The sequence below is a fragment of the Sterolibacterium denitrificans genome (genome assembly GCF_900174485.1).
GTDB lineage: Bacteria > Pseudomonadota > Gammaproteobacteria > Burkholderiales > Rhodocyclaceae > Sterolibacterium > Sterolibacterium denitrificans.
Map to the genome: position 1 here is coordinate 1,419,499 of NZ_LT837803.1, position 83,706 is coordinate 1,503,204.

At 63.4% G+C, this 83,706-nt stretch carries 72 protein-coding genes, 2 tRNA genes and 2 pseudogenes (1 of these 76 only partly in view); 48 read left to right on the top strand and 28 right to left on the bottom strand.

Annotated elements, in window-relative coordinates; genetic code table 11:
• Positions 1-717, top strand: partial view of a calcium-binding protein gene (locus SDENCHOL_RS14145; protein WP_172955015.1) — the 3' portion only. 1,875 nt of this gene lie to the left of the window's left edge; the window shows 717 of its 2,592 coding nt (coding positions 1,876-2,592); its start codon lies off the left edge, out of view; the stop codon is at positions 715-717.
• Positions 718-740: 23 nt separating this feature from the next.
• Positions 741-953 carry a BrnA antitoxin family protein gene (locus tag SDENCHOL_RS06520; protein ID WP_197706864.1) on the top strand — a complete coding sequence of 71 codons (213 nt, stop codon included), beginning with the start codon at positions 741-743 and terminating at the stop codon, positions 951-953.
• 138 nt (positions 954-1,091) lie between these two features.
• Here SDENCHOL_RS06520 and SDENCHOL_RS06525 read toward each other — a convergent pair.
• Positions 1,092-1,168 (bottom strand) — tRNA-Arg (locus tag SDENCHOL_RS06525).
• 351 nt (positions 1,169-1,519) lie between these two features.
• Between SDENCHOL_RS06525 and SDENCHOL_RS06530 the strand changes: the two genes are divergently transcribed.
• From SDENCHOL_RS06530 to oah, 12 genes are all read left to right on the top strand, one after another.
• Positions 1,520-2,980, top strand: coding sequence for a mechanosensitive ion channel (locus tag SDENCHOL_RS06530; protein ID WP_154716490.1), 1,461 nt, complete (start codon positions 1,520-1,522; stop codon positions 2,978-2,980).
• A gap of 134 nt (positions 2,981-3,114) precedes the next feature.
• Complete coding sequence (locus SDENCHOL_RS06535; RefSeq protein WP_154716491.1) at positions 3,115-3,345, top strand: hypothetical protein; 231 nt, start codon at positions 3,115-3,117, stop codon at positions 3,343-3,345.
• A gap of 3 nt (positions 3,346-3,348) precedes the next feature.
• The gene (locus SDENCHOL_RS14625) at positions 3,349-3,471 is read left to right on the top strand and encodes a hypothetical protein (RefSeq protein WP_269458630.1); all 123 of its coding nucleotides are present in this window, start codon (positions 3,349-3,351) and stop codon (positions 3,469-3,471) included.
• A 121-nt stretch (positions 3,472-3,592) separates the two neighbouring features.
• Entirely contained in the window at positions 3,593-3,823 is a 231-nt protein-coding gene (locus SDENCHOL_RS06545) for a hypothetical protein (RefSeq protein ID WP_154716492.1), read from the top strand.
• A gap of 302 nt (positions 3,824-4,125) precedes the next feature.
• On the top strand, positions 4,126-5,547 hold the full coding sequence (gene rmuC / locus SDENCHOL_RS06550) for a DNA recombination protein RmuC (RefSeq protein WP_154716493.1): 1,422 nt from the start codon (positions 4,126-4,128) through the stop codon (positions 5,545-5,547).
• Positions 5,548-5,571: 24 nt separating this feature from the next.
• On the top strand, positions 5,572-6,453 hold the full coding sequence (bzdQ, locus tag SDENCHOL_RS06555; RefSeq protein ID WP_154716494.1) for a benzoyl-CoA reductase, bzd-type, subunit Q: 882 nt from the start codon (positions 5,572-5,574) through the stop codon (positions 6,451-6,453).
• Between the two features lie 42 nt (positions 6,454-6,495).
• On the top strand, positions 6,496-6,777 hold the full coding sequence (locus tag SDENCHOL_RS06560) for a ferredoxin (protein WP_154716495.1): 282 nt from the start codon (positions 6,496-6,498) through the stop codon (positions 6,775-6,777).
• Positions 6,778-6,800: 23 nt separating this feature from the next.
• Positions 6,801-7,040: a hypothetical protein gene (locus tag SDENCHOL_RS06565; protein ID WP_172955016.1), complete on the top strand. Its 240-nt coding sequence runs from the start codon at positions 6,801-6,803 to the stop codon at positions 7,038-7,040.
• Positions 7,040-9,565, top strand: coding sequence for an FAD-dependent oxidoreductase (locus tag SDENCHOL_RS06570; protein ID WP_154716497.1), 2,526 nt, complete (start codon positions 7,040-7,042; stop codon positions 9,563-9,565). Before SDENCHOL_RS06565 ends, SDENCHOL_RS06570 begins: the two co-directional genes overlap by 1 nt.
• A 128-nt stretch (positions 9,566-9,693) precedes the next feature.
• On the top strand, positions 9,694-10,500 hold the full coding sequence (locus SDENCHOL_RS06575; protein WP_197706865.1) for an enoyl-CoA hydratase/isomerase family protein: 807 nt from the start codon (positions 9,694-9,696) through the stop codon (positions 10,498-10,500).
• Positions 10,497-11,579: a 6-hydroxycyclohex-1-ene-1-carbonyl-CoA dehydrogenase gene (had, locus tag SDENCHOL_RS06580; protein ID WP_197706866.1), complete on the top strand. Its 1,083-nt coding sequence runs from the start codon at positions 10,497-10,499 to the stop codon at positions 11,577-11,579. The genes SDENCHOL_RS06575 and had overlap by 4 nt, the downstream gene beginning before the upstream one ends.
• A 63-nt stretch (positions 11,580-11,642) precedes the next feature.
• The gene (gene oah / locus SDENCHOL_RS06585) at positions 11,643-12,785 is read left to right on the top strand and encodes a 6-oxocyclohex-1-ene-1-carbonyl-CoA hydratase (protein WP_154716499.1); all 1,143 of its coding nucleotides are present in this window, start codon (positions 11,643-11,645) and stop codon (positions 12,783-12,785) included.
• Between the two features lie 22 nt (positions 12,786-12,807).
• Here the strand turns inward: oah and SDENCHOL_RS06590 are convergent, their stop codons facing one another.
• The 11 genes from SDENCHOL_RS06590 to SDENCHOL_RS06640 all read right to left on the bottom strand — a co-directional run bounded on the left by SDENCHOL_RS06590 (position 12,808) and on the right by SDENCHOL_RS06640 (position 24,399).
• Positions 12,808-13,287 (bottom strand): flavodoxin family protein, encoded by a 480-nt coding sequence (locus SDENCHOL_RS06590; RefSeq protein WP_154716500.1) that lies wholly within the window; start codon positions 13,285-13,287, stop codon positions 12,808-12,810.
• The gene (locus SDENCHOL_RS06595) at positions 13,271-14,002 is read right to left on the bottom strand and encodes a pseudouridine synthase (RefSeq protein ID WP_154716501.1); all 732 of its coding nucleotides are present in this window, start codon (positions 14,000-14,002) and stop codon (positions 13,271-13,273) included. Before SDENCHOL_RS06595 ends, SDENCHOL_RS06590 begins: the two co-directional genes overlap by 17 nt.
• Before the next feature lie 120 nt (positions 14,003-14,122).
• Positions 14,123-14,199, bottom strand: a tRNA-Met gene (locus SDENCHOL_RS06600).
• A 128-nt stretch (positions 14,200-14,327) separates the two neighbouring features.
• Entirely contained in the window at positions 14,328-16,886 is a 2,559-nt protein-coding gene (locus SDENCHOL_RS06605; RefSeq protein ID WP_231912926.1) for an ABC transporter permease, read from the bottom strand.
• A 94-nt stretch (positions 16,887-16,980) separates the two neighbouring features.
• Complete coding sequence (locus tag SDENCHOL_RS06610) at positions 16,981-18,180, bottom strand: acyl-CoA dehydrogenase family protein (protein ID WP_154716502.1); 1,200 nt, start codon at positions 18,178-18,180, stop codon at positions 16,981-16,983.
• A 39-nt stretch (positions 18,181-18,219) separates the two neighbouring features.
• Positions 18,220-19,533 carry an acyl-CoA dehydrogenase family protein gene (locus SDENCHOL_RS06615; RefSeq protein WP_154716503.1) on the bottom strand — a complete coding sequence of 438 codons (1,314 nt, stop codon included), beginning with the start codon at positions 19,531-19,533 and terminating at the stop codon, positions 18,220-18,222.
• A gap of 164 nt (positions 19,534-19,697) precedes the next feature.
• A complete protein-coding gene (locus tag SDENCHOL_RS06620) occupies positions 19,698-21,092 on the bottom strand; it encodes a 4Fe-4S binding protein (protein WP_154716504.1) in 1,395 nt (464 codons plus the stop codon).
• Positions 21,085-21,888: an FTR1 family iron permease gene (locus tag SDENCHOL_RS06625; RefSeq protein ID WP_154716505.1), complete on the bottom strand. Its 804-nt coding sequence runs from the start codon at positions 21,886-21,888 to the stop codon at positions 21,085-21,087. Before SDENCHOL_RS06625 ends, SDENCHOL_RS06620 begins: the two co-directional genes overlap by 8 nt.
• Before the next feature lie 83 nt (positions 21,889-21,971).
• Positions 21,972-22,310, bottom strand: a complete 339-nt coding sequence (locus SDENCHOL_RS06630; protein WP_154716506.1) for a cupredoxin domain-containing protein — start codon at positions 22,308-22,310, stop codon at positions 21,972-21,974.
• Positions 22,311-22,350: 40 nt separating this feature from the next.
• Positions 22,351-23,850 (bottom strand): carbohydrate porin, encoded by a 1,500-nt coding sequence (locus tag SDENCHOL_RS06635; RefSeq protein WP_154716507.1) that lies wholly within the window; start codon positions 23,848-23,850, stop codon positions 22,351-22,353.
• A 3-nt stretch (positions 23,851-23,853) separates the two neighbouring features.
• Positions 23,854-24,399, bottom strand: a complete 546-nt coding sequence (locus SDENCHOL_RS06640; RefSeq protein ID WP_154716508.1) for an iron transporter — start codon at positions 24,397-24,399, stop codon at positions 23,854-23,856.
• Between the two features lie 292 nt (positions 24,400-24,691).
• Here SDENCHOL_RS06640 and SDENCHOL_RS06645 point away from each other — a divergent pair, with 292 nt between their 5' ends.
• Entirely contained in the window at positions 24,692-25,822 is a 1,131-nt protein-coding gene (locus SDENCHOL_RS06645) for a class I SAM-dependent methyltransferase (RefSeq protein WP_197706867.1), read from the top strand.
• A 33-nt stretch (positions 25,823-25,855) separates the two neighbouring features.
• Positions 25,856-26,620: a pseudouridine synthase gene (locus SDENCHOL_RS06650; RefSeq protein ID WP_154716510.1), complete on the top strand. Its 765-nt coding sequence runs from the start codon at positions 25,856-25,858 to the stop codon at positions 26,618-26,620.
• Between the two features lie 19 nt (positions 26,621-26,639).
• On the opposite strand, the gene SDENCHOL_RS06655 is transcribed toward SDENCHOL_RS06650, so the two are convergent.
• Together SDENCHOL_RS06655 and map are read right to left on the bottom strand one after the other, a co-directional pair.
• Entirely contained in the window at positions 26,640-29,234 is a 2,595-nt protein-coding gene (locus SDENCHOL_RS06655) for a [protein-PII] uridylyltransferase (protein ID WP_154716511.1), read from the bottom strand.
• Between the two features lie 14 nt (positions 29,235-29,248).
• Entirely contained in the window at positions 29,249-30,058 is an 810-nt protein-coding gene (gene map, locus SDENCHOL_RS06660) for a type I methionyl aminopeptidase (RefSeq protein ID WP_154716512.1), read from the bottom strand.
• Between the two features lie 387 nt (positions 30,059-30,445).
• On the opposite strand from map, the gene rpsB reads away from it, so the two are divergent.
• The 16 genes from rpsB (at position 30,446) to SDENCHOL_RS06740 (ending at position 45,716) form a co-directional block, all read left to right on the top strand.
• Positions 30,446-31,198: a 30S ribosomal protein S2 gene (rpsB, locus tag SDENCHOL_RS06665; RefSeq protein ID WP_154716513.1), complete on the top strand. Its 753-nt coding sequence runs from the start codon at positions 30,446-30,448 to the stop codon at positions 31,196-31,198.
• 168 nt (positions 31,199-31,366) lie between these two features.
• Positions 31,367-32,260 (top strand): translation elongation factor Ts, encoded by an 894-nt coding sequence (gene tsf / locus SDENCHOL_RS06670; RefSeq protein ID WP_154716514.1) that lies wholly within the window; start codon positions 31,367-31,369, stop codon positions 32,258-32,260.
• A gap of 18 nt (positions 32,261-32,278) precedes the next feature.
• Entirely contained in the window at positions 32,279-33,004 is a 726-nt protein-coding gene (gene pyrH, locus SDENCHOL_RS06675) for a UMP kinase (protein ID WP_154716515.1), read from the top strand.
• Positions 33,005-33,034: 30 nt separating this feature from the next.
• A complete protein-coding gene (frr, locus tag SDENCHOL_RS06680; RefSeq protein WP_154716516.1) occupies positions 33,035-33,598 on the top strand; it encodes a ribosome recycling factor in 564 nt (187 codons plus the stop codon).
• Between the two features lie 130 nt (positions 33,599-33,728).
• Complete coding sequence (uppS, locus tag SDENCHOL_RS06685; protein ID WP_231912927.1) at positions 33,729-34,511, top strand: polyprenyl diphosphate synthase; 783 nt, start codon at positions 33,729-33,731, stop codon at positions 34,509-34,511.
• 18 nt (positions 34,512-34,529) lie between these two features.
• Entirely contained in the window at positions 34,530-35,345 is an 816-nt protein-coding gene (locus tag SDENCHOL_RS06690; protein WP_154716518.1) for a phosphatidate cytidylyltransferase, read from the top strand.
• Between the two features lie 4 nt (positions 35,346-35,349).
• Complete coding sequence (ispC, locus tag SDENCHOL_RS06695; protein WP_154716519.1) at positions 35,350-36,555, top strand: 1-deoxy-D-xylulose-5-phosphate reductoisomerase; 1,206 nt, start codon at positions 35,350-35,352, stop codon at positions 36,553-36,555.
• An 11-nt stretch (positions 36,556-36,566) separates the two neighbouring features.
• Positions 36,567-37,937 (top strand): RIP metalloprotease RseP, encoded by a 1,371-nt coding sequence (gene rseP, locus SDENCHOL_RS06700; protein ID WP_154716520.1) that lies wholly within the window; start codon positions 36,567-36,569, stop codon positions 37,935-37,937.
• Between the two features lie 4 nt (positions 37,938-37,941).
• Positions 37,942-40,248, top strand: coding sequence for an outer membrane protein assembly factor BamA (bamA, locus tag SDENCHOL_RS06705; protein ID WP_154716521.1), 2,307 nt, complete (start codon positions 37,942-37,944; stop codon positions 40,246-40,248).
• Between the two features lie 22 nt (positions 40,249-40,270).
• On the top strand, positions 40,271-40,789 hold the full coding sequence (locus tag SDENCHOL_RS06710; protein ID WP_231912928.1) for an OmpH family outer membrane protein: 519 nt from the start codon (positions 40,271-40,273) through the stop codon (positions 40,787-40,789).
• 73 nt (positions 40,790-40,862) lie between these two features.
• Entirely contained in the window at positions 40,863-41,924 is a 1,062-nt protein-coding gene (lpxD, locus tag SDENCHOL_RS06715; protein ID WP_231912929.1) for a UDP-3-O-(3-hydroxymyristoyl)glucosamine N-acyltransferase, read from the top strand.
• Positions 41,925-41,938: 14 nt separating this feature from the next.
• Positions 41,939-42,391: a 3-hydroxyacyl-ACP dehydratase FabZ gene (gene fabZ, locus SDENCHOL_RS06720; RefSeq protein ID WP_154717389.1), complete on the top strand. Its 453-nt coding sequence runs from the start codon at positions 41,939-41,941 to the stop codon at positions 42,389-42,391.
• A gap of 5 nt (positions 42,392-42,396) precedes the next feature.
• A complete protein-coding gene (gene lpxA / locus SDENCHOL_RS06725) occupies positions 42,397-43,179 on the top strand; it encodes an acyl-ACP--UDP-N-acetylglucosamine O-acyltransferase (protein WP_154716522.1) in 783 nt (260 codons plus the stop codon).
• A gap of 5 nt (positions 43,180-43,184) precedes the next feature.
• Entirely contained in the window at positions 43,185-44,357 is a 1,173-nt protein-coding gene (gene lpxB, locus SDENCHOL_RS06730; protein ID WP_154716523.1) for a lipid-A-disaccharide synthase, read from the top strand.
• Positions 44,354-44,932 carry a ribonuclease HII gene (gene rnhB / locus SDENCHOL_RS06735; protein ID WP_154716524.1) on the top strand — a complete coding sequence of 193 codons (579 nt, stop codon included), beginning with the start codon at positions 44,354-44,356 and terminating at the stop codon, positions 44,930-44,932. Before lpxB ends, rnhB begins: the two co-directional genes overlap by 4 nt.
• Before the next feature lies 1 nt (position 44,933).
• A complete protein-coding gene (locus tag SDENCHOL_RS06740; protein ID WP_154716525.1) occupies positions 44,934-45,716 on the top strand; it encodes a TrmH family RNA methyltransferase in 783 nt (260 codons plus the stop codon).
• A 185-nt stretch (positions 45,717-45,901) separates the two neighbouring features.
• Here SDENCHOL_RS06740 and SDENCHOL_RS06745 read toward each other — a convergent pair whose 3' ends face one another.
• Positions 45,902-46,726 (bottom strand): pyruvate, water dikinase regulatory protein, encoded by an 825-nt coding sequence (locus SDENCHOL_RS06745; protein ID WP_154716526.1) that lies wholly within the window; start codon positions 46,724-46,726, stop codon positions 45,902-45,904.
• A gap of 152 nt (positions 46,727-46,878) precedes the next feature.
• On the opposite strand from SDENCHOL_RS06745, the gene ppsA reads away from it, so the two are divergent.
• Positions 46,879-49,260 carry a phosphoenolpyruvate synthase gene (gene ppsA, locus SDENCHOL_RS06750; RefSeq protein ID WP_154716527.1) on the top strand — a complete coding sequence of 794 codons (2,382 nt, stop codon included), beginning with the start codon at positions 46,879-46,881 and terminating at the stop codon, positions 49,258-49,260.
• Positions 49,261-49,541: 281 nt separating this feature from the next.
• Here ppsA and SDENCHOL_RS06755 read toward each other — a convergent pair whose 3' ends face one another.
• The 3 genes from SDENCHOL_RS06755 to SDENCHOL_RS06765 all read right to left on the bottom strand — a co-directional run bounded on the left by SDENCHOL_RS06755 (position 49,542) and on the right by SDENCHOL_RS06765 (position 50,917).
• Positions 49,542-49,805 carry a Txe/YoeB family addiction module toxin gene (locus SDENCHOL_RS06755; protein WP_154716528.1) on the bottom strand — a complete coding sequence of 88 codons (264 nt, stop codon included), beginning with the start codon at positions 49,803-49,805 and terminating at the stop codon, positions 49,542-49,544.
• Positions 49,802-50,044, bottom strand: a complete 243-nt coding sequence (locus SDENCHOL_RS06760) for a type II toxin-antitoxin system Phd/YefM family antitoxin (RefSeq protein ID WP_154716529.1) — start codon at positions 50,042-50,044, stop codon at positions 49,802-49,804. The genes SDENCHOL_RS06755 and SDENCHOL_RS06760 overlap by 4 nt, the downstream gene beginning before the upstream one ends.
• A 546-nt stretch (positions 50,045-50,590) precedes the next feature.
• The gene (locus SDENCHOL_RS06765) at positions 50,591-50,917 is read right to left on the bottom strand and encodes a hypothetical protein (protein WP_154716530.1); all 327 of its coding nucleotides are present in this window, start codon (positions 50,915-50,917) and stop codon (positions 50,591-50,593) included.
• A gap of 135 nt (positions 50,918-51,052) precedes the next feature.
• On the opposite strand from SDENCHOL_RS06765, the gene SDENCHOL_RS06770 reads away from it, so the two are divergent.
• On the top strand, positions 51,053-52,090 hold the full coding sequence (locus SDENCHOL_RS06770; protein WP_154715863.1) for an IS110 family transposase: 1,038 nt from the start codon (positions 51,053-51,055) through the stop codon (positions 52,088-52,090).
• 502 nt (positions 52,091-52,592) lie between these two features.
• On the opposite strand, the gene SDENCHOL_RS06775 is transcribed toward SDENCHOL_RS06770, so the two are convergent.
• Positions 52,593-54,125 (bottom strand): P-loop ATPase, Sll1717 family, encoded by a 1,533-nt coding sequence (locus SDENCHOL_RS06775; protein ID WP_154716531.1) that lies wholly within the window; start codon positions 54,123-54,125, stop codon positions 52,593-52,595.
• 168 nt (positions 54,126-54,293) lie between these two features.
• Here SDENCHOL_RS06775 and SDENCHOL_RS06780 point away from each other — a divergent pair, with 168 nt between their 5' ends.
• The gene (locus SDENCHOL_RS06780; protein ID WP_154716532.1) at positions 54,294-55,331 is read left to right on the top strand and encodes an IS110 family transposase; all 1,038 of its coding nucleotides are present in this window, start codon (positions 54,294-54,296) and stop codon (positions 55,329-55,331) included.
• 1,095 nt (positions 55,332-56,426) lie between these two features.
• Here SDENCHOL_RS06780 and SDENCHOL_RS06785 read toward each other — a convergent pair.
• Positions 56,427-57,299, bottom strand: a complete 873-nt coding sequence (locus tag SDENCHOL_RS06785; protein ID WP_197706816.1) for an alpha/beta hydrolase — start codon at positions 57,297-57,299, stop codon at positions 56,427-56,429.
• A 143-nt stretch (positions 57,300-57,442) separates the two neighbouring features.
• Here SDENCHOL_RS06785 and SDENCHOL_RS06790 point away from each other — a divergent pair.
• Together SDENCHOL_RS06790 and SDENCHOL_RS06795 are read left to right on the top strand one after the other, a co-directional pair.
• Positions 57,443-57,663 (top strand): annotated as a pseudogene (locus SDENCHOL_RS06790) (IS110 family transposase); the annotation flags it as partial.
• A 415-nt stretch (positions 57,664-58,078) separates the two neighbouring features.
• Positions 58,079-58,879: pseudogene (locus tag SDENCHOL_RS06795) on the top strand (IS110 family transposase); the annotation flags it as partial.
• 481 nt (positions 58,880-59,360) lie between these two features.
• Here the strand turns inward: SDENCHOL_RS06795 and SDENCHOL_RS06800 are convergent.
• The 5 genes from SDENCHOL_RS06800 to alr all read right to left on the bottom strand — a co-directional run bounded on the left by SDENCHOL_RS06800 (position 59,361) and on the right by alr (position 65,114).
• Entirely contained in the window at positions 59,361-60,962 is a 1,602-nt protein-coding gene (locus SDENCHOL_RS06800; RefSeq protein ID WP_154716533.1) for a DUF4435 domain-containing protein, read from the bottom strand.
• 153 nt (positions 60,963-61,115) lie between these two features.
• Positions 61,116-61,643, bottom strand: a complete 528-nt coding sequence (locus SDENCHOL_RS06805; protein WP_154716534.1) for a hypothetical protein — start codon at positions 61,641-61,643, stop codon at positions 61,116-61,118.
• Between the two features lie 648 nt (positions 61,644-62,291).
• The gene (gene radA, locus SDENCHOL_RS06810; protein ID WP_154716535.1) at positions 62,292-63,671 is read right to left on the bottom strand and encodes a DNA repair protein RadA; all 1,380 of its coding nucleotides are present in this window, start codon (positions 63,669-63,671) and stop codon (positions 62,292-62,294) included.
• Between the two features lie 12 nt (positions 63,672-63,683).
• Positions 63,684-63,884 (bottom strand): hypothetical protein, encoded by a 201-nt coding sequence (locus SDENCHOL_RS06815; RefSeq protein ID WP_154716536.1) that lies wholly within the window; start codon positions 63,882-63,884, stop codon positions 63,684-63,686.
• Positions 63,885-63,989: 105 nt separating this feature from the next.
• Positions 63,990-65,114, bottom strand: a complete 1,125-nt coding sequence (gene alr / locus SDENCHOL_RS06820) for an alanine racemase (protein ID WP_154716537.1) — start codon at positions 65,112-65,114, stop codon at positions 63,990-63,992.
• A 352-nt stretch (positions 65,115-65,466) separates the two neighbouring features.
• Here alr and lplT point away from each other — a divergent pair, with 352 nt between their 5' ends.
• The gene (lplT, locus tag SDENCHOL_RS06825; protein ID WP_154716538.1) at positions 65,467-66,720 is read left to right on the top strand and encodes a lysophospholipid transporter LplT; all 1,254 of its coding nucleotides are present in this window, start codon (positions 65,467-65,469) and stop codon (positions 66,718-66,720) included.
• Between the two features lie 96 nt (positions 66,721-66,816).
• On the opposite strand, the gene SDENCHOL_RS06830 is transcribed toward lplT, so the two are convergent.
• On the bottom strand, positions 66,817-68,874 hold the full coding sequence (locus tag SDENCHOL_RS06830) for a putative bifunctional diguanylate cyclase/phosphodiesterase (protein ID WP_154716539.1): 2,058 nt from the start codon (positions 68,872-68,874) through the stop codon (positions 66,817-66,819).
• A gap of 104 nt (positions 68,875-68,978) precedes the next feature.
• Positions 68,979-69,398: a preQ(1) synthase gene (gene queF, locus SDENCHOL_RS06835; protein ID WP_231912930.1), complete on the bottom strand. Its 420-nt coding sequence runs from the start codon at positions 69,396-69,398 to the stop codon at positions 68,979-68,981.
• 167 nt (positions 69,399-69,565) lie between these two features.
• Here queF and smc point away from each other — a divergent pair, with 167 nt between their 5' ends.
• From smc to glp, 9 genes are all read left to right on the top strand, one after another.
• Positions 69,566-73,132 (top strand): chromosome segregation protein SMC, encoded by a 3,567-nt coding sequence (gene smc, locus SDENCHOL_RS06840; RefSeq protein ID WP_154716541.1) that lies wholly within the window; start codon positions 69,566-69,568, stop codon positions 73,130-73,132.
• A complete protein-coding gene (locus tag SDENCHOL_RS06845) occupies positions 73,132-74,439 on the top strand; it encodes a cell division protein ZipA C-terminal FtsZ-binding domain-containing protein (RefSeq protein WP_154716542.1) in 1,308 nt (435 codons plus the stop codon). Before smc ends, SDENCHOL_RS06845 begins: the two co-directional genes overlap by 1 nt.
• 42 nt (positions 74,440-74,481) lie before the next feature.
• The gene (gene ligA / locus SDENCHOL_RS06850) at positions 74,482-76,527 is read left to right on the top strand and encodes an NAD-dependent DNA ligase LigA (protein ID WP_154716543.1); all 2,046 of its coding nucleotides are present in this window, start codon (positions 74,482-74,484) and stop codon (positions 76,525-76,527) included.
• Positions 76,524-77,393, top strand: a complete 870-nt coding sequence (galU, locus tag SDENCHOL_RS06855; RefSeq protein ID WP_154716544.1) for a UTP--glucose-1-phosphate uridylyltransferase GalU — start codon at positions 76,524-76,526, stop codon at positions 77,391-77,393. The genes ligA and galU overlap by 4 nt, the downstream gene beginning before the upstream one ends.
• Positions 77,390-77,944, top strand: a complete 555-nt coding sequence (locus SDENCHOL_RS06860; RefSeq protein ID WP_154716545.1) for a hypoxanthine-guanine phosphoribosyltransferase — start codon at positions 77,390-77,392, stop codon at positions 77,942-77,944. Before galU ends, SDENCHOL_RS06860 begins: the two co-directional genes overlap by 4 nt.
• Positions 77,941-78,543: a histidine phosphatase family protein gene (locus tag SDENCHOL_RS06865; protein ID WP_154716546.1), complete on the top strand. Its 603-nt coding sequence runs from the start codon at positions 77,941-77,943 to the stop codon at positions 78,541-78,543. The genes SDENCHOL_RS06860 and SDENCHOL_RS06865 overlap by 4 nt, the downstream gene beginning before the upstream one ends.
• Positions 78,544-78,639: 96 nt before the next feature.
• A complete protein-coding gene (moaA, locus tag SDENCHOL_RS06870; RefSeq protein WP_197706949.1) occupies positions 78,640-79,728 on the top strand; it encodes a GTP 3',8-cyclase MoaA in 1,089 nt (362 codons plus the stop codon).
• 27 nt (positions 79,729-79,755) lie between these two features.
• A complete protein-coding gene (mobA, locus tag SDENCHOL_RS06875; RefSeq protein ID WP_154716548.1) occupies positions 79,756-80,352 on the top strand; it encodes a molybdenum cofactor guanylyltransferase MobA in 597 nt (198 codons plus the stop codon).
• Positions 80,349-81,629, top strand: a complete 1,281-nt coding sequence (glp, locus tag SDENCHOL_RS06880; RefSeq protein WP_154716549.1) for a gephyrin-like molybdotransferase Glp — start codon at positions 80,349-80,351, stop codon at positions 81,627-81,629. Before mobA ends, glp begins: the two co-directional genes overlap by 4 nt.
• Before the next feature lie 25 nt (positions 81,630-81,654).
• Here the strand turns inward: glp and SDENCHOL_RS06885 are convergent, their stop codons facing one another.
• Complete coding sequence (locus SDENCHOL_RS06885) at positions 81,655-82,860, bottom strand: sensor domain-containing diguanylate cyclase (protein WP_154716550.1); 1,206 nt, start codon at positions 82,858-82,860, stop codon at positions 81,655-81,657.
• Between the two features lie 369 nt (positions 82,861-83,229).
• On the opposite strand from SDENCHOL_RS06885, the gene SDENCHOL_RS06890 reads away from it, so the two are divergent.
• A complete protein-coding gene (locus SDENCHOL_RS06890; protein WP_154716551.1) occupies positions 83,230-83,673 on the top strand; it encodes a bacteriohemerythrin in 444 nt (147 codons plus the stop codon).
• Positions 83,674-83,706: the final 33 nt, after the last annotated feature.

The following is an 83,706-nucleotide window of genomic DNA, read 5'->3' on the forward strand; positions in this document are numbered from 1 at the left end:
CTGGGCAACGACACGTTGAGCGACAGTTCGGGAACCGCGCTCTTCGACGGCGGCGCGGGGAACGATACGCTTACCGGCGGGGCCGCCGCCGAGGTGTTCATCGGCGGGGCCGGGAACGACACCTTGACCACCGGCGCGGGGAACGACGTGATCTGTTTCAACAAGGGTGACGGGCAGGATGTCTTCGCCGCGGGGGGCACCGGCGCCGATACCCTTTCGCTCGGCGGCAATTTCGCTTACGGCGATCTGGCCTTTTCCAAGTCGGCCAACGACCTCGTGCTCAAGGTGGGTGCGGACGACCAGATCACTTTCAAGAACTGGTATGCCACTTCGCCCTCGAAGCCGGTGACCAGGCTGCAGGTGATCGCCGAGGCGATGGACGCCTTCGCGGCCGGCGGCAGCGATCCGCTGCTCGACCAGAAGGTGGAGAGCTTCAACTTCGCCGGCCTGGTCGGGGCCTTCGATGCCGCCCGGGCCGCCAACAGCGGCTTGACGAGCTGGGCGCTGACCGATGCCTTGACCAGCTTCCAGTTGGCGGGCTCGGATACGGCGGCGCTGGGCGGCGATCTGGCCTACCAGTACGGCAAGAACGGCACGCTGGCCGGGATCGGCGTCACGCCGGTGCTCGGCACGTTGTCGGATGCGAATCTGGGCACCAATCCACAGGCGCTCAATTCGCTCGCCAGTCTGCAGACCGGCACCCTCCGCCTTTCGTAATCCGGTGGGGGTGCGGGTATCTGGTGTCCCGCACCCCGCTTGGGCGTCCGAAGGCGGATGAAACCAAGGTCTTCACGGCAATCCGGCTGGATGCCGATCTGCTGGAAGCGTTCAAGGCCACAGGCCCTTGTTTCCGGAGAGAACGAGAACGGCTGTCCCGTCAGGTGGTCGTTGCGTGGCTTCGGTTTCGCAGATTTTGCAGCATCGGCCCGCTGGCGCTCGTGCAGGACGACTGAGCGGGGCTATCGGAGGAAGCCGGAGCGGGTAAAACCGCTGCGGTGATGTGACGGAAAAGAAAAACGCCGACTGCAATGTACAGTCGGCGTTTCGTGATACAGAGGTTGGCAAGTGCTACCGCTTAACCTCTAGCTTTTTGGCGCGCCCGGAGCGATTCGAACGCCCGACCCCTTGGTTCGTAGCCAAGTACTCTATCCAACTGAGCTACGGGCGCAAAAAAGTTAGAAGGCGGATTGTACAGATGAATTTTGTTTTGCTCAATAGATTGCGTGTCGATTGTTCGTCGATGGGATGGTTTCTCGGTCCGCAGCAGGCGGTGCAATGGGTGGCATGCGTGATGATGATGCCAAGGAAATGAGGCCGCCAGGATTTGTTGTGTTAGAGTTTTCCTCCTGTGCTGACGGCTGCATCCGCGCAACTGCTTGTGATGGAGGGTGGTTTGCAAGCCACAGGGCAGGATCTCGCCACGTATAAAAACGGGTTGCCGGAAGTGAAGCGAACGCGTTTCCGGCGCGGATAACGTGGCTTTGGACAGCAACCTGACAGCATGAAAGGAGACAGGATCATGGATATACAGGCACTTTGGGGAACCTTGCAGACGACTTTGGGCGGGCAGATTCCCCAACTTTTGGGGGCGCTGCTCGTTTTCGTCATTGGCTGGATCGTGGCCGTCGTCTTGCGCGCGGGAGTGCGCCATGGCTTGTCCAGTGTGGGGCTGAACAAACATTTTTCCGGGTTGACCGGGCAAAAGATCAATCTTGAGGGGGTATTTTCGATTGCGGTTTTCTGGGTCGTGTTGTTTTTGACGCTGATTGCCGTTTTCAACTCGCTTGATCTGACCGTGGTCTCCGGGCCTTTCGCCGCGCTGACGACGGAGGTTTTCCAGTATGCGCCGCGCCTGCTGAGCGCGCTGCTGCTGTCGCTGGTGGCCTGGCTGCTGGCCAGCATCGTGCGCATGCTGGTGATCAAGGGTCTGAGCAAGACGACGCTGGACGAGAAGCTGGCTGAACATGCGCGGATGGCGCCGATTGCCGACAGCCTGGCGCAAGCGCTGTTCTGGCTGGTGGTGTTGCTGTTCCTGCCGGCCATCCTCGGCGCGCTGAACATGGAAGGGCTGCTCGATCCCTTGCGCGACATGGTTGGCAAAGTGCTCGACATGCTGCCGAACGTCTTTGCCGCGCTGATCATCGGCGGCGTCGGCTGGATCGTTGCCGTCGTATTGCGCAATATCGTCAGCAATCTGACGCACACGGCCGGTCTCGATGCGTTTGGCGCGCAGGCCGGACTGGGCGAGGGGATGCGCCTGTCGCGGATAGCCGGCCTGCTGGCTTTCATCGTGATCTTTCTGCCGTCGCTGATTTCGGCGCTCGATGCGCTGAAGGTCGAGGCGATTTCGCGGCCGGCAACCAACATGCTCTCGGTGATGATGCTGGCCGTGCCCGACATCATTGCGGCGGCGCTGATTCTCACCGTCACCTGGCTGGTGGCCAGTTTCGCCAGCAAGCTGCTGACGGGGCTGCTCGCCACGATGGGCTTCGACAATCTGCCGGAACGCATCAATCTCGCGCATGCTTTCGAGAAAACCAAGGCCTCGACTTTCGTCGGCCGCCTGGCGATGTTCTTTGCGATGCTCTTCGCGACGATCGAGGCGGCGGCCCAACTGGGCTTCGAGCTGGTCAGCGATATCGTGGCGAACTTCATCCACTTCGGCGCGGACATCCTGCTGGGCGGAACCATCTTCGTCGTCGGCTTTTGGCTGGCCAATGTCGCCTACACGGCAATCGACAAGGCGAGCGGCGCGCAGACCAAGGGCCTGGCCCGCATCGCCCGTTATGCCATCCTGGCGCTGGTCACCGCCATGGGCCTGCGCGCCATGGGGATTGCCGACGATATCGTCAACCTGGCTTTCGGCTTGACGCTCGGCGCCATCGCCGTCGCCGTCGCGCTGTCTTTCGGCCTGGGCGGCCGCGAGGCGGCAGGCAAGTTGATGGATCACTGGCTGGGCAAGCTGCGCCGCGATGAATAAAGACTGATCGCCCGCAAGCCGTTTCTGCTCATGGCCCGTCAGCTTTGCTGGCGGGCCATTTTTCGGTGCGTAACGACTCATCTTGCCCTATCATGAAGCGTCAAGATGAATCATGACGAAGGCTGGAGCAGGCCATGACTATTGCCACCCGTGAAAAACTTTCCTCCCAGGCCGCCCCCAAGGTACTGGCGGCGTTGCGCCAGATCGCGGAGAGCCAGGGACGCCAGTTCCAGGCCGTGCTGGACGAGGCCCTGCGCGACTACATCGACCGGCAACAGCAGGAGCGGCCGCGCCGTCATGTGATGGCCTCGTTTGCCTCCAGCCTGGACGAATTCGACAGCCTCTACCGCGAACTGGCCAAGTAAGCCGTGGCGCGCGATTACCTGACGGTGGCCGATGTGCTCGGCATGCACGCGGTGCTGATGCAGCGATATGGCGGCGCGCCGGGCAGCGCGTCCGTCAAGGTGGGCACAACATTCCGGAGGCTGTGATCCGGCGCCGTTTTGCCGCAGGACTGGAAAATTTTCACCATCATTACGTCCCCGCTGTCGATGCCTGGGCGCTGTACGACAACGCTGGCGAGAAACCGGTGCTACTGGACTGGAGCGAGCAATGAATACCAAAAAAACCATCGATCAGGCGAGCACTGCCGATCTGCGTGGCTCATGGGCGGCATTGCAGCGTGCCGCACAGCGGGCACGTGAGCTGGCGGCCCAAACCGGCACCGAACTGGTGGTCAGCCGAAACGGCGTCATCGAGCGCATCAAACCTCAGCTCGATCCTGCCGACCATCGAGTGCAGGAAACGCCGGGGCAATACAAGGACGCCAAGGACGCGCCATGAGTGCATTCGCAGCAAAAATCCATCAATGGCAAGTGAGTGCTTGACAGCAGGGAGGCGTTCGAATGCGCCTGTCAGTCGGACATGTGGGTGCGACAGGGCCGTATCCGCTTCTGGGCGCGCAGCCTCGTGCGGCGGTAGGCCGTTGCCGCTTCGTAATGGTCAAGGACAAGCGCCGGGATTGGATTGAGGCAAACCTGTGATGATTTCGGGATAGCTGCCAAGCTCATCCCCAATGCACGCGCCGGAAATGCTGAACCTGCCGCGCAGGGTGGTGGCGTGAAGGGCTGGGGTAAAATCCGCCGATGGACGCGATCTTGGGTTATCTGGCGGTTGCCGTTGCGGCCGCGCTGCTGGTGGCTGGCCTGGCCTGGCTGCGGTTGGGTGAAGTGCGGCGGTTGGGCCGCCTGGAGGTTGAAGCCGAGCTGGCGGGGCTGAATGAGCGCCTGAGGGCGCGCGATGAGGAGCTTGGCCGGGCGCGCGGGCAGCTTGCCGAGAGTCATGGCGTTACCGAGGAATTGCGCCAGCGCGTGGCCGATCTGCGCACGCGCGAGGCCGAGCTGACCACCCAGTTGGCCGAGGAGCGCCGCGGCGGCGCCGAAAAGCTCGCCACGCTGGAAGCGGCCCGGCAGTCGTTGCAGGACAGCTTCAAGGCGCTGTCGGCCGATGCCCTGAGCCGCAACAATCAGAGTTTTCTGGAGCTTGCGCGCAGCACGCTGGAAAAATACCAGGAGGGCGCGCGCGGCGAACTGGAAAAGCGCCAGCAGGCGATCCAGGAACTGGTCGGCCCGGTCAAGATCACGCTGGAGAAGTTCGAGCAGCAGGTGCAGACGGTGGAAAAAAACCGCGTCGAGGCCTATGCCACGCTGACCGAGCAGGTCAAGTCGCTGGCGCAGTCGCAGGGCCAGCTGAAGCAGGAAACCGCCAATCTGGTGAAGGCGCTGCGTGCGCCGCAGACGCGCGGGCGCTGGGGCGAGCTGCAACTGAAGCGGGTGGTCGAGATGGCCGGCATGCTCGACCATTGCGATTTCTTCGAGCAGGAGAGCGTCGGCACCGAGGACGGCCAGTTGCGCCCCGACCTGATCGTGCGTCTGCCCGGCGGCAAGAATATCGTCGTCGATGCCAAGGCGCCGCTGGCGGGCTATCTCGATGCGCTGGAAGCCCAGGATGACGCCACGCGCCAGCGCCGGCTGCAGGATCATGCGCGCCACGTGCGCGAGCATCTGGTGAAGCTGGGCCGCAAGTCCTACTGGGAGCAGTTTCAGCCTTCGCCTGAATTCGTCGTTCTGTTCCTGCCCGGTGAAATGTTCTACAGCGCCGCGCTGGAAGTGGAGCCGGCGCTGATCGAAGCCGGGGTCGAGCAGAAGGTGATCCTCGCCACGCCGACGACCTTGATCGCGTTGCTGCGCGCCGTGGCCTATGGCTGGAAGCAGGAGGCGCTGACCGACAACGCGCGCGAGATCAGCGCGCTGGGCAAGGAGTTGTACGAACGCATGGCCGTGCTGGCCGATCACTGGCATGACGTCGGCCGTCACCTGGGCAGCGCCGTCGGCGCCTACAACAAGTCGCTGGCTTCGCTCGAATCACGCGTGCTGGTTTCGGCGCGCAAGTTCCGTGATCTCAAGGCGGTGTCCGAAGACCGCGAGCTGCGCGCGCTGGAGGCGCTCGAAGTCGCGCCGCGTGGCGCGCAGGCGCCGGAATTACTGGGCGCGGCCGGCGAGGATTGAGGATAGCGGCGTGGGGAGTCGGGCGTGACCGAAGAGCGGCCGGAATACTGGCGCTGGGATGAAAGCTGCTGGCTGGATGAGACGCGCGACTGGCGCGGCGGCATCGTCACTGCCGGGGTGGATGTCGGTTCGGTGAGTTCGCAGGCCGTGGTCTGCGTCGATGGCGGGATTTACGGCTACAACAGCGTGCGCACCGGCAACAGCAGCCCGGATTCGGCGCAGCGGGCGCTGGCGGGCGTGCTGGAGAAAAGCGGCCTGCAGTTGAGCGACATCCGCCATGTGGTGGGCACTGGCTACGGGCGGGTGAATGTGCCGTTCGCGCACAAGGCGCTGACCGAAATCGCCTGCCATGCGCGCGGCGCCAACTACATGGCCGGGCCGAGCGTGCGCACCATCCTCGACATGGGCGGCCAGGACTGCAAGGCCATCCGTTGCGACGAGCGCGGCAAGGTGACGCAATTCCTGATGAACGACAAATGCGCGGCGGGCACCGGGCGCGGCATGGAAGTCATCGCCGATCTGATGCAGATTCAGATCGGTGAACTGGGTGCGCGTTCGTTTGACGTCGATGAGGAACCGCCGGCCGTCTCCTCGATCTGCGTGGTCTTCGCCAAATCCGAGGCGCTGGGCATGCTGAAGGCCGGCTACACCAAGAACAAGGTGATCGCCGCTTATTGTCAGGCGATGGCCGAGCGGGTGGTGGCGCTGATCGAGCGAGTCGGTGTCGAAGGCGATTTCTTCATCACTGGCGGCATCGCCAAGAATTCCGGCGTGGTCAAACGCATCGAGCGCCTGCTGGGCGTGACGGCGGTGGCGTCCAGATTCGATAGCCAGATCGCCGGCGCCCTGGGCGCGGCCCTGTTTGCCCACACGCTGGTGATGAAGCAGGCGGCGAAAGCGGGTTGATTGGTTGAGCGTGGTTGAGCGGCAGGAAGCGAAGGGTCTGCAATGTTGGCAAATTATGGTTATCAGGATGGTTCCGGGGTCTATTACATCCGCATCGATACCGACGCCTGCGTGGATTGCGTCGAGCGCGGCTGTCTGGCGGCCTGCCCCGAGCAGTTGTTCGCGCCGATGATCGACGACTACGACGATGAAGTGGTGGAAGTGCGGGAAGCCTGCCGCCAGCGCCTGGCCGGTCATTGCGCCGCCTGCAAGCCGGCTGCCGGCTATGACCGCCTGCCATGCACGGCCGCCTGCCCGGCGGGGGCCATCGTCCATTCCTGGTGAACGGGATGTCGATGGCGATGGCAATGTCTCCGCAGGATTTGCTGGCCGCCGGCTGGCAGCGCCAGACCACCATCGACGAGCCGCGCCTGTCGGAACTGGCGGAGAACTACCGCGCGCTGGGCTATGCCGTGCATATCGCGCGCGACGCGGTGACGGATGGCTGCGGCGAATGCTACGAGGCGAAGCCGGGCTGCACGTTGGGCACGCTGTACATCCGCCGCGATCCTGCCGCGGACAGCGCTGTCGCCGATGAGTTGTTTTGATGAATGAGGTCTTCCCCATCCATCTGCGGCGCCGCCGGCTGACGGCGCGGGAACAGGCGCGGCAGCCGGCCGGCGCCACGGCCGGCATCACCCTGGATGGCCGCCCGCTTGCGCCGGCAGCCGGCAGCAGCCTGCTGGAAGCGGCGCGGCAGGCGGGGATTTACATCCCGGCCTTGTGCGCCCATCCCGAACTGCCGTCCGCCTGCAATGGAGACGCTGATTGGGGCGGTTGCGGCCTGTGTCTGGTGGCGGTGGAGGGTACGGCCGAATTGCAGCGTGCCTGCCGGGTGATGGTGACCGAAGGGCTGCAAGTGACCAGCCGGAATCCGGACATCGAACATGCCCGTCAGCAGGCGCTGGCGGCCATCCTGGCCGATCATCCGCATGTCTGCCTGAGCTGTCCGCAGCGCGAAGGCTGCTCGCGCGTGACCTGTAGCTTCGGCCATCCCGTGGCGGCGCGCTGCTGCGGGATTTTCAGCCATTGCGAATTGCGCAAGGTGGCCGACCACGTGGTGATCCCGCCAGATACGCCGGACTATCGGCCGCAGCATTACGCGCGGCCGCTGCCGGTGGTGAAGGACGAGCCGTTCTACGACCGCGATTACAACCTGTGCATCGACTGCCGGCGCTGCCTGGTGGCTTGCAACGAGGTGCGCGGCGTGGGTTGTCTGGAAGTCAAGCAGGAAGCCGATGGCCGCCGCTGGGTGGGACCCATCGCCGAGACATTGGCGGCATCCGATTGCATGTTCTGCAATGCCTGCGTTTCGGTCTGTCCGACCGGCGCGCTGATCGACCGGGTGGATCGCACTCCGCCCGTCGGGCAGAAACAGGCCGGCCAAGCCCCGTGCGCCACGGCTTGCCCGGCCGGCATCGACGTGCCGCGTTACGTGCAACTGGCCGGGCTGGGGCGCTTTGCCGAGGCCAATGCCGTGGTGCGCGAGAAGCTGCCGTTTCCCGGCATCCTCGGCCGCGCCTGCTATGCGCCTTGCGAGACGGATTGCCGGCGGGGCAGGCTCGATGATCCGCTGTCCATCCGCAGCCTCAAGCGCATCGCCGCCGAGCATGACGATGGCCGCTGGCGCGAGCTGCAGCGCCGCCTGCCGCCGACAGGCAAGCAGGTCGCGGTGATCGGCGCCGGCCCGGCCGGGCTGACGGCGGCTTTCTATCTCGCCAAGCTGGGGCACGCCGTCACGATTCATGAAGCCCAGCCGGAAGCCGGCGGCATGGCGCGCTACGGTATTCCGGCCTATCGCCTGCCGCGCGAGGTGATCGCCGATGAGGTGGCGGAAGTCGCCGCCGTTGGCGTGGCGTTCCGTTTCAATACGCGCGTGGAAAGCCTGCAAGCCCCCGAACTGCAGGCCGCGGATGCCGTGTTCGTCGCCATCGGCGCTCAGCAGGGCAAGCCGCTGGAAGCCGCCAGGCCGCAGCCCGGCGTGATGGATGGCGTGGATTTCCTGCGCGCCGTGGCTCGTGGAGAAGTCGGGAATTTGCCGGACGAGGTGACGGTGATCGGCGGCGGCGACGTCGCCTGCGATGCGGCGCGCAGCGCCCTGCGTCTGGGCGCGGCGTCCGTGGAGATGATCTATCGCGGCTCCGGTGATCGTTTGCGCGCTCACCCCGGCGAGCTGGCCGCCGGTCTGGAGGAAGGCGTGCAACTGCGTCTGCAAAGCACGCTGCAGCAGGTCGCGCGTGAAAACGCTGCGCTGGGCCTGCAATGGCAAGTGGCCGACCCGGCTGCCGCACGTCCGGCAGGACAGACCGGCTTGCTCATCGGCGCCATCGGCCAGCAGGTGGCGGGCTTGGGGCTCGCGGGCGGACTGCTCGAAGTCGATGATGAATTGCGCCTCGCCGGTCAGCACAAGGTTTTCGCCGGCGGCGATGCCGTCACGGGGCCGGCCAGCCTGATCGATGCCGTGGCTCAGGGCCGGCGCGCGGCCAGCGCCATCGACCGCTTTCTCGGCGGCACGGGCGAGATCGACGAAGTCCTGCTCGATGCGCCCTGGCGCGAGTGGCGGACGCCGGACGATATTGCCCGGATCGCTGGCGATGAAACGCACAAACGAGGTTTCAATCAGCGTCGCGCCGTCGCTGCGCCCAGGCTGGCACCCGCCGAGCGGCAGGGCTGGATGGAGGTGGAACGCTGCTACCCGCTCGCGGATGCCTGCAGCGAAGGGCTGCGCTGCCTCAAATGCAACCTGATGCACGAGATGCAGGTAGCCGAACTGCCACCCGTTTCACGCCAGTCACTCGATCCTGCCACGCTGGCAAGCGTGCCGGCCGAGCCGGGGGTGTATTTCATTTTCGATGCCGGCAATGCCTTGCTGGCGATCAAGGGCGTGGCCAACCTGCAGGCCGGCTTGCGCGAGGCGCTGGAACAACTGGATGACACAGCCTTGCACAGCTACCGCCTGGAAATTGCCCACTTCTACAGCCAGCGCGAAAATGAACTGCTCCAGGCCTACAGCGAACAACACGGCCGCCTGCCGCCGGGCATCGGGGATGATGCGCTGGATGATCTGTTTTGAGGGGCTGGCCCGTTGCCCTTCCTTGTATTCCGTTGCATGACGAGTGATGCACTTCACCCGCGCCGATGCGCAAACCGAAACCAGTTATCCTGTGGCCCTTTGTCCAAATCCCGAAAGCTGTCCGGCTCGTGAAAGAAGCAGAAAAAATATTTTCGTCGGCGTATGAGTCCACGCAATGGCTGGCTGTCGATCTGAGCGACGGTCTGCTCAAACTGACGCTCGACCGTCCGCCGGTCAATGTGTTGAACATTACCTTGCTGAATGCGCTTGCCGCCGTGCTTGGGCAGGCTGCGGCGGATGCCCGGGTGCGGGTGCTGCTGCTGACGGCGCGCGGGGAGCGCTATTTCTCCGCGGGCGTCGAGGTGGCCGAGCACGGCGCGGCGCAGGTGGAGGAGATGCTAGCCGCGTTTCATGACGTGGCGCGGCGCTTGCGGGCGTTCCCGCTGCCGACGCTGGCGGCATTGAATGGTTCGGCTTTGGGCGGCGGGCTGGAGCTGGCGCTGGCCTGCGACATGCGGCTGGCGGTGGCGGATGCGCAACTGGGGCAGCCGGAAATCCGTCTGGGGGTGTTTGCGCCGGTGGCGGCCATCCTGTTGCCGCGCTTGCTGCCGCCGGGACTGGCGCATGAAATGCTGCTGGGCGGACGGCTGCTCGAGTCGAGTGATGCGCTGCGGTTCGGTTTGCTGAATCGCGTCTGGCCGCGCGAGGCGTTCGACGCCGGCGTGGCGGAATTCTTGGCGCCTTGCCTGCAACTTTCGCGGGCGGCGCAGCTACACAACAAGCGGGCGCTGCGGGCGGCGCAGGGGCAGCCGTTCGATGCGGCTTTGAGTCTGCTCGAACGCCAGTATCTGGATGAATTGATGGCGACGCATGATGCGCATGAAGGCATCGCGGCTTTCCTGGAAAAGCGCGTGCCGCAGTGGAGAAACCGGTGACGAGCGAGGCGATTCATGCCTGGCAGATGGTCGCGCCCGGTGAGCTGCGCTGTGTGAGCCTGCCGCCGCCAACGCTGGCCGCTGGCGAAGTGCTGGTGGAAATCCACGGCTGCGGCGTCTGTCACACCGATCTGTCGTATTTCCATGATGGCGTGCCGACGCGGCAAGCGCCGCCGCTCACGCTGGGGCATGAGATCGTCGGCGTGGTGGTTGCTGCGGCCGAATCCGATTCGCCGCTGCCTGGCCGCGAGGTGATCGTGCCGGCGGTGTTGCCCTGCCATGCCTGTGAGCTGTGCCGTGCGGGGCGGGAGAATCGCTGTCTGCAGCAGCGCATGCCGGGCAATTCATTGGGTATCTACGGTGGCTTTGCCAGCCACATTCCCGTACCGGGACGCGATCTGTGCGTCATTCCCGCGGCGGCGCGCGGCGAGATTCCCCTGGCGCATCTGGCGGTGGTCGCCGATGCCGTCACCACGCCGTATCAGGCCGCGCGCCGCGCGGCGCTGGCGAGCGGCGATCGGGTGATCGTCATCGGCGCGGGCGGCGGGGTGGGCGGCTACATGGTGCAGTTGGCGAAGACTTTGGGGGCGGCGACGGTCGTCGGCATCGACGTCGACAGCCAGCGACTGGCGCTCGTGCAGGCTTACGGCCTGGATCATGCCATTGCGGCAGGCGGGCTCGATGTGACGCAACTGAAAGCCGCCTTCAGAAGCTACTGCCAGACGCAGCAGTTGCCGGCCAACGTGGGCTGGAAGATTTTCGAATGCAGCGGCAGCCGTACCGGCCAGGCGTTGGCGCTGGCGCTGCTGGGTTTCGTCGGCAAGCTCGTCGTGGTGGGCTATGGCACGGACGAACTGCGTTACAACATTTCGCGCCTGATGGCATTCGATGCCGAAATCATCGGCAGTTGGGGTTGCGCGCCCCGGCATTATCCGCAGGTGCTGCAGCTCTGCCTCGACGGCCGCATCGCGCTGGAACCGTTCGTCGAAGTTCAGCCGATGAGCGCGATCCGCGAAGTTTTCGAGGCAGCCCGCCACGGCGAGCTTCGGAAGCGCGTGATTCTGACGCCCGACTTTTGATCCGCATCGACGCCTCACGCTTCACTCTTCAACTTTCATTTTCACTTTTCCCAAGGCTCTCCCATGTCCCTCGATTGGCTGCCCCGCGACGATACGTCAAAGAACCATGCCCTGTTCGGTGACGAGCATTTTTCCGCCGCTGCGCCGGGTGTGATCTTCGAGAAACGCCCGCTGCTGGATGCGGCCGGCCAGCCGGTCGATGGTTTGTATTCGGCCTGGATCTGGCTCAACAATCCGGCGCAGCACAACGCTTACACCACCGAGATGGTGAAAGGCGTGATCGCCGGTTTTCAGCGGGCTTCAAGCGACCGCTCGGTGGTGGCGGCGGTGTTCGCAGCCAGGGGCGGCAAGGCCTGGAGCAGTGGCGGCAATACCAAGGAATACGCCGAGTACTACACGCGCCGGCCGCATGAATACGGCGATTACATCGATCTCTTCAACCGCATGGTGGATGCCGTGCTGGAGTGCCGCAAGCCGGTGATCTGCCGCGCCAGCGGCATGCGCGTGGCCGGCGGCCAGGAGATCGGCCTGGCGGCGGATCTCACCGTGTCGAGCGATCTGGCGCTGTACGGCCAGGCCGGCCCGCGCCATGGTTCCTCACCCGTCGGTGGCGTGACGGATTTTCTGCCGTGGTTCCTGACCATCGAGGATGCGATTTACAACTGCGTCTCCTGCGAGCTGTGGTCGGCCTACAAGATGAAGCTGAAAGGCATGATCAGCAAGGTCGAGCCGGTGCTGAAGAAGGACGGCCAGTGGCTGCGCAATCCCCTGGTGCGGACGGATGCCTGGCTGGAAGACGGCGAGATCGTCTATGGCGAACCGATTGCGCCCGAAAGCCAGGCGGCGGCGCGCGATTTGATCGCGGCCTGCACGCTGGACTTCAGCCGGATCGATGGCGAGATCGACAAGCTGATCTGGAACTTCGCCAACCTGTTCCCCAACTGCCTGCAGACCTCGCTCGACAGCATGCGCGCCAAGAAGCGTTATTTCTGGGATGCCGCCAAGCACATGAACCGCCACTGGCTGCAGGCCAACATGAACAATGAAGCCTGGCTGGGGTTCAACGCTTTCAACACGCGCAAGCTGACGGGGCGGGATACCGTCGATTTCATCAAGCTGCGCCAGCGTCTGGCCGAGGGGGCGGCGCTGGATGAGCGGCTGATGGAGGAAGTGCTGGCGCAGCCGCAGGGTCGCGGGCAGGGATAAACGGGAGGCGGGCCGGCGACGGCTAGAAAATCCCCAGCGCCAGCCCTGCGGCCAGCGCCGCGCCCAATTCTTCCGCCTGGGCCAGGTCGTTCGCGGTGATTTCCTTGCGCACGATCAGCGGTTCGGCCGCGCGCTTCCAGCCGTAGCCGGTGGCGATGCGCTCGATCTGCGTCACCGCGCCGCGCCCGTCGTTGCCGGCGGAAACGAAGACGGCATAGGGCAGGGCGACGGTCTTGCCTTCGGCGGGGTAATAGGTGCGGTCGAAAAAATCCTTGATCGCGCCGGACATGTAGCCGAAGTTTTCCGGCGTGCCGATGAGCAGGCCCCGGCAGCCGAGCAGGTCTTCCAGCGTGGCATCGAAGGCGCGCTTCATTACCGCGCGAATGCCCGGTTCGGACTGCGCGCCGCGCAGCACCGCTTCGGCGAGCCGGGCGGTGTTGCCGCTCTGGCTGTGATAGACGATCAGCAGTACGGGCTGCGCGGATTCAGAAGCGTTCGTCATCGCGCAGGTAACGCCATTGTCCGGGCGGCAGATCGCCCAGGCGCACGCGGCCGATGCGCACGCGCTTCAGGCCAAGCACTTTCAGGCCCACCAGTTCGCACATGCGGCGTATCTGGCGCTTCTTGCCTTCCCGCAGGACGAAGTGCAACTGGTCTTCGTTCTGCCAGCGCACCTGGGCGCGCTTGAGCGGCTTGCCATCCAGGCTCAGGCCGAAATTCAGGCGGGCCAGATCCTCGGCGCCGAGCTTGCCTTCGACGCGCACCAGGTATTCCTTGTCGATGGTCGAATCGGCGCCGATCAATTGCTTGGCGATGCGGCCGTCCTGGGTGAGCACCAGCAGTCCCGTCGAATCGATGTCCAGCCGCCCGGCGGGTGCCAGTCCTTTCAGTTGCGCCGGTGCAAAGCGCTGCGGATGCGCATCGCCGGCCTGCCGGCTGGCCGCCGAGATCAGGCTCACCGCCGGCGGATAACCGTGCTCGGCCTGCCCGGAAACATAACCCACCGGCTTGTGCAGAAGGATGGTCACCCGCGCCTCTTGCGCACTTTGCGCGGCGCGGTTGAGCGTGATCTTTTGCGTGGGCAGCGCCTTGCTGCCCAGCTCGCTCACCTGTTTGCCATCGACGAACACCCAGCCGCGTTCGATGTAGACGTCCGCCTCACGGCGTGAACACAGGCCCTGCTGGGCCAGCAGCTTGGAGATGCGGACGGGTTCCATGGCGGCGGGAGGGGGATGGGGTATGACGTTCGTCCGGTTCCTGTGAGCGTAAGAGCGCAAGAACGTGAAACTGACCGCAGAAATGCACAGCGCCGGACTGGCCGGCGCTGTGCAGATGTTTGGTTGCGGGGGCAGGATTTGAACCTACGACCTTCGGGTTATGAGCCCGACGAGCTGCCAGACTGCTCCACCCCGCGTCTGAGAAGCGGAATTATAAGGAGCTTGCGTGGAATGTCAAGGATTCTTGGTTGTTTTTCTCGCGCGGCGCTTGTGTCGGCGCGTCCGGGACGGAGGTTTGTCCCGGTTGTGGAACGGCTGAGGCGTTTCAGGTTTCTTCGCGCAGCGCGGCCATTGCCGGACGCTGCAGGCTGCCGGCCGTGCCGAGCCAGCCTGCAGCCGCGATGCCGGCGGCGCCGATGCCGATGCCGAGCAAGGGCATGAAGACGGAAGGCAGGTAATCGAGCTGCAGGGCGAAGTAGGCGACGGCCCAACTGATGGCGCTGGCGCCCAGCCCGGCGAGCAGGCCGGCCACGCCGCCGAGTACGGCGAATTCGGCAAGCAGGGCGCCGCGCAGTTGGCGATGGCGCGCGCCCAGCGCGCGCAGCAGGGCGTGTTCGTAGCGGCGCTGATCCTGGCTGGCCTGCAGGGCGGCGTAGAGCACCATCAGGCCACTGAGCAGGGCAAAGCCGAAGATCAGTTCGATGGCGCGGGCGACTTGATCCACCGTTGTCTGCAATTGTCGCGCCAGGGCGCTGACGTCGATCACCGTCAGGTTGGGGAAGGCATGCAGCAGTGCATTGACGAAGTCTCGCCGTTCGCTGGGCAGATGGAAGCTGGTGATGTCGCTGGCCGGGTAATTTTCCAGTGCGCCGGGCGGCGCGATGACGAAGAAATTGACGCGCATCGAGTCCCAGTTGAGTTGGCGCAGCGAGCTGATGCGGCCGGTCAGTTGCTGGCCGGCGATGTCGTAGGTGAGGCGGTCGCCCAGTTTCAGCTCCAGCGTTTTGGCCAGGCCCCGTTCGACGGAAAACTCGGTTTCGCCGCTGGCCGTGTCCTTGCTGCTCCCGCTACCTTTGCCATGCCAGCGTCCGGCCTCGATGCGGTTGCCGGCGGGCAGCTCGCTCGTCCAGGAGAGGTTGAATTCGCGATCGGCAAGATGCTGGGCGCGTTCGTCCGCGTAGCGGTCGGCCGCCACCGGGGTGGCGTTGATGGCCACCAGGCGGCCACGGATCATCGGTTCCAGTTGCGGCGCGGGCAGCCCGGCGCTTGCGAAGAAGTCGCGCAAGTCTTGGCGCTGTTCGGGCTGGATGTTGATGATGAAGCGGTTTGGCGCGTCCGGCGGCATGCGGTTTTGCCAGTTGGCCAGCAGATCGTCGCGCGCCACGCCGAGCAGCAGCAGGGCGGTCAGCCCGAGCGCCAGCGAGGCGGCCTGCAATACGCTGGCGCTCGCATGACGGCGCAGGCTGGCCAGCCCGAGACGCAGGCCGGGATAGCGGCCCAGCGCAGTCACGATGCCGCTGCGCGTGGCACCCGCCAGCAGCAGGCGGGCGAGCAGGGCGTAGAGACCGAAGGCGAGCGCGAAGCCGAGCATGACGATGGCGCCCAGTTGCAGCTCGCCGGCGATCCACAGCATCAGGCCCATCAATGCCAGCAGTCCCAGGGCGTAGGCCAGCAGGCGCGGCAGCGGGTGCGTTTGCTCGTCCCACTCGCGACGCAGCACGCGCAGCGTCGTGACGCGGCGCAGGCGCAGCAGTGGCGGCACGGCGAAACCGCCCACCAGCACCAGACCGACGAGCAGGCCATGCAGCCAGGGCAGCGCCGAGGGTGGCGGCAGACTGGCGCTGAACAGGCCGGCGAGCAGGCTTTGCAGTCCCAGTTGCACGGCATAGCCCAGGAGGCAGCCGGCTAGGGTGGCCAGCAGGCCGAACAGCAGAAATTCACCGACATGGATCAGCAGCAACTGGGCCTGGCTGGCACCCAGGCAGCGCATCACGGCACAGCCATCGAGATGGCGGCGGATGTAGCGATCGGTGGCGAAGCCGACGGCAATCGCGGCCAGCACCACGGCCAGCAGCGCGGCCAGACGCAGGAAGCGTTCGGCGCGGTCGAGCACGGTGCGCATTTCCGGGCGCGCGTTGCTCAGGTCTTCGAGGCGCTCGCCGCGTTCCAGACGGGGTTGCAGCCAGTCGCCGAAAGCCGCGACCGCGGCCGCATCGCCGGCCAGCTGCAGGCGATAGGCAATGCGGCTGGCCGGACGCACCAGGCCGGTGGCGGCAAGATCGGCATGGTTCATCAGCAGGCGAGGGGCGAAGCCGAACATGCTCATGCCGCGATCCGGTTCCTGGGTGAGGATGGCGGCGACGGTCAGCCGGCTGGCGCCCAGCCGGATGTGATCGCCCGGCTGGGCGGCAAGCGCTGCGCTGAGGCGCTCGTCCAGCCAGACGCTGCCGGGTGCCGGAATGCTGCGCGTCGGCTGGGCGTCATTGGCGGCCGCTTCGAGGCTGCCGGCGATGCGCAGCTCGCCGCGCAGGGGGTAGCTTGCGCTGACGGCCTTGATGTCGGCGAGCTGGGCGGCTTCGTCGGTGCGCACCATGCTCGGGAAGATCAGCAGTTCGGCCTGCCGCAGGCCGCGCTGCGCGGCTTCCTGGCGGATGTGGTCGGGGATGGGATGGTCCGCGCTCAGCAGCAGATCGCCGCCCAGCAACTGACGGGCTTCGAGCGCCATGGCCTGGGCCACGCGATCGGTGAGAAAGCCGACGCTGGTCAGGCTGGCGACGGCAATCAGCAGCGCCATGCCGAGCACCGTCAGCTCACCGGCTCGCCAATCGCGCCGCAGCACGCGCCACATCAGGCGCAGGGTGGCGAAATGGCTCAGGCTCAACACGGCGGGTACCAGGAGACGATCGGCATCAGGCGATTCTAGCAATCACCATCGGGCTGGGCGCGCGCGTGCGTGAGCGCATGATGGCGCGGGGCGCCTACTTCAATTCCGCCGACGATTTGCCGAGCAGGCGGCGGGCGATGATCAGTTGCTGGATCTGCTGCGTGCCTTCGAAGATGTCGAGGATCTTCGAGTCGCGCGCCCATTTTTCCAGCAGGTCGTCCTCGCCGTAGGCCGAGCACAGCTCGACGCACTTCAGGGTGATCTCGGTGGCCGTGCGTCCGGCCTTGGCCTTGGCGATCGAGGCGTCCTTGGAGTTGGGCAGGCGGTTATCACCCATCCAGGCGGCCTTCAGCGTCAGCAGATAGGCGGCTTCCCACTCGGCTTCGAGCCGGTAGAGCGTTGCGGCGGCGTGCGAGTTGTTGAGCGCGGGCGTGGCGTAGTCGAGTTCGCAGTGCGGCGCGAGCAGTTCGCGCGCGCGGTCGAGCGCGGCGCGGGCCACGCCCACCGCCATCGCGGCGACCAGCGGACGCGTGTTGTCGAAAGTTTCCATGACCCCGGCAAAACCTTTCTGCACGTCGACTTCCGGTGAGCCGAGGAGATTTTCCTTCGGCACGCGACAGTCGACGAAACTGATCGCCGCCGTGTCGGAGGACTTGATGCCGAGCTTCTTTTCCAGGCGGGTGACGGTCATGCCCGGCGTGCCTTTTTCGACGACGAAGGACTTGATCGCGGCGCGGCCCAGCGCCTTGTCGAGCGTGGCCCAGACCACCACGCAGTCGCAGCGATCGCCGGCGGTGACGAAGATCTTCTCGCCGTTGAGGATGTAGTGATCGCCGTCTTTTTTGGCCGTGGTGCGGATCGCCGCCGAGTCCGAGCCGCAGGTCGGCTCGGTGATCGCCATCGCCGCCCAGCGCCCGGCCAGGCGCTGTTTCTGTTCCGGCGTGGCCACGGCGGCAATGGCGGCATTGCCCAGGCCCTGGCGCGGCATCGAGAGCAGCAGGCCGACATCGCCGCGACACAGTTCCATGATGCTCCAGGCGGTCGATAGGTTGCCGCCGTTCTTCACGCCGCCGTGATCGGTCTGGCCGCTCTTGCTGGCGCTGTTGGCGCCGGCCGCGCCAGCGGGATTGCCGTCGTTGAGGCCGTCGATGGCGGCAGCGACCATGTCGAGCTCCACCGGGTAGGCATGCTCGGCCTTGTCGTATTTGCGCGAGATGTCGCGGAAGACGTGATCGGCCATTTGCGCGGCCTGCTCCTTGAGACCGCGGATTTTTTTCGGGACTTCCAGGTACATGATGGTTTCCTTGGTTATCTTTTGAGCGATCGGTGCGGATTACAGGTGCAGGCCGCCGTGCAGCACGGCGACGGCGCGCAGGTCGCGGTACCAGCGTTCGACCGGATGCTCCTTGGTGAAACCGTGGCCGCCGAGCAATTGCACGCCATTGCTGCCGATTTCCATCGCCTTCTCCTGCGTCAGGGTGCGCGCGAGGAAGGCTTCGCGGTGCCAGGGCAGGCCCAGATCGGCGCGATTGGCGGCGCGATAGGTCAGCATCCGCATGCTTTCCAGCTCGATGGCGATGTTGGCGATCATGAAGGCGACGGCCTGCCGATGCGAAATCGGTTCGCCGAAAGCTTCGCGTTCATTGCAATAGGGAATCACGTAATCGAGCACCGCTTCGGCGCAGCCGATGGCCAGCGCGCACCAGCCGAGCGTGCCGCAGTCGATGAATTGCGCGTAGTCGAAAGTTTCGTCGCCAAGCAGGGCGGATTTCGGCAGGCGCACGTTGTCGAAGTTCAGATCGCCCAGCTCGGCGGCATGCAGGCCCATGCTGCCGGCCGCGCGCACGCCGACGCCGGGCGTGCCGGCCTCGACGATGAATATCCGCGGGCCGTTGCCGGTCATCGCGCTGACCAGCCAGAGGGCGGAACGCGCGGCGAGCGGCACTTGCGTCTTGATGCCGTCGAGCCGCCAGCCGTCGTCTCCGGGCGTGGCGGTGAGGGCCGGTTCGAGCGGATTGAACAGCGGCCGCGCCTCGTTGATGGCCAGCGTGGCCAGCAGCGGTTCGTTGGCGGCAAAAGGCGGCAGATAGGTGGCCTGCTGCTCCGCCGTTCCCCAGCGGGTGAGCGCATTGGCGACGGAGAGCGGCGCGAGGATGGCCAGCGCTTGGCTCATGTCGCCCTTGCCCAGCGCCTCGGCCACCAGCACGTTGGTGAGCAGCGCAGCTTCGCTGGCGTCGCCGCCATGGGCTTCGGGCACGGCAAACATCATCAGGCCGAGTTCCTGCGCGCGCGCGTGCAGGTCGGCGGGGCAGGCGCAGCTTTCGTCGGCGCCGTGCGCCTGCGGGCGCAGCACGTCACCCGCAAACTGCGCCACGCTGTCCTTCATCATCTGCTGTTCTTCGCTGATGTTGCAGTCGAACAGCTCGGTGGTGTGGCCGGGCAGGGCCAGGCGGCTGGCCCCGCCTTGCGGCTTGGCGGGCTTGAACAGCTTGCGCGCCTGGGCGATGGCCTGGAAGCCCGTGCGGGTGCTCAGATACACCGCTTTCTCGGCGGCCTTGTTGAGCTTGTGCCGGCGCATGAATGAAGAATCGGCAAGGCGGCTCAGCGTGCCGAGCGCAGTACCGACGGCGTTGGGTTTGTTGGCCATGCATCCTCCAGGAAAGCAAAATCAAACGGTTGTTTGAAGCGTGCCGAGTATGGAGAATTTTTTGTGGCGAGGCAAGGGGGAAGATGCGGCAGGCAGGAACGCGTCGACGAATGCCGTTCTTGCCGGGGTGCGCCAAAAAACCGGGAGGCCGGGAAACCGGAAAATCACCAGACAAAGAAGACCTGGTACCAGATCAGGCCGATCAGCGCCACCGGCCAGAGCATGGCGGCGAAGGCCAGCAGGCGCCGCCAGCGGCGCGTGGGCGCGCGCGCGGCCAGCAGGCCGGCCAACAGCGCGCTGCCAAGCATGCCCGCGCCCAGCAGCAGGATGCGGGCATAGGCAAGCCAGCCCAGCCAGACGTGCTCCGCCTTCAGGTGGCTGACCGTCAGCATCGACAGGCCGAGGATCACGCTGGCGGCCGCCAGCGGGGTCAGGCTCAGGGCGAAGCGCTGCCAGCTCAGGCTGGGCGTCTGCAGCAGGCGGCTGGCGAGCAGCGGCGCCAGCAGCAGGAGGAGGCCGAGCAGGCCGCCGCCCAGCAGCAGGTAGGCCAGAATCAGGGCGCCGTCGAGCCAGGTGAAGAGATCATTGGCTTCCGGATAATGCGTCAGCAGCCACCAGGGAACCTGGTCGGAAAGCAGCCCGAAATATTCATGGTTAACCAGCCATTCGGCCAGTCCCAGCTTGAGCTGCAGAAACCAGGGACTGAGCGTCCATTGAAAAGCCGCCGTGGCCACGCCCAGCACGCCGAACAGCAGGGTGACGGCATCCATGGTGCGGGCTTCGTTGGCCGGATCCAGGACTTCGCTGAACGGCGAACGCCAGGAATAGCTGACGGCATCGCGCTGACCGGCGCAGCGTCCGCAGCTATGGCATTCCGATGCGCTGGTCATGCGGCGGATATCCACCAGGGGCGCGCAATTGACCGGACTGGGCTTCTCGCCGCTGTAATGCGTCCAGGCATCCCGGTCGACCTTGTAATGCACGGGGGCAATCTTGGCGAGGACGGCGAAAACGCCGGAGGCCGGACAGAGGTAGCGGCACCAGATGCGCTTTTCGCGGCCGTACAGCAGCCCGATGACGATGGCCGCCAGCGTCGAGCCGCCGAGGATCAGCAGGGCCGCCTGGGGGTATTCATAGACGCTGATCAACTGGCCGTAGAGCGTCGTGCAGATGAAGGCAAGAAGCGGCCAGCCCGGCCATTTCAGCCAGCGCGGCAAGGGCTTGCCGCGGCCGTGACGGCTCACCTGTTCGGAGATGAAGCCCTCGGGGCACAGCAAGCCGCACCAGACGCGGCCCAGGGTGACGGTGGCCAGCATGACGCCGGGCCACCACAGCCCCCAGAAACAGAACTGGGCGAACAGCCGCAGGTTGTTCCAGATGTGGGCCTGCGCCGGCGGCAGCGGCATGAAAGCCGGCACGATGACCATGCCGGCGTAACCCAGCACGACCAGCCACTGCAGAAGCATGATGGCGTTGCGGTGCCGGCGCAGCCACAGTCCGACACGTTCCAGCCGCCCCGCCGGTCGGCGGGGACGAAACTGGATGGCTTGCTCAAGCATGGGCGGTTTTGCGCCAGAAGAAGGCCACCAGCATCCAGTAGCCGGCCCAGATCAGGAGTTCCGAAAGCGCAGGCCGCGCCCGATAGCCGGTGAAATCGGCAAACAGCTTGCCGGCTTGGCTCGTGTCGTCGATCAGCCAGGCGCTGTTCCAGACCGGGTCGATCAGGGGCGGCAGCGTGCCGTCGCCGATCAGGCGATCCAGGGCGGCGACCAGCAGCGCCGAGGAAATGATCAACAGCAGAATCGCGGAAAGGCGCAGCAGCAGGGGAAGGTTGAGCCTGGCCAGCGATTTGGCCGCCAGCCAGGCGGTCAGGGCCGCAGCGGCCAGGCCGATGAGGCTGCCGATGAGCAGCGATTGCATTTCGCCGCCCTGGGCCAGCCCATACAGAAAGATGACGGTCTCCGCGCCTTCGCGCGCCACGGCCAGGGCGGCCACGACGGCCACGCCCAGATGCCCCGAACGCGTCGCCGCCAGCGTGAGATCGGCATGCAGCCTGGCCTTGATCGTCCTTCCGTGGCGGCGCATCCAGAGCACCATTTGGGTGATCAGGCCGGCGGCGACGAACAGCATGGCGGTCTGGAAAACTTCCAGCGCCTGGCCCGTCAGTTCGTCCTGTACCGTGAGCAGGCCCCAGCCCAGCAGCAGCGCCAGCCCGACGCCGCCGGCCAGGCCGAGCAGCAGGGCCCGCTTGCCGCGGCCATCATCGTGATTCGCCTGCAGCCAGGCAAAAAGTATCCCGGCGATCAGGAAAGCTTCCAGGCTTTCCCGCCAGACGACGAATATTGCATTTCCCATGATGATTTTCCGCGATGGCTGTATGGCTGGCTGAGGGGCTGGCTGAATGAACGGGCGCGGTCCGGGTCTGGGCGGTGGCGGATCTATTTGGCGAGGATCAGCGCCTGCCCGGTGCCCGGATGGAAATCATCGAAGAATTTATAAGTCCCCGGCTTCAGCGGATAGAACACCATCTTCCGCGTGACGCCGGGTGCCAGCACCAATTCCTTTTTCAATTCGATGCTTTCGAATTCGGCCGCGCCCGGCCCCGCATTGCTGATTTCCAGACGAAAGCGCGTATTCGCCGGCACGACCACGGTTTCGGGGTGGATCCGGCCGTCTTTCATCAGCACCTTGAACGTCGGCAGTTCAGCGGCCCAGCCGCTGCCGGCCATGAGCAGCAGCGCGCAGGCGGCACTGGTGCTGCGGAATATCCGTTTCATGGCCGGACGCCTGCGATGCGCCGCTTCATGTCGTTTCATGTCAATAGGCGATGTTTGCGCGCAGCCCGAAGATGCGCGAGGAGGGCGCATCCGGATTGGCGCCGCCACGACTCAAGAATTGCACGTCCGGCGAGATCTCGAACTGTGGCGTGATGCGGTAGCGATAATAGATTTCCGCCACTTTCTCGGCCCCTTGCGGGAAATAAGTGAACGCGCCGGCAAGGCAATTTCCCAGATCGTCGAAGCCGCCGACGCAGCCGCCAGCGCCCGCCAGACGATAGCTCTTGCCTGATTTCAGCCAGGCGCCGGCCACGCCGATGACGTCGGCCGCGCGACCCCAGTAGCTGCCGTTGAATTCAGCTCCGGCCGTCAGGGTCTGGTTGAAAGGCAATTCGCCCTTGAGCAGCTTGCCGTAGCGCGAGAAGAGAATGATGCCGTCGCCGACGCGCTGATCGATGGACAGGCCGACGCCCGTATGGCGTTTTTCGCTGCCGTCGAAATCCACACCCTGGCTGCGATTCCAGGCATAGACGCGATAATTGCCCAGCAGTCCATCGAAACTGAGCTGTTTTTCCGCCTGCACCATGACCAGCGGCGAACTCAGGCTGCGCTGGTAGTTCGAGCCGCGATCGCCCGCCCCGAACAGGCCGAGGGACAGCCGCCAGGGCTGGGTTTTGTCGGTCGCGTTGAGATAGGAAGCGACGAAGCCCGGCTGGAAACCGTTGGCATCGACGCCGACTTCGCCCGCCGCATCCAGCAGCGGGTTATGCACCAGCACGGAGTTCAGGAACTGCCGCGATTCGTCGCCCGCGCCCAGGTTCTGGTCGAAGAAACCGAAAATATCCATCTTGCCGAACGTCAGCTCCAGGGTTTCCCGGGAATAGGGCTTGAAGCCGAGATAGGGCAGGGGGATCGCCGCCTGGTACCAGGCCTGGCCCAGGATGGCGACCGAGTCGTCCGGATTCAGCCCGGAGGCGCGGAAGGCGAGGGCGTTCGGCGCGCTGGAGAAATACCCCAGGTTGCTGTACGTCTCGTTCAATCCCAGGCCCTGGCCCATGCGCACGTGGGCAAACAGCTTGTGGTCGATGTCGCCCAGCGGCGCCAGCGGCAGTTCCACGGAGACGTCGGCGCGGTAATTCAACTGGCTCTTGCCGTTGGCGATGCCTTGCGGCAGGCCGCTGGCTCTTTGCGCCACCGTCGCCAGCGAGGCGCTGACCTGGATGCCGTCGAGGCTCTCGGCGATCTTCTGCGCCTTCTTCATGTTCAACTGATCCTTCTCGACCGCCTTCAGGCGGACGGTCAGTTCAGGTTCGCTTTCCGAAAGGCGCGGACTCTCCAGGCCGGCGGCGACGGCCTGGCTTTCTCCCTTGAGTTCCTGCACCTGTTTTTCCAGCTCGGCATTGCGCGCCTCCAGCTTCTCCATGCGCGCCATGAGCTGTTCCAGCAGCGTGTTTTCCTGCGGCGTGGCAGCCAGAGCGGGCAAGGCTGGCAGGCTCAGGGCCGTCGCCATGCAGGCCAGGCTCAATTTGGTGAGTTTCATGGCTCAATACCCGCCCTTCTTGCCGATGCCGACGTAGGTGAATTCATACTCGACATCGAACGGCTTGAACCAGGGACGCACGCCGGTGGCCCGGTCGGTATGACGGCCGAAATGGGCGTGGGGATTGGCCGACGGCGGCAGGATGGTGTATTTCACCTTGTACTTGCCCGGCCCCGACAGCTTGATGTTGTCGCCGTAATGCGGGCCGTCATTGGCCACCATCGGCATGAAGTCGCCCGCCACCTTGTAGTCGCTGCCGATCTTGCTGACTTCGAATTTCACCGTCAGGTAGGGAATCCAGGCGCCTTCCTCGAAGCCATTCGGATTGTTGTCCAGGGCGTGGATGTCGGCCTCCAGATGGACGTCGGATTCCGTGGTCTTGCGCATCATGCCTTCCGGCTCCATCTCGATCGGCTGCAGATAGACCGCTGCGATCTCCATGCCGCTGCGCTGCTGCGGCACCCCGATGGGGTATTCGAGCGCCAGCGCCGGCGTGACCAGGACGGCGCTGAGCAATGTGGCCTGAAGCAGTTTCTTGAGCGTGATCATGAAGTTCTCCGTGGATGAATCCAAATCTGACGGTCGTGGGCATGCAGATACGCATACGTTGTCATGTTGGCTGGCATCGCATGCGCTTCGGTGCATCGCAGCGCATCGTATTTTTGAACTCGGGTTGAAAGGAATTTCAGGGGGGCAAATTTTCAGGTAATTGAGAATCGTTGTCAATTGGAAAATGATTTCATCCCATGCCTGCTCGCGAGGAGTCTCATTTGACCCTGGAACGCGCAGCGTGGATACTGCGCGGCCCTTGTTCCGCTTTCGTTCTGCCGGACGGTCTGTCGTGCCCGCTGCCAAACTTTCCTCCTTTTCCGATCCCGCCCTGGAAACGCTGCTGCTGCCGTTCCGGGCGGGCGATTTGCGCTGGCCGGCAGCCGGCGAGGTGCTGTTCATGCGCGCACGCGCGGGGGCGGCGCTGCATGAGCTGTCCGCGCAGCAGCGCCGGCAGTTGGTGTGCGAGCAAAGCTTCAAGCCGGATGCCGACGCGCTGGCGGCCGACGGCTTGCGCATGGCGGCCGCTGCGTTCGATGCGTCCGGTGCGTTAGATGTCTCCGCTGCGCCAGGCTGCTTTCCGCTGGTCATGCTGCTGCCGCCGCGCAGCCGCGATGAAGCGCGCGCGCTGCTGGCTGCGGCCTTGCAGCGCACGGTACCCGGCGGCACGCTGCTGTGCTGCCAGGCCAACAACGCCGGGGCGCGCAGTGGCGAAGCCGATCTGGCGCGTCTGGCGGGAGCGGGGACGGTGCGCGGCCTCGCCAAACAGAAATGCCGGGTGTATTGGACACAGCCCGATCCCGCAGGCGTCGATGCCGTCCTGCTGGCGGAATGGGCGGTGCTCGATGCGCCGCGCCGCATTGCGGATGGCCGCTTCCTGAGTCGCCCGGGGCTGTTTGCCTGGTCGCATGTCGATGCCGCTTCGGCGCTGCTGGCGCGCTGTCTGCCGGCCGATCTGGCCGGTCGGGGCGCCGATCTGGGGGCCGGCTTCGGCTATCTGGCCGCCGAGGTGGCGCTGCGCTGTCCGGCGGTGAGGGCGCTCGATTTGTACGAGGCCGAGGCGCGCGGTTTGGCGCTGGCGCGGCAGAATCTCGCGGCACATGGTGAAGGTGTTGAAAGCGCGCGGCATGCGCAGTCCGTCGTCTTCGATTTTTTCTGGCACGACGTGACGACCGGCCTCGCGCCGGGGCGGCGCTACGATTTCATTGTCAGCAATCCGCCCTTTCACCGGAGCCGCGCCGATGCGCCGGAGATCGGCCAGGCTTTTCTCGCCGCAGCGGCAGCGGGCCTGCGCGCGGGTGGGCGCTTCTGGCTGGTTGCCAATCGCCATCTGCCCTATGAAGCAACGCTGCGCCGGTATTTCCGCCAGGTGCGCGAAATCTGCTGCGAGCAGGGCTACAAGGTGATCGAGGCGGTGAAATGAGCCGCCGGCAGGAATGAGCGGGGATCGCAAAATATGAAACTGCTGAAATTGCTGGCCAACCTGGGCTATGGCAGCCGCAGGGAAGTCACGCAGATGCTGAAGAATGGCTGGGTGACGGGGGCCGATGGCCGGGCACTGGGCCTCGATGAGACGATCGACTTGGCCGATGCTGTTGCCTGCGCGGCGATCCGCGTCGATGATGAGGCGCTCGATCCTCTGCCGGGCGTGGTGCTGATGCTCAACAAGCCGGTGGGTTACACCTGCTCGACCAGGGATCAGGTGCGTCTGGTCTATGAGCTGCTGCCGCCGCGCTTTCGCCAGCGCAAGCCGGTGCTGTCGACGGTGGGGCGCCTCGATCGGGACACCGCCGGGCTGCTGCTGTTGACGGACGATGGTTTGCTGCTGCATCGCATCATCGCGCCGAAGGCCAGGGTGCAGAAGGTGTACGAGGCCGAATTGGGCATGGACTTGCGCGGCGACGAGGCGGCGCTGTTCGCTGCCGGCACCTTGCTGCTGGAAGGCGAGGATGCGCCGCTGGCGCCCGCCGGGCTGGTCGCGCTCGGCCCGCGCCGGGCGCGGGTGACGCTGAGCGAGGGACGCTATCACCAGGTGCGGCGCATGTTTGCCGCCGTCGGCAATCACGTCGTGGCCCTGCGCCGGGTCGCGCTGGGCGGGCTGACGCTGGATGGCCTGGTGGAAGGCGAATGGCGCGTGCTGAATGCGCGGGAAGTCGCGCAGGTATTTTCCGCGCCGCAGATGGAAACCGGGATGGAGGGCGCTCTGCCTGGCCTGCCGTAGGTTGTCCGTCACGCGCCGTTCAGATCTGCAATATCTCCAGCAGTTCCTGCTCCAGCCGCATCCGCGAAGCGGGTTGCAGTAGTTTTTCGCCGCTGATGAGGAAGGTGTCTTCGGCGCGCTCACCGAGCGTCGCGATTCTGGCGGTATGCACGCTGACCCGGTGATGCGCCAGCGTCAGCGCGACGGAATACAGCAGCCCCGGCCGGTCGGCGGCGACGATGGACATGATGTGGTAGCGGCCCTTGTCGTCGGGGTGGATGCTGATTTCCGGCATGATCGGAAAGTGCCGCAGCTGGCGCGACAGGCGCGTTGCGTTGGGTTGCACTGCGGCCAGTGGCGGCATGGCCCGCAGATGTTCGACCAGGTCGTGTTCGATCAGGCCGGTCATGTCGCGATAGGGCAGTTGCCGGCCGGGATCGAGCAGGGTGAAGCTGTCCAGGGCGTAGCCGTGGCGCGTGGTGTGGATTCTGGCGTCGACGATGGAGTAGCCCAGGCGGCTGAAGAAACCGCAGAGGCGGGCGAAGAGCAGCGGCTGGTCGGCGACATAGACCATCACTTGCAGGCCATCGTCGATTTGATGCAGGCGCGCCTTGACGACCGGCAGCGGCGCATTCGGACAGTGATAGAGATTGCGCGTATGCCAGGCGATTTCATCGGCGGCATGGCGCATGAAATAGGCGGTATCGAGCTGTTGCCAGAGGGCCGCTTCCATGCCTGGACGCAGGCCATGGAAGCGCAACAGGCGGCGTACCTCGTCCTGCCGGCCGTCGCCGTCGCTTGCCTGCCGGTCTGTCTTGCCGTCGAGCAGGCGGCGCGTGGCCAGGTAGAGGTCTTCGAGCAGTTTGCCCTTCCAGTTGTTCCAGACCTTGGGACTGGTGCCGCGGATGTCGGCAACCGTCAGCAGGTACAGGGCGTCCAGCCGGCGCCGGGTCTGCACGGTGCGGGCGAAGGCGGCGATGACTTCGGGGTCGGCCAGATCCTGTTTCTGGGCGACCGCGGACATCGTCAGATGATCGCCGACGAGAAAGCCGACGAGGTCGGTATCTTCTTCGGCAAGCCCGTGTTCGATGCAGAAGCGCCGCGCATCGCGCATGCCCAGTTGCGAGTGATCGCCGCCGCGGCCCTTGGCGATGTCGTGGAACAGCGCGGCGATATAGATCAGCCAGTGACGCTCGAAGCGCGACATCAGGCGACTGCAGCGCGGATATTCGTGGGCGAACTCGGGCAGGCTGAAACGCCGCAGGTTGCGCAGTACCTGCAGGATGTGCTGGTCGACCGTATAGACGTGAAACAGGTCGTGCTGCATCTGGCCGACGATGCGGCCGAAGGCCGGCAGGTAGCGGCCGAGGATGTCGTAGTGATTCATGCGCCGCATCTCATGCACGATGCCGCGCTTCTGCTGGAACATGGACAGAAACAGCGCGCGATTGCCGGGATCGCGGCGAAACTTCGCATCGATGTGGCTGCGCGCGCGCCACAGCGCGCGCAGCGTGCGCGCCGTCATGCCTTTCAGTTCGGAGCGTTGCTGGAGCAGCAGAAAACTTTCCAGGATGGCGCGCGGCTCGCGTTCGAAAATCTGTTCGTCGCGCACGTCGAGCAGGTCGCGCTGCATCTGGAAGCGGGGATTGATGTAGATCGGCGCCAGATGCCGGTGGTAAGCGGGAAACAGATGTTCGCCGAGGTTCTGCAGCAGGAGGGTGCCGAGCTGGTTGATCAGCCTGGCGTTCAGGTAATAGCGCTGCATCAGCAGTTCCGAGGCGCGTTTGGCGGCGCTGGGGCGTATGCCGAAAGCTTCGGCAAGGGCTTCCTGATGGTCGAACAGCAGGCGATCCTCGCGCCGCCTGGCCAGATAGTGGAGGCGGATGCGCAGGTGATCCAGCAGGCGTTCGCAGCGTTCGAGCTGGCGGGCTTCGCTGGCGGTGATCAGCGCGTGCGCCGTCAGATCGCGCCAACGCCGGCCGAGGCCGGCCGCGCGGGCGATCCACAGAATGACCTGCAGATCGCGCAACCCGCCGGGACTTTCCTTGCAATTCGGTTCGAGGCTGAAGGCCGTGTCATCGAAGCGCGCATGGCGCTCCTGCTGTTCCAGGCGCTTGGCCTTGAAGAATTGCCGGATGTCGAGCTGGTCGTGCATGGCCTGCGCGAAGCCGGCAAAGGTTTGCCGATTGCCGGCCACCAGGCGCGCTTCGAGCAGATTGGTCTGCACGCTGATGTCGCGCGCCGCCTCCAGCAGGCAGTCGGCGCTGCTGCGCACGCTGTGGCCGACTTCCAGGCCGATGTCCCAGAGCATGCCGATCAGCGGGGTGATTTCTTCGTCGGCCTGGCGGCAGTCGTCATCGGGCAGGAGGATCAGCAGGTCGATATCCGAGGCCGGGTAGAGTTCGCCGCGCCCGTAACCGCCAACGGCAACCAGGGCCATGGCCTGCGGCGGCGCGCAATGTCGCCAGAGTTCGCGCAGCAGGCCGTCGACCAGACGCGCGCGGCCGCGCAGCATGGCGCTGGCGTTGCCTTTGGCGAGGTAGTCCTGGTGCAGCGCCGCCTGGCCGTCCTGCAGGCGCTGGCGCAGGGCGAGTATCCGTTTGCCGGTCGCCGTGCCTGAAGGTTGGTCGGGCATGGCGGGGCGGCTGCTCAGGCGATGGAAGCGGGTTTCGGTGGCGCGCCGGCGGAGAGGGTCAGCACTTCATGGCCGCTCGGGGTGACGAGGATGGTGTGCTCCCACTGGGCCGAGAGGCTGCGGTCCTTGGTGACGATGGTCCAGCCGTCGTTCAGTTCGGAAATCGCCGCCTTGCCGGCATTGATCATCGGCTCGATGGTGAAGATCATGCCGGGTTCGATCACGATGCCGGTGCCGGACTTGCCGTAGTGAAGCACTTGCGGATCTTCGTGAAACTGCCGGCCGATGCCATGGCCGCAGAATTCGCGCACCACCGAGAAGCCGTTGGCTTCGGCGTGCTTCTGGATGGCCGCGCCGATGTCGCCCAGACGCGCGCCCGGGCGTACCTGGCCGATGCCCAGCCAGAGGCATTCGAGCGTGACGTTGCACAGGCGCCGCGCCAGGATCGAAGCCGCCGCCTCGCCGCCGACGATGTACATGCGGCTGCTGTCGCCATGGTAGCCGTCCTTGATGGTGGTCACGTCGATGTTGAGGATGTCGCCCTTTTTCAACGGCCGGTCATTGGGTATCCCGTGGCAGACCTGGTGGTTGATGGAGGTGCACACCGATTTCGGATAGGGCGTGTAGCCGGGCGGCGCGTAGTTGAGCGGCGCCGGAATGCAGCCCTGCACGTCGACCATGTAGTCGTGGCAGAGGCGGTCGAGTGCCTCGGTGGTGACGCCCGGCTTGACGAAGGGCGCGATGTAATCGAGGACTTCGCCGCAGAGACGGCCGGCGAGGCGCATTTTTTCGATGTCTTCGGGGGATTTGATTTCGATGCTCATGTGTGATCCGGTCAGTGCGTGATCGGTAAGTTCCGGGTTCCAGGTTCCAGGCTCCCGCGATTTTAACCGTTGAAGATTGAAATGAAGCGCATTGGAGCCGCATTGAACCCGTATTTCCGCCGCCGCACCGCGGCAAGCCGGCCGTGTGTCCGGGAACTGTTCGGGAAATCATCCCAACAGCTTGAGTGTACGGCGGAAAAGCCTTTATAATGCCCGGCTTGTCAAGCGGCAACGGGCGCGGCGTGTCTGCCGATCGCTCCTGTCGCAGGGCAAGTTGTCTTTGTTTTCAACCACCAATCCACACGCCTGGCGCCGATGGGGTGGCCTCCGAACTGGTTCGGAGGCAGCACGGCCGGGCGGAGGTTCAACCCTGTTCGGAGATTCTGAATGTCTGCAAGCATGCGTGAAATGCTGGAAGCCGGTGTCCACTTTGGTCACCAGACGCGCTTCTGGAACCCCAGGATGGCCCCGTATATCTTCGGCCATCGCAACAAGATCCATATCGTCAACCTGGAAAAGACCATGGTCAAGTACCAGGAAGCCATGGCCTTCGTGCGCAAGCTGTCCGCCAAGAAGGGCACGGTGCTGTTCGTCAGCACCAAGCGCCAGGCGCGCGAAATCATTGCCGAAGAGGCGCAGCGCGCCGGCATGCCCTATGTCGATGAGCGCTGGCTCGGCGGCATGTTGACCAACTTCAAGACCGTCAAGACTTCGATCAAGCGGCTCAAGGAACTGGAGCAGATGGCCGAGGACGGTTCCTTGGAAAAGATGACCAAGAAGGAAGCCCTGACCACTCGCCGCGAACTGGAGAAATTGCAGAAGAGCATCGGCGGCATCAAGGACATGGCCGGCCTGCCCGACGCGATCTTCGTGATCGACGTGGGCTTCCACAAGATTGCCGTGACCGAAGCCAACAAGCTGGGCATTCCGCTGGTTGGCGTGGTCGATACCAACCACTCGCCCGAGGGCGTGAGCTACGTGATTCCGGGGAACGACGACTCCAGCCGGGCAATCCGCCTGTATGCGCGCGGCGTGGCCGATGCCATCCTCGAAGGCCGTAACCAGTCGCTGACCGAGCTGGAGCAGCAGATTGCCGGTGACGACGAGTTTGTGGAAGTCGAAGAAGAATCGGCCGAGTGAACTCGATTGGCGCAGCGGCGCCGGGTGGAGCGCGTGCGAGCGTGCGTCTGCCCGGTGCATGCGCCAGCCATTCGTTGATTCGTGATTCGTAATTCGTATTTGTTGATTCGTTGATCCATTGATTCGTCGATGTGACGATATTGTCGAAATTGAGCTTGGAGTAAAGCAATGGCGGAAATTACCGCAAGCATGGTCAAGGAACTGCGCGAGAAGACCGACGCGCCGATGATGGAATGCAAGAAGGCATTGACGGAGGCCGGCGGCGATCTGGCCAAGGCCGAGGAAATCCTGCGCGTCAAGCTGGGCAACAAGGCCTCCAAGGCGGCGGCCCGCGTGACCGCCGAAGGCGTGGTCGGCCTGAATCTGGCGGCTGACGGCAAGCTGGCCGCGATCGTCGAAGTCAATTGCGAAACCGATTTCGTCGCCAAGAACGACGACTTCCTGGCATTCACCGCGAAGCTCGCCCAGCTCGTGGCCGCCAACGCGCCGGCCGACGTGGCTGCGCTGTCCGCTCTCGAAATCGACGGCCAGAGCGTCGATGCCGTGCGCACCGCGCTGATCGGCAAGATCGGCGAGAACCTGACGATCCGCCGCTTCGAGCGCATCGAGGCGCAGGGCAGGCTGGCCAGCTACGTGCATGGCGGCAGCAAGATCGGCGTGCTGGTCGATGTCGTCGGTGGCGACGAGCAACTGGGCAAGGATCTGGCGATGCACATTGCCGCCGCCAAGCCGAAGTCGCTCGACCCCAAGGGCGTGCCCGCCGAGCTGCTGGACGCCGAGCGTCGCATCGCCATCGAAAAGGCGCGCGAGTCGGGCAAGCCGGAGAACATGCTGGAAAAGATCGCCGAAGGCACGGTGCAGAAGTACCTGAAGGAAGTCACCCTGCTGGGCCAGGTCTTCGTCAAGGCGGAAGACGGCAAGCAGACCATCGAGCAGTTGCTGAAAAGCAGGAATGCGTCCGTGTCCCGCTTTGCGCTGTACATCGTCGGTGAAGGCATCGAGAAGAAGGTGACGGACTTCGCCGCCGAAGTGGCCGCCCAGGCTGCGGCTGCCGCCAAGTAAATTCCCGGGAGCCCGGCCATGAGCGCAGCGCAGAAAAGCCGCTACAAGCGCATCCTCGTCAAGCTCTCGGGCGAGGCCTTGATGGGCGACGATGCCTATGGCATCAACCGCGATACGCTCAACCGCATCGTTGCCGAAATCGGTGCGGTTGCCGCGCTGGGCGTCGAAGTCGGGGTGGTGATCGGCGGCGGCAATATCTTTCGCGGCGTGGCCGGCGCATCCACCGGCATGGATCGCGCCACGGCGGATTACATGGGCATGCTGGCCACGGTGATCAATGCCATGGCGCTGTCCGACGCCATGCGCCAGGCGGGGATCAATGCGCGCGTGCAGTCGGCGCTGAACGTCGAGCAGGTGATCGAGCCCTACATCCGCGGCAAGGCCATCCGCTATCTCGAAGAAGGCAAGGTGGTGGTGTTCGCCGCCGGTACGGGCAATCCCTTTTTCACCACGGATACCGCTGCCGCTCTGCGCGGCTCGGAAATCGGCGCCGAAGTCGTGATGAAGGCGACCAAGGTGGATGGCGTATACACCGCCGACCCCGTGAAGGACAAGAGCGCCCGGCGCTATGAGCGCATCAGTTTCGATGAGGCGATCAGCCGCAATCTGAAGGTGATGGACGCCACCGCGCTGGCGCTGTGCCGCGACCAGAGTCTGCCCATCGTGGTGTTCTCGATTTTCAAGGAAGGTGCGTTGAGGCGCGTGGTGCTTGGCGAGAGCGAAGGCACCATGGTGCATAGCTGAACAAGTATCCGGAAATTCCAGGGGGTAGAGATGATCGTAGCCGCCGAGCTCAAGAAGCAGATCGAGCAGAAGATGCAGAAGTCCATCGAGGCCTTGAAGCAGGATCTGGCCAAGGTGCGCACCGGCCGCGCCCATACCGGGCTGCTCGACCATGTTCAGGTGGAATATTACGGCGCCATGGCGCCGCTCTCCCAGGTCGCCAACGTCACTCTGATCGATGCGCGCACCATCGGCGTCCAGACCTGGGAAAAACCCATGCTGGCCAAGGTCGAGAAAGCCATTCGCGATGCGGATCTGGGGCTCAATCCGGCCAGCCAGGGCGATCTGATCCGGGTGCCGATGCCCATGCTCACCGAGGAGCGGCGCCGCGATCTGACCAAACTGGTGAAGCAGGAAGGCGAGGGCGCCAAGGTGGCCGTGCGCAACCTGCGCCGCGACGCCAACAACCAGCTCAAGGATGCGCTGAAGAAGAAGGAAATCTCCGAGGATGACGAGCGGCGCATCCAGGACGAGATCCAGAAGCTGACGGATCGTCATGTGGTCGAGATCGACAAGCTCGTCGCGGACAAGGAAAAGGATCTGCTGGCCATTTGAGGCCCGGGGATCGCGGCCTTCGGGACATGGCCGGTCTGGCGCTGGTGCGACGGTTTCGCCATCCGGACGACGCCACGAGCGGACCCACGGCGGGGTGCAGCAGGGCGCAGAAGGGCGATAAGGTGAGCAGGTGAGCATGTTTTCCAGTTCAACCCAGGTGGTTCCGGCGACGGATGCGCTGCCGCGGCACGTGGCCATCATCATGGATGGCAACGGACGCTGGGCGAAAAAGCGCTTTTTGCCCCGGGCAGCCGGCCACAAGCGTGGCCTCGAGGCGGTGCGCGATGCGGTCAAGGCCTGTATCGAGCGCGGCATCGGTTATCTGACGCTGTTTGCCTTCAGCTCCGAGAACTGGCGGCGGCCTGCGGAAGAGGTCTCCTTGCTGATGAACCTGTTTCTCCACGCGCTGGAGAACGAGGTGGCCAAGCTGCACGAGGCGGGTGTGCGCCTGCGGGTGGTGGGCGACCTGACGCGTTTTGACGTCAAGCTGGTCGGCATGATCCGTGAAGCCGAGCAGCGGACTGCGGACAATCGGCGCCTGACGCTGACCATTGCCGCCAATTACGGCGGCCGTTGGGACATCATGCAGGCGCTCAACGCCCTGCTTGCCAGCCAGCCGGAAAAACGCGCTGCCTATGACGAGGCCGATCTGTCGCCCTATCTGTCGATGGCCTATGCGCCCGAGCCGGACTTGTTCATCCGCACCGGCGGGGAACAGCGGGTCAGCAACTTCCTGCTCTGGCAACTGGCCTACGCCGAACTCTATTTCACCGATCTGCTCTGGCCGGACTTCAATGGCGCCGCGCTGGATGAGGCCATCCGCTCCTATCAGGGGCGCGAGCGCCGCTTCGGCCGGACGAGCGAACAACTGCATGCCGCCCGTGAGCCGAGCCTGGCGGTCGGCGGCGGATAAAGGCGAGGCGCCCGGCCCATGCTGAAGACCCGGATCATCACCGCGTTGATCCTTGCCGGCGGATTGCTGGCTGCCCTGTTTCTGCTGCCGCCGCAGTTCGTGTTGCTGCTGTTCGTCGGCATCGTCGCGCTGGCTGCCTGGGAATGGGCCGGGCTGCTGAAAGCCTCGGCGACTATCCGCATCGTTTACGCCGCGCTGATCTGCGTTCCCTGCCTGCTGCTGCTTGCCGGCGGTATGCCGCTGCCGCTGCTGCAGGGATTGTGGTGGTTGGCGGTGGTTTTCTGGCTGTTGCTGGTGCCGCTCTGGTTCCGCGCCAAATGGCCGCTGGGCAACGGCATGACCGGCTGGCTGGTTGGCGGCCTGTTGCTGGTGCCGACCTGGGCGGCGCTGGCGCTGCTCCATCAGCGCAGTCCATGGCTGTTGCTGGCGACCATGGCGCTGGTCTGGGTGGCCGATACCGCGGCCTATTTCGCCGGGCGCACTTTTGGCCGCCACAAGCTGGCGCCGTCGATCAGTCCCGGCAAGACCTGGGAGGGCGCGCTCGGCGCAGCCATTGGCGTATGCCTCTATGGCTATGCCGTGGCGCAGGGCACGGGCCATCTGGCGGGTGCCACGGGCGGCATGCTGCCGGGCCTGCTCGGTTTGCTGTTGCTGACGGCGGTGAGCATCGCCGGCGATCTGTTTGAGTCGCTGGCCAAGCGCCAGGCCGGCGTCAAGGACAGCAGCGCGCTGCTGCCGGGTCACGGCGGCGTGCTCGATCGCATCGACAGCCTGACGTCCACCTTGCCGCTGGCGGCGCTGGCCGCGTCTTATCTGCTGCCGCCGGCAGCCTGAGCTCATGACGAATAGAAGCAAACAGCGTCTCACCGTGCTCGGCGCCACGGGTTCGATAGGCCTCAATACGCTGGACGTGGTGGCGCGGCATCCCGATCGTTTCGAAGTGCATGCGCTGACGGCAAATTCGCGGGTGGCCGAGCTGGTCGAGCTGTGCCGCCGGCACCGGCCGCGTTATGTCGTCATCGCCGATGCAGATGCCGGTGCCGGCGCTGCGGCAAGGCTGCGCGCCGACCTGCAGGTGGCCGGCGTGCGCAGCGAGGTGCTGGCCGGAGAAGCCGCCCTGGCCGAGGTTGCCGCGCATGACGAAGTGGATGTGGTGATGGCGGCCATCGTCGGTGCGGCGGGGCTCAAGCCGACGCTGGCGGCGGTGCGCGCCGGCAAGCGGGTGCTGCTGGCCAACAAGGAGGCCCTGGTGATGGCCGGGCAACTGTTCATGGCCGAGGTCCGCCGCGCGCGGGCCACCTTGCTGCCCATCGACAGCGAGCACAACGCCATCTTCCAGTCCCTGCCGGCGAATTTCGACGGCGATCTCGATGCGCGCGGCGTGCGCCGCATCTTGCTGACCGCCTCGGGCGGGCCGTTTCGCAATACGCCGCTGCAAGAGCTGGCGCAGGTGACGCCGCAGCAGGCCTGCGCTCATCCGAACTGGGTGATGGGGCGGAAGATTTCCGTCGATTCCGCCAGCATGATGAACAAGGGGCTCGAAGTCATCGAGGCGCACTGGCTGTTCAATGCGCCGGCCGAGCGCATCGAGGTCGTCGTGCATCCGCAGAGCGTGATCCATTCACTAGTCGAATATGCCGACGGTTCCGTGCTGGCCCAGCTCGGCAATCCCGACATGCGCACGCCGATCGCGCATGCGCTGGCCTATCCAGAACGCATCGAGGCTGGCGTTGCGCCGCTCGATCTGTTCCAGATCGGCCAGCTCGATTTCACGCCGCCCGATCATCGCCGCTTCCCTTGTCTGGGGCTGGCATACGAGGCTCTGCGCGCCGGCGGCAGCGCGCCGACCCTGCTGAATGCCGCCAACGAAGTGGCGGTGGCGGCTTTCCTGGACGGTCGCTTGCCCTTCACGGGTATTGCCGCGACGATTGCCGGCGTGCTCGAGCGCATTCCCGCCATGCCGCTGGCCGATCTCGATGCGGCGCTGCAGGCCGATGCCGCAGCGCGCCGCCTGGCCGGCGAGATCGTCGCCCTGGTGGCCTGAGGTTCGGCACCATGACCACTCATCTCCCGCTCTATCTCGCAGCTTTCGCCGTGGCGCTCGGCGTACTGATCGTGGTGCACGAATTCGGCCATTATCTCGTCGCGCGCTGGTGCGGCGTCAAGGTGCTGCGTTTTTCGGTTGGCTTCGGCAAGGTGCTGTGGATGCGGCGTTTCGGCGCCGATGGCACGGAATGGGCGCTGGCGGTTTTCCCGCTCGGCGGTTTCGTGCGCATGCTGGATGAGCGCGAGGGCCAGGTGGCGCCGCACGAATTGCCGCGCGCCTTCAACCGGCAGTCGGTATGGCGGCGTTTCCTGATCGTGGCCGCCGGCCCGGCGGCCAATCTGTTGCTGGCGGTGTTGCTCTACTGGTTCCTGTTCATGCAGGGCAGCGAGGAGTTGCGGCCGATTCTGGCCACGCCGCCGGCAGCGACGGCCGCCGCGGCGGCGGCGATCGAGGATGGCGAAACCGTGTTGAGCGTCAATGGCCGGCCGGTGACGACCTGGCAGGAATTGCGCTGGGAACTCACGCGGGTGGCTCTCGACCATGTGCCGGTGCGCCTCGAAGTGGTCAATCAGCGGCAGGAAATCAGCATCCGCCTGCTGGCGACGGATGCGGTCGAAGAGGACGATCTAGCCAAGGATCTGCCCGGGCGTCTCGGGCTGCGGCTGTATCGGCCGCATCTGGCGCCCGTCGTCGGCGAGGTGCTGCCCGGCTCGGCCGCCGAGCAGGCCGGGCTGCGCACCGGCGATGAGGTGCTGGGCATCGATGAGGCGCCGGTGACCGAATGGCACGAGGTTGTCGGCCAGGTGCGCAAATCGCCCGGTGCGACCTTGCGCTTTGCCGTGAAGCGCGGCGACGATGTCCTGACGCTGAAGGTGATGCCGTCCAGGGCGGATGAGCAGGGACAGGCAGTCGGCCGTATCGGCATCGTGGTCAGGAACGATCCTGCGCAGCATGCGCTGCTGTTTACCAGCGTGCGCTACGGTGCTTCGGCGGCCTTCGGCAAGGCGTTGCGCCAGACCTGGGAGATGGCCGGCTTCAGCCTGCGGATGATCGGCCGCATGCTGACCGGGGATTTGTCCTGGAAAAACCTGAGCGGTCCGGTGACCATCGCAGACTATGCCGGGCAGTCCGCCCGCATGGGCGTTTTGCCCTATCTGAATTTTCTGGCACTCATCAGCATCAGCCTCGGCGTGCTGAATTTACTGCCCATTCCGGTATTGGATGGTGGGCATTTGCTGTATTATGTTGCCGAGATTGTCAAAGGCGGTCCTCTCTCCGAACGGGTGATGGAAATCGGCCAGCAGATCGGGCTGGCCTTGCTGCTGATGCTTATGGCATTCGCCTTCTACAATGACATCAACCGCTTGATCTCCGGATAGCAGAATGAAGAAAAAACTGGTTGCAGGCCTGGTCGCGGCGTTGTTTGCGTCGCCGGTACTGGCATTTGAGCCTTTTGTGGTCAAGGATATCCGCGTCGAGGGCATCCAGCGTACCGAGGCAGGCACGGTATTCAGCTATTTGCCGGTCAAGGTGGGCGAAACCATGACGGACGACAAGGCGGCCAAGGCCATCAAGGCCCTGTTCGCCACCGGTTTTTTCAAGGATGTGCGGCTGGAAATCGAGAATGACGTGCTCGTCGTGCTGATCGATGAGCGTCCGGCGATTGCCGCCGTCAACTTCACCGGCCTGAAAGCCTTTGAAAAGGATCAGATCCTCAAGGGATTGCGGGAAGTCGGCCTGGCCGAATCGCGCATCTTCGACCGTGCGCTGGTCGAGCGGGCCGAGCAGGAACTCAAGCGCCAATATCTGTCGCGCGGCTATTACGCGGTGAACGTGACGACGACCGTGACGCCGCTCGAGCGCAACCGCGTCGGCATCAATTTCAGTATCGAAGAAGGCGATGTGACGAAGATTCACCAGATCAACATCGTCGGCGCGCAGCAGATTCCGGAAAAGGAACTCCTGAGTATTTTCGAGTTGCGCACGCCCGGCTGGTTTACCTGGTATACCAAGAACGACCAGTATTCCAAGCAAAAGCTGGCGGGCGACCTGGAGACTCTGCGCTCGTATTACCTGAATCGCGGTTTTCTCGAGTTCAACATCGAATCGACCCAGGTATCGATCACCCCCGACAAGCAGCATATCTACATCACGGTGAACATCACCGAGGGCAACAAATACACCGTCTCCTCGGTCAAGCTGGCCGGCGATCTGCGCGTGCCCGAGGATGAGTTGCGCAAGCTGATCGAGCTGCGTCCGGGAGATACGTTCTCGCGCGAGAAGCTGACCGATACCACCAAGAAAATCAGTGATCGCCTGGGCAATGATGGCTATGCCTTCGCCAACGTCAATGCCGCGCCCGAGCTCGACAAGGAAAAGCAGGCGGTCGCATTCACGATTTTCGTCGATCCGGGCCGGCGCGTGTATGTGCGCAACGTCAATATCACCGGCAACACGCGCAGCCGCGACGAGGTTCTGCGGCGCGAAGTGCGGCAGATGGAAGCCAGCTGGTACGACGGCGAGAAAATCAACAAGTCGCGCACCCGCATCGATCGTCTGGGCTATTTCGAGGATGTGACGCTGGAGACGCCGCCGGTGCCGGGCGCTACCGATCAGGTCGATCTGAACATCAACGTCAAGGAAAAGCCCACCGGCAACATCATGCTGGGCGCGGGTTTCTCCAGTTCGGAAAAACTCGTCCTCTCCGGCTCGATACAGCAGCAGAACCTGTTCGGCAGCGGCAAAACCGTCGGGGTGCAGGTCAATACCAGCAAGATCAACAAGGTTTACTCGTTATCCTATACCGATCCGTACTACACCATCGATGGGGTCAGTCGCGGCTTCGACATCTATCACCGCAAGACCGATACCAGTTCGCTCACCACGATCGCCGATTACAGTTCGAGCTCGTTTGGCGGCGGCGTGCGCTTTGGCCTGCCGATCGCGGAAGATGATTATCTGAACATGGGGCTGTCTTTCGACTCGACCCGTTTGACGATGGGGCCCTACAGCCCTGCGGTCTATCTCAAATACGTCAACGACTTCGGCGAACGGAATACCACGACGCTGGCAACAATCGGCTGGTTGAGGGAAACCATCGACAGCCGCCTGTATCCGACCAAGGGCGGGATAGCCAGCATCTCTGCCGAGCTCAGTCTGCCGCTCGGCAGCCTTGGCAAGCTGCGTTACTACCGCGCCAACTTCCAGCGCCAGGAATTCTTCCCCATGCCCTGGTGGCGCAATACCTCGCTGATGCTGAATGGTGAATTCGGCTATGCCAAGGGCTACGGTGGCCGCGGCCTGCCGTTCTTCAAGAACTTCTATGCCGGCGGCATCGGTTCGGTGCGTGGCTACGACAGCGGCTCGCTTGGCCCGGTGGTGTATGACACCTACGGTCAGCGCAGCAATCTCGGGGGCAACCGGCGCGTGATCGCGAATGCCGAATTGCTGTTCCCGATGCCGGGCTCGGGATTCGACAAATCGGTTCGTCTGGGCGCATTCTTTGACATGGGCCAGGTCTGGGGGGAGGACGAGAAGATGAAGCTGGGCGACGTGCGCTACAGCTATGGTCTTTCCCTGACGTGGTCCTCGCCGATGGGGCCGCTCAAATTCAGCTATGCCAACCCGGGGCGCCGCAAGTCGGGCGACGAGATCCAGCGCCTGCAGTTCCAGATGGGCACGGTGTTCTAATATCGGTATTCAGGAGATCAAGTTGAACAAGATCATCACTTCCCTGCTGTTTATGGCCATGCTGCTGGGTGCCGGGGCGGCGCATGCGCAGCTCAAGATCGGTTACGTGAATACCCAGCGCATACTCGTCGACGCGCCCCAGGCGGCCAAGGCCAAGCAAAAGATCGAGCGGGAATTCGAGCGGCGCAGCCAGGATCTGCAGCGTCTTGCCAAGCAGTTGCAGAGCCTGCAGGAAGCGGTGGAGAAAAACGCCGTCACCATGTCGGAGGCCCAGCGACGCAACAAGGAGCGGGAGTTCGGCGAGCTCAGCCGTGAATTCCAGCGCCGTCAGCGCGAATATCGGGAAGACCTCAACCTGCGCCAGAACGAGGAAATGGCGGCGATTTTCGATCGCCTGAGCAAGGCCATCAACTTCATTGCGGAGAGCGAGAAATTCGATCTCATCCTGCAGGAAGCGGTTTACGCCAGCCCGCGCATCGACATCACCGATCGCGTCATCAAGGCGCTGGGCGATGCGCCCGTTCCCCCCGCCGGCAAATGATCTGACGCAAAGCTCGCAAACGGCGCAGACGGCCAGGCATTCCAGCCATGCTCCGCTTTGAGGTAGCAGCGACGTGAACGGTCTGCGCGGCCTGCGTCTCGATGAAATCGTCGCCCGCCTTGGTGGGGAATTGAGAGGCGATGGGGCGAAGACGCTGCGCCAGGTGGCAACCCTGGCGCGTGCCACGGCGGACGACATCGCCTTTCTTGCCAATCCCCGCTACCGCGAGCAGCTTGCCGGGACGCGTGCCGGCGCCGTGATTCTCGGGCCGGCCGTGGCCGATGCCTGCCCGACGGCCTGCATCGTCACGGACGATCCCTACGGCTATTACGCGCGGGTTGCCCAGTGGTTGCATCCAGCGGCGCGGCCTGCGCCGGGCATCCATGCCGCCGCGACCGTGGCATCCACGCTGCCGGCCAGCGCGAGCGTTGCTGCCGGCGCCTGCGTCGGGCGCAATGTGCGCATGGGCGAGCGTGTCAGTATCGGTCCGGGTTGCGTGATCGGTGACGGCGTGGAAATCGGCAACGACTGCCTGCTGCACGCGAATGTCACGATTTATGCCGATTGCGTGATTGGGGCGCGCGCCATCATTCATTCCGGCGTGGTGATCGGCGCCGACGGTTTCGGTTTCGCCCGCGAGAAAGATGCCGCGCTGGGGCCGGGCGGCGGCCGCTGGCTGAAGATTCCGCAGATCGGCCGGGTGCTCATCGGCGATGACGTCGAAATCGGCGCCAACACGACGATAGACCGCGGCGCGCTGGATGACACGGTGATCGAAGAGGGCGTCAAGCTGGACAACCAGATCCAGGTGGCGCACAACGTGCGCATCGGTGCGCACACGGCGCTGGCCGGCTGCGTCGGCATTGCCGGCAGCGCGCGCATCGGGCGCAACTGCACCATCGGCGGTGCGGCGATGATCCTCGGTCATCTGGAGATTGCCGACGGCGTGCATGTGTCGACGAACACCCTGGTGACCAAGTCGATCACCAAGGCCGGCGCCTACACCGGCTGGGTACCCTTCCAGGAACACGCGGAATGGGCGAAAAACTTTGCCCGTCTGCGCCACCTCGATGCGATGAGCGATAAAATGCGCGATTTTGGCGCGCGTCTTGACGCCTTGGAGAAGAAGTCGTGATCACCGTAACCTCGATGGACATCAACCAGATTCTGCAGCATCTGCCGCATCGCTATCCCATGTTGATGATCGATCGCGTCCTGGAGTGCGTGCCGGGGGAGCGTGTCTTGGCGCTCAAGAACGTCAGCATCAATGAACCCTATTTTCCCGGGCACTACCCCCACCAGCCCGTCATGCCGGGTGTGCTGATCATCGAGACCATGGCGCAGGCTTCGGCCATCCTGGCTTTCAAGACGCTCAATGACCGCAGCAACGACGATACCGTGTATTACTTCGTCGGCATCGAAGGCGCGCGTTTCAAGAAGCCGGTATTGCCGGGTGACCAGTTGCAGGTCGAAGCCAGCATCGTTTATCACAAGCGCGGCATGTGGCGCTTCAAGACGCGTGCCATGGTGGACGGCCAACTGGTCAGTGAGGCCGAGCTGATGTGCACCCTGCGCACCATCGACGTTCCTGTGCAGCAGTAAGTCAAATGCTGTCAGCTTCCATCCATCCGACGGCCATCGTTCATCCGGCGGCGCGTCTGGGACACAACGTCGAAATCGGCGCCTACACGCTGGTCGGCGAGCACGTCGAAATCGGCGACGGCACGCGGGTCGGCCCGCATGTCGTGCTCACCGGACATACGCGCATCGGCCGCGACAACCGCATCTTCCAGTTCTGCTCCCTGGGGGCCGAACCGCAGGACAAGAAATACGCCAATGAGCCGACGCGCCTCGAAATCGGCGACCGCAACGTCATCCGCGAATTCTGCACCTTCAACTGCGGCACCATTCAGGATGTCGGCGTCACGCGGCTCGGCAACGACAACTGGATCATGGCCTATGTGCACCTGGCCCATGATTGCCAGATCGGTGATCACACCATCTTCGCCAACAATGCCTCGCTGGCCGGACATGCGCACATCGGCGACTGGGTGATTCTCGGCGGCTTCACCACCGTGCACCAGTTCGTTCGCATCGGCGCGCATGCCATGACCAGCATGGCCAGCGCGGTGGTGCAGGATGTGCCGCCCTATGTGATGGTGGCCGGCAACAAGGCCGAGGCGCACGGCATCAACAGCGAAGGTCTCAAGCGCCGTGGTTTTTCGCCCGAGGCCATCATGGCGATCAAGCGGGCCTATCGCACGCTCTACAAGTCCGGCCTCCCCCTGGCCGAGGCGCAGTCGGCGATTGCCGCCGAAGGCGCCCGGACGGCCGAGCTCAAGCCGCTGGCGGATTTTCTGGCCGTTGCCGGTCGCGGCATCGTTCGCTGAAGGCCATGCCCGCGCCGTTGCGGATTGCCATGGTGGCAGGCGAGGCTTCCGGCGATTTGTTGGCCAGCCATCTGATCCGCGCCCTGCAGCAGCACGTTCCCGATGCGCAGTTTTTTGGCATCGGCGGCCCGAAGATGCAGGCGGCCGGCTTCCGCGCCGACTGGCCGGCGGAAAAACTGGCCGTGCGCGGCTATGCCGAAGTGCTGCGGCATTACCGCGAGATTGCCGGCATCCGCCGTCAGTTGCTGAACCGGCTGCTGGCCGATCCGCCGGATGTCTTCATCGGCGTCGATGCGCCGGATTTCAATCTCTGGCTGGAGCGGCGCGTCAAGGCGGCCGGCATCCGCAGCATCCATTTCGTCAGTCCCTCGGTGTGGGCCTGGCGTGGCGGGCGCATCGCCAAGATGGCGCGTGCCGTGCATCAGGTGCTGTGCCTGTTTCCCTTCGAGCCGGCGCTGTATGCCGGAACGGGGGTGCAGGCCGACTATGTCGGCCATCCGCTGGCGGACGTCATTCCACTGGAAATCGACCTGGCTGCGGCGCGCGAGCGCCTGGGGCTGATGCCGGATCGCATGGTCTTCGCTCTGCTGCCGGGCAGCCGGCAGTCCGAGCTGCAGTACATGGCGCGGACTTTCATCGAAACCGCCAAACTGCTGCACCAGCGCTTTCCCCAGGCGCGCTTCCTGGTGCCGCTGGCATCGCGCGAAACGCGCACGCTTTTTGAAACCGAACTCTGGCGCAGCGAGGCCCAGGAGCTGCCGATGACCCTGCTGTTCGGCCATGCCCAGGAAGCCATGGCGGCGGCGGATGGCATCCTGGTCGCCAGCGGCACGGCGACCCTCGAAGCCGCGCTGATGAAGAAGCCGCTGGTGATTGCCTACAAGATGTCGCCCGCCTCCTGGCGCATCATGCGCAACATGGGTTATCAACCCTGGGTGGGGTTGCCCAACATCCTTGCGCAGCGCTTTGCCGTGCCGGAGTTTCTGCAGGACGAGGCGACGGCGGAAAATCTTGCCCAGGCGCTGGGCAATGCCGTTTGCGACAACACGCTGCGCGAACGCCTGCATGCGTTATTTACGGAAATCCATTTGCTGCTGCGGCAGAACACCGCCGAGCAGGCGGCGGCTGCCATTCTGCCGGCGCTGGGCCGGCACCGGCGCAGGGATCCGCGCGGATGAGCGCTTCCAACCTGATCGCCGGCGTCGACGAAGCCGGGCGGGGGCCGCTGGCCGGTCCGGTGTATGCGGCAGCGGTGATTCTCGATCCGGCGCGGCCCATTGCGGGGCTGGCCGATTCCAAGAAACTTTCCGCCGCCCGGCGCGAGCGTTTGGCGCTGCAAATCCGCGAGCAGGCGCTGGCCTGGGCGATTGCCAGCAGCAGCGTCGAGGAAATCGATCGGATCAACATCCTCCAGGCCAGTCTGCTGGCGATGCAGCGCGCCGTCGAGGCGCTGCAGGTGCGGCCGACAGAAATCCTGGTGGATGGCCTGCATGTGCCGCGGGTCGGCATGACGGCGCGGCCGGTGGTCAAGGGCGATGCCACGGTGGCGGCGATTGCCGCCGCCTCGATACTCGCCAAGACCGCGCGCGATGCCGAACTGCTGCGTCTGGATGCGTTGTATCCCGAGTACGGTCTGGCGCGTCACAAGGGCTATCCGACGGCGGCGCACTTCGCCGCCTTGCGCGTGCATGGCGTCAATGAAATCTATCGGCGCAGCTATGCGCCGGTACGCCGGCTGCTGGCCGGGGAGTGACATGAAGCAGATCGACTCGCGCGACAATCCCGGCTACAAGGCGCTGAAGGCGCTGGCCGCGGATGCGCGCGAGCAGCGCCGCCAGGGGCGGGCTTTGCTCGATGGCGTCCATCTGCTGCAGGCGTATCGCGATAAGTGCGGCCCGCCGCTGCGGCTGATCGTCAGCGAGCATGGCATGACGCAGCCCGAAGTGCGGGCGCTGCGCGAGTCGCTGGTGGATGTCGAGTGCTGGCTGCTGCGCGACAAACTGTTTGCCGCCTTGAGCGAACTGGCCAGTCCGTCGGGCATCCTGGCGTTGATCGAAATACCGCAGGCGGCGGATGACGGTAGCGCGCCGCAGACCTCCTGCGTGCTGCTCGACGGCATCCAGGATGTCGGCAATGTCGGTTCCATCCTGCGCACGGCGGCGGCTGCCGGCATCCGCGACGTCTTTCTCGGCAGTGGCTGCGCCGGCGCCTGGACGCCGCGCGTGCTGCGGGCAGCGCAGGGTGCGCATTTCGACCTGCGGATTCGCGAGTCGGCGGATCTGGCGGCGGTCATGCAGCGCTTCACCGGCATTCGCATTGCCGCCTCGGCGCATGGCGCGCAGCCGCTGTTTGAACTGGATCTGCGCGCGCCGCTGGCCTGGCTGTTCGGCAGCGAGGGGCAGGGTATCTCGCCGGCGCTGGAACGGCTGGCCGACCAGCGCGCGATCATCCCGCTGGCTGCGGGCAGCGAATCGCTCAACGTGGCGGCGGCTGCCGCCATCTGCCTGTTCGAGGAAGTGCGGCAGAAGCGCGGCTAGTGTAGCGCTGCATTTTTGACGGAGGCTTCGTTATTCCCGCGCAGGCGGGAATCCGGCGGCATGGGCTGCCCGACGAAGACCGCATCGTCGTCATTCCCGCGTAGGCGGGAATCCAGTACGTCCCTGGGTCCCCGCTTTCGCGGGGACGACAAATTAATGTGTATCAATCAGCGTGCAACATCACACTAGAACGCCTTGCCGTTGATGCCGACTTCCTGGATTAGGGTGGCGGCGATTTCCTCGATGGATTTGCTGGTGGAATCCAGCCAGCGGATGCCTTCGCGGCGCATCAGTTTCTGCGCGGCATCGACTTCGGCGCGGCAGTTGGCGATGGAAGCATAGGTGCTGTCCGGCCGCCGTTCGCGGCGGATTTCCGCCAGGCGCTCGGGGCTGATGGTCAGGCCGAACAGCTTGTGGCGATATTTTTCCAGCGAGCCGGGCAGCCGGTTGCGCTCGAAATCCTCCGGGATCAGCGGGTAATTCGCCGCCTTGATGCCGAACTGCACGGCGAGGTAAAGGCTGGTCGGGGTTTTCCCGCTGCGCGAGACGCCGACCAGGATCACGTCAGACATGTCGAGATCGTTGTCGGTCACGCCGTCGTCGTGCGCCAGGGTGAAGTTGATCGCCTCGATGCGGTCGTCGTAGGTCTTGGCATTGGCACGGCCGTGCGAGCGGCCGATGGTATGGGTCGAGCGGGTGCCCAGTTCCGCTTCGAGCGGGGCGATGAAGATGCTGAAAAAATCGAGGATCAGCGCATCGGCCTCGCGCAGCGCCGCGGCGACCTGCGGACTGACCAGCGTGGAAACCACGATGGGCCGCTGGCCATCGCGTTCGGCGGCCGCGCGGATCTGGGTGATGCAGTCGCGCGCCTTGGCCACGCTGTCGACGAAGGGCATGCGCACCTGGCGGAACTGGATCGCGTCGAACTGTGAAAGCAGGCTGTTGGCAAGAGTTTCTGCGGTGATGCCGGTACCGTCGGAAACGAAGAATATGGTGCGCGCGGCTGTCATGCTTGTCCGGAATGAAACGGGAAGCGGATAAAATAATCTTTTGCGCGGCTTCCCGCAAATGCGCCGGCGTTCCGCTCGATATTCGATGCCCGGAGCCGGAGAGTAAACATCCGTCGTGGATTCGTGGATTTCAATTTTTCGAGGACAGTCACATGAGCTACGCCCTTCCTTTCGAGCAACTGCGCATCACCGATGTCGAGCAGGTCGGCGGCAAGAATGCCTCGCTGGGCGAGATGATCAGCCAGTTGACGGCCAGCGGCGTGCGCGTGCCGGGCGGCTTCGCCACGACGGCCGATGCCTATCGCGAGTTTCTGGCCTATCGGGGCTTGTCCGGGCGCATCGATGCGGCGCTGACCAGCCTGGACGTCGATGACGTCGCCGCATTGGCGAAGACCGGCGCGATGATTCGCGCATGGATCATCGATACACCCTTTCCGCCGGCGCTCGAAGCGGCCATCAAGGAACAATACGAGCGGCTGGCGCAGGGCCAGGACCAGGAAGAAGCCAGCTTCGCCGTGCGCTCCTCGGCCACCGCCGAGGATCTGCCGGACGCCTCGTTTGCCGGCCAGCAGGAAAGCTTCCTCAACATCCACGGCTACGACAACATCCTGCATGCGATCAAGGAAGTCTTCGCCTCGCTCTACAACGACCGGGCGATTGCCTACCGCGTGCACATGAATTTCGATCACGCCAAGGTGGCCCTGTCGGCCGGCGTGCAGCGCATGGTGCGTTCCGATCTGGCGGCTTCCGGCGTAATGTTCACGCTCGATACCGAATCCGGCTTCGATCAGGTGGTGTTCATCACCTCCAGCTACGGCCTGGGTGAAACCGTGGTGCAGGGCGCGGTCAATCCCGACGAGTTCTATGTGCACAAGCCCACGCTGGCACTGGGCCGGCCGGCGGTGATTCGCCGCAATCTGGGCTCGAAGCTCATCAAGATGCAGTTTGCCAACGAGAAGCGCGCCGGCCGCAGCACCGATACGGTGGACGTGCCCGAGGCAGATCGCCAGCGCTATTCACTCAACGACGAGGACGTGCTGGAGCTGGCGCGCTATGCCTTGATCATCGAGCAGCACTATCAACGGCCGATGGATATCGAATGGGGCAAGGACGGCGTCGATGGCAAGCTCTACATCCTCCAGGCGCGGCCCGAGACGGTGAAATCGCAGGCCGCTCACGGCAATGTGATCGAGAAATACCGCATCCGCCAGCACGGCAAGGTGCTCACCCATGGTCGCGCCATCGGCCAGAAGATCGCTGCCGGCCCGGTGCGTCTGGTCAAGGATGCGACGGAAATGGGCCGCGTCCAGGCCGGCGACATCCTGGTCACTGACATGACCGATCCTGACTGGGAGCCGGTGATGAAGAAGGCCGGCGCCATCGTCACCAATCGCGGCGGGCGCACCTGCCACGCCGCCATCATCGCCCGCGAACTGGGCATCCCGGCCATCGTCGGCTGCGGCAATGCCACGGCGACGCTGGCGGAGAACGAAGACGTCACGGTGAGCTGCGCCGAAGGCGATACCGGCTATGTCTATCGCGGCCTGCTCGATTTCGAGGTGACGCGCCAGGACACCGGCAACCTGCCCGAACTGCCGGTGAAGATCATGATGAACGTCGGCAATCCGGAACTGGCCTTCGAGTTCGCCCAGATACCGAATGGCGGCGTGGGCCTGGCGCGGCTGGAATTCGTCATCAACAACATGATCGGCATCCATCCCAAGGCCATCCTGAATTTCAACGAGGCGCCGGCCAGTCTGCGGGATGAGATCAAGCGTCGCGCCCGCGGCTATGCCGATCCATGCGCCTTCTTCATCGACAAGCTGGCCGAAGGCGTGGCGACCATCGCCGCCGCCTTCTACCCCAAGCCGGTGATCGTCCGCCTGTCCGACTTCAAGTCGAACGAATACCGCAAGCTGCTCGGCGGCGAGCAGTACGAGCCGGAAGAGGAAAATCCCATGCTCGGCTTCCGCGGCGCTTCACGCTATGCCGCGCACAGCTTCCGCGACTGCTTCGAGCTCGAATGCCTGGCGATGAAAAAAGTGCGCGACCAGCTCGGCCTGACCAACGTCGAACTGATGGTGCCTTTCGTGCGAACGACCGATGAAGCGCGCGCCGTCGTCGACCTGCTCGCCGAACACGGCCTCAAGCGCGGCGAGAATGGCCTGCGGCTGATCATGATGTGCGAGATTCCATCGAATGCGCTACTCGCCGAAAGCTTCCTCGAAATGTTCGACGGCTTCTCCATCGGCTCCAACGACCTGACCCAACTGACCCTGGGCATCGACCGCGACTCGGCCCTGGTCGCGGCCTCCTTCGATGAACGCAACCCGGCGGTCAAGCAGCTACTGTCGCTGGCGATCTCCGCCTGCAACCGGCTGGGCAAATACATCGGCATCTGCGGGCAAGGGCCATCGGACCACGCCGACTTCGCCGAATGGCTGATGGACGAAGGCATCCAGACCATCTCGCTGAACCCGGACACGGTAATCGACACCTGGCTGCGCCTGGCCGCCCACCGCAAGCCGGGCTGAGTGGGGGCGTCACCTGCTGCCCCCGAAACCCACTCAAACTGCTCGATCAGGTGTTCAACCGCCTGCGTTGAAGTACTACAGACACGCACCGCCGAGACACAGAAAATTAATTCGAGTCCCTTTAATCTCCCTGCATTCTTGCCGGAATACATAAATATCGGCTTCGTCATTCCCGCGCAGGCGGGAATCCAGTACATCCCTGGGTCCCCCCGCTTTCGCGGGGACGACAAATGTGTGGTTCTTCCTTATGTATCAATCAGCGTGCGGCACTACACTAGCGGCTACTCGTAGTGCGTCCACATGCGCAGCACTTTGACGGTGTGCTCCGCTTGCATCACCTCATAGACCAGTCGATGCTGAATATTGATGCGTCTGGAATACGCGCCAGCCAGGTCACCGACAAGCTTTTCGTAAGGCGGTGGATTTCGGAAAGGATCCTCTGCAACAACGGCGAGTAGTGTTTGAGCCTTTTCCTTGAGTCCTGCAGAAGCAAGATTGCGCGCGTCTTTCTGAGCCTGTTTGGTGAAGACGACGCGCCAGGTCACCAGTCAAGCTCCTCTGCGCAAGCGTCAATGGGCTCGGCCATTCCAGCTTTGATGGACTCGCGCATGCCGGGAACAGAGAGCAAGAAAAGTGTTTCTTGGATGGCGCTCCAATCCTCCTCAGCGACCAGCACAGCATTGCTACGCTTGCCGGAGATGAGGATTGGACGGTGCGACTCCGCCGCCTGATCCATGAGGCGATACAGGTTGGCACGGGCTTCGCTGGCAGTGAGTGTGGTCATGGGCGGGCAACTCTAGGGACTGGAGTTGAATCGTACGTCGGTACGTACGAAAGTGCAAGTGTCGTTTATAGCAGCTAACGAATGAAAGGAACCTTCAAGACCTGTGCCGGGGAATGCTCGATGAACTCAAGGAGTCTGCCTGCGTGCAGGATGTCCTCGACTAACGAATGGAGCCCCCGGCGTGCGTCTTTCATCAGGGTCTGTGGCAGGAAAGCCGCATCAATGACCGTTTGTAGTCACGCCGTCGCGAACCTTGCACCCATGGCATGCGCAGTGCCTGCGAAACCGGATCAGCAACGCCGATACAGCCCATTGGCGCCCTGCGGGCGAGATTCAACGGCACGAACAATCCGACATCCACATCAGCGAAGCGCTGCGCGCTTCAGGAGAAAGGCAACGAAACACCATCAGCAATTTCATCCTTGACCTTCGGGGGGAAGCCCTTGTAGTTCAAGCTCAGGGACGCGCCGCTTGCGGCGCGTCCCGCTGGAGCGAAATGTTAGACATGGGGGCGCCAACAAAAATCGGCGCTGGCGAGACGACAAGCTACACGAGAAAAACATGTTCGATCACTCCGATGACGATTGGAACTAGGACAGACTTGGACAGAGCGATATAGCCGAACAGGACAAGATAGAAAGCGATACGGCCAAAGTCGCCCCACGCTGCGAACACCCTTGAGCCGGGAGAGGGAAAGAACAGTAGATACAGCACCGGCAAGCCAACGATTGCAGATGCGGTAAAAACAATGGCGAATGTTGGATTAATCAATGCCGCCACAGCAACAACAGCTACGCACACGGAAAGAAGGCGCAACCCCCAGCGCTCTCTACGTTCAAGCGGAATGTTCAGGCTGGGAGGTTCGAGTTCCATGTGCGGAAATGTCTAACGAATGAAAGGGACATCCCCGTCCCAGGCCGGCCGTGCAGAAAGGGCACGGGAACGGCAACGAAGTGCCAAGATGGGGTTTCTGACAACGCTCATCAACTCGACTCGGGAGAGGAAATCATGGAAATCGTAACGCTCGGCATTGATCTTGCCAAGAACATATTCGCACTGCACGGCGTGGATGGCGCCGGCAAGGTGGTATTGCAACGTCCGGCGGTGAAACGGGTCAAGCTGCTGGAGGTGACCGCCAGTCTGGCGCCGTGCCTGATTGGCATGGAAGCCTGTTCCGGTGCGCACCACTGGGCACGTGAGATGACTCGGCAAGGCCATGATGTGCGGCTGATCGCGCCAAAGTTTGTCGCGCCGTATCGCATGTCCGGCAAGCGCGGCAAGAACGATGCCGCCGACGCGGCGGCGATCTGCGAAGCGGTGGCACGTCCGGCCATGCGCTTTGTGCCCGTAAAAACCATCGAGCAGCAAAGCGAACTGTTCCTGCATCGTGCCCGGCAAGGCTACGTCGAGCAGCGCACGGCGCTCATCAACCGCGTGCGCGGCCTGCTTGCGGAGATCGGCATCGTGCTGGCGCAAAAGGCCGACACCGTGCGCCGCGAACTGGTCCATCTGCTCGAAGACCTGCCCGGCTCCTGCAACATCGTCGTCGCCGATGCGATCACCGACCTGGAACGGCTGGACGCGCGTATTGCGGAATACGACCGGCATATCGCCGGGTGCGCCAAGGCCAACGCCGATGCCCGGCGCCTGATGCAACTGTCCGGCATCGGCCCGACCACGGCCAGCGCCTTGGTGGCCACGGTGGGCAATGGTCATGATTTCGCCAGCGGGCGGCAGTTCGCCGCCTGGCTGGGGATGGTGCCGGGGCAATACAGTTCCGGAGGCAAGCAACGGCTTGGCAGGATCACCAAGGCCGGGGATCGTTACCTGCGTACCTTGCTGATCCTGGGCGCCCGTTCCGTCCTGCAAAGTGGCAGGAAGAAGGAAGACGCCATCAGCCGCTGGACGAGGGATGTGGAAGGGCGGCGTGGTTACTGGAAGGCCGTGGTGGCGATGGCGGCGAAGAACGCGCGGTTGGCCTGGGCGGTATTGCGGCGCGGGGACGATTTCCGGTTGTACGGCCAGGAGGCTGCGGCGGGGGCATAGTGCCCGCCGGGATCGATGGCTGAAGGTGTTGTGCCAAGTGACGTGGGATGGCTGCGTTGATGGGAACAGGTTCAAGACCTGCGCTGGGGAATGCTCGATTAATTCAAGGAGTCTGCCTACGTGCAGGATATCCTCGACTAACGAATGGAGCCCCCGGCGTGCGTCTTTCATCAGGGTCTGCGGCAAGAAAGTCGCGTCAATGACCGTTTGTAGTGTCGCCGTCGCGAACCTTGCACCCACAGCATGCGCAGTTCCTGCGAAACCGGAGCAGCAACACCGATACAGCCCATTGGCGCCCTGCGGGCGAGATTCAACGGCACGAACAATTCAACATCCACATCAGTGAAGCGCTGCGCGCTTCAGGAGAAAGACAACGAAACACCCTCGGCAATTTCATCCTTGACCTTCGCGGGGAAGCCCTTGTAGTTTGACATGAGAGGACTCGCCCCGGCTTGCCGGGGCGAGTCCTCTCGATGGAAGAGTTGGGCATCGCGCGCTCAGCTCAGCCCTTTATTCCGCCAGTTTGTTTGGCGGGTGCCAGCTTCGCCAGCTGGGCTTGCTTAACGCCAATGAGGTAGGTGCGGAACGCTGGGTGGATCTCCCATCGCGCTCCTTGCATGAAGTTCCAGTTTGCAAGTTTTACGAAGTTGGAGTCGTCGTGGAACAGGATGTGACGAAAGCCGCGTGGCATTGTGTTGTCCACAATGCGCGGATTCAGGAACCCTGTTTCGTGCAAGAGCCTCAGTACTGCGACAGCATCATCGTCAACATCTGGGCGAAGCTGCGCTCCGCGGATTTGGATTGAGGCAATGCTTGGGATCGTAAGAAGATGCCGCCGCAGCTTCTCAAAATCAGACTCGAAATCGAAGTCGGCAAAAGTGTTGATGATCTCTCGAATGTTCTTGCAATCTAGAGAGAACTCATTCACCACGTCGTCAACCCGCTCCGATGAATAGATCCGCATTGCCGCCCCGGCTTCGTTGCTACCAATCAAGGGGGCATTGCCCTGCTTGGCGGCATCGACCATATTCTTGATGAGTTGGATGGCGTCTCTTGGGCGCTCGCGGGCCGATTTAGAGATGAATGAGTCCCACGAGCGTTTTTCATCGCTGGTGGGCAAGGTCATGGTCAAACCGTTAAAGAAGACGGTGTAGGGATCAACCCGTGTTTGGCCGGCATCCTTCGCGGCGCTTTCCAATCGCTTCCGGATGATGTTTTGCATCAGCTTGTCGTCAGCCAAAAGGGGAATCATCAGACCACGCATGTGGTCAGTCTGATCTCTTTGGCCCTGGCTTTCACTGGTAAGTCGAGTCCATACGCTCGAGCGTAGGCTAACGATTGCCCTGACGGCGCTGCATTCCCCAGTCAGTCGTCTTACAGCCAACAGAAGTGCCCAGATTCGATTCAGGTGAGCCGGTTGATCTGGGGCCGCCAACTGGTCTGTGTCATCAATGAGCAGATAGAAGACGTTCCCTGATGACAGGAGTTGCGAGTTGACTGCTTTGATCAATGAGTTTGGCGAGTTTGTGCCAGCAAGCGCTTTTGCGAACTGAACACCATTGATCTTCGCGACAGGCAAGGAGATGGCTGAAATGAACTCAAGTGACTTCTGGATGAAGTCTTCTTCCGCAAGTCCTTGTTGGCGTGCTTCGTTGTGGAGCTTTGCGGCGGCTCCTTTCAGCATCCCTTTGAGTTGCAAGCCGATCTGTGCCCCCACTGTTCGCAATAGCACCTCGTAGTAGAAGCGTTTCAGGGAGCCGATGTCAGGTGATGTTGGCGTGTCTTTGGAAGATATGTTGTCCGGGCGAATGAGTAGGCATGGCAGCTTCTTCGATTTGGAAACCTTGTCGATCCATTCGACAACGGCACTCTTGCCAATTCCTTTATTTCCGACGAGGACCCGCATGCCACCCGGTTCAATAGCGCAGAGTTGGGTGAACTGAGTTGGCGCGATGAATATCTCACCCAGGAAGGGTCTGTCACCTTCTGCAGTGCCTGTTCTGACGTACTTCAGGAGATGGTCGAGTGCACTCATGTTTTGTTTCCTGACAGGTGAAATGGGGACTGTATTTGTGATGCCCTAACGAATGAAAGGGACTTCCCCGTCCCAAGCCGACCGTGCGGATATTGCACTGGAACGGCACCGAAGTGCCAAGATGGGGTTTCTGACAACGCTCATCTACCTGACCTGGGAGGGGAAATCATGGAAATCGTAACGCTCGGCATTGATCTTGCCAAGAACCTATTCGCACTGCACGGCGTCGATGCTGCTGGCAAGATTGTATTGCAACACCCGGCGGTGAAGCGGGCCAAGTTGCTGGAGGTGACGGCTAGTCTGCCGCCGTGCCGGATCGGCATGGAAGCCTGCTCCGGGGCCCATCACTGGGCGCGGGAAATGATTCGCCAAGGCCACGACGTGCGCTTGATCGCGCCTAAGTTTGTTGCACCCTATCGCATGTCCGGCAAGCGTGGCAAGAACGACGCCGCCGATGCGGCGGCGATCTGCGAAGCCGTGACTCGCCCCGCCATGCGCTTCGTGCCGGTCAAGACCGTCGAACAGCAAAGCGAACTGTTCCTGCATCGCGCCCGACAAGGCTACGTCGAGCAGCGCACCGGACTCATCAATCGCATTCGTGGGCTGCTCTCCGAGCTGGGTATCGTCCTGCCGCAAAAGGCCGACACCATCCGTCGCGAACTGGCGTATCTACTCGAAGAACTGCCCGGCCATTGCAATACCGTGATGGGGGATGCGATCACCGATCTCGAACGTCTGGATGCCCGTATCGCCGAATACGATCGGCACATTGCGCTATGCGCGAAGACCCATGCCGCCGCCCGGCGCCTGATGCAATTGGCCGGCATTGGTCCGACGACCGCCAGCGCTCTGGTGGCCACCGTGGGCGATGGCCATGATTTCGCCAGCGGCCGACAGTTTGCTGCCTGGCTGGGCATGGTGCCAGGGCAATACAGTTCCGGCGGCAAGCAACGGCTCGGCCGGATCACCAAGGCCGGGGATCGCTATCTGCGCACTCTGCTGATCCTGGGTGCCCGCTCGGTCCTGCAAAGCGGCAAGAAGAAGGAGGACGTCATCAGCCGCTGGACGCGGGACGTGGAAGGCCGGCGCGGCTATTGGAAGGCGGTGGTGGCGATGGCGGCGAAGAATGCGCGACTGGCTTGGGCAGTGCTACACCACGGGGACGATTTCCGGTTGTACGGTCAGGAGGTTGCGACGGGGGCGTAGTGCCACTGCCCGTTGCACCCGAAGGTTGATCGTGCTGTGCCGAGTATCGTGGGATGGCCGCGTTGATGGGAACAGGTTCAAGACCTGCGTCGGGGAATGCTCGATGAACTCAAGGAGTCTGCTTGCGTGCAGGATGTTCTCGACTAACGAATGGAGCCCCCGGCGTGTGTCTTTCATCAGGGTCTGTGGCAGGAAAGCCGCATCAATGACCGTTTGTAGTCACGCCGTCGCGAACCTTGCACCCATGGCATGCGCAGTGCCTGCGAAACCGGATCAGCAACGCCGATACAGCCCATTGGCGCCCTGCGGGCGAGACTCAACGGCACGACCAATTCGACATCCACATCAGCGAAGCGCTGCGCGCTTCAGGAGAAAGGCAACGAAACAGCATCAGCAATTTCATCCTTGACCTTCGGGGGGGAAGCCCTTGTAGTGGAGGTCACCGGCGTTGCGCGGCTTTATCGCGCAGCGTCCGGTGGACCGCAGGGTTATGCGTGGGGTTAGCCATCGATCATGAGAAACGAGTGCCACCCGCCTTGAATTGGCCACCATTCCTGCTTGGGGTAATAAGTGGAAACCTGAAGGGCTTTCTCTTCTGAAAAGACCACCCCCAGCAATCTGGCATTCATGAGGATTGGTTTGTAATAGGTTACAAAGTAGAACCTATCGGCTGGCTTGTCGTGTTCTACCCAAAGAATGCCAAGTTGATTCAGGCGGCGCTGATAGTCCTCCCACCTTCCAGCTCGCAGAGTGCACTCGCGTCTTTGAGGCCGCAGTCCACACTGTGTGCGGCTTTGGCTCTCTGCACTCACAAAGCTGACGTTAGATTCAACTATGTCTTCGCGGTACATCTTTAGAAGATCTTCGTAGCCACCCGAGTGTTGAAGGAAAGCCCGCTGAAGCATCTCTCTATCGGGCTCAGCTGAGCCACAGCCAGTCAATAGACCAGCCAAGACAATGACGAAACCTACTACGAGAAACTGTGGCGACTGCATGGGGCGACTACGCATAACGCCAAAACTCAGCCGCGGATTTGCCGGAGCGAAGCGGAGGCAAATACGTCGGCTGGAGTGTCTTGTTGGGCAATATTGCCTGCTATCGGCCTAATTGTCGTAGGAAGCTCAGTTGATGACCGATGTTCACGGAGAATGCAGGCTCGAAGTATGGATCAAAGTGGTTGGCGTCCAGCGTCTCAAGCCTCAAGCAAGGATTGCCAATTGCGCGAATCTTCTTTTCAACGAAAGGGGCCACGGTGTCGCGGGTTGCGCCTATAAGCAGCGTGGGAACCTTGATGTTCGCAAGTGCCTTGAATGGGCGATAAGGCCCCATGGTCAACAAGGAGCGCGCAGCAACCCGGTTGTCATAGGAGATCCCCACCCTTTCGATGTCGCGGTGCAGCGCCGCTTCGGCACCATCCCGATCCATGGATGAGAACGCGCCCTGTGCAGAGATCACCGGAATATAAAGTGGCTTGCCTCCACGCAGAAGATCGAGGCCGGCATAGATGCCAAAACGCAGCAAGCGCGGCAGCGGGGTCGCCAGAACTGCTGCCATACCGTCCAGCATGGGGACTTGCGCGATGATGCCGAGCAGTTCGGGATGCTTGGAGCCTACGCTGACGGCATGTCCTCCACCAAATGAAGTGCCCCACAGCACGATTCGTGCGGCATCAATCTGGGCTTGGGCCTTCAGATGAGACAGCGCCTGCTCGATGTCCTGCTCCCTGCACTGCGGGTCAATGACCTGACGGGGTTGACCTTTGCTCTCGCCCCAGCCGTGGTAATCGAATGTCATTACGGCGAAGCCCGCTTCAAGGAAGCGCGGATAGAAAGGCGTTGTCAGCGCGTCCTGCACGCCGCCCCAGCCATGCGCCATCAAGATTGCAGAGAATGGCGGCTCGCCCGGCGGCAGCCGCAAGGTCGCTGCACAATCAACGCCTTGGCTTTTGAATGTGGACTTCAAAATCACTGAATTCTCCCTTGTGTTGCCCAACGAATGAAAGGGACATCCCCGTCCCAGGCCGGCCGTGCAGAAAGGGCACGGGAACGGCAACGAAGTGCCAAGATGGGGTTTCTGACAACGCTCATCTACCTGACCTGGGAGGGGAAATCATGGAAATCGTAACGCTCGGCACTGATCTTGCCAAGAACATATTGCGCTGCACGGCGTGGATGCCGCAGGGAAGGTCATTTTGCAACGCCCGGCGGTGAAACGGGCCAGGCTGCTGGAGGTGACCGCCAGCTTGCCGCCGTGCCTGATTGGCATGGAAGCCTGTTCCGGTGCGCACCACTGGGCACGTGAGATGACTCGGCAAGGCCATGATGTGCGGCTGTCGTGGGATGGCTGCGTTGATGGGAACAGGTTCAAGACCTGTGCCGGGGAATGCTCGATGAGCTTTAGGAGACTGCCCTCGGGCAGGATGTCCTCGACTAACGAATGGAGCCCCCGGCGTGCGTCTTTCATCAGGGTCTGCGGCAAGAAAGCCGCGTCAATGACCGTTTGTAGTGTCGCCGTCGCGAACCTTGCACCCATAACATGCGCAGTGCCTGCGAAACCGGAGCAGCAACACCGATACGGCCAGTGTGCGCCCTGCGGGCGAGATTCAACGGCACGAACAATTCAACATCCACATCAGTGAAGCGCTGCGCGCTTCAGGAGAAAGGCAACGAAACACCATCAGCAATTTCATCCTTGACCTTCGCGAGGAAGCCCTTGTAGTTTGAGCTCAGGCTGCGGCCCGTCAGGGCCTCGCGCCGTATCGCATGTCCGGCAAGCGCGGCAAGAACGATGCCGCCGACGCGGCGGCGATCTGCGAAGCGGTGGCACGTCCGGCCATGCGCTTTGTGCCCGTAAAAACCATCGAGCAGCAAAGCGAACTGTTCCTGCATCGTGCCCGGCAAGGCTACGTCGAGCAGCGCACGGCGCTCATCAACCGCGTGCGCGGCCTGCTTGCGGAGCTCGGCATCGTGCTGGCGCAAAAGGCTGACACCGTGCGCCGCGAACTGGCCCATCTGCTCGAAGACCTGCCCGGCTCCTGCAACATCGTCGTCGCCGATGCGATCACCGACCTGGAACGGCTGGACGCGCGTATTGCGGAATACGACCGGCATATCGCCGGGTGCGCCAAGGCCAACGCCGATGCCCGGCGCCTGATGCAACTGTCCGGCATCGGCCCAACCACGGCCAGCGCCTTGGTGGCCACGGTGGGCGATGGTCATGATTTCGCCAGCGGGCGGCAGTTCGCCGCCTGGCTGGGGATGGTGCCGGGGCAATACAGTTCCGGCGGCAAGCAACGGCTCGGCAGGATCACCAAGGCCGGGGATCGCTACCTGCGTACTCTGCTGAGCCTGGGCGCCCGTTCCGTCCTGCAAAGTGGCAGGAAGAAGGAAGACGCCATCAGCCGCTGGACGAGGGATGTAGAAGGGCGGCGTGGTTACTGGAAGGCCGTGGTGGCGATGGCGGCGAAGAACGCGCGGTTGGCCTGGGCGGTATTGCGGCGCGGGGATGATTTCAGGTTGTACGGCCAGGAGGCTGCGGCGGGGGCATAGTGCCCGCCGGGATCGATGGCTGAAGGTGTTGTGCCAGGTGACGTGGGATGGCTGCGTTGATGGGAACAGGTTCAAGACCTGCGCTGGGGAATGCTCGATTAATTCAAGGAGTCTGCCTGCGTGCAGGCTGTCCTCGACTAACGAATGGAGCCCCCGGCGTGCGTCTTTCATCAGGGTCTGCGGCAAGAAAGCCGCGTCAATGACCGTTTGTAGTGTCGCCGTCGCGAACCTTGCACCCATAACATGCGCAGTGCCTGCGAAACCGGAGCAGCAACACCGATACGGCCAGTGTGCGCCCTGCGGGCGAGATTCAGCGGCACGAACAATTCAACATCCACATCAGTGAAGCGCTGCGCGCTTCAGGAGAAAGGCAACGAAACACCATCAGCAATTTCATCCTTGACCTTCGCGGAGAAGCCCTTGTAGTGGAGGTCACCGGCGCTGCGCGGCTCTATCGCGCAGCGTCCGGTGGACCGCAGGGTTATGCCACATGAGCACCAAAGTTTCCAAAGTACTTCTTCAATGCTGAACGGATTTCGTCGCGGCAGTCGCCCCTGGCTAACCTGAGGATCAATTCAGGAAGTTCGCCGTTCTTCAAACCGAGAGCCCCACTAGCCTGATTCGCTAGCGATTTGCGGTTGTATGTGCTCAGCAACATTTCATAGTTGCCACTGGCAATGATCTGCGAAAAGCTGGCCGCGAATGTCGAATAGAGCTGTTTCACGTCAATGCCCTGCGCAAGGGCAGTTAGCGCACCAGATAGCGCGCCTTCTCCTTTGGTATTTTGATCAAACATACCGAGCTGAAACTTGATTTCACTTGCGACGCGCAGAGAAATCTGTGTATTTAGCTCCTGTTGAAGTCGCTTGAATATCTCATCTGAGACCTTCTGAAAGTCAGCGACCGGATCGCGCGCAAGCCTCTTGCTAGCGATCTTTATTACCTCCTCCGTGCAGAAGAGATTTTCAACTTCTGCGACCGTGAGGACAAAGATTGAGTCTGCCTCTAGAGCGGCGATTTCTTGAGGAACCCTTCTATCGCGATCCACAATGCCAAATACACTGAGGTGATGTAGCTGCGCGTTGGCCTTTAGCGCTTTAACCGAGAGGATGACTTGTGAACAACTTCCTCTTGGAATAACGAGAAAGTTTGGGAGAATTTCACGATACAAGGAGACATCGTAGCTTCCGTTATCTCCTTCAACAAATACGACTGGTTTTCTACTTCCCAAGACTTCGAGCAGAAGATCGTCGGGAAGACTCTCATCGGGATTGACAGGTTCCCAATCCCACGATGTGCCATCAAAAGACTTCAGCCAAATTCGTGTTGCCCCATTTTGTGCAGCAGCGAAATCAACATCGTGCGTCAGATATACGAACAGGCAATCGCTTCTTAGCTTTTCAATTTCAGCCCAAAGTGGTGCTTGCACGGACTTGTGAAGATGCAATTCCGGTTCATCGATAACAATGATTCCGTTCTTTGGAGCAGCCAGACATTGGCCAATCAAATAGAAGATGACTCGCTCGCCGTCGCTCATTTCCGACGAATTGTAGATTTTCTCGGCTTGATCCTTGACGCGTGTCTGAACCCTTAAGCCACCTATTACGAGCTCACGGTGGGGAAGTATCTTTTCCCACACTTCCTTGACGAGGTCGATCTTTGTTACAGGTGGCTCAACACGCGCCGTGCAGGCCTTAACTGCAATCTTGAATTTGGCATTTGCTTCAGTTTCATCCGAAAACAAATAGACCATCAGCTTCTCATAATCGCTAAGAAGCGTAGTGGCGGGCTTTTGGCTCCACTTGTTCATTTTGTGCTGATGATTCCAGCCGGGGTTGCCAAATAAGAGATTTTGTTCCGCTAGTTCAATTGAAACCGGCGTCGTCGAATCTGGCATCGACAACGATTTCTGGGCTGAAATTCGATGAACCAACTGGCGCTGAGGCGAAGTGATTTCAATCCATGTGCCGAGGCGAGTTTTGCCCGAGCCATTCGCGCCGATGAATAGCAAGCTCTGTGTCGTCTCTATGGATTCCGTTGCGCCGTTGATGCGCGGAAGGGTCAACGTGCGTTTTTCAGTCATAGCAGAATGGCTCTCGGAATGGGGCATAACGCCGGAAATCAGCCGACGGAGAACCGCGTAGCGGTTTGACGGTCGGCTGCATTGACTTGTTATGTGTTTTCTCCATTATAACTTTGCTCACGAGTTCCACTATTATTGTCATTTTGTAGTATGTCACGCGCGAAATCCGCCCTTAACACTCTCGACGTATTTCATGAAGATTACTTGTAGCGAAGTAAGTAAATGACCGATGTTTGACAAAGGAAATGTGGCCTCCCAAATTGAGCCTTGCCCGTCCTCGTCACGGAAGGTGACTGTGCCGTCTTGTGTAAAATTGACGCGGGCGTGTGATACGGCATTGCGAAGGTGCCGAACATGGTCAACACCTTGGGCATCCTTTTTATAACTGGATGTCGTCGAGGCGGCCAATTTCTCCACGTCATCATTGATACTATGAAACTCAGTCGGGAATTTCGTTTCGAGGAGCTGACGTGGAACAACAAGGAGCATGTATAGCACCATTAGCAGTGCTCCTTGGTTATCTATTCCCACCGTCGGCAGGTTGTCCTGAACGAACTTGTCCTGAAATTGCCTGCTCTTGTAATATTCGCTGTTGAGGAAGTTCGCATTCTTGAGTTCGACCAGCAAGGCTGTCGTGAAATAGCCCTGAATTAGCAAGTTGTCGTTATTAGAGTAATCCATATTTCATCTCAAGACACATAACGTCTGAGTTGAGCACCTTGCAGTCCGTAGGACTGCGAGTGTGCTCGAACGAATCGTTGGACGAGAGTGGGGGCGGGCAGATTATGACCATGTCGTTGCACCAAAACCCGTGAAACAACTGCGTATCTGCTTCTTACCCGAAGTGCTTTCTGGGCGTGTGTATCAACGCTCGCGTTATACAGCCGCTCTGAAATCACTTCGCTATTTAGCATTTTTCAACCACTTTATATAGCCACCCTACTTGTGATAAACCTACATCACTACTCATACCGTATGTAGCCACCAATCTGGTGCAACGTTCAGTCTACACCGCTCACGGTGTAGACTCCTTTAAGAAACGGTGTATAAAAAAGGACTTCAATTTTAACCATCTGTTTTCTAAATACTTATTGGTTAAACTACACTGCCAACGCCGCAAAATCCACCCAGACTGCTAGATCAAGCACGCGACCGGCTGCGTTTGAAGCATTACAGCATACCTACCGAGACGCAGTATGTTCAGTGGGTACTGACGTTTTATCATGTTTCATGACAAGTTACACCCGCGCGAGATGGGGCGCAGGAGACCGGGAGATTATTGACGCATCCGGCAATCAGCAACCCAAACCACGGGTTCGATGCTTGCCTTCACCACTCGCGCAGCTTGTCGATGGCCTGCTCGATACGTTCCAGCGCGATGACTTCCATGCCTTTGATCGCCTGTTTCGGGGCGTTGGCCTTGGGGATCAGTGCCAGTTTGAAGCCCAGTTTGGCGGCTTCCTTGAGGCGTTCCTGACCGCGGGGGGTTGGGCGGATTTCGCCGGCCAGGCCGACTTCGCCGAAGGCGATCATTTTGCCCGGCAGCGGTTTGTTGCGCAGGGATGAGACGATGGCCAGCAGTACGGCCAGGTCGGCGGCGGGTTCGTTGATGCGCACGCCGCCGACGGCGTTGACGAAAACGTCCTGATCGAAGCAGCCGATGCCGGCGTGGCGGTGCAGTACGGCCAGCAGCATGGCCAGGCGGTTTTGTTCCAGGCCGACGGTCAGCCGGCGGGGATTGCCGTGGCTGGCGTCGACCAGCGCCTGGATTTCGACCAGCAGCGGGCGGGTGCCTTCCTGGGTGACCATCACGCAACTGCCGGCGACTTCCTGGGCGTGTTGCGAGAGGAACAGGGCGGAGGGGTTGGAGACGCCGCGCAGGCCCTTGTCGGTCATGGCGAAGACGCCCAGTTCATTGACTGCGCCGAAGCGGTTTTTTACCGCCCGCACCAGGCGGAACGAGGAATGGGTGTCGCCTTCGAAGTAGAGCACGCTGTCGACGATGTGTTCGAGCACGCGCGGCCCGGCCAGCGCGCCTTCCTTGGTGACGTGGCCGACGAGGATCATTGCCGTGCCTGACTGCTTGGCGTAGCGGGTGAGGTGGGCGGCACATTCGCGCACCTGGGCGACCGAGCCGGGGGCGGATTGCAGGGCTTCGGAATAAATGGTCTGGATCGAGTCGATCACCGCCACGGCGGGCTTGATGCCGGCCAGCGTATGGAGGATTTTCTCCAGGCTGATTTCGGCCAGCAGCGGCAGGCCGGCGGTGGATAGCTGCAGGCGGCGCGCGCGCAGCGCGACCTGTTCGCCGGATTCTTCGCCGGAGACGTAGAGCACCGGCTGGCGCGCTTCGGCAAGGCGGGAGAGCGCCTGCAGCAGCAGCGTCGATTTGCCGATGCCCGGATCGCCGCCGATCAGCACCACGCCGCCGGCCACCAGACCGCCGCCGAGGACGCGATCGAATTCCTCGATGCCGGTCATGATGCGCGCTTCCTCGCGCGGCTGGATGTCGGCGAGCTGCTGCAGGCGGCCATCGCCGGCCAGCGCGCTGAAGCGCTCCATACGGTTGCCGCCGGCGCCTGCCGACGGTGCTTCCGCGATGCTTTCGATCAATGTGTTCCAGGCGCCGCAGCCGGGGCACTGGCCTTGCCACTTCGGCGCGCTGGCGCCGCATTCGGGGCAACTGTAGAAAGTTTTGGGCTTGGCCATGGGTTCGGGAACTCAGTCGGGCCAGCGCTGCTGGATTTCGGGCCGGCCGGACAGCGGCCGTGCGACGAAGGCCGCGCTGCGCAGCAGATTGTGCGGTAGGCCGCAGCGCACCCAGCGTACGAGGATGGCCGGCAGCGCTATCGGCCAGGAGGCATGCCACTGCCGGATCGATGGATCACGCGGCATGCCGCTGGCGAAGAATTTATCGGGCATACGGGTTCTTGCGCGGCGCAAACGGATGGAGCGTGTTCATGAGGTGAATCGGCAGCGATGGGTGAGGTTGGCGGGATTGGCGAGGTTGGCGATTGAGCTGCAAGTCTAGCCAATTTCCACGACCGGGACGCGGGTGGTGAGAGCGCAGAGCAATTCATAGCTCACCGTTCCCGCCGCCATGGCGATTTCATCGACGGAAAGTCCTTCGCCCCACAGGATCACTGGCGTGCCGATGGCAGCTTGCGGGATGCCGGTGAGATCCACGCAAATCTTGTCCATCGAGACGCGCCCCAGCAGGCGGGTGCGCTGGCCGTCGACCAGCACCGGCGTGCCGGTCGGCGCGTGGCGTGGGTAGCCATCGCCGTAACCGCAGGCGACGATGCCGATGCGCATGTCGCGCTCGGCGGTGAACGCGCCGCCGTAGCCGACGCGCTCGCCCGCCGTGATGTCGCGCACGGCAATGAGTTCGCTGGTCAGCGTCATCACCGGCCGCAGGCCGAGTTCGGCGGCCGTCTGCTGTTCGGGGAAGGGCGAACTGCCGTAGAGCATGATGCCGGGGCGCACCCAGCCGCCCTGCGCGGCGCGGATGGTTTCCGGATAACGCAGCAAGGCCGCGGAATTGGCCAGGCAGAGCGGCCAGGCGGGCTGGCCGGCACGGTCGATCTGGTCGATCTGCGCGGCCAGACGCCGCATCTGGCCGACGATGCCGGGGCCGGCGGGGCCGCTGTCGGCGTCGGAAAAATGCGTCATCAGGGTAATGCCGTCGATGTGCGGCGCGGTTTCGAGCAGACGCAGGGCTTGTGGAAGTTCTCCGGCATTCAGGCCAAGACGGTTCATGCCGGTGTTCAGTTTCAGATAGACCGGCAGACGCGCCGGCAGGCGCGCGGCAACGAATGCCTGCACTTGTTCCAGGCTGTGCAGAACGGGCGTCAGGCGGTATTCGGCCAGCAGCGGCAGCTCATCGGCCGCATAGAAGCCTTCGAGGAGCAGGATGGGCTGGCGCAGTCCGGATTGGCGCAGGGCGATGGCGCTTTCCAGTTCGATCAGGGCGTAGCCGCCGGTTTCCCCGAGGCTGTCGGCGAGCGCTTCGGCGCAGCGCGGCAGGCCGTGGCCGTAGGCGTTGGCCTTGAGCACGGCCCAGATGCCGGCGCCCTCCGCGTGTTGGCGGGCGATGCCGAGGTTGTGGCGCAGGGCGGCCAGGTCGATGGTGGTGTGAAGGGGGCGATGCATTTCAGATGTCGGGTATGGGCCGCAGTATCAGCATCCGTGGCGTTTTCGATAGGCCGGATTCCCGGATTCTATTCGTTCTGTTCATCCTGCTTGTCCTGCCCGTTCCATTCAGCCCGTTCGATCGGTTCTGCCGCGCATGGATAAGGGATGTGCGCTCTTGTCTTGTCTGCGCCGCTTCGTTGCGGCTTGCGGACAGGGACTCGCCCTTCGTGGTATAAAGCGCGACGCCGCAAGTTCCGCAGATTACGCAGTGCTGGACGGACTGAAACGAAACGATCGGTCATCTGCCTGTTGCGACTTGAATCATCCACCACGAAGCGAAGGGGTCGAGGCTCAGCTTCCTCGACGGCAAATGAATTTCGGTTTTTACATCATCATGGCGGCGCAGTTTTTTTCTGCGCTTGCGGATAATGCCTTGCTCATTGCCGCCATTGCCGTACTGCGCGACATGCAGGCGCCGGAGGGCTATGAGCCGCTGCTGAAGACTTTCTTTACCGCCTCTTACGTGGTGCTGGCCGCTTTCGTCGGTGCCTATGCCGACTCCATGCCCAAGGGGCGGGTGATGTTCATCAGCAATGCCATCAAGGTTTTCGGCTGCCTGCTGATGTTTTATGGCGCTCATCCGCTGGTTGCCTATGCCGTGGTGGGTCTGGGCGCGGCCGCCTATTCGCCCGCCAAGTACGGCATCCTCACCGAGTTGCTGCCACACCGCCTGCTGGTGGTGGCGAACGGCTGGATAGAAGGGCTGACGGTCATGGCCATCATTCTCGGTACGGCCCTGGGCGGCATGCTGGTCAAGCCGGAAGTCGCCCATCGCCTGCTGGCGCTCGATTTGCCGTATATCGAAACCGTGGCGGAGATGAGTCTGGTGTTGATCGGCGGGCTCTATCTGGTGGCGGCCATCTTCAACCTGTATGTGCCCGATACCGGGGTGGCTCATCGCATATTGAAGCGCAATCCGCTCTATCTGCTGCATGACTTCAATCATTGCCTGCGTCTGCTGTGGCGCGACAAGCTGGGGCAGATTTCACTGGCCGTGACCACGCTGTTCTGGGGGGTGGGCGCAACCACCCAGTTCATCGTCATTGCCTGGGCGGCCGAAGCGTTGGGGCTGGATCTTTCGGCGGCCACGCTGCTGCAGGGCGTCGTGGCCCTGGGCGTGGCGGTAGGGGCCGTCATGGCGGCCAGGATGGTGTCCTTGCGCAGTTCGCTGAAAGTGATTCCGCTGGGCATCGCCATGGGCGTGGTGCTGCTGTCCATGGTTTTCGTGCGCCACCTCTATGTGGCCGTGCCGCTGCTGATATTGCTGGGCGTGATTTCCGGTTTCTTCGTGGTGCCGATGAATGCCCTGCTGCAGCATCGCGGCCACGTTCTGATGGGGGCGGGACATTCGATCGCCGTGCAGAATTTCAATGAAAACCTGTCCATCCTGCTGATGACGGGAATCTATGCCGTGTTGATGATGCTGCAGCTTTCGATCTATCTCATCATCGTCCTGTTTGCCGCGATGATCATCCTCAGCATGTTCCTGATCCAGCGCCATCATCTATACAACCAGCGGCAATTCGACGCGGTCGCCCAGCTCGATGATTCGAAACACATGTGAGGCCCGATTCCTTGATTCCTTCGGGGCGCCGCCGGGTTTCTGCGATCCCTTGCGATGCCTTGCGCTCCCGGATGAGCGTGGCGGTCACTGACCCATTCAGTACGAGACCGCGAGCAGCGCGTCCATCGCGGCGGCGTCGACCGGCTTGCTGAACAGGTAGCCTTGCAGGACATCGCAGCCGTGGCCGGCCAGCAGGTCGCGCTGCGCGGAGGTTTCGACGCCTTCGGCGACGACCTTCAGCCCGAGGTTGTGCGCCAGCGCGATGGTCGCGGTGCAGATCACCAGGTCGTCGCTGTCGGATTCGATATTGCGCACGAAGGAACGGTCGATCTTCAGGCTGTGGATCGGCATGAGCCTCAGGTTGCTCAGTGACGAGTAGCCGGTGCCGAAGTCGTCGATGGCAAGATGGATGCCCATGTCGCGCAGCGCCCGCAGCTTGGCGATGCAGGCGCCGGGGTTGTCCATCACCATGGATTCGGTGATTTCCAGTTCCAGGTGTTCGCCGCCGATTTCGTGTTTCAGGAGCGTTGCCGCGACGAAGTCCAGCAGGTTCGCCGAGCGCAACTGCAGGGCGGACAGGTTGACCGCCATCCGCAATGCCGTGTAGCCCTGATCGCGCCAGATGCGCAACTGGCGGCAGGCTTCGTCGATGACGCACTCGCCGAGCGGCAGTATCAGGCCGCTCTGCTCGGCGATCTCGATGAACTCGCCGGGCATGATGGTTTCCCTGGCCGAGTTGCGCCAGCGCACCAGGGCTTCGACGCCGACGATGGTCCGGCTGCGGGCATCGACCTGCGGCTGGTAGTGCAACTCGAAGCTGCGCGAGGCCAGCGCCTCGCGCAGATCGTGTTCCATGCGCATGCGCCGCATGGCGAAGAGATCGAGTTCGGGGGAAAAGAACTGTACGTTGTTGCGGCCCTGGGATTTGGCGTGATACATCGCCGAGTCGGCGTGCCTCATCAGCGTGCCGCTGTCCTCGCCATCGATGGGGAAGAAGGCGATGCCGATGCTCGGCGTGATGTGAACCTGGTGGCCGTCGATCAGGTAGGGCTGCCCAAGGGTGGTGAGCATCTTTTCGGCCATGCGGGCGGTGTTCGGCGCATCATCGATTTCGGCAAGGACGATCACGAATTCGTCGCCGCCCAGCCTGGCGAGGATGTCGCTGTTGCGGAGCGAGGCCTTCAGCCGATCGGCCACATCGATCAGCAGCGCGTCTCCGGCGGCGTGGCCGAGCGTGTCGTTGGTCGCCTTGAACCGATCGAGGTCGAGGAGCAGCACGGCGAGCGGATGGGATTCGCGCTTTGCCGTCGCCAGCGCCTGTTCGAGGCGCTCGGTGAGGCTGCGGCGGTTGAGCAGCCCGGTCAGCGTGTCGTGATGCGCCATGTAGTTGATGTTCGCCTCGGCGGCCTTGCGTTCCCGGATGTCGCGGCATGAACCGAAACAACTGCCATCGGCCAGCAGGCAGGCATTGAGTTCGACCGGGATGGCCTGTCCGTCCACGGTGATCAAATGGAGCTCCTGCCGCAACTCGCCCGACTCCAGCAGTTCCTGGAAGCCGAGCTGGATGGCGGAATGTTCGGATTCGAGGGTGATGTCCAGAATGCTCCGCCCGACCAGTTCCTGCGGGCTGTAGCCGAGCAGGCGCAGCGCCTGCTGATTGGCGTATTGATAGCATCCCTGGCGATTGGTGATGAGAATGGCGTCGGCAGCGCCTTCGAGTATACCCTTGAGGCGCGATTCGCTCTTCTGGAGCAGGACTTCGGTCAACTTGCGCTCGGTGATGTCGCGCCAGACGCAGTAGATGATCGTCCGGCCTTGATGATGGATGGACGACAGCGTGACTTCCGCGAGGAAGTCGGAGCCATCCATCTTGCGATGCATCCATTCGAAACGGTGCAGCCCGTTTTCCATGGCGAGGGCCATCATGCGTTCGGCCTTGGCGAAGGAGTCCTCTCCGTCGGGTTGCTGCGGCGGAGAGAGGCGCGAGGGGTGGCTGTTCAGCAGATCGTCGCGCGACGGGTAGCCGAGAAAACGTACCGCCGCCGCATTGCATTCGACGAAACGATTCCCCTCGATGATCCAGGTCGGATCCGGAGAGGCTTCGAACAACTGCTTGAACCAGTTGCCATCGCTATCGACAAGGTGATCGGACATGAGCCTCACAACGAAACGAAACAATGGTCGTTACGATGCTAGCATCGCCTCCCGGCGGGCGCAATTGTGGCGAAAGCGCCGCCGAGACTGAATGGGCGGGCCGTTCAGCCGCGCGTGTTCGACTGCGCGTCGAACGCCGCCAGATCGACGCGCGACGGCGGTTGCCAGCCCTTCTTCCGGTGTTCGGCGACGACGTTGGTGAAAATGCCGCCGCGCACGAAGAACCTGGCGGTCAGGCGCATGAAGCGCGGCTTCGTCGCCTTGGCCAGGTCGTCGAGGATGCGGTTGGTGACGTCCTCGTGGAAATGTCCTTCGTCGCGGAAGCTCCAGACGTAGAGCTTGAGGCTTTTCAGTTCGACGCACCGCTTGTCCGGCACGTAGTCGAGGATCAGCGTGGCGAAGTCCGGCTGGCCGGTTTTCGGGCACAGGCAGGTGAACTCGGGGATTTCCATGTGGATCTGGTAATCCCGGTGCGGCGCGGGGTTGTCGAAGACTTCAAGGGTTTTGGCGGGCAGGCTGGGCATGGCGGCGGAATGGTCAGGGCGTCGATGGCGTGCGCGGGAGCATGCAGGAGCGTGAGAGTGCGTGAGCCCGTCGGTACGAAGGTTTTCATTATAATGTGCCGATTCCTTTCGGGCGGGACGCTGATCATGCATCGATCGACTCGCGCCATGCCTCCAAAAAGAACGACGTGCGCCTGACCAAGCTCAAACTCGCGGGTTTCAAATCTTTCGTCGATCCCACCACCGTGCTGGTGCCCGGCCAGTTGGTCGGCGTGGTGGGGCCGAACGGCTGCGGCAAGTCGAACATCATCGACGCCGTGCGCTGGGTGCTGGGCGAGTCCAAGGCCACCGCGCTGCGCGGCGAGTCGATGCAGGACGTCATCTTCAACGGCTCGGGCACCCGCAAGCCGGTCGGCCGGGCCAGCGTCGAGCTGGTCTTCGACAACGCGCTGGGGCGCGCCGCCGGGCAGTGGTCGCAGTATGCCGAAATCGCCGTCAAGCGCGTGCTCGACCGCAACGGCAATTCCAGCTATTACCTGAACAACCTGCAGGTGCGTCGCCGCGACGTGATCGACGTTTTCCTCGGCACCGGCCTCGGGCCGCGCGCCTACGCCATCATCGAGCAGGGCATGATCTCGCGCATCATCGAGGCCAAGCCCGAGGAGCTGCGCCTGTTCCTCGAAGAGGCGGCTGGCGTCACCAAATACAAGGAGCGGCGGCGCGAAACCGAGAACCGCTTGTCGGACGCCCGCGAAAACCTGCTGCGCGTCGAGGACATCCGCAACGAACTCGACACCCAGGTCGTCAGGCTGGAAGCGCAGGCCGAAGTCGCGCGCCGGTTTCACGAACTGAAGTCGCGCCATGACCGTCGCCAGCAATTGCTCTGGCTGAAGAAGCGCAACGATGCGCGCGCCGATTACCAGCGCCTGCACCAGGAGGCCGATGCGGGTGCCGTGCGCCTGGAAGCCGAGACCGCCCGGCTGCGCGAGCTGGAAGCCCGCGTCGAGACCGCCCGTGCCGAGCATTTTGCCGCCAGCGACGCGCTGCATGCGGCGCAGGGCGAAATGTATACGGCGAATGCCGAGATCAGCCGCCTGGAAACGGAAATCGCCCACACCCGCGATTTGCGCCAGAAGCTGGAAGCCCGACTGATCCAATTGACGACCGAGGATGCGCACTGGAAAACCCAGATCACCGGGCTGGAAACCGAGGCCGGGCGTTGGCTGTCGCTGCTCGAAAACGCGCGCTTGCGTGCTGAAACCAGCCAGGCGCGCCACGAGGAAGCCGCTGCCCGCCTGCCGCAGGCCGAGGATGCGCTGCGCAGCGCCGGTGAAGCCGTGGCGGCTGCTCGGCGCACGGTGCATGAAGCCGAGCAGGGCGTGCGCCTGGGCGAGGCGAATCGCAGCCATGCGCTGCGTGCCCTGGAAAATCATGCGCAGCGGCGCGCCCGTCTGGACATCGAGCGCATGCAGCTCGGCCAACCCGATCCGGCGCTGCTGGCGGCCAGCCAGGAAGCCCAGGCCAGCGCCGAGGAAGCCTTGCAGGTTCGCCAGGAACAGCTCGGCGAGTTGCAGGCGCGTCTGCCGGATCTGGAACAACAGCAGCGCGCCGCGCGCGAGCGCCTGCAGCAGGCGCATCGCGCCCTGGCTGAAACCCGCGCACGGCGCGATGCCTTGCAGCAGTTGCAGGCGCGTGTCGAAAAGAATGGCGGCGCCGAAAAACTGGCCGAATGGCTGGCGCGTCGCGGCTTGGCCGATGCGGCGCCGCTGTGGCGGCTGATCGATGTCGAGGTCGGCTGGGAAACGGCGGTCGAGGCCGTGCTGCGCGAGCGTCTGGCAGCACTTGCCGCCACGCCGGAAAATGCCGCGCAGGCTTTGCTCGATCCGCCGCCGACATTGTTTGCCCTGGCGCTGCCCGGCATGGCGGCGGCGGAGGGTGAGCGCGCGGCAGCGGCGAGCGACAGCCTGCGCGCCAAGGTGCGCTGCAGCGATCCTGGCTGGAGCCGCGTGCTCGACGAGTGGCTGGCCGGCGTTACCGTTGCCGAGAATCTCGCCGCGCTGGCGTCCTCTTCCGCCTCGCTGACTGCCGGCCAATGCCGGGTCGATCGCGAGGGGCATTTGCTGTCGCGTCATGGGCTGGTGCTGTATGTGCCCGATGCGCGCACGCATGGCGTCATCGAGCGCCAGCGCGAGCTTGAAGAACTGGCCGCCTTGCTGGAACGACGCGTCGAAGATGAAGCGCTGGCGAGCGAGGCGCAGACCGTTGTCGAGCAGGCGCTGGCCGCGGCGCAGAGCCAGCTTGGCGGCCTGCGCCGTGAAGTGCAGGAGGCGCAGAGCCGCGCCCATGCGGCGCAGGTCGAAGCGCTCAAGCTGACCCAGGCGCAGGCGCGTTTCGAGGAACGCGCCGGGCAGATCGAGCGCGATCTGGCGGAGATCAATGCCGGCGAGGAAAACGAGCGCATGGGCATGATGCGCGCCGAGGAAGAGGGCGCGGACAGCCGCGAGAAACTCGAACTGGCGCGCGTTCGTCTGGAAGAGGCGCTGGCGCTCCAGGCGACGCACGAGGCCGCGCTGCGCGAGGCGCGCAGCCAGGAACAGGCGCTGGCGCGCGAAGCGCAGGAAGTCGGGTTCACCGAACGCGAATGCGCCGGCAAGCTGGAGGACAACGCGCGGGCCAAGGAAACGGCGCGTCAGCAACTGGAACGCATTGCCGAGCAGAAGCTGCTGGCCGAAGAGGAGCGCGGCGGCATCAGCGACGAGGCGCAGCAGGAACGCCTGCAGGTTGCGCTGGCCGGGCGCCGGGAGTACGAATCCCTGCTGGCGGCCAAACGCGATCTGCTGGAGTCTGCCGCCGCGACGTTGCGTGAACACGACGAGCAGCGCCTGCGCATCGAGCAGGGGCTGGATCCGCTGCGCGAGCGCATCAACGAATTGCGTCTCAAGGCCCAGGCGGCACAGCTCAACGAAGAACAATATGCCCAGCGCCTCATCGAGGTGCATGTGCAGGACGAGGCTGCCGAGGCGCCGCTGCTGGCCGAACTCGCGGCGACGCCGAATCTGCGCGAAAACGCGATGGTGGCCGAGATCAATCGCCTGCAGCAGGAAATCGATGCGCTGGGCCCGGTGAATCTCGCCGCGCTGGAGGAATTGACCACGGCCAGCGAGCGCAAGGGGTTTCTCGATGCCCAGTCAGCCGACCTCAACCAGGCCATCGGCACGCTGGAGAGCGCGATCCGCCGCATCGACGGCGAGACGCGCGAACAGTTGCAGCAGACCTACGATACGGTCAACAACCACTTCGGCACGCTGTTCCCGCAGCTCTTCGGCGGCGGCGAGGCGCGCCTGATCATGACCGGCGAGGAAATCCTCGATGCCGGCGTGCAGGTCATGGCGCAGCCGCCCGGCAAGAAGAACAGCAGCATCCACCTGCTTTCCGGCGGTGAAAAGGCACTGACCGCAACGGCGCTGGTGTTCGCCATGTTCCAGTTGAATCCGGCACCCTTCTGTCTGCTGGACGAAGTCGATGCGCCGCTCGACGATACCAATACCGAGCGTTTCTGCAACATGGTCAAGCGCATGTCGGCGCAGACACAGTTTCTGTTCATCAGTCACAACAAGATCGCCATGGAAATGGCCGAGCAACTGGTCGGCGTCACCATGCAGGAGCAGGGCGTCTCGCGCGTGGTCGAGGTCGATATGGAAGAGGCGTTGCGCATGACCGATGGCGTGGAAAGCGGCCTGGGGGTGAATATTTGATGATGCACGGAATCTCCGAATTGCAGTTGAGCCTGATCGTGATCGGCGCGCTGTCGGTTGGCGGGGTCTGGGGCTACAACCTCTGGCAGGAGCGCAAGCATCGCAAGCTGGAGCAGAAGGTGTTTCGCGGCGGACAGCACGACGTGCTGATGCATGAGCCGCCGCAAGCAGAAGCTGCCGAGCAGGCTGCGGCCTCGCCTTTTGCGCATGCCCCGAAGGCAATGGGTGAGCGCATCGAGCCGAGATTCATCGCGCCCGCAGGGGAGGAAGAGGAGATAGACGCGGCGGCTGCGCTGGCTGTTGCCGACACTCCCGATGGCCGAGCCGATGCAGCCGATGCAGCCAATGAACTCGCCGAACCCTCGGCGCTGTCGCCGGCCCCGGAAGACGAGGCTGGCGCAGCGGTGCTGGAAGATGCGCATGATCCCGTCCTGCCGCCATCCGCTGCGGCCGTCGAGGACAGCGATCCGCCGGAAGAACTGGCCGATCCCGTCACCGATTGCGTCGTGCATCTCGATGCGGCCGAACTGATCGCCGCGCCGCTGTTCTGGGCCGCGCAGCGGCAGATCCTCAGCCGGCTGGTGAATCGCGTCGTCTGGAGCGGCTTCGAGGAAAACAGCGGCTGTTGGCAGCGTTTGCACGCCAATGACGCCAGCAGCTACCGTCACCTGGTGGCCGCATTGCAACTGGCCGACCGCAACGGGCCGGTGGCGGCGGACGATCTCGCCCTGTATTGCGACGGCGTGCGCCAGTTGGCCGCCCATTATCAGGCGCAGGTCCTCGTCCCGGTGGTGGCCGACGTGCTGTCGCGGGCGCGGGCACTGGATGAATTCTGCGCCAGCGTGGATTGGCGCCTGTCGCTCAACCTGATGCACGCCGAGGGCCAGGTACTGGCGGTGGATAGCCTCAGGCAACTGGGCGACATCGCCGGTCTGCGGCCCTGCGACAAGACGCAGAAAATGGACGGCCTGCTGCACGGCCTCGATGCGCAGGGCATGTCGACATTCACGCTGAGCCTGTTCGACGGCATGCGCTTCGATGCGGCTGCTTCGCCAACGACGGCGGGCGTGACGCTGACCATCGACGTGCCGCGTGTCGCCGATGGCGTCGCCGCTTTCGATCGCATGACCCAGGTTGCTGAACTCATCGGCAATCGTCTTGGAACCGTCATCGTTGACGATCAGCGCCGGATATTGTCCGGCGAGACGCTGGCGATGATTCGCGCCAAGATCGGCGAATTCCAGCAGAAAATGGCCGCGCAGCGCATCCCTGCCGGCAGCCGGCGCGCGTTGCGCCTGTACGCCTGAGCCGTTCTGCCTGGTGAGCAGCCGGGATACGGGCCGCGGGCCATGGACATGACGCCATCCGCATCCGCCGCCGAACGAATCGGTGTCTTGCGCGCCGAGATCGCGCGCCACGACCATGCCTACTACGTGCTCGATCGGCCGGGCATTCCCGATGCCGAATACGACAAGCTGTTCCGCGAGCTGCAGGCGCTGGAGGCGGCGCACCCCGAACTCGTCGCTCCCGATTCACCGACGCAGCGCGTCGGCGGCCAGCCGCTGCCGCAGTTCGCGTCGGTGCGCCATGCCGTGCCGATGCTGTCGATTCGCACCGAAGCGGATAGCGGGGAGGCCGGCGCGCGCAATTTCGATGCTCGCGTGCGCAAGGAGCTGGAGTTGGCGCAGACCGATCCGGCCGTCGAATATGCCGCCGAGCTGAAATTCGATGGCCTGGCGATCAACCTGCGCTATGAGCAGGGCGTCCTGGTGCAGGCGGCCACGCGCGGCGACGGCGCGAGTGGTGAGGAGGTGACGCAGAACGTGCGCACCATCCGCTGCATCCCGCTGCGTCTGGACGGCGCTGCGGCGGCGCTGCCCGCCGTGCTGGAGGTGCGCGGCGAGGTGTACATGAGCCGGCCGGATTTCGAGCGCTACAACGCGCGGCAGCGCGCGCTGGGCCGGGCGACGCTGGTCAATCCGCGCAATGGCGCGGCAGGCAGCATACGTCAGCTGGATCCGAAAATCGCCGCACAGCGGCCGCTGTCCTTCTTCGCTTACGGCCTGGGTGAAACGCAGGGCTGGCAACTGCCGGCAAGCCATGCCGGCGTGCTCGATGCGCTCGCCGCCTTCGGCCTGCCGGTGTGCGAACATCGTGCCGTGGTGCAGGGCGTCGACGGTCTGCTGGCTTTCCATGCGCGTATCCGCGAGCTGCGCGGCAGCTTACCGTTCGACATCGACGGCGTGGTCTACAAAGTCAATTCACTTGAGCTGCAGGCCCGGCTCGGTTTTCTCACGCGCGAACCGCGCTGGGCGGTGGCGCATAAGTATCCCGCCGAAGAAGCGCTGACCACGGTGGAAGCCATCGAGATCCAGGTCGGCCGCACGGGGGCGCTGACGCCGGTGGCGCGACTGAAACCGGTGTTCGTCGGCGGCGTGACGGTCACCAATGCCACGCTGCACAACGAGGACGAGATCCGGCGCAAGGATGTGCGGGTGGGCGATACGGTGATCGTGCGCCGCGCCGGCGACGTGATTCCGGAAATCGTTGCCAGCCTGCCCGAGCACCGTCCGATCATGGTTGCGGAATTCGCCATGCCGGAGGCTTGCCCGGTGTGCGGCTCGGCCATCGAGAAGTCCGAGGACGAGGTGGTGGCGCGGTGCACCGGCGGTCTGTACTGCGCCGCGCAGCGCAAGCGCTCCCTGCTGCATTTCGCTTCGCGTCTGGCGCTGGATATCGAGGGGCTGGGCGACAGGCTGGTCGAGCAGCTCGTGGATTCGGCGCTGGTCGGCACGCCGGCCGATCTGTATCGGCTCGAACTGGATCAGTTGGTCAGGCTCGAGCGCATGGCGGAAAAGTCCGCCGTCAATCTGCTCGACGCCATCGAGCGGAGCAAGGCCACGACGCTGGCGCGCTTCATTTACGCCCTGGGCATTCGCAATGTCGGCGAGGCAACCGCCAGGGCGCTGGCGCGTCATTTCGGCAGCCTCGAAGCATTGCTCGAGGCCGGCGAGGAGAGCCTGACCGAGGTGCCGGATGTCGGGCCGATCGTTGCGGCTTCGATTGTCCATTTCTTCAGCGAGCCGCATAATCTCGGCGTCATTGAGCAATTGCGCGTCGCCGGCCTCCATTGGCCGCATGAACAGCCGACGGCGCAGCACCTCTCGGCGATTGCCGGCAAGGTTTTCGTCCTCACCGGAACGCTGCCCGACATGACGCGCGAACAGGCGAAAGCGCTGATCGAGGCGCATGGCGGCAAGGTCAGCGGTTCGGTATCGAAGAAGACGGATTACCTGGTTGCCGGCGCCGATGCCGGTTCCAAGCTCGACAAGGCCCGGGCGCTGGGCGTTGCCATCCTCGATGAATCACAACTCATGGAATTATTGTCGTCATGAAAAAAGTCACCAAAGCCGTTTTCCCCGTCGCCGGTCTGGGCACGCGCTTTCTGCCGGCGACCAAGGCCAGTCCCAAGGAAATGATGCCCGTCGTGGACAAGCCGCTGATCCAGTTCGCCGTCGAGGAAGCCGCGGCCGCCGGCATTACCGACATGATCTTCGTTACCGGTCGCTCCAAGCGTTCGATCGAGGATCATTTCGACAAGGCCTACGAACTGGAAAGCGAGCTCGAGCAGCGCGGCAAGCACGAGGTGCTGGACTTCGTGCGCGGACTGCTGCCGAAGAGCATCAACTGCATCTACATCCGTCAGGCCGAAGCGCTCGGCCTCGGCCATGCCGTGCTGTGCGCCCGGCCGGTGGTCGGCAACGAGCCGTTTGCCGTGCTGCTGGCGGACGACTTGCTCGACGGCCAGCCGGCCGTCATCAAGCAGATGGTCGACGTCTACGACTATTACCATTGCTCGGTGCTCGGCGTGCAGGAAGTGCCGCGCGCCGATACCGGCAGTTACGGCATCGTCGCGGCGCATCCATTGGCCGAGCGGATCGAGCAGGTGCATGCCATCGTCGAAAAGCCGAGTCCCGAGGAAGCGCCCTCGTCGCTGGCGGTGGTCGGACGCTACATCCTGACGCCACGCATTTTCCATTACCTGGAAAACGTGACGCCGGGTTCCGGCGGCGAAATTCAGCTCACCGACGGCATTGCCGCGCTGCTCAATGAGCAGCAGGTGCTGGCCTATCGCTACGACGGCGTGCGCTACGACTGCGGCTCGAAGCTCGGCTATCTGCAGGCCATGGTCGAGTTCGGCCTGCGGCACCCCGATGTCGGTGGCGAATTCGCCGATTATCTCGCCGGACGGCAAGCCTGATGCAGGCAGCGGAAGCGCGGCGGATACTCGCCGAAGCCGAGCTGATCCACAGCGCGGAAGCCGTCGTTGCCGCGCTGGATCGCCTCGCAGCCGCCATCGGCGCGCAGCTTGCCGATGCCTGTCCGCTGGTGCTCACCGTCATGGGCGGGGCCGTGGTGTTTGCCGGACAATTGCTGCCGCGTTTGCAATTCCCCCTCGAGTGCGACTACGTGCATGTCTCGCGCTACGGCAGCGCGACTCGCGGCGGCGAACTGAAATGGGTGCGCGATGCGCATCTGCCGGTTGCCGGACGCAGCGTGCTGGTGCTCGACGACATACTCGACGAAGGCATCACCCTGGCGGCAATCAAGGCGCGGCTGCTCGAACAGGGCGCGGCGGCGGTGTACACCGCCGTGCTCGCCGACAAGCAGATCGGCCGCAGCAAGCCGCTGACCGCCGATTTCGTCGGCCTGACCCTGCCCGATTGCTATGTGTTCGGCTGCGGCATGGATGTCGACGGCATGTGGCGGAATTTGCCCTCGATTCATGCGTTGAGACCGCCGGCCACATGAATGGAGGCGCACGCCTCTGTATTGCCCGGCACGGCGAGACGGACTGGAATGCCGCCGGCATTCTGCAGGGCTGGAGCGACGTGCCGCTCAACGCGGCCGGGCGCGCGCAGGCCCAACGTCTGGCGGCGGATTTTTCCGCTTGCGGCTTCGTTGCCGTCTGGTCCAGCCCGCTGCTGCGGGCGCTGGAAACCGCCAGCATCATTGCCGATCGGCTCGGCCTGCCGCCGCCGCGCTGCCATGACGGCCTGAAGGAGCGCCATTTCGGCATCATCCAGGGGGTACCGAAGATCGAGCTGGCCGAGCTGAATCCGCTGCTGTTGCAGCAGATTCTCAAGCGCAATCCGGCGGCCGAGTTCGTCGATGGCGAAAGCATGGACGAATTCGCCGACCGGGTGCTGGCCGCGCTGGGGGAGATCGCCGCCCAGCCGGGGCCGCTGCTGGTGATTACCCATGGCTGGGTGCTCGATGTGGTCACGCGCCAGCTTCGCGGCCTGCCACGCGATGCGCTGCTCGGCCACAAGCCGGGGAATGGCGAATGCCTGTGGCTGGATGCGGTGGCGGTGGCGGAGAAAGAGAGCGCTATAATCACCGATTCCTGAATAATTTGCTCGGGCATTGCGTCGCTGCTGCCGCAGTGTCCGGGCCGCCGATTCGGTGCAACCGCGACAGCCATGACTTACCGGGTCATTCCATTGATGCAGACAGGCGGCAAGGACGCAGAGGCTTTGGCTGCGGCCAGCGTCGTTGCGCGCTCTGTGCCCGATCTGCCGCCCGGCGCCGTGCTGGCCGCAGCCGATGTACGTGGGCGCATGATGCGCGATCTGCGCATTTCGGTCACTGATCGCTGCAATTTCCGCTGCACCTATTGCATGCCGAAGACGGTGTTCGGCCGCGATTATCCTTTTCTGCCGCGTTCCGAGATTCTTTCCTTCGACGAGATCGTCCGTGTGGCGCGCATTTTCAGCAGCATGGGGGTGCGCAAGGTTCGTCTGACCGGCGGCGAGCCGCTGTTGCGGCGCAATATCGAGTATCTGATCGAAATGCTGGCGGCCATCCCGGATCTCGAACTGACGCTGACCACCAACGGTTCGCTGCTGACGAGAAAGGCCCAGGGGCTGCGCGCGGCCGGTCTGCAGCGGGTGACGGTGAGTCTCGATGCGCTGGATGATGCGACTTTCCGCCGGATGAACGATGTCGACTTCCCGGTGGCCGAAGTGTTGCGCGGTATCGAGGCGGCGGCGGCGGCGGGTTTGCCGGTCAAGGTAAATATGGTGGTCAGGGGCGGGGCCAACGACCATGCCATCCTGCCGATGGCGCGGTATTTCCATGGCAGCGGCCACATTCTGCGTTTCATCGAATACATGGATGTCGGCTCCAGCAACGGCTGGAAGCTTGACGAGGTCGTGCCTTCGGCGGAAGTGGTGCGGCGCATCGATGCCGAACTGCCGCTGGAATGCGCCGAGTCGAATTATCTCGGCGAGGTGGCCGAGCGCTGGCGGTATCGCGATGGCGGCGGCGAGATCGGCGTGATTTCCTCGGTCACCCAGGCTTTCTGCGCGACCTGCACGCGCGTGCGGCTGTCGACCGATGGCTCGCTCTACACCTGCCTGTTCGCCCAGCAGGGCCACGATCTGCGCGCCATGCTGCGCAATGGCAGCAGCGATGAGGAAATCATCGCCTCGCTGGCCGCCATGTGGCGCGTGCGCAACGACAACTACTCCGAACGCCGCAACGCCAACACGCCGGGACTGCAGAAAATCGAAATGTCCTATATCGGCGGCTAGCGGCCAGTTGCCGGCGCTTCTGCAACCATGTCCGCCCGCTCTGCTTCCGCCTCCGCCATTACCGGCCTGATCGTCGCGGGCGGGCGCGCGCGGCGCATGGGTGGGGCCGACAAGGGCCTGCAGACATTCGCCGGACGCCCGCTGCTGGCGCACGTCATCGAGCGTTTTGCGCCGCAGGTGGATACCCTGCTGCTCAACGTCAATCATCATGCAGCCGCCTATGCGGGCTTCGGCCTGCCCGTGATAGGGGACGTGATTCCCGGCTATGCCGGGCCGCTGGCCGGCCTGCATGCCGGCTTGCAAGCCTGCCCGACGCCGCTGCTGGCCTGCGTGCCCTGCGATGCGCCGCTGCTGCCGGATGATCTGGTGGCGCGCCTGCAGGCCGGGCTGGCGGCCGAAGAAGCCGACTTGGCCGTGGCCGGGGCCGGGGGGCGGATGCAGCACGCCTTCATGCTCTGCCGGCGCGAATTGCTGGCCAGGTTGACGGATTTTCTCGCCGGCGGCGAGTGCAGGATCGGCGCCTGGCTGGCCGGCCTGAAGGTGGCCGTCGTGCCGTTTGCCGATGAGATGCCGTTTGCCAATATCAATACCCTCGAAGAACTACAGAATCTGGAGAACTCATGAGCTTGCTGATGGATGCGCTGTCCTGCGCCGACGATTACGATCCCAACTCGCTGCCGGTCGACCGCGCGCGTCAGTTGATCCTCTCGCTGGTCGAGCCGGTGCCGGGTTGCGAACGCGCTTTCGTCCGCCAGGCGCTGGACCGCGTGCTGGCTGCCGACGTGATTGCGCCGCTCGACGTGCCGGCACACGACAATTCGGCGATGGATGGCTATGCCGTGCGCCATGCCGACCTGGCCGGCGGCGGCGAGACATCCTTGAAGCTGGCCGGCACGGCCTTTGCCGGCCATCCGTTTGCCGGTACCGTGGGGCAGGGCGAGGCGGTGCGCATCATGACCGGCGCCGTGCTGCCCGATGGCGCCGATACCGTCGTCATCCAGGAAGTGGTTCGGCTCGAGGCGGGCGACACCATCATCGTTCCCGACGGCCAGCGCCAGGGCCAGAATCTGCGCCGCGCCGGCGAGGATCTGCGTGCCGGCGAGCCGGCGCTGAAGGCGGGCAAGCTGCTGCGTCCCGCCGAGATCGGTCTGCTGGCTTCGCTGGGTCAGGCGGAGGTGACGCTGCGCCGGCGCGTGCGCGTGGCGCTGTTTTCGACCGGCGACGAGCTGGCTTCGCTCGGCCAGACGCTGCGGGCCGGCGAGGTTTACGACAGCAATCGTTATTCGATGTGGGGCATGCTGACCCGCCTGGGTTGCGAAGTCATCGACATGGGCGTGGTGCGCGACGAGCCGGCCGCGCTCGAAGCCGCGCTGCTCGAAGCCGCGCAGCATGCCGACGCCATCGTCAGCAGCGGTGGCGTGTCGGTGGGCGATGCTGATTTCGTGCGTGAGCTGATGTCCAAGCTGGGTGAAGTGGCGTTCTGGAAGATCGCCATGAAGCCCGGCCGGCCGATGGCTTTCGGCCGGATCGGCAAGGATGGGGAGGGCGCCTGGTTGTTCGGCCTGCCCGGCAATCCGGTGGCGGTGATGGTGTCCTTCTACCAGTTCGTGCGCCCGGCCCTGCTCAGGATGATGGGGGTGCCGGCTGAGTCGACGGTTGGGCCGATCCTGCGCGTGCCCTGCGGCGAGCCGCTCAGGAAGGGGCGCGGCCGCACCGAGTTTCAGCGCGGTACGCTGTACCAGGAGAACGGCGAATGGCGCGTCAAGGCGACCGGCGCGCAGGGTTCGGGGATATTGCGTTCGATGGCCGAGGCCAATTGCTTCATCGTGCTCGATACGGAGTGCAACGGTGTTGCCGCCGGTGAACTGGTCGATGTCCAGTTGATGGACGGCCTGGTCTGAGCAGAAGCAGACCGGCGTTCATCCATCAGCCGGCGATCTCTTTGTCCTCTTTCATTTCCGGCGCATAAATCAGGTAGGCGTTGCGGGTCGTTTTCTTGACTGTGTACAGCGCCAGATCGGCATTTTCCTTCAGCTCGTCGGCGCGGGTGCCGTGCTGCGGATAGATGGCGATGCCGACGCTGCCGGAAATCCTGGCGATTCCCTGCTCCAGTTGGAAGGGCTGATCCAGGGTGCTGACGACGCGTCTGGCGATGTCCTCGATTTCCTCGATGCTGTTGATTTCGGAGAGCAGTGCGGCAAACTCGTCGCCGCCCAGGCGTGACAGTGTGTCGGATTCGCGCACGCACAGCGCCATGCGCTTGCCGGCTTCGCCGAGAAGGGCGTCGCCGGCGGCATGTCCCATGGTGTCATTGACGTTCTTGAAGTAATCGAGATCGATGTAGAGCAGGGCAAAACTGCGGTGGTAGCGCTTGGCGTGGGAGATGGCCAGTTGCAGGTGGTCCTCGAACAGGCTGCGATTAGGCAGCCCGGTCAGCATGTCGTGGTTGGCCTTGAAGCGCAGTTGATCCTCGGTTTCCTTGCGCAGGGTGATGTCGGTGAACGTGGCGACGTAGCAGCCTTCCAGATCGGACAAGTGCGGCTTCTCCTCGCTGGAGCGCAGCGCGGTGATGGTCAGCCATTCGATATAGGGGCTGCCATCCTTGCGGCGATTCCAGATTTCGCCGGACCAGCTGCCGGTTTGCAGGATGCTGCGCCACATGTCCTCGTAGAACTTGCCGTCATGGCGTCCCGAGCTGAGTATGTTCGGCGACTGGCCAACCACTTCTTCCGGGCTGTAGCCGGTGATGCGCGAGAAGGCCGGATTGACCATGACGATGCGATTGCCGCCGTCGGTAATCATGATGGCCTCGGCCGTGCTTTCGAATACGGCCATGGCCAGCCGCCGGTTGCGCTCGGCGCGCAGATGCTCGGTGGTGTCGACGGCAGTCTGCTGCTGCCGGTCTGGCGTCTGCGCCGATCGAGGGATGCCTTGCGCGAACTGGCGCAGCAGCAGATGGGTCAGTCCGGCGATGGCGAAGTAGGCAAGCAGATGTGTCCACAGCAGCGTGCCGACCTGAGCGCCAGGCGTCGCCGGCAGATTCAGCCTGAATGACAAAAGGACGAGCAGACCGATCAGCAGATAGGCCAGCACGATGACGACGGGCAGGGCACGGCGCAAGGTAGGAATCATGTGGCGACTCTATCCCAGGTTGGCGTGAAACGGCAAATTGATCGATGGCAATCGCATGAATCCATGTCGGCCCAGGAAGGCTGTTCGCGGTAGGTGTCCGGCACTGCAGCCCCGCAGCCTCGACAACGCCATTTTCTCGGGCGTCACCACTCGGTCGTCAACGCTGCTGAGCCTGCTTTTCAAAAGAGACGTCGATTTTATGTCACCCTTGGCAGACGAAATTTCGGGGGAAGTCCAGTATGCGGTTGCCCTTCCGTATGCAATGGCTATATATTGCATAAGGAAAGGCAACCGTACCAGAATGCCTTGGCAACAGGTGACAGTGCTCCCTGTTTTTCCCGCCACAAAAGAATAAGACGAGGGGGCTGAATGGCCGACAAACGGGATGGTCTCGAATGGCATGACGATTATGCCGTCGGAGTTTTGGCGATCGATGAGCAACATAAGCATCTGCTGGCGCTTTTGAAACGCCTTGACGTGTTGTGTCAGGCGCACGGTGTAGCCGCCCTGTTTCACGATGCCAGGTTGAGTGGATTGCTGCAGGAATTCCAGGAATATGCTGCGTATCATTTTCAGACGGAAGAGTCGTTGATGTATACGTACCTGCCTGAAAAGGGGCTGACCGAAGCCTCACACGTTCAGGCGCATCTGGGCTATTGGCAGCATATCGAGCGTTTGCAGGCTCAGCATGCTGCTGGGGTGGCTGGGGTAGATGTGATGCTCAACAACTTTCTCAAGGAATGGTGGCTGTCGCACATACAGGTCACTGATCGAGAATTGGGGCGGCAACTCAATATCCAAGGTGTGCGCTGACGGTATGGATGCTTTATGACTTTACCCCCCCCC

Bases quoted from the DNA above. Each gene is read 5' to 3' on its own strand.
- SDENCHOL_RS06560 (WP_154716495.1), top strand. From the start codon at position 6,496: ATGTTGGCAAATTATGGTTATCAGGATGGTTCCGGGGTCTATTACATC.
- SDENCHOL_RS06535 (WP_154716491.1), top strand. From the start codon at position 3,115: ATGACTATTGCCACCCGTGAAAAACTTTCCTCCCAGGCCGCCCCCAAG.
- SDENCHOL_RS06590 (WP_154716500.1), bottom strand. From the start codon at position 13,287: ATGACGAACGCTTCTGAATCCGCGCAGCCCGTACTGCTGATCGTCTAT.
- SDENCHOL_RS06625 (WP_154716505.1), bottom strand. From the start codon at position 21,888: ATGGGAAATGCAATATTCGTCGTCTGGCGGGAAAGCCTGGAAGCTTTC.
- SDENCHOL_RS06890 (WP_154716551.1), top strand. From the start codon at position 83,230: ATGGCCGACAAACGGGATGGTCTCGAATGGCATGACGATTATGCCGTC.
- SDENCHOL_RS06885 (WP_154716550.1), bottom strand. From the start codon at position 82,860: ATGATTCCTACCTTGCGCCGTGCCCTGCCCGTCGTCATCGTGCTGGCC.
- SDENCHOL_RS06640 (WP_154716508.1), bottom strand. From the start codon at position 24,399: ATGATCACGCTCAAGAAACTGCTTCAGGCCACATTGCTCAGCGCCGTC.
- SDENCHOL_RS06655 (WP_154716511.1), bottom strand. From the start codon at position 29,234: ATGCCCGACCAACCTTCAGGCACGGCGACCGGCAAACGGATACTCGCC.
- map (WP_154716512.1), bottom strand. From the start codon at position 30,058: ATGAGCATCGAAATCAAATCCCCCGAAGACATCGAAAAAATGCGCCTC.
- galU (WP_154716544.1), top strand. From the start codon at position 76,524: ATGAAAAAAGTCACCAAAGCCGTTTTCCCCGTCGCCGGTCTGGGCACG.
- SDENCHOL_RS06570 (WP_154716497.1), top strand. From the start codon at position 7,040: ATGAATGAGGTCTTCCCCATCCATCTGCGGCGCCGCCGGCTGACGGCG.
- queF (WP_231912930.1), bottom strand. From the start codon at position 69,398: ATGCCCAGCCTGCCCGCCAAAACCCTTGAAGTCTTCGACAACCCCGCG.
- SDENCHOL_RS06830 (WP_154716539.1), bottom strand. From the start codon at position 68,874: ATGTCCGATCACCTTGTCGATAGCGATGGCAACTGGTTCAAGCAGTTG.
- lplT (WP_154716538.1), top strand. From the start codon at position 65,467: ATGAATTTCGGTTTTTACATCATCATGGCGGCGCAGTTTTTTTCTGCG.
- SDENCHOL_RS06760 (WP_154716529.1), bottom strand. From the start codon at position 50,044: ATGACCACACTCACTGCCAGCGAAGCCCGTGCCAACCTGTATCGCCTC.
- bamA (WP_154716521.1), top strand. From the start codon at position 37,942: ATGAAGAAAAAACTGGTTGCAGGCCTGGTCGCGGCGTTGTTTGCGTCG.
- glp (WP_154716549.1), top strand. From the start codon at position 80,349: ATGAGCTTGCTGATGGATGCGCTGTCCTGCGCCGACGATTACGATCCC.
- SDENCHOL_RS06610 (WP_154716502.1), bottom strand. From the start codon at position 18,180: ATGTACCTGGAAGTCCCGAAAAAAATCCGCGGTCTCAAGGAGCAGGCC.
- SDENCHOL_RS06650 (WP_154716510.1), top strand. From the start codon at position 25,856: ATGAAACTGCTGAAATTGCTGGCCAACCTGGGCTATGGCAGCCGCAGG.
- tsf (WP_154716514.1), top strand. From the start codon at position 31,367: ATGGCGGAAATTACCGCAAGCATGGTCAAGGAACTGCGCGAGAAGACC.
- SDENCHOL_RS06805 (WP_154716534.1), bottom strand. From the start codon at position 61,643: ATGGATTACTCTAATAACGACAACTTGCTAATTCAGGGCTATTTCACG.
- rseP (WP_154716520.1), top strand. From the start codon at position 36,567: ATGACCACTCATCTCCCGCTCTATCTCGCAGCTTTCGCCGTGGCGCTC.
- SDENCHOL_RS06740 (WP_154716525.1), top strand. From the start codon at position 44,934: ATGAAGCAGATCGACTCGCGCGACAATCCCGGCTACAAGGCGCTGAAG.
- rnhB (WP_154716524.1), top strand. From the start codon at position 44,354: ATGAGCGCTTCCAACCTGATCGCCGGCGTCGACGAAGCCGGGCGGGGG.
- fabZ (WP_154717389.1), top strand. From the start codon at position 41,939: ATGGACATCAACCAGATTCTGCAGCATCTGCCGCATCGCTATCCCATG.
- SDENCHOL_RS06530 (WP_154716490.1), top strand. From the start codon at position 1,520: ATGGATATACAGGCACTTTGGGGAACCTTGCAGACGACTTTGGGCGGG.
- SDENCHOL_RS06620 (WP_154716504.1), bottom strand. From the start codon at position 21,092: ATGCTTGAGCAAGCCATCCAGTTTCGTCCCCGCCGACCGGCGGGGCGG.
- pyrH (WP_154716515.1), top strand. From the start codon at position 32,279: ATGAGCGCAGCGCAGAAAAGCCGCTACAAGCGCATCCTCGTCAAGCTC.
- SDENCHOL_RS06845 (WP_154716542.1), top strand. From the start codon at position 73,132: ATGATGCACGGAATCTCCGAATTGCAGTTGAGCCTGATCGTGATCGGC.
- moaA (WP_197706949.1), top strand. From the start codon at position 78,640: ATGCAGACAGGCGGCAAGGACGCAGAGGCTTTGGCTGCGGCCAGCGTC.
- SDENCHOL_RS06780 (WP_154716532.1), top strand. From the start codon at position 54,294: ATGGAAATCGTAACGCTCGGCATTGATCTTGCCAAGAACCTATTCGCA.
- SDENCHOL_RS06815 (WP_154716536.1), bottom strand. From the start codon at position 63,884: ATGCCCGATAAATTCTTCGCCAGCGGCATGCCGCGTGATCCATCGATC.
- mobA (WP_154716548.1), top strand. From the start codon at position 79,756: ATGTCCGCCCGCTCTGCTTCCGCCTCCGCCATTACCGGCCTGATCGTC.
- SDENCHOL_RS06615 (WP_154716503.1), bottom strand. From the start codon at position 19,533: ATGGCCAACAAACCCAACGCCGTCGGTACTGCGCTCGGCACGCTGAGC.
- ligA (WP_154716543.1), top strand. From the start codon at position 74,482: ATGGACATGACGCCATCCGCATCCGCCGCCGAACGAATCGGTGTCTTG.
- radA (WP_154716535.1), bottom strand. From the start codon at position 63,671: ATGGCCAAGCCCAAAACTTTCTACAGTTGCCCCGAATGCGGCGCCAGC.
- SDENCHOL_RS06545 (WP_154716492.1), top strand. From the start codon at position 3,593: ATGAATACCAAAAAAACCATCGATCAGGCGAGCACTGCCGATCTGCGT.
- SDENCHOL_RS06595 (WP_154716501.1), bottom strand. From the start codon at position 14,002: ATGGAACCCGTCCGCATCTCCAAGCTGCTGGCCCAGCAGGGCCTGTGT.
- SDENCHOL_RS06745 (WP_154716526.1), bottom strand. From the start codon at position 46,726: ATGACAGCCGCGCGCACCATATTCTTCGTTTCCGACGGTACCGGCATC.
- SDENCHOL_RS06865 (WP_154716546.1), top strand. From the start codon at position 77,941: ATGAATGGAGGCGCACGCCTCTGTATTGCCCGGCACGGCGAGACGGAC.
- lpxB (WP_154716523.1), top strand. From the start codon at position 43,185: ATGCCCGCGCCGTTGCGGATTGCCATGGTGGCAGGCGAGGCTTCCGGC.
- SDENCHOL_RS06690 (WP_154716518.1), top strand. From the start codon at position 34,530: ATGCTGAAGACCCGGATCATCACCGCGTTGATCCTTGCCGGCGGATTG.
- lpxA (WP_154716522.1), top strand. From the start codon at position 42,397: ATGCTGTCAGCTTCCATCCATCCGACGGCCATCGTTCATCCGGCGGCG.
- rpsB (WP_154716513.1), top strand. From the start codon at position 30,446: ATGTCTGCAAGCATGCGTGAAATGCTGGAAGCCGGTGTCCACTTTGGT.
- SDENCHOL_RS06765 (WP_154716530.1), bottom strand. From the start codon at position 50,917: ATGGAACTCGAACCTCCCAGCCTGAACATTCCGCTTGAACGTAGAGAG.
- oah (WP_154716499.1), top strand. From the start codon at position 11,643: ATGTCCCTCGATTGGCTGCCCCGCGACGATACGTCAAAGAACCATGCC.
- ispC (WP_154716519.1), top strand. From the start codon at position 35,350: ATGACGAATAGAAGCAAACAGCGTCTCACCGTGCTCGGCGCCACGGGT.
- rmuC (WP_154716493.1), top strand. From the start codon at position 4,126: ATGGACGCGATCTTGGGTTATCTGGCGGTTGCCGTTGCGGCCGCGCTG.
- SDENCHOL_RS06635 (WP_154716507.1), bottom strand. From the start codon at position 23,850: ATGAAACTCACCAAATTGAGCCTGGCCTGCATGGCGACGGCCCTGAGC.
- SDENCHOL_RS06770 (WP_154715863.1), top strand. From the start codon at position 51,053: ATGGAAATCGTAACGCTCGGCATTGATCTTGCCAAGAACATATTCGCA.
- alr (WP_154716537.1), bottom strand. From the start codon at position 65,114: ATGCATCGCCCCCTTCACACCACCATCGACCTGGCCGCCCTGCGCCAC.
- SDENCHOL_RS06630 (WP_154716506.1), bottom strand. From the start codon at position 22,310: ATGAAACGGATATTCCGCAGCACCAGTGCCGCCTGCGCGCTGCTGCTC.
- SDENCHOL_RS06775 (WP_154716531.1), bottom strand. From the start codon at position 54,125: ATGAGTGCACTCGACCATCTCCTGAAGTACGTCAGAACAGGCACTGCA.
- SDENCHOL_RS06565 (WP_172955016.1), top strand. From the start codon at position 6,801: ATGTCTCCGCAGGATTTGCTGGCCGCCGGCTGGCAGCGCCAGACCACC.
- frr (WP_154716516.1), top strand. From the start codon at position 33,035: ATGATCGTAGCCGCCGAGCTCAAGAAGCAGATCGAGCAGAAGATGCAG.
- SDENCHOL_RS06800 (WP_154716533.1), bottom strand. From the start codon at position 60,962: ATGACTGAAAAACGCACGTTGACCCTTCCGCGCATCAACGGCGCAACG.
- ppsA (WP_154716527.1), top strand. From the start codon at position 46,879: ATGAGCTACGCCCTTCCTTTCGAGCAACTGCGCATCACCGATGTCGAG.